A 112,217-nucleotide genomic window follows, 5' to 3' on the forward strand; every position below is an offset into this window, starting at 1 on the left:
ATGAGAACCCCCCGTTCCACCTCCCATCATACTCGAACATACTTTCGAGTCAAGGGCTTTTTCGAGAAGGTGAGGTGGGCCCGGCCGTCGTGATTCTGTTGTTCGAGAACAGGTTCCGTCATTACTCGACTCGTTGGAGGAAGGGGTGAGGCCAGGCGCCGAGTGCGAGAACGGCGAGGATCGTCTGGACTAGTCCGGTGGTGAAGAAGATGCCCTGCAGCGGCGACCAGGCGAGAACGATGGCGATCTCGACGAAGATCCAGATCATCATGGTCAGGCCGGCGGCCGCGTGCAGGCCCCACGTCAGACGGAACCTGTTGTGCTGAGCGAAGAGCGCGGCGGCCTGGATGCCTCCGACGACAACGCCGAGGAGGATTCCGGGCCAGAAATATGAAGGGAAGACGGTTCCCTCGATCCACTCAGGAGGCAGGCCCATCCCGCCGCCGATCGTCAGGCCCGCCATTCCTGCGAGCGCAGAGAGCAGGTTTAGCCACGCGATGGCGGACAGGCCGATCCGGAGACCCCGTGGAGGGAGCGATGTGGACGTCATGCCTGACAACGATAGAGAGGGTCAGTCGAGCCCGTCCATGTTCCTGCGCGTTGCCGCGCTGGCAGCGTCGGCATCACCCGCGACGATGGCTTCCACTAGATCTCGGTGGGCAGCGGCTTCGTCGTCGATCGATTCGGGGTCTCGCGCCGCGACGTCGGTGATCACGTCGAGGGCCGAGTTGCGGAGCGTTTCGATGAATGAATCGAACACCATCGACAACACGCTGTTGTGCGCAGCATTCACCACGGCGCGATGTAGTTCCATGTCAGCGTCGACAAATTCTGTTGGTGTCGAAGCATTTTCACGGGCTTCGAGTGCTGCCTGTAACAGATCGACGTCGGCGGAAGTCCGGCGCATGGCAGCCAGGCGGCCCGCTTCCACTTCCAGAAGTCTGCGTACTTCGTAGACTTCGCGGCGGTCCGAGCGTTTGAGTTCTCGCTCGAGTTCTGTGACCGGTGTCGAGGACATGACGTAGGTGCCGGACCCTTGATGCGAGTAGAGCTGGCCTGACGCAATCAGTGCGCGAACGGCCTCTCTGCCGGTCGAACGCCCGACTCCGAGGAGTGTGCTCAGATCCTGTTCGTTCGGGATTTTGGTCCCGACCGGCCACTCGCCGTCGCCGATGAGGCGCGCAAGTTCGTCCGCGGCTTTCTGTACCAGCGACTGCTGCTTGATCTGGCGCACTGCCATGTGACTGCTCCTGACTGACTCGGTGAACCGCAATGGAGCGGCTCACCGAGTAATACTTCATGTCCTCCGATGAATCTTCAGACTACGGGGCCGTCTTTCGGTTTATCGAAGGGCGATGACGTCCAGTTCGCGCTCCGTCTCGTCTTCCGGGTCGAGGCGTCGATCGCGCAAGGTGAATGCGATGACGGCGCCGACGAACAGCACTGCAGTTGTCGCCCCGATCGCCATGCGCGGTCCGAAGTGATCTGCCAGGTAGCCGAACAGCGGAGATGCGATGCCTCCCACGGACATCGCGAGTCCGAGCGTCACCCCACTTGCTGTGCCGGGGCGATTCGGTAGGTAGTCCTGCGCCAATGTCACCTGTGGCGCGAAGGGCAGGAACATAGCAAATCCGAGACAGACGATTCCCAATTCGGCAACTGCAACGTTCGGAGCGGCAGCGAGCAGCGCCAGTGAAGGTACCGCAAGCAGGTAGCCGAGTCGGATGGATGCGCGTCGACCACGACGGTCCGCGAGGACTCCTCCCAGTAGCGTTCCGGCCGCTCCTGCCAATGTGAAGGAGGACAACACGATTGCAGCGCTCGAGGACGATCCGTTCAGTGCGTTGAGCACGAACGGTGAGACCAACGACAGAGTGGTCACGTACGGAATTGACCAACAGACCGTTACCAGCACGAGTCGTGTGAACGAGCGCCAATCGTCTGACACGGGACCGTTCGCTGCCAGTTGCGCACTCAACGACTGGGCTGACTCGGCCGCACCCGTGTTGGCCGATCGCGACTGGGCGACCATCCACCAAATAGCCGCCACCACTGCAGGAACTGCGAGTAGATAGCCGCCGGACAAACCGAGTGAGCCAACCACGAGCGTGACAAACGGTGGCGCCAGCGAGGCGCCCAACGTACCGCCCACGGAGAACACGCTCATGGCTTTCTGTGAATGACCTCCAGTCGCGCGTGCCAAATTTGTGGCGGGAGGATGGTATGCGGCGATGCCGATGCCGGCCACGGCAATTGCCAGCCAAGTGACGATGTAGGTGGTGCTCATCGCTGCCACGACAATGCCTGCTGCGGCCGTCACAAAACCTGTGGGTACCAGCCAGTTTCGGCTCTTTCGATCGACCAGCATGCCGAATGCAGGTTGCACGACACTGGATAGTCCGGTCGCGGCGAGCGTGATTCCGGCGACCGCGGAATAGGAATATCCGCGTTCGAGCATCATGAACGGCAACAGCGCAGGCACAGCCCCCTGGTACAGATCGTTCACGACGTGTGTGCCGGTGAGAAATGCAACTTGCCCCTTCTTCATCTCCTTGGGCATCCCTTCGTTCAGGTCTTCAAGTCCTCAGGTCCTCTGAGGACTTGAAAGCTATCACGAACCCGCGGGCGCTCGGTTGCGTTGGAGACCTGGATCTCATTCGAGACGACTGACTAACTCTCAGCAGTCGCGGCGTTGCGGGCGGCGAGTTGCGCGAAAGCGTGGGTAAGTTCTGGCGGGCCGACGACATCGATGTCGGTGTCGAATCGGTTGAAGGAGGCTGCCAGCGCCGTCCAAGACCATGATCCGGCTTCGAGACTGCACTGCTCGGGGCCAAGATCTTCGACGATGCCGTCCCCGACAAAGGGAAGAACATAACTGGCTGGTCGATGGAGAACGACCTTGCCGTGGCACGGCCAATTGTTGATATGTTCCGATCCTTTGAAGCGCGCGGACACGTATTCGCTGACGTCGCCGCCGGGGATTTCCTTCGGCGTGAACCGGGGACCGTTCGGGGTGCGTGGGGTGATGCGATCGGCGCGGAAGATTCGCCAGTCGTCTCGCGCGAGATCCCACGCGACGAGGTACCAGCGACGCTTGGAGGTCACCAGATGATGCGGCTCCACTCGGCGCGGGGGTGTTATTTCGCTGTTGTCGGTTGAGTGGTCGTTCGAGTAATCGAAGCGGAACACCTCGCGACCGCGGACTGCAGCGGAAATCGCTACGAGCACCTCAGGGGACACGGAGTCTGCGTCGCCGGAACCGGCCGAAATCGTGGTGAAACTGAGCGCGTCGAGGCGATGGCGCAGACGCGACGGCATCACTTGCCGCACAGTGGTCAACGCTCGAACCGCATCCTCTTCGATACCGACGCCGGTCAGCGTCGCCGCCTGCAGCGCAACTGCCAGTGCGATGACCTGATCGTCGTCGAACAGCAGGGGTGGCAGCTCGCTGCCGGCGTCGAGTCGGTATCCGCCGTCCGGGCCCATGGTCGCCGCAATGCGGTAACCCATCTCCCTGAGCCGGTCGATATCGCGGCGGACCGTGCGATGGCTGATGTCGAGCCGCTCGGCGAGTAGAGCGCCCGGCCAGTCGCGTCTCGTCTGCAAGAGGGACAGCAGATTCAAGAGTCGAGTGGTGGTCGCCATGCGGTGAGACTACGACGAGTCTAGGACGAAAACAGTCCTATACGGCTGTGAGAGTCGACGTTGTCAGGGAAAACCCGAGCGACGTTCGTACCAGGAGCAGACATGAGCATCAAGACAACGACCCACCTCAACTTCCGCGGAGACGCCCGCGCGGCTCTGGAGTTCTACCAGTCCGTCTTCGGTGGCCAGGTCACGATCGCAACCTACGGCGACTTCGGGATGCCCAAGGAGGTGCCCGGCGCTGAGAACGTCGTGTTCGGCCAGGTGGAGACAGAGGACGGCTTCTGTGTGATGGCATACGACATCCCTGGACAGTCGGGCGGCTCGGCCGGCAACGCAGGCTCGACACACCGCGAGAACGGCACCACGATCACCGACCAACCGTTCTTCGTCTCGGTTCGCGGTGAAACCCTCGAAGAGGTGCAGAACTACTGGGCCGAACTCTCTGCTGGTGCATCGATCATCGAGGGTCTTGCCGCCGCGGCGTGGAGCCCCGGTTTCGGCATGCTCACCGATGCGTTCGGGGTGACGTGGATCCTCGACGTCGCTGCCGGCGAAAACCCGGCCTGATCATTCAGACGACAAAGCCGCTGGCACCAAAAGGTGTCCAGCGGCTCCAGCGCGTCGGTGCCCGTCTTGCGCCTCTCGGCAAGTGGCTACTCGAAGTGGCAATTCTGGGGTGGTACCCGGGGCAAAGAACCGAACACCGACACCATCTCCAACGAACCTCCACACGGAGTTATTCCATGCTGACTTGTGCCGCGGTCAATCGTGGTCCTGCTCATCGCTCGGCTCCAGCAGAGCTGGCGACAACGGCTTCGATTCTCTGAGGTGCGCGTCGTAGCACCTCGGGGATTGCCTGGGTATGAGATTCCCTGGTCAGTAGGCGAAGCACGGGAACGGCTCAGGCCCTCATCTCGGTGTGAGATGGGGGCCTGAGGTGAGGATCTGAATCAGCCGGTGACACCGGTCAATTCGTTGGGGGCGTGATCGAGAGTGGTCTCGGTCAGGATGCTGCCGTCCTCGAGGTCGACTGCGATCAACTTCTTCGACGCTGGGTCGGTGACGTAAGCGGTGTGATCTTCTACGAAGAGCGCGGGCCTGGGCTCTTGCCATTTGGTGGGCTCGGTCCATGCGTCTATGACGGCGATCTTCTTGGTGACGACGCCGGTGTTCGGGTCGATGACGTGGATGGCGCCGTCGGTGCCGAGCACCAGTGCCTCTCCGTGTGGTCCGCGGCCGAGTGAGCGGAAGGTGTAGCTGGTGCCGAGGTCGACGAGCTTGAGTTCGGACGTCGTCGTGTTGGTCAGCGAGACCCGTTGCGGACGTTCGAGTTCGGCGTCCTTGTCGGTCTTGTAATCACCCAGCACGATGTCCGACTCCTCTGAGCCTGCCTGATTTCCGATGCGGCCGTATGCATCCGGACTCTGGACCTTGGTGATCGCTCCGTTCTTGTACACGAGCAACCCGTCCTGGCAGCCCAGCACGATGGCTTCGCCGGCAGCGACTGCTTCGCCGTGGACACCGGGGCACTGTTCGTTGCGCAGGATTTCCTTGCGGTCGGCATCGAGGATGGCAATGCCGTTGCGGGACTCCGAATTTCCGATGGTCGTCAACAGGCTGCCGTCGGCAAGTGCGACCGCAACGCCGTGATGGGGTTCTGGCGTGGTGTACGTCTCGACGCGGGGTTGGCGTTTTGCCAACTGCGCCGGATCGAAGATCTCGACGAGTCCCGAGCCGTCGTTGAAGAGAACGGTTTTTCCGGCATGGCGTACGACGTGTCCGGGCTCGTTGGCTGCGAACTCGACCTCGGACATCGCGGGATCGGCTGTGTAGTAATGAGAATGATCACCGTGAGCCGAAGACCACGTGCCGGTGTCGAGCACCTTGAATGCTTCGCCGGCAGAGATCATGACGTGGCGACCGTCGCCGGCCGGGTTGAGTCGGGTGAAGCCGTCGATCTCGGTCTCGCCGACCACGTCGAGGGAAGTTGCATCCAGCACCAGGACGCCGCCGTCGTACGACACGGCGAGACGTGGTGTTGCCGAGGCCTGTTCGGTTGGTGCGGCCGACGTCGTGGTCGTGGTTTCGGACTGGGCGGAGTCCTTGTTGTCGGACGAGCAACCCGTAACGAGGGCGAGTGAGAGGCCTACTGATGTGGCAAGGGTGAGGCGCCGCGACATGCGGGTGTTGAGGTGCATGGGTATAGATCTACTGCTTAATGTAAATGATTGTCAAAGTCGAGTATGCGAATATTCGCATGTCAGGTGTAGTCGGCTCGTTCGAGCATGCGCGAGGCGATGACCCCGAAGACGAGTCCCCAGAAAGCGGCTCCGATATTGAGTAGTTCGATGTCGGAGATCGTCACGAGGAACGCGATCAAAGCGCCGAAGGTGAATTTCCCGCCGAATGCGGTCACGAAGGCTCCCTGTAAGGCCTTGAGCATGGCCAGACCACCCAGAGTGACGATGAATGCCGTCGGAGTTCCCAACATCATCGCGACGAAAGTCGGGGCGAACAGTCCGAAGACGACGGCGAGTAAGCCGCAGAAGATTCCGGCGGTGTATTGGCGTGTCCGCTCTCCCGACGCCGTGAGCAATGCGTTCGTCGGCCCGGTAAGGCACGTCGAGACACAACCCACCGCCGCGTTCACGAGAGAGAACACACCGCAGGCAACCGTTGCTGCCCCGATCGGCGGTTGATGACCCGCTGCGCGGAGGACTGCGATTCCTTGGCCGTTCTGCACGACGACGACTGTGATCGCCAGCGGTACAACCAGTTCGATCATCGCCTGCCAAGACCAGGTTGGCGTGGTCAGCATCGGATGCGCCAGCCACTCGTGCGCGTCGCCGGCGGAGTTGAATCTTCCGGCCGCGAGTATCACGACCACGCCGACAATCAACGCGCCGAGAACGGGCGGAACGAATCTTCCCAGCTTGGCGAACACGCTCAGAGCGACAAAGGTGGCGATCATCGGCAGGGCAATCACCGCGTCGTGGGCAGGCGCTTCGACCAAATCCGTTCCGAAATGAAGGAAAACGCCTGCCACCATTGCCATTACGATGGGCAAGGGTAATGCGGCCATGATCGGTGTGACCCACCCTGTCAATCCCAACATCAAGATCAGGGCGCCGGTCGCGAAGAACGCTCCGAGCACTTGCTCCCACGGCAGATGCTCCAACGACGCTCCGACGACAACGGTTCCGGGAATCGTCCAGAAGAAGGCCAGCGGCTGCCGGTACAGCCAGGAAGCCGTGATGGTGAGAATGCCGTTGACGAAGAAGGCACCGAAAAGCCAAGAGGCCAATTGGGCTTGACTCAGTCCACCCGCCAACCCCGCAGCGAGAATGACCGCCACCGGCCCGGTGGCCGAGAAGACGATGCCGATGATTCCGTTGGCAATGGACGTTCCGCCGAAGTCGCGCAAGACCCGCTTCGGGCCGTAGAGCGGTTGGGGGAGTGGCTCGGTGACGACGCGAACGGGCGCGGTCGTCGTAGTGTCCGGCATGTTCTCAGTTCTCCTGATGCGGATCCGAAAGCCCTCGGTCGCGGAACAAAGCCGCGAGTTCGCTCCGTGATCGCAGTCCGAGTTTCGCGTACGCGCGCGTGAGATGATATTGAATGGTCTTGACGGAGAGGAACAATTCGCCGGCAGCTTCCTTGTTGGACTTGCCCGCTGCGACAAGGTCGGCGACGGCTCGTTCTTGCGGGGTCAGGTCGGTGATTCCCTTCTCCGTCCGCGAGAGGTTCAACCCGCCCGCGCGGAGTTCGCGCTCGCAGCGCTCGACGTAAGTAGCGGCGCCCAACGAGTGATACAGCTCGCGGGCGGCGCGGAGGACGACGTCGGCCTCCGCGCGTTTCCCGGCCCGGCGGAGAGTTTGGCCGTAGGCAAAATTGATTCGGGCTCGGTCGTAGGGGAGCGGCAGCGTCTCGATGCCGAGTAGTGCAGCATCGAAACTTTCTCTTGCCAAGTCGAGTTCGCCCCGTGCGCCGTGGATCCGGCCGCGAACGTAGCCGAGACGTGCCGCAGCTGAGCGGTGCTCCCGACGTCGTGCGGTCTGCTCGTGTGGTTGCAGAAAGGCGTCGGCATCATCAGCTCGCCCGACCATGACCAATGCATTGGCGTAGAGATCGACCCACGGCCAGAAGCCCGGCTCGTCGAGCCATTGTTGCGCCTTGCTCGAGGTGAGCGGAGCCAGCGCCACCAGAACTTCGGCGTAGTCGGCGGCGGCCTCGGCAACCTGGGCCCTGGCGAGAAGTGCAGGAACATACATGATTTCGTAGGCGTGAATGCCGGCGTACGCACGTCGCACATGGTCACGGGCCAGTTCCCAGTTGCCGCGCAGAGCGTGAATCTGTGCTCCCGACCAGTGGACCAACGGCCGGATGATCTCGATCTCGAACCGATCCACCTCGGCACCGGCGCCCTCGACGGTCGAGAGCGCTTCGTCCCAGGCGCCGAGAGCGAATTGAGTGCGGGCGAGCCAGGCCTGTGCCCACAGTGAGATTCTTGCCGAACCACTGGAAAACTCTGTGGACACCGCGCTTTCGAGGTCGCGTCTAGCGGACTCCGGGTGGTCCAACGCAAGCTCGAGCCATCCGCGTCCCATCTGGAAGCGCTGTGCTTGGGCTCCGGGGCGGACACGATCGGAGAGTTCGGCGTATGCCGCGAGCGCATTCTCGGTTCTTCCGGTAGCGCCGAGCCCGAGACCCTTGATCGCTTCGGACTCCACTGCTGCGGGATCAGAAGGGCCCACCAATTCGACTGCGCGGTCAACCCACTCGACGAGCGCCGTGCCATCGAGCCGAGCCAGAGAATGCAGGACCATTCGTTGGGCGATCATCGCAGCGATGCCTGGCTCACGATCCACGCTGCAGCTGTCCCACGCTCTGGTCAGAAGATCGGCGGCCTCGGTCGGTCGCCCTCTATGGATGGCGAGGTAGCCGAGGACGGCGTCGCGGAGAGGCCCGCGCGAAATACTCTCGATCTCCGGCACGAAGACCACGGCGCGGGGGATGTCACCCGATCCGGTAAGCGCGTCGACTCCGCGGAGCAGTCGGTCCTCGTGTTCGGTTCGGGCCGTGGTGAGACGGCTTGCCGTGACCATGGCGTCGGCGACTTCCGACCACGCGCCGTCGGATGCTCGTAGTGATGCGTACGCAACGAGTTCGGCGGCGAGGTCCTCGTCATGGGTGGTGCTGGCAGCGGCAAGGTGGAAAAGCCGTTCACCTTCTCCCCAAGCGATCTCGGCTGCGCGTGTGTGCAGCAGATGCAAGTGCGCGGGTCCCAACGCCCCGCGCACTGCGGCCGTGACCATCGTGCTGCTCAGTGACACCTCGGTGCTGCCGTGCTGCTCGTGGACAGAAAGGAGGCCGCTGGCGAAGGCGCTGTCCAAGGCGCCGACCACGTCGTCGATTTCGGCTAGCTGAGCAAGATGCGACAACGTCGTGCTGCGCCCGACAACTGCTGCGGCTTCGATCAACGTTCGTGCTCCCGCCGAACACGTAGCGAGGGCGGCGGCGATCGATACTGCACGATGGCGAGGGACGGGCAAAGTTCGGTGCCACTGGGTCCAATAGGTAGGTGGCAGCTCGTCGAGAAGCGAGACGATGTCGAGTGTGTTGCCCGCGGTGAAGTCCTGAAGGGCAAGCGCGACGCCGGAGCTGAGGTCGATTCCGCTTCGCATGCGCGCGATGTCGATGATGACGGGTGCGTCGATCGGGCTGATGTGCAATCGCGTCGACCAGTGCAGGTCGAGAATCTGCCTGACATCCTCGCGCAGGAACGGCGTTTCCTCGGCGACGAGGACGAACAGCAGTGGTGCCGTTCGGCCTCGATGGAGGGCGGAGGTGATTGCCTGAAGCGAGCTGACATCGCTGTGATGGGCATCGTCGACGACGATCAGGGTCAGTTGCTCCGCTGCGTCGACGATCTCGTGTGCAACGGCGACCGGGTCCGAGTTGGAAACCGGACGTTCGAGTAGTTGTTCGATCACTCCGAAGGCAGTGTTCGATTCCCACTCCAGCCCACGAGCGCGGCGGAGCGTATGAGCGGAAGAGATTTCGGCGAACCGGTCGACGAGAGTGGATTTACCGCTACCGGCATCGCCCTCGACCAGCACGAGAGTCGGCACTCCTGTCTCTGCCGCGGCCAAGGCTCGGCCGAGAACGGCGAGCTCGCGTTCTCGGCCGAGCAACAGGTCACGAAGTGTCACCCGACTACCGTAACGCCGGGCTCACCACGGGTTTCCTTTTCGGCACGGTCTCCATCGGATCGAAGTGCAGTGGCACCCAGGTCGGGTGCTTGCTTCGGCACGAAGAAGGTGACGATGGCGCCAATCACCGCGATGCCGGCGAAGACGTAGAACGCCGATTCGGAACTGATTCCGGCGCTGATCAAACTTCCGCCGATCAGTGGCCCGAATATCCCGCCCAGACGTCCGAATCCGGCGCACCACGCGACACCTGCGGCCCGAGCGGCCGTCGAATAGTAGTTGGACACGAATCCGTAGATCAGAACCTGAGTACCGATGGTTCCGACACCCGCGATGGCAACGGAGGCGAGGAGTACGGGAAGCGGGAACCCGAATGTGAACAGGAGCAGGGCGAGTGCGGCCAGGCCGAAGGTGGTTGCGACAACCCGCTGTGGACCGGTGACGTCCGCGATCTTGGAGGCGAGAAGTCCACCGATGATGGCACCGCCGTTGAGTACCAACAGGAACGAGAGCGAACCCTTCGCGTTGTATCCCGCGTTTTCCATGATCTTGGGCAGCCAGGTGTTCAGTCCGTAGGTCAGGAGGAGGCCGGCGAAGCTCATCAGGCCGAGAAGCGCGGTGCCCCAGACATATTGTCTGCTCGCCAACGCTCGGAAGCCGACCTTCTCGGCTACGGCGTCGTTGGGTCGATCTGTACCGACAGGCAATGGAATTCCGGTTTTCGAGGAAATGGCGCGAGCTTCCTCGACGCGTCCGCGAGCAATCAGCCACGCGGGAGACTCGGGCAGTTTGAACCAGGCGAGTGGGAACAGGAACACCAATGGCAGGGCGCCGATGAGGAACAGTCCGCGCCATCCGATGGAATCACGGAGAACGATCGCCAGGACGGAAGCCATGACGCCACCGGCCGGGACACCGCTGTAGACGATGGCGTTGAACAGATTGCGGCGTCCCGGCGGCGCGAACTCGGCAATCATGGCTCCGGCGGTGGCGACAAGCCCACCGACACCGATGCCGGTGAAGAACCGCAGCAGACCGAAAGTGGTGATGCTGGTGGCGAACGCTGCCAGTGCCATTCCGACCGAGAACCAGATGATGTTGACCAGCATCACCTTTCGGCGACCGAAGTGATCGCCGATCGCTCCACACGTCAGTGCGCCGACCATCACTCCGACGAGTGCATACGAACCCAACGCGCCGGCCTGAGATGCGGTCAAGGTGCCGATATGGCTGGAGTCGTCCATGAGTACGGGCAGGATCGTGCCGTACACGACCAGGTCGTATCCATCGAACAGAATGGCAATGGCGGCGATGGTGACCACCCACAACACTGACGAGCGATGGCGGGCACTGGCCCAGGAACCACGTTCGATCGAGGACATGGCGAATCTCCGTTCGAGAGATCAGGAATCGGGGGAGGCTGGATTCAGCCGAGGTCGCCACCGGCAACGGGAAGAACCGTTCCGGTGACATACGAAGCCTCTTCGGAGGCAAGGAAAGTGATAGCAGCAGCCTGTTCGTCCAGGGTGCCGTAACGCTTGAGTAGCGACGAGTCGACGGTCTGGTCGACGATCTGCTGGTACCAGGCCTTCTCCTCGTCGGTCTCGGCACCCGGTCCGCGTGCCACGACGCGTGGTGGCGCCTCGGTTCCGCCGGGAGCGGTTGCCACGACGCGTATTCCGTACTGCGCGACTTCCATCGCCAGTGCAGCGGTGATCGCGCTGACCCCGCCCTTGGCCGCCGCGTAAGGAACACGGTTGACACCGCGGGTGGCGACCGAGGAGACGTTGACGATGGTGCCGCTCGCCTGCTCGATCAGATGGGGCAGTACGGCGCGACACGTCCAGAGCGTGGGGAACAGTGATCGTGTGACCTCGGCTTGTATCTGCTGCGGCGTGTAGTGCTCGTAGGGTTTGGCCCAGATGGTCCCACCGACGTTGTTGATCAGGACGTCGATGCGTCCGAAGCGCTCCAATGCGGAATCTATTGCATTCTGGGCACCTTCGAACGTCTCGAGGTCCGCGGTCACCGAATGGGAACGCTCCAGCGGTGTCGCGATGTCGTGAACCAGTTCAGCTCGATCCACAAGCGCGACGGAACCACCTTCTGCGGAAACTCTTTCGGCAACGCTGCGCCCGATCCCCTGAGCCGCTCCGGTGACGACCACGACCCGGTCGTCGAACCGGCCGGCGAAGAATCTCGTGCTCACGACGCCACACTTTCCCGAGCGTCAGTGATGGCGCGGTGCATCGTCGACTTGGCGTGTTCGCTGTGCTGGACGATCAGATCACGGGCCGCGGCGCGATCATTCTGCTCGAATGCACTCACGATACGTGAGTGATCCTCCGCGACATGTTCGTCCACCCAATCGGCGGTGCGGAGCACTCGGTTCATCAGTTGTGTGACCTCGAGACGGTGGTATGCCTGCAGCAGCACTTCGTTTCCGGTGCAGCGGAAGAGGAAGTCGTGGAACAGGGCATTGGTTTCGGTGAATGCCGCTGCGTCCGTGAAGTGATCGCGGTCGATGGAAGCAGCCGAGTTCTCCGCCAGAATGCGGTACTCCGTCAACTGTGCCGGAGTGAGGCGGCCGATCGTGAGTTCCATTGCTCCGAGTTCGAGGGCCATCCGAGCGTCGAACTGTGCGTCCGACTCCGTGACCGGCAGATGTTCTTCACCGATCTCGTACGTGCCGGTAGCTGATTCTTCGGCCGAGGCTGCCGGTGAATCAGCCGGTGCTGCCGCATTGTTGAACTTTTCGAAGTAGAAGTTCGTGGGTGTGATCGATACGTCCTTGAAGTGCAGACGTACGGCTTCGACCATCGGCGGCGGGCCGCACAGGTAGACGTCTACGTTGCCGTCGTCGAGGTGATCGGGCTCGATCAAGCCCGTGACATAGCCCTTGTTCGGTGCTGTGCTGTCGGGATCGGATACGCAGTAGTCGAAGGTGAACTGGGGTAGAGACTCCGCGTAGTCGTGCAGTTTGTCGAGTTCGACGAGATCGGTGTCGGAGCTGACGCCGTAGACCAGATGGACGGGCCGAGTGGAGCTTTCGGTACGCATCTTCTCCAGTATGGAGAGCAGCGGGGCCAAGCCGGTTCCACCGGCAAGCAGTAGGGCTCTCCGTTGACCTGACCGGAGGAAGAAGCTACCCATCGGTCCGGTCAATTCGAGAGTGTCGCCTACCTGCGCACGCTGACTGAGATACTCGGACATCAGACCACCCGGGGTGATCTTGACCAGGAACGACGCCGACGCGACCTCAGGGCCGGAGCTGAACGAGTACGACCGCGTCGCTTCGGTTCCGGGAACGAGGATGTTCACGTACTGACCGGGGAGGAAGACCAGATCTGCGCGGTTGTCGACTGCGACGGTGAAACCCACCGTGGAATCCGAATGGCGAATGATCTCGGTGATGGTGGACGTGTACGAACCGGCAGTGGTCTTGGCGACCGCCGACGTGGTGGGAATCTGCAGCACGAGATCAGATTCCGGCACCATCTGGCACGGAAGGCAGTATCCCTGCTCGGCCTCGTCGTCCGTCAGGGCCTCCTCGATGTAGTCGCCGGCGTCGAAAGTACCTGACTCACAGAGTGATTTGCAGGTGCCACATGCTCCGTCGCGGCAGTCGAGCGGAATGTTGATTCGTGCGCGGTACGACGCGTCCGCGACGGTCTCGTCGGTGTTGCATTCGACGAAGCGGGTGATGCCGTCTTCGAAACTCAGGGCTACTTGAAAGGTCGGCGCAGCTTGAATGCTCATGGGAAACAGCTCGATTCGAAGGGAAGTCGTGTCAGAAGTGGTAGATGTCGACCACGTGATGGATGTAGTCGTTCTTGAGGACTACCTTCTTCTTCATGATCAACGGCTGCTCGCCCGCGAAGTCGATCGTGTAGTGCGAGGTGCCGAAGTAGGTATCGACTGTGTTGTAGCGGAAGTACAGCGTGAACCAATTGAAGCGGACGTCGACGACGAAGCCGCGTTCTTCGATCACTTCCACGTTGGTGATGTTGTGACCGGTGCGGGGCTCGGGAAGGCTTGTCGCGCTGGAACGGTCAGTCCTGATTCGGAACACGCGGTCCTCGATACCGCCGCGATTCGGGTAGTAGATCAGGGAGATCTCTGCGGCCGGGTCCGTGGTCAGCTCGCCGTCGTCCGCCCATGCGGGCATCCAGTACTCGGAATCGGGGTGGTAGCACTCGATCCACTTCTCGAACTCGCGATCGTCCAGATAGCGAGCCTCACGGTAGAGAAACTGCTGCACTGTTTCGAGGGCGACGGCATTGGTGGTGGTGACAGTCATGATGATGGTCCTCAGATGGTCCGGTTGGAAGCGGCTTGCTCGGCATCTACGGCCGCAAGCATGGCGTCGCGCCAGTACCCGTGCTGAATGGGATACAAGCCTTCGTCCTCGGTCTTGGCTCCGCTCGAGAGCACACGATTCATGCCGAGATCCTTCGCGACGTCGTTCGGACCGGGAATCTGGTGTGTGACGCCACGGCTGAGGTCGTTCCACGGGGCGCCGGCTGCCTGGTAGGTCTTCTGGCAGGAACGGAACTCTTCGAGATCGTCCGGGGTGGCCATACCGCTGGCATTGAAGAAGTCCTCGTACTGACGGATGCGGTTGCTGCGCGCTTCGGCGCTCTCTCCCTTGGGCGCGATGCAGTAGATGGTGACTTCGGTCTGGTCCACGGAGATCGGACGGAAGTGCCGGATCTGGCTGCTGAACTGATCCATGAGGTAGACGTTCGGATACAGGCAGAGGTTTCTCGACGCACCGACCATGAATTCGGCCTTCTTGGAACCGAACTGAGCCTCCAGTTCTGCTTTGCGTTCGAACAGGGGTCGGTCCTCGGGATTGCCCCACCACATCCAGAGCAGGAGGTGGCCGTAGTCGTAGGAGAAGTATCCACCGCCCTGCTTCCCCCAGGTGCCGGCGTCCATGGCTTTGGTCTCGTTGGACGATTCACCGGCGGTGCGGCGAGCGGTGGTAGCGGCGTAGTTCCAGTGCGTCGAAGACACGTGGTAGCCGTCGGCACCGTTCTCGGTCTGCAACTTCCAGTTGCCGTCGTAGGTGTAGGTGGATGCACCGCGCAGAACTTCGAGTCCGTCAGGTGACTGATCGACGATCATGTCGATGACCTTCGTGGTGTCACCGAGGTGCTCTTCGAGTGGCAGCACGTCGGGGTTGAGGCTGCCGAAGAGGAAGCCGCGATAGTTCTCGAACCGCGCCACCCTGGTCAGGTCGTGTGAGCCGTCTTTGTTGAACTGCTCCGGATAGCCACCGGTGCGAGCGTCCTTGGCCTTGAGGAGTTTTCCGCTGTTGTTGAAGGTCCAGCCGTGGAACGGGCAGGTGAAGGTGGTTCGGTTGTCGGTCTTACGGCGACAGAGCATCGCACCGCGGTGGCTGCATGCGTTGATCAGCGCACCCAATTCGCCGTCCTTGTTGCGGGTGATCACGATGGGCTGACGGCCCATGTAGGTGGTGAAGTAGTCGCCGACGTTCGGGATCTGGCTCTCGTGCGCGAGGTAGATCCAATTGCCTTCGAAGATGTGCGTCATCTCGAGTTCGAACAGTTGCTCGTCCGTGAAGACGCTGCGCCGCACCTGGTAGCGGCCGGTCTCCGGGTCCTCGACGAGCGCGTCGTCGAGGGCGGCGCGGATGTTCGCGAACTGGTCGGTGCCGCGGGCAGCATCCAACATATCCGTCATGGGTGTCCTCCAGATAAGAGTGGGCGCCTACCGAGAAAGCCGAGGGCTGTCGGACCAAATCGGTGGGACCCGCTTTCCGGACGGGGCTGCGTCCGGTACTGAATTCACCTTGACATCGTGTGTCTCGGGTCACACTAGGCAATTGCCTAGTCCTGACCAAGGGTGCAGTGTTCGTCGAATTCTGCTGATGGGCCATGCCTGCTGAAGACGACGAGCAGGGCGGACTCGACATCGCGAGTCCGCCCTACCTGCCGAGGGGATTACCGGTTCTTGAAGAACGAGACGTCGTCGTTGCCGATGAGGTCAGGGACCGTCCAGCCGTCGAGGTCGTATTCACTCAAGCACTGCTCGGCCAGTCCCTTCATGGAACTTGCGTGTCCACGATTCTGGGCTGCGAACAGCAGTTCGGCTTTGACGTTCTCGTGATTGCCGGAGTAGTTGCGCTCGTAGAGTTCGTGTCGGCCGCCGAACTCGGTCCCGATCGAATCCCACAGCGCCTTCATGACTTTCACGCGGTCGACGGCGGTGATGCCGTCGGAACCGCGAACGTACTTGTCGAGGTACGGACGCACGTCCGGGCTCTTGAAGTCGAGTGAACTCGAAGGCAGGTAGATCAAGCCCGACGCGACGTCCTGTTCGATGATCTCCTTGATCCGCGGGTACCCCTGGATCATGAACATTCGATAGGTGAGGCCGTACTCGAGCTTCGGGATCACCGAATCGCCGACCCACTGTTCGGGATCGCGTGCCATCGATTCGGTCAACGACCAGAAGAGGTTTCGCCACCCGATCACCTCACCGACACGGGTCTGGACTCCGCGGAAGCCGCCGGCGCCGGTGGCTTCGAGTGCCTTCATCAACAGTCCGGCGATGAAGTCGAGCTTGACGGCCAGGCGAGTGCAGCCCTGAAAGGTGAAGCGCGGCAGGAAGCCTGATTGAGGGAAGAATGCGTTGATCCGGTCGACGTCGCCGTACATGAAGACGTTTTCCCACGGAACCAACACCTTGTCGAAGACGAAGATGGTGTCGTTCTCGTCCATGCGACTCGACAGCGGATAATCGAACGGACTGCCCATCACCGCAGCATGTTCGGTGTACGAGGTGCGGCAGATCAGCTTCACACCCGGCGCGTCCATCGGTACCGTGCAGATCAGGGCGAACTGCTTCTTCTTGATCGGCAGACCGTAGTGAGCGATGAAGTTGTAGTTCGTGATCGCCGATCCGGTGGCGACCACTTTGGCGCCGCTGACGATCAAACCTGCGTCGGTTTCCTTCTCCACCTTCATGAAGACGTCACCGACCTCGTCCGGTGGAAGTTGGCGATCCACCGGGGGATTGATGATCGCGTGGTTCCAGTACAGAACCTTCTCCTGCGATTCGCGGTACCAGCGTTCGGCGTTGTCCTGGAACGGTGCGTACAACTCCTTGTTGGCGTGGAGGGTGCCCAGGAAACTCGCCTTGTAGTCGGGGGAACGGCCCATCCAGCCGTAGGTCATACGAGCCCACGTCGCGATGGCGTCGCGTTCCTTGAGCAGATCGGCCGACGACGTCGGAGTGCGGAAGAACGGCATGGTGACACCGCCGTTGCCCGTGTCCGTCGGAACGGTCAAGGCGTCCACGTGCTCGCCCGTATGCAGAGCGTCATACAGCCTTGCGGTCATGCGGATCGGATTCCGGAACGCGGGGTGCGTCGTGACGTCCTTGACGCGATCACCGTGAAGCCAGATCTCGCGGCCGTCCTGCAGGCTCGAGATGTACTCGTCACCGGTCATCGGTCGGGTGGCGAAGTTCTTCGTGCGGTTGGCTTCGCAGTCGGCGGCCGGATTGACCTGTGGCGCTCCGGAATCTGCGGGATCGACGCCGGTGGGAGGAATTTCGGTGGTCGTCATGGCAAAGCCTTTCAGATCGTTTGGGGTGCGGGCTGAAGATGAATCGGGGTGAACGAAGTGGTGGCGTCGAACCAGCCGCTGTGGGGGTCGTCCTGACTTCCGTTCCAGACTGTGGTCGACGAGGTAGCGCCTAGATCGTGAAAAGTGCTTCGGTAGAACAGAAGCGGATCCTTGCCACTCGACTGAGCGTCGACGATCTCGCCGATGAAGATGATGTGGTCACCGCCGTCGTACTCCCTCCACGGGACGCACGAGATGGTTGCTGCGGCGCCGTCGAGCAGGGGAGCGGTCGGTCCGTCGATCCACCTCGGCTCGGTGCGCTGCGGTCGGCCGGCAAAATGCATGGCCGTGTCCACTTGGTCGGAGGCAAGGATGTTGACCGCAAACGGCGCGTTGCCGAGGTAGCCGCACGCCTTGGACTTGCGAGTCATCGTGATCTGGCACAGCCGTGGTTCCAGGGAAATGGCCGTGAATGCGGTGACCGTGGCTCCGTGTGGTTGACCGTCGGCATTGGTACAGGTGATGACGGTGACGCCGCTCGCGAATTGACCGAAGATTCCTCGAAGCTGATTTTGTTCCATGACCGGACCTCCTTGTCGGATGGCGGTTGAGTGAGAGTGCCGCGAAGTGCGGGAGGGAAGTAGTGGGCGACTCGCGCCGGGAGTGAAGACGAACGTACGGCGGGCGCAGGCTTCGGTCGATCCGTACAGCGCGGTGGCTATCCGGATTGCGCACCCGATCGCGGCCCGTACCCGTTTTCTCTTGGAAGTGACCGGGGACACAGTGTTCAATGATGTTTAGCGCCCTTGCTCGGCAATGTGGCTGGTCACGGGTTTGGAAGGTGAAGAAGGACGATGGTCGACTCCATGATCGGTACAGCTCCCCGCGACTGGGACGAGGCGTGTCATGCGGTTTCGGACGCCTACTTTCCGCACACGCTGACGCCGTTGTCTCGGCATGCGGCCAGTGGAGTCGGGGTGTGCACCACCGAGTTGGGACCGCTGAGGATCGCTCATATTCGGTGGGGAGCTGACGTCGCCGTCGAATCCGATCATCCCGGTGCCTATGGGGTGAACATCCCGCTCTCGGGCGAGCTCGAGTCGGTGTTCGCGGGCTCGCACGTGCTCTCGACGCAGGGCGTTGCGACGGTATGTCCACCCGACATCACGACGAGAATCACGCGGTGGAGTGCGGACTGCGAGATCGTCGGAGTCCGGATGGACCGTCAGTACCTCGACCGTGAGATGGAAAAGGTTCTCGGTCGACCCGGAATGCACTTGCCTGATCAGGTGGATCTTCGGGGGGACGACGGAGCCAGATGGCTGAAATTTGTTCGCTCACTGTCGGATCAGATACTCGGCCCGGTCGGCGTGCTGCACAACGAACTGGTGGCAGGTCAGCTCTCCGGCGCCGTGGTCACGGCATTCGTCCTTGCCGCAATGCCCGAAAGCGAGGACGCGGTGCGACACGCCAGGCCACGCATCGTCAAGCGGGTGCTCGACGAGATGCACGACGACCCGGCCCGCGTGTGGACCGCAGCCGAGATGGCGGAGGTGGCGGGCGTCAGCGTACGGAGATTGCAGGAGGGATTTCGGCAGTACGTGGGCCGGAGTCCGTCGGAATGCCTGCTCGACATCCGTCTCGAGCGGGTCCATGCAGATCTGGTGGATGCCGACGACTCGACGACGGTCACCGATGTCGCTGTGAGATGGGGTTTCACGCACACCGGACGGTTCGCGTCGTCGTTTCGGCGTAAGTACGGATTGCTGCCTTCCGAGGTGTTGAGGCGCTAGCTTCGGTACCCCATGTCCGCGCTGAGTTGGTTCGCCTTTTCGACGAGGAAAGGCGCGACGTCGGCGCGGAAAGCTTCCGGGGATGTTCGTCCGGCCGAGGTCGAACACGCTGTCACTCCGACGACGCTTCCACCGGCGTCGCGGACGGGAGCAGCGAGGGAAATCAGGCCGTCTTCCAGTTCCTCCGATGTGAGCGCGTATCCCTGTTCGCGCACCACCCGGAGGGCGGTATGGAATGCGCCTTCGTCGGTGATCGTGGTGGGTGTGAGGGCGTCGAACGTGGAGTTCGCGATGACGTTGTCGACGATTTCGGTTGGCGCCCAAGCTAGCAGGGCTCGACCCATGGAGGTGGCATATGCAGGCACTCGGGTGCCGACGCTGACGTTGATGCTCATGATCCGCCGGACGGGTACACGCGCGGCGTAGACCACGTCGACACCGTCGAGCACCCCGAGCGACGCCGACTCGTGGGTGTGTTCTGCGATCTCCAACAGACGAGGGAGCGCCGCCTCCGTCAAGGCATGTGATGCCGAGAAGTGCTGCCCGATGCTCAGAACGCGTGGGGTGAGCGACCACCGACTGTTGTTGCCGGTGACGTATCCGAGCTTCTGCAGCGTGAGGAGGATGCGCCGGACCGCTGGGCGGGAGAGACCCGTTTCGGCGGCAAGATCGGCGAGCGACGGGTTGGGGTTCTTCTCGTCGAAGGCCGTCAGCACAGCAAATCCACGCTCGATGCTCTGGATGTAATCGCGATCGTTCTCGCTCACGGAATGGCCTTTCATCTGCGGGTATGCCCGATCGGCGCCTTCGAAGGTTGACAAACCTTGTGACTGGGCGCACAGTACAAGCGTACGCACAGCGTAACAGATGTACGCAGAGCGTACAACCCAAACTTGGGGAGCCGACGCAGCCCAGCAGTACGGCACCCACCCGGTAACAGCCACATACGGCCCCGAGGAGGACCACATGACCACTTCCGAGAGCCCCACCGCAGTAGGTTCGGGTACTGCCGCCACCGACAAGTTCCTCCAGGAACGAGTCAGCGCGGACACCCCGCCCGAACGCGTCTCGGCCATCGCCAAGGACGTGCTCGAGGCACTCGCAGGCGTCATCGACAAGCACGGCATCACCTACCCCGAGTACCGCGTCCTCAAGCAGTGGCTCATCGACATCGGCCAGTTCGGCGAGTGGCCCCTGTGGCTGGACGTCTTCCTCGAGCACAACGTCGAGGAGGTCGCGTACCGCGGTCAGCACGGCACCAAGGGAAGCATCGAGGGCCCGTACTACGTTGCCGATGCCAAGACGTTGCCTGCCAAGTGTGAACTTCCGATGCGTGACAACGAGGTTGGATCGAAGCTGGTCTTCGAGGGCCAGGTTCGCGATCTCGACGGCAAGGGGTTGGGCGGTGCAACCGTCGAACTCTGGCACGCGGACGACGAGGGCTACTACTCCCATTTCGCGCCGCACATCCCCGACGGCAACCTCCGCGGAACGATCGTCGCCGACGACGAGGGACGCTTCGAGATCACCACGATTCAGCCTGCGCCGTACCAGATCCCGACCGACGGCCCCACCGGCTGGTTCATCGAGAAGGCCGGCTGGCACCCGTGGCGTCCGGCTCACCTGCACCTCATGGTGAAGGCTCCCGGTAAGCGCACCATCACCACCCAGCTCTATTTCAAGGATGGAGAGTGGATCGAGAACGACGTGGCAACGGCGACGAAGCCCGAACTGATTCTCGATCCGAAGCCAGGTGCCGACGGAACCAACCGGGTCACATACGACTTCGTGCTCGATCCGGCCTGATCCACAACTGCTCTGAAGAAAGTGATTTGATGACAGACCTGTCGATCGTCTCCATCGAGACGACCATCCTCGACGTTCCGCTGGTTCGCCCCCACAAGTTCGCCACCACGTCGATGACGGCGCAGCCGTTGTTGCTGGTCGCGATTCGCACCTCCGACGGAGTGATCGGATACGGCGAAGGTGTCGTTCCGGGCGGGCCGTGGTGGGGCGGCGAATCGGTGGAGACGATGCAGGTCATCATCGAGAAGTACATCGCTCCCGTGGTGGTCGGCAGGCGCGTGGATCACATCACCGCGATCATGGCCGACATCGAAAAAGTTGTTGCCAATGCACGATTCGCGAAGGCCGCCGTCGACGTGGCGTTGCACGACGCCTGGGCGCGTAGCCTGGGAGTCCCCGTGCACACGCTCCTCGGCGGGGCTTTCCGCGAGAGTGTCGACGTCACGTGGGCACTGGGTGCTGCGCCGGCGGACGAGATCATCGAGGAAGCTCACGAAAAGCTCGAATCCCGGCTCAATTTCAGCTTCAAACTCAAGATGGGAGCACTCGATCCAGCAGTCGACGTCGCGCGCATCGTCAACATCGCGCAGGCGCTGGACGGCCACGCCGGAGTCCGTGTCGACGTCAACGCACGGTGGGATCGCTTCACTGCCCTGCGGTACTTGCCACAACTCGCCGAGGGTGGAGTCGAACTGATCGAACAACCCACTCCGGCAGACCAAATCGAGGTCCTCGCCGAACTCAGTAGGCTTCTACCGATTCCGATCATGGCCGACGAGAGTGTGCAGACCCCACACGACGCTCTGGAAATCGCCCGCCGGAGCGCCGCCGATGTCATCGCCCTCAAGACCACCAAATGTGGTGGCCTCCAGCGCAGCCGCGACATCGTCGCGATTGCCAAGGCCGCCGGTATCGCGTGCCACGGTGCGACGTCCATCGAAGGCCCGATCGGCACCGCCGCTTCGTTGCACTTCGCGTGCGCCGAGCCCGGAATCAACTTCGGAACAGAGCTTTTCGGCCCACTGCTCTTCAGTGAAGAGTTGCTTCAGGAACCACTGAAGTATTCCGAGGGTCAGTTGCACCTCCCCGCCGGACCTGGCCTGGGAGTCGAACTGAACATGGACGCCGTCAAGACCTGGACCAGGAACTAGAGGATAGAAGAACATGGCACTCTTTCACGTTCGGATGGACGTCGATATTCCGCGCGACCTGGATCCGGAAGTACGCGCCGATACCGTCGCAACGGAGAAGGCGTACTCGCAAGACCTTCAGCGACAGGGCAAGTGGGTGCATCTGTGGCGAATTGTGGGACAGTTCAGCAACATCAGCATCTTCGATGTCGAGTCGGCTGACGAACTCCATGAGATTCTCTGGAACCTGCCCCTGTTCCCGTACATGACCATCGAGGTCATGCCGTTGACGCAGCACGGATCTTCGATCAAGTAGCCCGCCATGTCTGCCGTGTCTGCCGTGTCTGCCACGCCTGCGAGCCTGCCGGAATCTGTGCAGCAGTGGCACTGCGAGATGTCGGAGACCTTCGGTGGCCTGTGCCCCGAGAGTTCCGTCGATGCCGCGCCTGTCGGTACGGTCAGCGGCGTAAGTCTCGGGGACGTAGGCGCTTTCGACATCTCCGGTTCACCGCAGATACTGCGGCGGAGCGCACGCGCAGCAAAGCGACACGGTAGTGATCTGCTCAAGATCTGCACGGTCCGAACCGGGAGCGCGATACTGCGCCAATCGGACCGCGAGTTGACGGCCCCGCCCGGCGCGATGATTCTCTACGACGTCGAGCATTCGTACGCGCTGCGTTTCGACGGTCACTGGTCGTGCACCGTCATGACCCTACCGCGCAGTGCGGTGAGTCTGACCGAGCGAGAACTGAATTGCGCGCTCGAGCGCACCCACGACGGTCGGCGTGGGTCCGGTGCATTGCTGGAAAATTTCATCTCGGGCGCTGTTGCATCCCAGGTCGACGGCAGCGCAGCCGGGCTTCTCGGAGATGCTGGAGTCAATCTCGCTTCGGCAGTTCTGATGCAAGGATCTGCGCCCGCGACACCCGGACGTTCGACGCGAGAGGAGATCTTGCGATATGCGCTTCGGAATCTCGACTCACCAGATCTCTCGGTCGCGTCGATCGCCGGTGCGTTGCACCTGTCGCCGCGAACCGTTCAGCGTCACTTCGGTGACGGGGATCTGACCCTCAGTGCGCTGATTCGCCGCGAACGGTTGATCCGCGTACGCCGCGATCTCACCGACGTCTCACTGCGGGGTCATTCGATCTCCATCCTGGCCGCACGATGGTGTTTCCATGACGCACCAGCGTTTTCGCGTGCGTTCAAAGCGGAATTCGGTGCGGCGCCGTCGGAAGTACGTAACTCGCCTGATCCGAACGCCCGCGAACGTCACTGATCTGTCGCATCCGAACAACAAACGTGTCCGATCACGACAACCGGGAGCCCGAATACCGGGGCAGAGTGTGTTTCAGATCGCTTTTTCAGACTCGCGAAGAGCTCAGGTCCACGAACAGCGAGGACCGCAGCGAAAGCTACGAATCGAGGAACGCATGACGAATCTGCTCGCTCATCAGCAATGGCACGGAAAGATTTTCGACGGCCAATGGATCGACGGAGGCGGTGACACCGTCGAGTCGCTCGAACCGGCTACCGGCGAGGTGCTCGGTGTGATCGGCACGGCGACTGCTGCGGATATCGATCGAGCGGCACACATCGCGTCGGCCGCGCAGCCGGCGTGGGCGGCGACGATCGGGCAGGCTCGCGCTTCGGTGATCCGTAAGGCAGCGCAGATTTTGGAAGCCGAGCGAGCCGAGGTGGAGCGCTGGTTGATCCGTGAAGGTGGTTCCGTACCAGGGAAAGCCGCATTCGAAGTTGATCTTGTCATCTCTGAACTGTGGGAAGCCTCGGCACTGCCGACACAGCCGTTCGGGCACCTTCTGCCCGCCAGCCAGGAGGGGCGCACGAGCATCGGTCGCCGGGTGCCCCTGGGTGTGGTCGGCGTGATCAGCCCGTGGAATTTCCCGCTTCTCCTCGCCATGCGCGCTGTCGCCCCCGCCTTGGCGCTCGGAAATGGCGTCGTTCTCAAGCCGGATGTTCAAACCGCGATCAGCGGGGGTGCGGTCATCGCGGAATTGTTCACGTCTGCAGGTCTTCCCGAAGGCCTCCTACATGTGCTCGCCGGTGACGCGGAACCTGGTCAGGCATTGTGCGAGAGCCCGAGCATCGCGATGGTGTCCTTCACGGGTTCGACCGCCGTCGGCCGTCAGGTCGGGGCAACTGCCGGTCGCACGCTCAAGCGTGTCTCGCTGGAACTGGGTGGGAACAATGCGCTGATCGTCCTCGACGACGCAGACCTGGATGCCGCGAGCTCGGCGGGCGCGTGGGGTTCGTTCCTGCATCAGGGGCAGGTCTGCATGACCGCAGGCCGCCACATCGTGTTGGAATCGGTCGCCGATCAGTACCTGGACCTGCTGGCCAAGCGCGCAGCGGTCCTGCCGGTCGGGGATCCCAATACAGGTGACGTCGCTCTCGGACCGCTCATCAACGCGCGGCAGATTGCGAACGTCGATCGAATCGTCCAGGGCACCAAGGCGGCCGGCGCCGAAATCCGCGCCGGTGGAACATACGAAGGGCTCTTCTATCAGCCGACCGTCCTGGCCGGAGTCACCTCGGACATGCCCGCGTTCCGTGAAGAAATCTTCGGGCCCGTGGCGCCCGTCGTGATCGTCAAGGACGAAGACGAGGCAGTCAGGACGGCCAATGACAGCGAATACGGTCTGGTTGCTGCCATTCAAACACGATCGGTTGAACGCGGCGAGCGGATCGCGGACCGACTGCGTACCGGCATCGTGCACATCAACGATCAGACTTTGAACAACGATGCCTATGCACCATTCGGTGGCACGGGTGCCTCCGGAAACGGCGCGAGATTCGGAACTCAAAGCAGTTGGGACGAATTCACCACCTGGCAGTGGCGAACCAGCCGGCCAGCAGCGCAGACCTTCCCCTTCTGAAGCCGAAAGGTACTCCGATGCAAACCATCTCGGCTCACGATCTTCCCATCGTGTTGCAGGACGGCGAATTCGAATTGCGGATGCGAGAAGAAGGCGACATGATCGTCAACTTCGTCAAAATGCCTGCTGGTGCAGACTTCGCCGAACCGTTCGCACAATTGGAAGGCGGGCGCTGTCAATGTCCGCACTACGGATACGTCTTGAAAGGAAGGATCTACACAGATTCCGAAGCAGGTCGGCAAACCTACGATGCCGGCGACGTGTTCTACTGGGCACCCGGTCACGTTCCCGGAGCGATCGACGACTCGGAGTATGTCGACTTTGCTCCCAAGGCTGAATTCCTCGAACTGATCGACGGAGTGCGTAAGGCGATGGGCGGCTGAGCTGTTCGGCCGCCACCGAGGTCAGCGTATTCCGTCGCGACGTAGTGCGACGGACACTGCGGCAGAGCGGGTATCGACGCCGAGCTTGGCGTAGATGTGCCCAAGATGGGTTTTCACCGTCGCTTCGCTGATGAAGAGTGCCTTACCCAGCTCGCGGTTGGTCATCCCCTCGGCGAGCAGGCTGAGCAGTTCGGACTCACGGGCGGTGAGCGCTTCCTGCGGGCGCTGCATCTGCTGGACAAGACGAGAGGCCACAGTGGGAGAGAGAACGCTGCGCCCGGCTACCGCGCCGCGCACCGCGCCGAAGATCTCGTCGGGCGTTGAGTCCTTGAGTAGGTAACCGATGGCACCGGCGTCCACGGCCCGCACGACGTCGGCGTCGGTGTCGTACGTCGTGAAAACCAGTACGGGAACATCGACACCGTCGCTTCGCAGGCGTTTGATCGCTTCTGCACCGTGCATGCCGGTGCCCATGTCCAGATCCATCATCACCAGATCCGGTGAGGCCGACGGTATCGCCGTGGCCGCCTCCTCGCCGGACGATGCTTCGCCGACTACTTCGACGTCCGGCTGAGTGTTCAGCAGCGCTCTCAGCCCGGCTCGCACGACCAGATGATCGTCGACGAGGAACACGCGAATGGTGGTGGTCACCGGATCCTCCGTTCGAGAGGGAACTGGGCCGCGACGACGGTGCCGTCTCCCGGTGCACTTTCCACGGTGAACGATCCGCCGAGCTGTGCGACGCGGCTTCGCATCGCACGCAGGCCGTATCCACCGTACCGAGAATGGTCGGCGAGCTTTCCCGGATCGAAGCCGACGCCGTCGTCGAAGATGTCTACGGAGACGGAGTGGTCGAGATACGTGATCGTCACGCCCGCCGTTTCGGCGCGAGCGTGGCGGGCGATGTTGGAGGACGCGCTCGAGACCACTCGCACGACGGCATGAGCTACGTCCGAGGGCAAGATGACGGCTTCACCGACGGTGCGGATCCGAACGGCCGGGACGAACTGGCGGGCGGCGGCCACGACCAAGGCGTCGAAGTCGCCCGTACCGCCCTTGGTCGGCGCCAGATCGTGGACGAGGTCGCGACTCTGCATCAAGCTGGTTCGGATGTTCTCTGCTGCGGCATCGACATCGGCTCGAGACGGCGAACCCGTTGTATTCCACGTTTGTTCGGCTGCCTCGAGCCGTAGAAGGGCGCTCGCCAGTCCCTGGGTAACGGTGTCGTGGATTTCGCGCGCGAGGCGCTCTCGCTCAGCGGCAACGCCGGCAGCGCGTTCGGTATCTGCCAATGCAGATTGAGCTTCTGCTATCTGACGCAGAAGCCGAAGGCGTTCTCGGGCATCTCGTTCCATCTGCCCGTACGCGGCCGCGACCAGTGCCGCGGTGCACAGCGGCCCGAGAAGTGTCACCAATTCGGCACGACCGGTGACCCGGTAGAACGCGATACCGGCGAGGACGCCCAGGATCCCGACGAGGGGGTAGGCGATCTTGCTCGGATACAGACGAATGCAGAGGAAGAGAACGGGAAACGCACACCACGCGAAACTCGGGGCAAGCCAGACCAGCGCTGCCCATGCGCTCAGTACCGGCCACATCCACAGCCGTTGGCGAACCACATCTCGCGAGGACACCGTGGCCATGACGGCGTAGAGCAGGGCGAGGACCACGGCCAGGACGAGTACAACCCCGAACCGACCGCTGGTCCCGTGGACTGTGACGTACCGAACTCCCGATGTAGACAGCAGTACGAAGAACGACGCGTGGATCGCATACGCCAACGGGCCGCGTAGGCCGCGTTCGGCGTCGGCGTTCATGGCTCCGTTACTCATCCCTCGAATGTTACGGAGGGCACCAGGCCGTCGTATCAACCATTCGGATGATATCCGGGTAGCCGTAGGGGGCACGGTTCGTCACCCGAGCGCCCGATGTGCGCACCCGCCCCCGGACGCGACGCTGTAGTGGACGGTTTCGAACCATTCGATTGAAAGTGTGCCCGACATGAACCACCGCATTTACACACGACTTCCCCGTACGCTCGCTGTCGCCGTTCCGGTTGTCGCAATCCTTGCCAGCGCCGCATGCTCGACCACCGACACACCGGTGGCGAACGCATCGAGCACGACGTCGATTACTGCCACGCAGCAGCCTGCCGCGACCGGTGATTCGGCGATTGTCACTCAGAATCGACTCAGTGCCGACGCAGCAGTGAAGGCTGCTGGTGCGGCCCTGGCGAAATGCCGCGCCGACGGTCTCGGCTTCGTCACCGTCTCCGTCGTAGACCGCGCGGGAAATGTCATCGCCATGGTGCGCGGCGACAACGCAGCCCAGCACACGGTGGAAGCCTCACGCGAGAAGGCATACACCTCTGCAGCTTTCGGAGCCGACACCAGTGACCTCTCGCAGCGTACCAAAGGCGAAGGATCAACCATCGCCGACCTTCCCGGCACTCTCTTCCTTGCAGGTGGAGTCACATTGAAGGCTGGAGCCGGGTCGATCGCCGGTATCGGTGTCGGTGGCGCTCCAGACGGAATGCAGGACCAAGCGTGTGCTGCCGCAGGTCGTGATGCGATCGCTTCGTCACTCGGCTGAGTGAGCGCATTCAGCGTGCTTCGTGAATTGTGCTTTTCGCCACCTGGATTCGCTCGGCACGACAGTTGTCCGATTGTTGCGATGACCTCGACTTTGTAACACCGGAGCCCCCGGAAAGGGACAAACACGTCGACAGTGGAACCGACGATGCACTTACCGAAGCGAGTTTCTTGATGCGCAGTTTCGGGGAAAGACACAACCTTGCAGAGAATCAGATTCACGTTGCCCGAACGCAATACACGGCGGGTGCGGGTGCTCGTAGCGGCGTTGTTGTCGATGTTCCTGCTCGGCGGTATGTTCGGTCCGACCGCCGCGAGTGCTACTCCGGCGCGCTCGGCGCTATGGGGTGGGTACGACGAGTTGTGGGTCCCGTCTTCGATGGGAAACATCAAGGTTCAGGTGCAGTGGGCCGCGCGCGGTGGCAACGCCGCGTTGTACCTGCTCGACGGTCTTCGCGCGCAAAACGACAGAAATGCTTGGAGTTTCGAAACGAACGCACTCGATCAGTACCGCAATGACAACATCACGTTGGTGATGCCGGTCGGCGGTGAGTCGAGTTTCTACACGGATTGGTACGCGCCGTCAAATTTCAACGCTCAGCCGATAACGTACAGGTGGGAAACGTTCCTCACCCGCGAGCTTCCGGACTTCCTTGCAGGGTATGGCGTTTCACCAACCAACAATGCGATCATCGGGTTGTCGATGGGCGGCAGTGCCGCGTTGAACCTGGCGGGGCATCATCGGGATCAGTTCAAGTTCGCCGGCTCGCTGTCCGGCTACATCAATATCTCGGGTCCGGGTATGCGTGAAGCGATCCGCGTAGCCATGTTCGACGCCGGCCGGTACAACGTCGATTCGATGTGGGGCCCGCCGTGGTCATCCGGATGGCTTCGCAACGACCCGTTCGTCAACGCGGAATCGCTTCGCGGACTGTCGATGTACATTTCGTCGTCCAACGGCATCCCGGGACCGTACGATCATCCCTCTGCGCCGATCGATTACTTCCACACGGCGACGGGTATGGGGCTCGAGGCGCTCTCGTGGGTGCACGCGCGTGCATTCGAAATTCGCCTGAAATCCTTGGGAATCCCAGCGACGTACAGCTTTCCGCCCGCCGGAATTCACTCGTGGCCGTATTGGTCTGCTGAATTGTGGATGGCCAGAGGACAAATCCTCGACACCATGAATGCCTGGTGAAGCTGTAGTGAGGATCTCTCCGGACTTGCTCTCGATCGAAAGTCCGGAGAGAACTCGCTCAGAAGGTGATGATGCCACGGAGGTTGCGACCGGCATGCATGTCGGCGAAACCGTCGTTGATCTGGTCGAGGGTGTATCGGTTGGTGATCAGTCCGTCGAGTTCGAGCTTGCCGCTGGTGTAGAGATCGATCATCCAGGGAATGTCGGCGGTGGGATTGGATGCACCGAACAGGGATCCCTGAATTCTCTTCTGGTACAGCGTGAGTTCCATCAGGCTCACGGGAATTCCGACGTCCGTCATCTTCCCGAGGCCGGTGACGACGCAGGTTCCTGCCTTGCGGATCGACGAGAATGCCTGCGCGACATGTTCTCCGGTGGTGACACCGACGGTGACGATGGCCGAATCCGCGCCCTGGCCGTTGGTGAACGAGCGCGCTATGTCGGTGGCTTCCTCCATGGTGGCCACGGCATGGGTGGCGCCCAACTTCAATGCACTGTCGCGCTTGAACGCAACCGGGTCCACCGCGATCACGTGGGCGGCGCCGGCATGCGAGGCGCCCTGCACCGCGTTGATTCCGATTCCGCCGACGCCCATGACGATGACAGTCTGCCCGGGATACACCTGAGCGGAGTTGACCGCGGCGCCCCAACCGGTTCCGACGCCGCAGCCGAGCAGACACAAAGCGTCGAGTGGCAGGTGCTTGTCGACTTTCACAGCCGAGAGAGTGCTGACCGTGGTGTATTCACTGAAGGTGGACAGGCCGCAGGTTTGTGCGACGGGCTGACCGTCGAGAGACATTCTGTAACTCGAGGTTTCGCCGGGTCTGCTGCCGGTCATGATGGCGGCGCCGTTGTCGCAGAGGTTCTGGATTCCGCTTGCACACCAACGGCAACGGCCGCAGGCGGCGAGGAACGAGAACACGACATGATCGCCCTCGGACCATCCTTCCGTGTTCGGCCCGACCTCGACGACGATTCCGGCGCCTTCGTGTCCGCCGCAGATGGGGTAGCGGCCGACTCCGTGGTCGCCGCTGGCGATGTGATCGTCCGAGTGGCACAGGCCTGAGGCGACCATTTTGACAGTGAGTTCGCCGCTGCGGGGTGAATCGAGTTCGAGATCGACCACCTCGTATGTGCCTGGTGCTTGGCGAATGACGGCTCCACGAGTGCGCAAGGTATCTCCTGAGGTAAGAGTTGTTCTTCGGCTTCCTCAGTTGTCTACTCGAGAGTTCAGGACGGGCTCGAGGCCTATCTCACTGATCGGACGTTTCGTATCTTTCAGACTCGTCCGGGGTGCGTCCCAAGATGGCGAGTTGCAGTTCGGTGAGCAGTCGCGTATCCGGCTCGTCCAACGAAATGCCCATGATCTGTTCAGCGCGCCGAATGCGGTAGCGCAGCGTGTTCGGATGTACTTTCAGAGACGAGGCGGCCTTCTTCACATCCCCGAAAGCTGTCAGGTAGGCCGTGAGCGTGAACTGCATGTCAGAGGTGTTCTTGTCGTCGTAGGAGACGAGTCTGTCGATACGAGGGTCTCGCAATCGCTCGTGATCAGCAACGAGGTCGAGTATCTCGCCCAGCAACACTGCGGTGCGTGACGCCGCGAGTGTGGTGACCTTCGAGGTTTCGTGATCATCGGTGGTATCGAGCACGCGGTCCACTTCTCGACGCGCCTCGGGTACGCCGTGCAATCGCGCGATCGGGACCGCGACGGCGGCGCGCATGCTGATGCCCGCACGGGCCTCGACTACTCGCACGGTGTCGTAAGCCCAGTCGCTGATCGCGACCTCGTGTTCGGCCTGAGGAAACAGCACGTAGATCCGGTTGTCGATGATCGTTGTGACCGCGTCGCTGCGGAATGCGCTGGCGCGCAGGCGCAAGGCGTTGGTGATTCGATCGAGATTCGATCCGGGCGCGAGTGATGTCGCAAATCCGATGACCGCAGACGGTCCGTCGGTGTTGATGCCGAAGGAGCCGGCCAGCGAGTGCATGTCGACTCCGCCGGAGCGAACGCCGAACAGCCTTTGTAATTGGGCATTCTCGCGGCTGGAGGCGTCCAAGGTTCGCATGAGAATGCGTGCGGCGACTGCCGCTGCACCCCGCAATACCGCTTGGGCGTCGTCGGAAAGAGGTTCAGAGGCGCGCTGCACCCAGATGCTGCCGAGATTGTGTTGGTGTGCAACAGAACCCGTCGGCGCTGACAGGTCCGGGCGGGTGATGCTCACAGCCAACCTGTGCGCGGCTCCGATGCTCGGCTCGGAGGGCAGACTGATGACCTCGTCCGATCGCCTGAGATGCTCGAACACGCCTCTGCGCTCTATCCATTCGGTGTATTCGATCGGCCACTCCCGGCCCAGTATGGAGAGCTGACGGAGTTCGTCTTCACCTTCGTGAGCAGCTGAATATGCGATGACATGGAGTGCCGTGTCGTCGATCGTCACGAGTCCGCCGGTCAATTCGGCGATCGTCTCCGAGAGCGCGAACAGATCCGAATCGCCACCGGCCACAGCTCCTGAGACGGCCCGCGAACGGTACATGCTCTGTGTCAGAAGTCGTTGTACGAGTGAATAGACGTGTCCGGAACTAGCCTGCGGATGTACCGCGGCCACTGCGATTCCGATGTTGCGTGCGGCGGTCAGAAGCGTCGTCGCCTCGCGCGCATTCTTGACGAGCAAGAGCTTCGGACGACGCCTCGCCGGCCTGCCTTCGAACTTTCGCAGCCACTGCGTCATCGTCGATTCGGGAACCCCCACGGGGAGGTAGATGTCGGAGATCGCACCACGGCTGTCGGTGCCGTCGATATCGGAGGACTCGACGAGGGCGATCGAACGGATTTCGACATCGAGTCCGTCGGGGCTTTCCAGAAGTTCGATCACGGACTTGTCCGTGGAATGCATGAGGGCGCCGAGGGTGGTGCCGACACTCGGCCCGTTATTCCTCGGACCTGTCGACGCTTGCGGGAGGGCTACAGAAAGTGGCTGCACATTTGCTCCTCGGCCGGTGGGTCATTACAGGCTAACCCCGACAGACGAAATGCAGAATAAGGAAATAGGGGACAAATTTATTCGTCGGGCATGGTGATGCCGAGTTCCTGCACCTTTTCGGCGACTGCCTCTGGAAAAACGTTCTTGAACAGATAAAGGTCTTGTCCGATCACCCAACCAGGTGCCAAAGCCGTCGCATATCGTTCGAAGTATCCGAGTTGTTTACCGAAAAGAACCAATTCCTCGGGACTCGCAACGCCCCACTGCTTGCCCAACTGAATCAGTGCCATGATCAATTCACTGAGCTTGAGTTCACCCAGGTCACGGCCGAGAATCGGGGCCAGGGCCGTTGCGACCTGCATACCGAGCTGATCGTCGTCGACCTCGTAGTCGGTTGCATATCCCAAGGATCGAATTCCGCGGGCGACACGGGCGAAATCACCGTCGATGAGGGTGGCTCGGAACATGTCGGAAAGGATGGATCTCCAGGTCTCGGGAAGGACGCCGACGATGCCGAAGTCGAGCATCGCTATCCGGCCGTCGTCGAGGACCCACAAATTTCCCGCGTGGACATCTCCGTGGAACGGACCGTGAACGATGACTGATTCGAGCCAGACCTTCACTCCGCGTCGGATCAGCATGCGGGCTTCGTCGATACCGTCCGGACCGGCGACGAACCGATCCAGTGGAACGCCTCGCATGCGTTCCATACAGATGACTCGGGGGCCGCAGTAGTCCCAGTAAACCTCCGGTGTCGTGACTCCTTTGTTGTCGCCGAACGCACTGATGTTGTTCCGGAATGTGGTTTGCCGGTCGGCCTCGACCGCGCTGTTCAATTCCGTCATCGTGGCGTTGTGCAGATCGCGAATGATGGCGGTGGCATTGGCAATTCGAAGGAACTCGACAAATTTCTCGAGGATGTTCGCGCCCCAGTACGCCGCCCGCAGGTCGATCAGCATCCGCGCATAGATGTCCGGACGCTGGATCTTGATGACCGCCTCTCGGCCGTCGTGCAGAACGCACGCGTGTACCTGCGCTACCGATGCGGCCGCGAGAGGTACGTCGTCGAATTTCGCGAACAGGTCGTCCACGGAGTAACCGAGGTCCTTCTGCACGACGCTTCTGGCCTGCTCGGCCGGGAAAGACGGAACATCGTCGAGGCAGCGTAGGCATGCATTGGCGACGGGGGCCGGGAACAGGCCGGACGACGACGCGACCAGTTGGCCGAGCTTGACGAAGGTGGGCCCCAGCGCGATGAAGCCGTCGACCATCCCGTCGGAAGCAGCGTCTGCCCAGGTGCGGCCACGCTTGCGGAAAGGCCACACGATCAGTGCCAGCATGATCGACGTGGACAACACGACGGCGATGATCGCGGAACGCCACAACTGGGCGAGGCCGAAGCGTTCGAGGTCCGGCATGTGGACTTCGAGGGCAGTGGCGGGCACTCCTGACGAGTACGGCCCGACAGGTCGCGTTGGATCCAGCACAGCTCTCCCTCGTTCAACGAGCGCATCCAGCATTTTGCCGTGAGATCACTTACGCGACCCCTTCCGTTAGTCAGTATGCCAAGTCACACATAACTGCCGGAACCGCCTACGCGTTCAGCCTACGATCGGTGAATGCGTGAGCACTTGATCCCGATCGGCGAGGTTGCAAAATCGTTCGGAATTGCGGCGTCGACCTTGCGTTATTACGAGGACGAAGGACTGCTGTCCGCGCGGTCGCGAACTGGCGGCAAACGCTGGTACGGGCAGCGTGAGCTGCGCCGGCTGGCATTGATCCGGATGTACACCGAGACGGGAATGTCCTTGGAACAGGTGCGGTCCTTCATCGAAACCGACACCACGTCCGACCAGTTCTCGACGGTTCTCGCAGATCAAGTGTCGACACTCGAGGCACAGATCGCCGCTGCTACGCGAGCGAAGCTGATCCTCGAGCATCACCTGACGTGTCGGCAAGAGCGTCCGATGCAGTGCCCGTGGTTGCTCGAGCAGCTCGACATTCGTGTCGAAGCGGCGCTTGACTTCAAGTTGACTTGAACCTTCATAGTTAGGGCGCACTTACCGCCCTATCTGGAGGTTGACCATGTCGGCACGACGATGGCTGCCGCTCATCGCCGCATGCATCGGAACTTTCCTGTTACTGACGTACGCCACGATCACAACGATCGCGGTGCCGGCCATCGCAGTCGGTTTGGACGGCAGTACGGGCGCGATGTCATGGGTCGTCGACGCCTACACGCTGGCTCTTGCCGCGCTTCTGGTGGGCATGGGCGCACTCGGCGATGCGTGGGGACGCAAACGCCTCTACATCTGTGGACTGGTCGTGTTCCTGGTTGCAACGGCCGTGTGCGCGATTGCTCCGGACATCACGGTTCTGGTCGTTGCTCGCGGCGCGCAAGGAATTGCCGGTGCGGCGATGTTCGCGACACTCCTGCCTCTGCTTGGCGACGCTTATTCGGGCCGCGATCGGCACGTGGCTTTTGCCGCGTGGGGTGCCGTCGCTGGATTGGCGGCGGGAATCGGCAACGTTGCAGGAGGGCTGCTGACGCAGTTCTTCGACTGGCGTGCGGTCTTCTATTTCGGAATCCCCGTGGCCGCAGTGGCGCTCGCAATGGCTGTGTTCTGTTTCGCCGACAGTGAGCGCGGCGACGACAACATCGACTGGGCCGGAATCGTTTTGTTCACCCTCGCTGCCGTTGCCGCGGTTCTCGGCGTGACGTGGGGCGGCGACATCGGGTGGGCTTCGTCGTCGACAGCTCTTGCCTTCCTGATCGCAATCGGTGCGCTGACGGCGTTTGTGTGCTGGCAGCGTCGAGGCAGCAGTCCGATGCTCGATCCGGCATTGTTCCGATCCCTGAAATTCGACGGCGTCCTCGTCGCTGCTTTCGGGTACTACCTCGCGGCCTACGGCCCGCTCGTAGTCCTTTCACTGTGGCTGCAGAACGGGCTGGAACTGTCGGCATCGGCGGCCGCACTCGTGCTCTCGATTCAACCGCTCGCTTTTGTCTTCGTATCGGCCTTGTGTGGATCACGGCTTCAGCGCGTCGACCTTCGACTGTCGCTCGGATTCGGGACGATCCTTTGCGGAATCGGTTGCGTGGCCATGCTGTACGTTCTCGCCGAGCCGGTCTGGCCCGCACTGATCGCCGGGCTGATTCTGACCGGTGTCGGTTCGGCGATGGTGTCGCCGGTGCTGCCGGGTGCCGCGATGTCGGACGCCCCGGCAGAGCGCGCCGGGACGGCTTCGGCAACAGCCAACTCGTCGCGTCAATTCGGGCTTGCCGTCGGAATTGCGTTGTGCGGCTCGCTCTTCGTCGGTCCGGACGAGTTCGCCTTGCTGTGGCCGTTGGTCTTCTGTGCCGGCGTCGGAATGCTCACGGGTTTGGTGTCGATCCTTCTCTTTTCTCGTTCGTCAACTCCTGAAACAGTTCAACCAATCGCCGAAAGGGCACACACATGACCACGCTGTTCACTCCACGACCGCACCGGCGTATCGAGATGGACTGGAATCGCCGCAGGTTCCTCGGCGCTGCAGCAGGATTGGCTGCTGCGCTGGCAGCGGCCGGTTGCTCGCGTTCGGACGCAGACGCCGGGGGCGAAGGCGACGCAGGCTGGTCATTCACCGATGATCGCGACAATCTGATCGAATTGGATTCACCACCAAGGACATTTGTCACCTACACCGGTATCGCGGGTGCTCTGTGGGATTACGGACTGGTGCCTGTCGGAGTTTTCGGGGCACTGACACGATCGCCGGGATCAACGGACACCAGCATCTCCGGCAATTTGGATTTCGCGAAGACCGACATGGTCGGGCAGCTCTGGGGACAAGTGGAACTCGAGAAGATCGCTTCGCTGGAGCCGGACGTCGTCATAGTCCCTCAGCTGCGTGGTTCGGCACTACTCGACGAGGCGAACTTGGATGCGGTGAAAGGCTTGTCGACAGTACTGTTCGTGGAAACGGCAGCAGGAACCATCGACCGAACCGTGCAAGAGATCGTGGAACTCGCCGTGGAACTCGGGGCGGACCAGGATATGGAGGCTCAGCGAAAAGAATACGACGCTGCGCGTGCACGGATCTCCGAAGTTGCTTCTTCGCTGAATAATTCACAGGTTTTGTTCGCGTCCGCAGATCCGGACACGATTCGTGTCAGTCGTTCGGGATTCCCGATCCTTGCAGATCTGGCGGGATTGGGCCTTGCCGTCGTCGATCCGGCCGCGGGATCGTCGGTCTACGTCGAGAAACTGGCTTGGGAGATGGCGGACCACTATCCGGCCGACATGATCTTCCTCGACGATCGCCCGTCCAGTTTGCAACTGGATACGCTCGGAACCAATCCTGCGTGGTCCAACTTGCCCGCGGTGAAGGCGGGGAAGATCGGGACCTGGAATCCGGAACCCGTGCTCAGTTATGCCGGGATCGCCCGTACGTACAACGATCTGGCTGACCAGCTGCTGGCATTCTCACATTCCTGACCGCCGCGTCGTCTACGACGTATGGACCTCTTCACCGCTCTGTCTGCTCGTGTTGAATCCCTCGATTGGCCTGCGCTGATCGAGGGAATCGACTCCAGTGGGTGTGCCCAGACGACGCCGATACTCGACGAGTCGGAATGTCGCGAAATTGCTTCCTGGTACTCGGAGGTCGACCGGTTCCGGAGCACCGTCGACATGGCTCGATACCGTTTCGGCCAAGGGGAGTACCGGTACTTCGGTGATCCCGTACCGGAGCCGATCACGGCTATGCGATCCGCCTTCTACCGACACCTCCTGCCCGTGGCGCGGGAGTGGGCGTTCAAGCTGGGCGAGGGTGCACCGTGGCCGGATTCTTTCGAAGAATGGATCGATCAGTGTCACGACGCCGGTCAGAATCGCCCTACCCCGATCCTTCTGTCCTACGGACCTGGTGACTGGAATGCATTGCATCGGGACTTGTACGGAGAGTTGCTGTTTCCCTTGCAAGTCGTGATCGGGCTCGACAGACCTCGCATCGACCACGTCGGCGGCGAGTTCTTGCTCGTGGAACAGCGGCCGCGCGCCCAGTCGAAAGGGACGGTGACAGTTCTCGGGCAAGGTCACGCTTTGATCTTCACCACGCGGGATCGACCGGTGCAGAGTTCTCGTGGGTGGTCGAGAGCCCCTGTGCGACATGGTGTCAGCGTGGTGCACTCGGGTACGCGTCGAACATTGGGATTGGTGCTTCACGATGCCGAGTAAGACGTACATTCTCCGCGACGCTCGCAACAAACCCTACGAGAGTTCGACGCCCGGTGTGCTTGGCGGGCACCGGAAAACGAAGATCTACGGGCGACTCGACTGTCGAGGGGCCGCGCAGGCAATCGCGCGTGGCGGGTATGTCGCCAGTCGGGTGTTCTTCGCGGACGAGCCGACCGCGATTGCGGCCGGCTATCGCCCCTGTGCCGTCTGCATGCCCGAAGGTTACGCAGCCTGGAAGGCAGTTGCTACGCGCCGAAGCGGTCGCGGTACTCCTTCGGAATGAGCGGCTTGTCGCCGCGGACCTTCAGTTGCTGGACAGCCCAGGTATTGCCGTCCGGGTCGGCGAATCCGAAGAAGGTGCCCCCGTCACGCTCGTCGAAGACGGTGACCTCACTGGCATCGACGCCGCGGCCGATGAGCTCTTGGCGAGCCGCTGCAGCGTCGGCCACGACCAACTGCAATCCCTTCAACGAACCAGGGGTCATCTCGGTCTGCGACGGCAGGTTCCCGATGACGATCGAGCAGCCCGAACCACGCGGAGTGAGCTGGGCGACCGTCATGTGTTCGTTGACGGTGTGGTGGTCGAGATCGAAACCGACCTTGTCACGGTAGAACTCGATGGAACGGTCGAGGTCACTGACGGGAACGATGACTACTTCGAGGGTCCAGTCCATGAAACTGCCTTTCGCTGAGGAGGTTCGGGCAAACAGGTAGTCAGAGTTGCGCGACGATCTTGTCCAGGCGTTCGTAACCTTCGGTGACGCCGAGCTCCATATTGCTCTCGATCATTCCGTCTCGCGCTTCGAGGCTCGGATATACGGAATGGCCGGAGAGGCGGGTGCGTCCATTGCCCAGATCCTCGAACGTGATCGATTCGATGCTGACGACGTCGGGAAATCCCTCGTATTCGAAGGTCTGGATGGCAAAGTCGTTCTCGCGAACAACGTGAAATACACCGTTGAACCGGAACTCTTCGCCCTCGGGGTTGCGATGGACGTACTTGTATCGACCGCCGCTCACGAACTCGTATTCGTCGATCTCCATCTCGTATCCGTTGGGGCCGAGCCACTGCTTGACCAGATCGGGATTCGAATGAGCTGCGAAGACGGCACTGACGGGTGCGTCGAATTCGCGGGTGATGTCGATGTACGGCACGCCCTCAGGAGCCGTGATGGTGACGGGATTGGTGGTAGCCATGGCTAAGTCTCCTTCTGTGTGGTGCTGAGTAGGTGATCGAGCTTGCGGAACTGTTGTTCGTGGATCAGTCGATAGCGGTCGATCCAGGCGGTCAAAGCCTCGAGAGTTGCGGCGTTGAGATGTACCGGCCGCCTCTGGGCTTCGCGGCTGCGAGTGACCAAACCCGCGGCTTCGAGTACCTGAATATGTTTGGAGATGGCCTGTTTCGTGATCTCGAACGGCTCGGCCAACTCGTTGACCGTTTGGGGGCCGGTGCTCAGGCGGGCGATGATCCGCCGTCGTACCGGGTCGGCAAGCGCCATGAACGCTTTGTCGAGACGCTCGTCTGCCCCTGGATCCACGATCACTTGTCAACCATCTCCTTTATCAACCAACCTGTTGATTACGGTACGAGCCCATGCCGAGGGTGTCAATGCTTCGAAACCGATTAGCGTGGAAACCATGAACGCTCTGATTCCTCGGCCACGATTGGAAGTGGCGCCGGGGGCGATCCTCGTTCCGGATTGGCTCAGCGTCGAACAGCAACGCTTCTTGGTGGCCGAGTGCCGACGGTGGGCGACCGCACCCGTACCGATGCGCTCCGCTGTTGTCCCTGGTGGGCACAAGATGTCGGTGCAAACAGTCTGTCTCGGTTGGCATTGGCAGCCGTACAAGTACACGCGCACCGCCGACGACGTGAACGGTGCGCCTGTCGCAGCGGTGCCTGACTGGCTCGTCGACCTCGGCCGGGCCGCAGTTGCCGCTGCCTATGATGATCCGACTGCGGGGGAGCGGTACACGCCGGACACTGCGCTGATCAATTTCTACGACGAGGGCGCTCGGATGGGCATGCACCAGGACAAGGACGAGCGCTGCGACGCTCCCGTCGTCTCACTGAGCGTCGGGCAGAGTTGTGTCTTTCGATTCGGGAATTCCGAGAACCGGAACAAGCCGTACACCGATGTCGAACTCTATTCGGGTGATCTCTTCGTCTTCGGTGGAGAGTCTCGGTTCGCATATCACGGAGTGCCGAAAGTTATTGCGGGAAGTGCAAGTCCCGACATAGGTCTGCCGTCCGGACGGTTGAACATCACGCTGCGCGAAACCGGGATGTCCTGAGTTTCAGGTTGATTTCGGCCTCGCGAATGGGAGGATCGGTGGGCAGCGCTCGGAGAAGAAACGGGCATTCAATTTATCGACATCCCAGGTCATTCTGAAATAGTCACCAACTGTGGTCATTAGTTAAGGCATCAACGTTCGTTGAATCCGTCCAATTGGTCTCGTTTCATGTCAAGATCAACCGACGACGTTTCAGGCTGAACGAGATGGAGATTCGATGCATTCGATCACACGAGCGGCCCTCATCGGTGCTGCAGCTCTTCCGTTGGCAATGGCTGCTCCCTCGCTGGCCTCAGCTTCCACAGCTGCCGACGTCACCTTCGCTTACAGTGCTTCCGGCTCGACCGTGAGCAACACCATCACCAACAATTCGGGTGGAGCTCTGCAATGCAGCACCTCGCTCGCGAACGCGCCCGGCGGAGTGCTGCCACCGATCGAAGTGACGATCGGTCCGGGACAGACGATCTACGAGAGCGGCGTGATCCCCACCGGCACAACAGTTCAGACGATAAACGATATCCCGGACGGCTCCTACGTCGTCCTGGCATCCTGCGGCAGCGTCGATGAACCGACGAGTATGTGGGTATCGGACTATCCAGGACTCGAGCCCTACCTGGCGATGTTCCCGTACACCACATACGCGGTGCAACAGGCATCCTGGGTGGTCTCACTGCCCAGCGCTGGTGCGCCCACATCAACCCCTGGCATGAACTTCGGGAGCTGACACCGGTAGTGGAACTGTGGATCGCCATCTGCCCGAGAGAATCGGTGTCGGGCGCGATCACTGCCGTCTTTGTGTAGCTGTGGTTTTCGTCGATCAGAGCTCTCTGTTTGCCTGTAGTGACTGCGAAATAGGTCGTATTGATTGCTGAGGCTGAACAATAGAGAGGGCTGAAAAAGTTGGGAGACAGGTGTTTTGGCAGGAGTGATCCGTGTGCCATCAGTACAGTCTCGACCGGAACCAGTGATCGAGGCTGATCATGTCGATCTGGTGCATGTCGAGACTCAGCTGGGCAGCAGCTTTCACCGCGTCGGCGCGGGGGATAGAGTTCTGGGGCAGAGTCCAGTTGGTCTCCCGTGCATGTTGCTCGAGAAGGTCGATGACTGTCCGCGGGACAGGCTCGTTGACGTGAAGTGTTGAGCCGTAGCGAAATTGCTGTTCTATCGACAACTCGTAGATGGATCGGGCGAGTAGGTCTACGTCGACTACCGACAGGACAGCGCTACCGCCGTCGATGATCGAGTCGAGGCGAGAGACAATTCGCGTCAGTGTCGGAAGAAACCATCTGTCGCCGGGTCCGTACACGAGATGCGGCCGGACGACCAGGCCTCCGGCGTCGCGCATGAACTTCTCGGCGAGAGCGCGCGTGCGACTGGCAGGTGAGAAGGGGCTGAGAGGTGCGCCGTTGACCGGCAAGTCTCGAAACGGTCCCGGCCCGTACACGGCCGCGGTGCTGACGTAGAGCAAGCGTTCGACGCCGACGGCGGCGGCCATCGACGCAACGTTCTGTACGCCGTGTTGGTTGACGTGAACGCACTGTTGTTCGTCGTCGCCCACGTACGACACGCAACAGATGACGGTCGACGCCTGACTCATTGCAACTCGTAGAGAAGCACTTTCGTTGATGTCGCCGATCACGGTGGCGATTCCTTCACGGCCGAACTGTTTGGCTGCGGTGGCCGTGCGAACGAAACCGATTGCAGCGTTTCCGTCGCGGGAAACCAGCTGTTTCATCACTGCGGAGCCGATGAAACCAGTGGCACCGAGTACCAGAGTCGTCACGGTGTGTCCGTGTCGAGAGCGTTGCTGCGGGCTCTTTCGACGTATCGTTGAGATTCATTCCGTCGGCAACGAGAGCTGGGTAGATCATGCAGGAGCGTGCTGTCCTGACGCGCCAGGCCGTCATTTTGGGTGCTGCGAAGAGCTTCGAGAAGTTCGGGTACTCCGCCAGTTTGGGCACGATCTTGCAGCACGGGGGTGTGTCGAAGGGGGCGATGTATTTTCATTTCGCGTCCAAGGAGGAGCTTGCGCACGCGGTCATCGCAGCGCAGCACGGTATGGCGATGGAGGGTACCCGGCGGGTTGCTGCGCACTCCGACATCGCGGTCGAAACCCTGGTGCTCGTTTCGCAGGAGATGGCTCGGCAGCTTGTGACCGAGCCCATCGCGCGAGGTGGCATGCGGTTGACGATGGAGATCGGCAGTATTCAAGGCCCCATCGAACAGCCGTACCTCGATTGGATCGAGGCTATCAAGCAGGTGGCAACCCAAGCGGCCGAAGCCGGCGATATCGTCCCGGGCACCGATATCGACGCGTTGGCTCGATTTGTGGTGGGGTCGTTCACCGGAGTGCAGATTCTCTCGGAAATGCTGACGGGCAGAACCGATCTGTACGAGCGGTTGAGTCAGATGTGGAACCTGGTGCTGCCAACGATCGTCCGCGAGGACAAGTTGGCGCACGTCATGCAACTGGCGGCGCTTGCACCGAGAGAGTGGGAAGCACCGAGCGCTTGACGTGGAAGACGCGACGAGAAGAACGTGTTCGTTCCCTCTCATGATTGGTCCGCAACTGTAATTTCGAGTTCCGCGGTGGTTTCCAGTTCTTGAGTGAACCGAACTCGGTGCACATGGCCCGACGCGTCAAGGGGGATCGTTGACACCTCGCACGGCGTTTCCCATTCAGTGAACCTCGGAAAGACCGCCGAGAGTGAGGCGATCTTTGTTGCTGGGTTGCCGATGTGAAATCGGAGCGCTTGTCGGGCGGCCTCGAAAAGTATCATTCCTGGGATGTGGTCGACGGGGTGGTCGAAAAGGGAGTGGTTGCGCGGATCGGGAGCGCAGAACATCGCGTGCCGAGCAGGATCAGTGCTGATGAGCACATCTCCATCGGTTAGGCGTCCGACTCGCTCCGATCCGACCACCGCGGCTCCGGAAGGAAGGATGCGCCGGCTCGGGCGGTGGTCTTCTCGTCCTTGCCGAATTCGACGGTATCCCTCGGGGCTGACTCCTCGCGCAACAGCGTTGCATCTGGCGACGTGCCGGTTGCCCTCGCTGAGGATCCCCGATACTTCGACCCCCGAAACCGCTCCGTCGCGATGAGTGAGGTTGTCCACTGTCATCGAGAAACTCAACGGCTCCGCGACTGATTGCACGTCGAGCGCGTCCAGCATCTCGAAGCTGAACGTTTCCATGAGGAACTTGTAGTGCAGTGGAATCTCGTATCGGGTGTGGCACAGAAGCACCACTGCCTGTCGAAATGCTTCTGCCACCCCGAGCGGATCGTGTTGCTCGCTCGATACGTCGAATATCCGGTGCGAGACCGGGAGTTGCACAGCAACCTGGTACGCCGAGTCCGATTCGATCCGGTAGTCCGTCAAGAAAACCTCGGCAACAGCATGTCTGTGGACAAGATGCCGCGGCACTGTGCGTGTGTATTCCATTGATTGAATGCACCTTTCGATGTTCACTCGTGTCTTCGGTGTCGTGTAGGACCTAATATTCGACGTCCGGGCGCGTCATCGAATCGTCAAAATTGACGATCTTTTCGAAGGTCGAGTTCGATCAGGGGCGGCACCCCATCTCGGCGAGTGTGTCTGGGGCACTTCCTGCTAGAAGCGTCCGATCCGAAGTTCCAGTGGGTGTCTGCGTGCGTCGTGACCAGAGCGGCGGAGCATCGCGCATGCCTCCAGCTGGGAATGCACCCCCAGTTTTTGCAGGATGCTTCGGATGTGGGCGCGAACCGTGGTCGGTGCGATGTGGGCGGTTCGAGCAATCGAGTCGACATTCGAGCCTCCGTAGAGAAGGCCCACGATCTCGAACTCGCGATCGGTGAGACTGCTGATTCGTGCGAATTCTTCGGTGCGCAACCGGATGCGTTGTACGAGCGAGGACTTGTCGTGTGCAGACCGAGCGGAGTTGGGGTTGATCGCGGCCTGCAGCTCATCGAGCAGGGATGCGAATGGCAGTTGAGAGTTGAGCACGGCGTGGGCGCCCGCTGCGAGCCCCCGAATCATGGAGTTGCCGCTACTGAGATCGCCGACCAGGACCGATCCCTCGAGCGCGGAGAGCTCCTTCACCTGCCAATCGACGCCCCCGAGTGGTAGGAGAACGAGCGCTCTACCGTGATCGCTGGTGTGATGCCTTAACAGGCTCATGTCTGCGGTTTGTGGCTCGGAATAAGCCCTGGCGCTGATTCCGGCAGCGATTGCATTGGCGAACCCTCGATCGCTATGAGTGGTGTACACGGTGACTGTGCTGGAGAGTGTCATAGCGACTACATCTCCGGTGGAGGTCCACTCCGTCCGCTCTCTTCGCTGCGGAACCAAAACCGTTGCTTTCAGCGTGGTTTCGTCAGCAGGTTAGCTATCGCAGTGACCTTTCCGCTGATGCGCACGAAGGTTACGGCGATATCGCAGTTGCCCGTCCTCCCATGGAAACTCGCGCGTTCGACACCTGATCGTGGACCTTCGAATTATGCTGGGGTGCTGAATATTTGGGCGATGAGTATCCCGCGTAGACGAGCCATTGGGCGTTCCGTCGACGACGTGAACGACTCCCCAATGGCTCGAGGCATTCAGGCGTCTCGATCGAGTTTCCGCGAGGCCGGTGCGTCGCACCTCAATGTTCCGTACGCGGCCGGGTCGAGATATTGACTGTTACCGTCAGTTGCACATACCCTGTTCATTGGCGCTGACCTTAGGGAACCCGGCCTGAACCGGCCGATCGTTCTCGGTCACTGCCGACGCCAGAAGTAGCTTCGCGACGACCGACGAAACGAGTTTCCTCATGACACAGCATGTCGACGTACTGATCATCGGCGCTGGCTTGTCCGGAATCGGCGCGGCTTGCCACCTCATTCGTGAGCAGACCGGAAGCACTTACGCGATCCTCGAACGCCGCGAGAACATCGGTGGCACCTGGGACCTGTTCAAGTATCCCGGCATCCGTTCGGATTCCGACATGCTCACCTTCGGATTCGGTTTCCGTCCGTGGATCGGAACCAAAGTGCTCGCAGACGGCGCCAGTATCCGTGACTACGTCGAGGAAACCGCCAAGGAATACGGCGTCACCGACCACATCAACTTCGGCCGCAAGGTCGTGGCAATGGACTTCGATCGCGCGACTGCACAGTGGTCCGTGACCGTCCTGGTCGAGGCGACGGGGGAGACCGAGACGTGGACCGCGAACGTCCTCGTCGGCGCCTGTGGTTATTACAACTACGACAAGGGATACCGCCCCGCCTTCCCCGGTGAGGACGACTTCCGCGGTCAGATCGTGCACCCGCAGCACTGGCCGGAGGATCTCGATTACACCGGAAAGAAGGTAGTGGTCATCGGTTCCGGTGCCACCGCGATCACGCTGATCCCATCGATGGCCCCCACTGCCGGTCACGTCACCATGCTGCAGCGCTCGCCCACGTGGATCCAGGCGCTACCGTCCGAGGACCCTGTGGCCAAGGGTCTCAAGCTTGCACGCGTTCCCGATCAGATCGCTTACAAGATCGGTCGAGCCCGCAATATCGCACTGCAACGCGCCAGCTTTCAGCTCTCACGCACCAATCCGAAGCTGGCGAAGAAGCTGTTCCTCACCCAGATCCGCTTGCAACTCGGCAAGAACGTGGACCTGCGTCACTTCACCCCCAACTACAACCCGTGGGATCAGCGCCTGTGCGTGGTTCCCAACGGGGACCTGTTCAAGGTGCTCAAGAGTGGCAAGGCCGACATCGTCACCGACCGTATCGCCACGTTCACCGAGAAGGGCATCGTGACCGAGTCGGGCCGCGAAATCGAGGCCGACGTCATCGTCACGGCGACCGGCTTGAACGTACAGATCCTGGGCGGGGCGACCATGAGCATCGACGGCGAGCCCGTCAAGCTCAACGAGACGGTCGCCTACAAGAGCGTGCTCTACTCCGACATTCCGAACTTCCTGATGATCCTCGGCTACACCAACGCATCCTGGACGCTCAAGGCCGACCTGGCCGCGTCCTATCTGTGTCGCGTACTCAAGATCATGCGTAAGCGCGACTACACGACTTTCGAGGTTCACGCCGAACCTGAGGACTTCGCGGAAGAATCTCTCATGGGCGGAGCCCTGACCTCGGGCTACATCCAGCGCGGCGACGGAGAAATGCCGCGTCAGGGTGCCCGCGGCGCGTGGAAAGTGGTCAACAATTACTACCGCGACCGCAAGCTGATGCACGACGCCGAGATCGAAGACGGTGTGCTGCAGTTCAGCAAGGTAGACATTCCTGTCGTGCCTGATAGCAAGGTCGCCAGCGCCTGAGCCGGCTCCACTCGAATGAACGGGGTTGCGCCCCCTTGCCTGAATCCGTGATCTTTTCGTTTTGTCGGAGAGTCGAGGTTCGCGTTCGTGGCGTTTCGAAAGTTGCTGCAGGAAGAGCGAGTCCAGACTTCGGTCTGCCATCTGGGCGGCTGGGCATGCTTGCCGCGGTCCGAAGCTCGATTGAGACGACCACCGCTCGCTGACAATATCCAGGCGTTTGCCGGCTGACGGCAATCAACGGCGGCGCGAACGCGTCGCGACCTGCCTAACCGTGCCGTCATCGACACGAAATAGTTTTGGCTGCAGCAATTTTGGCGCGAGTCGAAGGTTTGGCAGATCGGGGGAGAACGTCCTGATGGTTCGGTTATTGTCGGTCGCGCATCGCTTGTCGATTCAGCACGTCTACTTCGCAGCCCGGCGCGGCTGGATCGAAACCATGCTCGACCAGCCAGCGCACGCCTCTCAAGCTGCGCAACGACCACCACGCCTGGATGACCTCGAGGTCGACGTCAGTGCCGTAGCCCTCAACCACGTCATCGAGATGTTCCGGGTGGCCGAGGGTCAGTGTTGCGAGGTCGTACAAGGGATCGCCCTGAGCGGCTTCGGACCAGTCGATGACGCCGGCAACTTCGTCATCGGTCACGAACACATGGGAGGCTTGGAGATCGCCGTGCGTGAATACCGGTGTCCACGACCTGAGCGCAATCTCGGCAATCCGACGGTTGGATGTAATCACTCCGGTGGCAACCACCCCGCTCCTGGTCAGCCATGCACATTCGCGGTCCAGTTCTGAGGCGATGTCGTCGAGACTACGGCCGGGCCAGGGCGGCAACGGTGCGTCGTGCAGCGTTCGAACGGCGGCACCCGCTGCGGCCCACGCCGCTGAAGACGTGGTCGACGGTCTGCCTAGGCGACCGAGCGCGTGTCCCGGCAGAGCGGCGAGCGCGAGCACGGGCGGTGTGCGCCACAGAATCTGCGCTGTCGGGATTGGGGCCCGGAGCATTGCTTCGACCTCGACGTCGGTATTCGACTGATCGGCGTCGATCTTGAGGAACACCTCACCGACGCGCAGAGTCGCGCGCTCGGTATGGGCGACGACGACCTCGACTTCTGTCACGTCGGTCAGTATGGCTGGGATGCGCCTTGGCGTCGCCGGGTTTCTCGCGTGCGGTCATTCGCGATCGGAGCGCGGTATGGTCCGCTGACCTCCCGCACCTCAAACTTTCTCAACAAACTGCCTTACTGCTCCCTTGTTTGCTGCGTGACATCATCAAGGTCCGCCAAGTCAGTCTCACTGAGATCAATTCGCGAAGCAGCAATGTTGGCTTGTAGATGAGCGATGCTCGTGGTGCTGGGCAGGGGAATGACGGTGGCCGCGACCCCGCGCCCGCGCTGATGGACCCACGCAAGAGCGACCTGGCCAGCCGTCGCTCCGACACGAGAAGCGATGCTGGCAAGGGACCGAGCGACAAGATTGCCGGTGGAATGGTTGAGGTCGCCGTGCCCCATCGGCGAATGTGCGACCAGTGTGATCCCGAGGTCGGCGAGCGTTGGGAGGAACAGTTCAACATCTCGCCGTATAAGGGACCATTGCTCTTGCACGGCAGTGATCGGGTGTACGGCATGAGCTCGTCGGATGTCATCGAGCGTGACATTGGACAGCCCCAGAGCCCGGATCTTCCCTGCCTGGCGGAGCTCGGCCATAGCGTTGACGGTCTCCTCGATTGGTGTGTCCTCGCTGCGGTGATGCAGGTAGTAAAGATCGAGGTGATCGACGTGGAGGCGCCTGAGTGAGCCGTCGATGGCCGCGCGCACCGTTGCAGAGTCCGCCCGAACATTCCAGTCATCAGGACGACCGGACGGCCCGCGGTAGACACCGAATTTACTGCACAACGTGATGTGTTCACGGTTGGTGCCAATTGCCCGACCAACCAGCTCTTCGTTTCCATACATCTCGGCTGTGTCGAGCATGGGCACCCCGGAGTCGATCGCGGCGCGAACCAGTGCGGCGGGGTCGCGGTCAGCATCACCCCACCCGCTGTCGGTCAATCGCATCAGGCCCAGGCCCTGGATGGGCCCGTCATCGAATGTTTTCGGCGCGACAGTCATGAATGAGTACATTATCGGGGCCGCTGATCAGAACCAGGTCGCCAAAGAGGCCGATTCCGGCGACTTCGACATCTCGCTGCATCGCCCGTTCAGCGCTTGACGCGGTGCAGCTGTCGATCGCTGTTTGGAAGTGGGCGTACACAGCTGAATATCACGCTGCGAAATGTCGAGTGTCCTGACGTGCTCAGGATGATTCTGTCCGCTTGACCCGCGCGTTATGCACAACCATCGGGACAGTTATTGCCAGGACCATCGCTATCACGAACACCGATATGAAGACCCAGGGGCGCGCTGCTTCGGATGCTCGGACGGTCAACACAGCTCCACTCGTAAGCAGGGGCATCCCTGCTGCCGCGAGTAGATCGACGTGCCGCGGGGCGACGGGAGGTCCGGCGAAGTATGGAACTCGAACCCCTGAGTTCTCCCGAAGCATCCGTCGCTCCGACATCGCGTAAGTGGTCGCGCCGACTACGAAAATGGCCAGTCCGAGTACGACAAGACCAATTCCCGTTCGGGTGGTGAGCGCGGCAAACATGAACACCGATGTCACTGCCGGATAGAGCACCACCATCTTCCAGAGTGGAGTCTTGGACCGCGTGTCGACTGCAACACTGACCGGGCGCATCGGTTCGAGAGGCTCCATCAGCTCAGCGTGCCATGCGCCGCTCGGGAAACAAACTGCCTGTGCCGTTTCTGGCAGACTCCGACTGCCTGGCCTGGATGTCGGGACCCCTCACTACGATTCTCATCGTGACCGATTACGACGATCTCGACATGTTCGGTGGCCTCGACGCCTCCTCCCTGCCGCTCCGCCAGCAGCAGATTCTGATGACCATCCGGGATCTCGTGGCCGCCAACGGGTGCACGCCGAGCACACGGCAGATCGGAGACGCGGTTGGTCTGCGCTCGACATCGACGGTGTCCAAGCACCTCAAGAGTCTCGAGGAGAAGGGCTTCCTCCGTAGGGGAGCGGCCATGGCTCGGCAGTTGGACGTGCGGCCGTTCCTCGTAGGCGCGAAGGAACAGTCGTCGTCGAATACGGTGACGGTTCCGGTCGTCGGTGACATCGCGGCCGGCGCGCCGATCCTCGCGGAGGAGCACGCCGACGAGGTGCTTGCGCTTCCTCGTGAGCTCGTCGGCTCCGGCACGGTGTTCGGACTTCGGGTGCGTGGTGAGTCGATGGTCGACGCAGCGATCTGTGACGGTGACGTCGTCGTGGTGCGCCGCCAGGACGAAGCTCATTCCGGTGAGATCGTCGCCGCGATGATCGACGGCGAGGCCACGGTGAAGGTGCTCCGGCGTCGCGACGGTCACGTGTACCTCGAGCCTCGCAATCCCGCGTACAGCGTCATCGACGGCGATCGCGCGGTCATCCTGGGCAAAGTTGTTTCCGTGATGCGCCGTATCTGAGAGGTGTCCGGTCTCAACGACGTTTGGCGCGGGGACCGCCGTATTCCTCATCGGTGACTTTGTCGCCCCATGTAGTTTCGGTGCCTCCGTCGCCGGGTCCTTCCCACAGTGCGAGGTGGCTCATGAAACGGTCGGGTGCCGCGCCGTGCCAGTGTTCCTCTCCCGCTGGGGTGTAGACGGTCTCACCCGGGTGGACTTCGACGATCTCGCCGCCGCGAGCTTGAACCAGCGCGGTACCGGAGACGATGTGGAGGGTCTGTCCGACTGCATGGGAGTGCCAGTCGGTTCGCGCGCACGGTGCAAAGCGAACCATGTTGGCGCGCATCCTCGACGGCTCCTGGCCGGCGTAGATGACGTCCCACCAGACGTCGCCGGTGAACCAGTCGCTGGGTGCTTTGCTGGTGGGCTGGGGCTTCAAGATTTCCATGAGGTCTCCTCGGAATCGAAAGGGGCGGTTCAGTTCTGCGTCAGCGGAACAAGTCGAATGGTGTTGGGTGCGGCGGCGCGGCCGGTGACGGAGCCGACGATCTGCGGGCCGTAGCGGTCGTACTTGGTGTGATAGGCGGAGTCGATCGACGAGTGGGCATCCGGTGCGGCGGACTCGAACGCCACGTCCCGCTCGATTCCTCCTGCTCGGATTCGGCCCGTTCCACTTGCCGTTGCTCGGACGAACCACGGGTTGTCGGTTCCGTAGGCCGAGCGAACGTACAGTTGGTTGTCGGTACGGACAACCCAAATCGTGACGTACGGCCTTGCGGTTCCGTCTCGGCGGTACGAGGAGACCTGCAACTCCTCGGCGTCGCCGATCTTGGTCAGTTCAGCCTCGGTCCACGAGTGCGACATCTCGGCTTCCTTTCTCCTGGTCGAATTGCTTTGCGGTACTTCGCGTTCTCGTAGCCGGGACGATCAGTGCGAGGGCGATGACGAGACAAGCGGCGAGCAGGGCGGTGCCTGCGGTGAGAGCCGTTGATACGTGATCGGTGAGTGCCGTTGTAGCGTCGTCGGCAGAGGATCCGGCGCCCGCGGAGACTGCGACGAGGATGCCGAGTCCGAGAGCACTGCCCAGTTGATGTGCAGTGTTGACCAATCCTGATGCGGCACCGGCATCTTCGGCCTGTACCCCGGAGATGCCGGCAGAAGTCAGAGGGGCGAAAGCCAACCCCTGTCCGGCGCCGATCAAGATCATCGGAAGTGCTATCGCAGTGAGGTACGTGCTGCCGGGATGGACCAGACTGAGCCACGCCATCCCGGCCAGGGTGACGGCAATGCCAACCGACTGAATTGCGGAATTTCCGAATCGCGGTGTCAGTCGCGGAATAAGCATCGCCACAGCAAAATTGACGATCGTCATCGGGAAGAAGGCGATGCCTGCTTGGAACGCGCTGAAGCCCATGACGCCTTGGAGTAGCTGAGTCGTGAAGTAGAAGAATCCGATCATGGCACCCAGATAGAGCATTCGGGCGGCGTACGCCCCGGATCGCTCCCGGCTACGGAACAACCTCAGTGGCATGATCGGCTGCTCCGCTCTCGCTTCGTTGAGGAAGAGCAAGGTCAGTAGTATCGCCCCGGCCGCCAGTGTCGCAACGGTGATCGGTGAGGTCCACCCCGCTTCGGCCGAGTTGACGGTGTCGAAGACGAGCGCGGTCATCCCGAGTGTGGCGAGAACAGCGCCGGCCACATCGAAACGTCCGGAGTTGGGCTCGGTTTCCGGAATGAACCGGGGAGCGAGAGCGATCATCGCGATACCGATCGGAACGTTGATGAAAAAGCCTGCGCGCCAAGACACCCAGTCGGCAAGGGCGCCGCCGATCACGAGTCCGAGGCTGGCGCCTATTCCCGCAGCAGCGCCGTACCAGGCAACAGCGCGCGTTCGCTCCGGGCCGGGCGGGAAACTGGCGGTCAGCAGTGACAGCGACGCCGGGGCGACCACTGCTGCTCCGACGCCTTGGAGAGCGCGCGCTGCGATGAGCCACCAACCGTTCGGCGCGACCCCGACGAGAAACGACGCAATCGCGAAGATCGCGAGACCGGCCACGAATACGCGACGACGGCCGAAGATGTCCCCGAGACGAGCACCCAGCAGGAGAAGGCCGCCGAACACCAGGGTGTAGGCGTCCTGGACCCAGGACAGCCCGGTTGCCGAGTAACCCATGCTGCTTTGGATGCTGGGTAGCCCGGTGAAGATGATCGAATTGTCGAGCAGGATCATGAAATAGCTGATCAGAATGATCGCCAGGATCGCGGTGGAATTGATGCGACCGGCAACGGGACGGTTGGCAGTGTGGGTCACGCGCTTCTTCTTCGCAAGTGGTGGACTTTCGCAAGTGGTGGACTACGGGCGGATGAGGACCTTCAACGATTCACGGGAGTCCATGGCTCGGTAGCCTTCCGCTACGTCGTCGAGTCCGACGGTGTGGTCGAAGACCTTGCCCGGCTCGATCTTTCCATCGAGCACATCCGGCATCAGCTCTTCGATGTACGCGCGCACCGGGGCCGGTCCACCGGTGAGTGTGATGTTGGGTCCGAAGAGTGTCCCGAATCCGATTGGAGCTTCTTCGTATTGGGGTACCCCGACTCGGCTGATGACGCCGCCCGGTCGGACAACTCCGAGCGACTGCTCGTAGGCAGGCATGTGACCTACCGCTTCGAGGACGACATGAGTGCCGTCGCCTCCGGTCAGTTCGCGGACTTTCTCGATGCCCTCATCTCCACGTTCGGCAACCACGTCGGTGGCTCCGAACTCGAGACCGAGATCCGTGCGGGTCTTGTGGCGCCCCATGAGGATGATGCGCTCGGCGCCGAGGCGTTTGGCGGAGAGCGCTGCCATCAGCCCCACGGCTCCATCGCCGATGACCGTGACCGTCGTGCGTTGGTTGACGCCACCCTTGACCGCCGCGTGATAGCCGGTGCCGAAGACGTCGGAGAGTGTGAGCAGTGACGGAAAGAGTTCGGAATCCTCACCGACCGGCGCCTTGACCAGGGTGCCGTCTGCCAACGGCACTCGGATGGCCTCTGCCTGACCCCTCCGATCCCGTTTCCGGCCCAGAATCCACCGTGTCGGCAAGACGTCTGCAAGCCTTCGCGGCAGAAGTCGCACGTCCCGTCGGACCAGGCGAAGGGGGCGATGACGAAGTCGCCCTTCTTCAACGTGGACACCTCGCGACCGGTCTCTTCCACCACTCCGACAAATTCGTGGCCCATCGGGGAACCACCGGGCGTGGCCGGCATGTTGTGGTAAGGGTGCAGGTCAGAGCCGCAAACGCACGCCCTGACGATCCGCACGATCGCGTCCGTCGGCTGCTGCAGTGCCGGATCGGGCACGGTCTCGACTCGAACGTCTCCGGCGCCGTACATGATGGTTGCTCGCATGGTGTCCCCTCTTGCTTCTGGTGTCGCGTGCTTCGAAGTCGACGTTTCGGCGTGGACCGGTCGACTGCAATCAGTCAACGCCGCGCCTCGCGGGCGCGGGAGTGTCTGTTGTTCCAGGTAACGGCAGTACCTCCCTCGGTCTTCTCCGCTCGAGTAACGTGAACTGCATGGACAACCGAGCCGAGATCCGCGAATTCCTCAGCTCCCGTCGTGCTCGCATCACACCCGAGCAGGCAGGGCTGCCGGCCTACGGCGGGAACCGTCGCGTCAAGGGGTTGCGCCGTGAGGAAGTCGCTCTGCTCGCCGGTGTGAGCATCGACTACTACGTGCGCATGGAACGCGGAAATCTGGCGGGAGCGTCGGACTCGGTGCTCGAAAGCCTTTCCCGAGCACTGCAACTCGACGAAGCCGAAACTGCCCATTTGTACGACCTCGCGAAGGCCGCCAGTGCAGGCGCACCGAGTAGAAAGCGGCCCGCCCCCAAGGGCGTGAGCCCGGCGATTCAGCAGATACTCGACGCCATCACCGACGCGCCGGCGTGGGTACGTAATGCCAGGCACGACATGCTGGCGGCCAATCGTATGGCGCGCGCGTTGTATTCGCCGGTGTTGGCCGATCCACGTAGGCCGGCGAACAACGCCCGGTTCGTGTACCTGGACCCGGCATCGCAGGACTTCTTCGTGGATTGGGAGCGCGCGGCAGACGACATCGCCGCGATGCTCCGCTCGGAAGCGGGGCGCAATCCTCATGACAAGGCGTTGACCGAGCTCATCGGTGAACTTGCCACTCGCAGTGAGGTATTCCGCACCCGGTGGGCGAAACACAATGTGCGCTTTCATCGGACGGGATTCAAGAAGGTTCGTCACCCTGTCGTCGGAGACCTGGAGCTGAACTTCGAGGCGATGGAACTGCCGTCCAATCCCGGGCTGACACTGCTGGTCTACACCGCGGCGCCGGGGACGCCCACGGCTGACGCACTCAAACTCTTGGCGAGTTGGGCGGCAACCCAGGATCAGCTGGATCCGGCGAACGACAGCGAAGCGGCGCTCTGAATTCGATCGGCAGGTAGTCGTGCCGATTCAGCTCAGATGCGTTACTGCCCAAGCTACCTGGTCTCCACCTCGTCGTTTCGCCCGATACATCGCGTTGTCGGCATCGGCAAGAATCCGATCGATGGTTCCCGAAGCGTCCGGGATTGTCGAGGACAGCCACACGCTGGCTCCGACGCTCACGGAAATCGACTGCCGGCCGGCGGGCCGCGATATCGAATTGTGAATGTCCACCACGGTTTGTTCGATGCGACGTGGCTCCACGGGCATGAGAATCACGAACTCGTCGCCGCCAGTCCGCGCAACCAGTCCGACCTCTCCGACCACCGAGTTCAGGCGCCGGCCGACTGTCACCAGCATCCGATCGCCTTCCGCGTGACCCAGTTTGTCGTTGACGCTCTTGAACGAATCGACATCGATCACCACCGCAAGGACTACGTGTCCTTGGAGTTCGCCGACACCGAACAACTGTTGCCAGACATTGTGCAGCCCACGTCGATTCAGGGCAGCGGTGAGTGGATCACGCCAAGAGTGTCGTGCGTCGTCGGTCAAATACAGGACGAGGAAATGCACGGTCATCGAAGCTGAAGCGATAACACACCCGATGACGAATCCAGTGGACACCGACAGCGAAGAGTCGGTATCCGGATCGGTTACAGCTCGAATTGTCAGTAGCGCAACGACGAACAGCGCGCCGGTGATCTGTGCGGTGACTATTCGAGGGCTGTGGAATACCGACGAATAGTTCGCGACGACCACGAACAGGACGGTGCCGGTCAATGCCAGGAAGCTCGAATGGATTTCGGCGAGAAGTATCAAGGACAAGCAGATATTGGTGAGCGAAACGAAACGAACGGATTGATGGTGACTCGGCCAAGACCGTCCGAGTGACCAGCGAATCATGCAGTAGAGCGCGATCATGCATGCTGCGCCCGCCGCGAGCCGTTCAGGGAGCTCGGTTGCGCCACCCTTCACGAATTGAGCCAGTACGGCGAGTGCGACGAACACAGCACACCAAAAGGTGACGACCACCCTGGCTGTCCCCAACATCGATCGAGCAGCCAGGAACCTCGGGAACCATTCGCCGTCGTACGCAAGAGACCACCAGCGACTCAACAGTCCCGTTGTTTGACGAATGTTCTGCCCCAACCCCGCAGCGCCACTGACTCCCATGAAACCCCCTCCGAGATCTTGCGAAAATTCCCGGAAGATTCTTCGTCAAGATTTGATCCCCGAACAAGGTACCCGATAGTTGAACGATGGATTGCCGTCTCGTGGGGTGTGGGCTGCTCTACGGTGTGATCGGTGTGGTCAGGATCTTTCTGAGTGCCGGAAGGTCCAGGGTTGCAGCAAGATCTGCAATAGTGACCCCCGACAGTGATGCGCGCCAGGCTTTTTCGGCGTCGGCCATGACCTTGGCGATTCCGCAGGCGGAACGGCACTGTTCCGGTGGGGCGGCGAGGATTCCTTGCTGTCGAATCTCCGTGCACCGGAACGCAGGTTCGGTGCCGTCAACGGCCTGTACGACGTCGAGAACGGTGATCTTCTCGGGAGCCCGGGTGAGAACGTACCCGCCGTCTCGGCCCTCGGTCGGATTGACCAGACCGGCGTGCGCGAGCGCTCGCAGATGCTTCGCCAGGTATGTCTTCGACACCCCGTGAAGTTCGGCGAGTCTGGCTGTGGGTACCGGCCCTTCGGACTGGCTCAGAACCACGCAGCAGTGGAGTGACCACTCCACGCCTCCGGAAAGCTTCATGATTGGACTCTATCGACGCCGCGGAAAGCGGTGCGGGCCGGACGTCGCTCGAGTTGTCGACGTCAGGCCTTCTCGGCAAGCCACGCGTCGTATGTTGTCGGCGCGATCCATGCATCTGCACCGGGTGTCGGGGTCAGTGCCGAGTTGTCGAGTTTCGCGCCGAAGTAGCCGGCTTCGGGATCGGAGATAACCGAACGCTTGTCGCCGGTGACGAGGAACAAGCGCCGGACCAGTTCGTCGATGCCCAGCGGTTCGGGTCCGGCAATCTCGACCGTGCCGTTTTGCGGCGCGCCGGTCACTACCTCGGCGACGTGGGACACGACGTCTCGAGACGCGATGGGTTGCAGATGTCCCGGCGTTGCGTGGACGGCGCCGTCGGTGGTTCCCGCGTCGGCGATTCCGGCGACGAACTCGAAGAATTGGGTCGATCGGACGATCGTGTAGGGGGTCGGGCCCGCTTTGACCAGGTCTTCCTGGGCGACCTTGGCTCGCATGTACCCGGAATCGGGCAGTCGATCGGCACCCACGATGGACAGTATGACGTGGTGCCCGACGCCTGCCTTCTCTTCTGCGGCGAGGATGTGGCCGGTTCCGTCGCGGAAGAAGGCCAAGACGTCGTCGTCCGACCACGAAGGGGAATTGGTCAGATCCACGACGACGTCGGCACCCTCGACTGCCTCGGCGATACCTGCGCCGGTGGTGATGTCGATCCCGTCGCCGCGACCGAGCGCCTTCACGTCGTGCCCGGCGTCAGCGAGCTTGGCGGCGACCTGGCTTCCGATGAGTCCGCTTCCGAAAATGACGATCTTCATGTTTTCTCCTTTACTCGGATAAGTCGTGTCCAAGTATACTCGGACACTACTTATCCAAGTCAAGGGTTGTCCGGTCAGTCGAAGAGTTCGGCGGCCAGTGCTTCGTAGGTCGCGATCGGATCACCTTCGGCGGGAAGTGCTTGGATCGCAACGTGATCGGCACCCGCCGCGACATGCTCCCGAAGTCGATCCGCGATGGACTTCGCGGTACCCCGCGCAACCAGGGCGTCGATGACGCGATCGTTCCCCTCGTTGGCCAACTCTTCGGGCGCAAAACCGAGGCGCTCGAGATTGCTCGTGTAGTTGCGCAGATACAGATACGGGTTGGCGACGGCGGGGCGACCGATTGCTCTGGCCTTCTCCGGATCGGTTTCCAGGACAACCTTGTGCTCGGGGGCCAGGATCTTCGAAGGGCCGAGGATTTCGCGAGCTTCGGCCGTGTGTTCGGGGGTGGTCAGGTACGGATGCGCGCCGGCGGCGCGAGCGGCGGACAGTTTCAACACCTTCGGCCCCAGTGCGGCGAGGACGCGCCGCGCTTCCGGGACCTGGGCCGCGTCGAGTTCGTCGAGGTACGACACGAGTGAGGCGTACGGCTTGGTGTAGTCGCCGGTCGCCTCCGGATGTCCGACGCCTACGCCGAGCAGGAATCGCCCCGGGTGCGCGGCTTCGAGTCGGTGATAGGACTCCGCCACCTCAGCCGCAGGGGAGGACCAGATGTTGACGATTCCGGTTGCCACGGTGATGTGCTCGGTCGCGTCGAGAAGTTTCTCGGCGATCCGTAGATCGGCGCGTGGGGAGCCGCCGATCCAGATGGTGCCGAAACCGAGTTTCTCGATCGCAGTTCCCAGCTCGGGCGGCAAACCAGCCGCTCCTCGCCAGATTCCGTAGGTGCCCAGGTCAGGTGTTTTCGTAGTCTCCGTCACAGCGGGTGCAACTCGGCTGCTGCCGGGATCTATTCCTTCCGTCGTCATTTGCCCGGCGCGCGGTAGTCAGTCGGTCGCTTGACTGCCTCGTCGATCTGCTCCGGCGTGAGCAGTGTGATCGACTCCGAGCGTGCTGCACCTGCCGCAGCCGTGCGAATGCTCAATGCGGCTGCCGCGACGTCGTCCGGCAGGTTGCCGATCACGAACATGTCGTGACCGCCCAGTGCGAAGTGGCAGGATTCGACAGTGCCACCGATGCTTTCGACCATTCGCATTATCGCGTCGCGCCGCGCAGTGCCTCCCTCCTGCTGTAGACCGGCGGCGCCGGAGGGTGAGTACGTCACTTGCCAGAGGTATTTCGGCATTTCCACTCCTAGCTCGGGATGGGTACTTCGATCGTGTACCCGTAGGGCGCTCGGTGGCAATGGGTAGGGGACAATCACGGCATGGTTGGAACTCCGGTGATCGTGACTATCGTGTCCGTGTGTGTAGGTTTTGTGATCTTCATGCTCGCTGCCAGTGGTGCACGCGGAAAGTGGGACCGTCGCCTCGTGATCGCGTTGTTCATCGGTGCGGTGGTGTGCCTGACCGTCGTACCGGTATCCGTCGCGCTCAGCGCCGGAGTTTGAAACACGGAGTGCCAAAACGCTCGAGTGCCGCTTAGTCTGAATCGATGGCAGATATTCGGGTAGGTATCTCCGGGTGGACGTATCCCGCGTGGCGCGGAGATTTCTATCCGAAAGGTCTTGCTCACCACAAAGAATTGTCTTATGCCGCAGAGAGATTGACGTCGATTGAGATCAACGGCTCGTTCTACGCGCTGCAGAAGCCGGAAAGCTACACCAAATGGCGCAGCGAAACTCCCGAAGATTTTGTGTTCGCGATCAAGGGCGGCCGGTACATCACACACATGAAACGGCTGCTCGACGCCCGTGACGGACTCGCCAACTTCTTTGCCGCCGGAACGCTCGCCCTCGGCCCCAAGCTCGGGCCGATTCTGTGGCAACTACCTCCGACGCTGCAGTTCGAATCGCAGCGATTGGCCGACTTCTTCGACGGTCTTCCCCGTACCACGCAGGCTGCAGCCGATCTGGCAGCACAGCACGACGACAAACTCACCGAAGACCGAGTGTTCGCCCAGACCGAGAGGGACGTGCCGATTCGCTACGCGGTGGAAGCGCGGCACGCCAGCTTCGAGACCGACGAAGCCGTGGACCTGATGCGCGAGCACTCCATCGGTTTTGTCGTCGCAGACACAGCCGGCAGGTATCCCCGCATCACCACTCCTACTGCCGATTTTGTCTATGTGCGGATGCACGGGGACAAGGAACTGTATGCGAGTGGGTACACCGACGAAGCTCTGGACAAGTGGTCCAAGCGCTTTCGGGATTGGATGGACGAGGGCCTCGACGTGTACGTCTACTTCGACAACGACATGAAAGGCTTTGCGCCGCACAACGCAATGTCCTTGTTGGAGCGGCTGCGCTGACGGATCGCCTGGCCTGTCGGTGGGATGTGGAAGGCTTCCGCATGAACACGAGGACCGAGGAGATACCACGATGACGCCAGAACAGCGGACGCCAGAACAGAGCTGGCCGACGCATTGGCCGAAGGTCGCCCGTGACATCGCCGATGCCACGGCCGACGCACTCGCCGCGGTGCGGGCGGCAAATCGTGACGGACTACTCGTGGCTGTCGAGGAACTGCGCGGGCTCTCTTTCGAGCAGGTCAGCTCGGTTCACGCGGCGATCGTGCGCGAATTGCTCGAGGACACGCATCCGGACGGCTTGTCCAGCGAGGACGTGCAGGATGCGCTCACCGCCTGCGCCAAGTCCACGATCGTGTGGCTGCCGGATCTGGACGTGCAGGCGCTCGCTGCGGTCTACACCGGGGCACTCGGGATCTCGGATCTGGAAGACGATTCGTTCCGTATCGGGCACGGCGCGTACCTGCGTTCGGCGGTTCTGGTCATCGGGAGTTTGTCGACCGGAGTGAAGAAAGCTCAGAGCGCGTACATCATTCGTGCAATCGGCGAAATCGCACGTGCTCAGACCATCGAGATGCCCTGAGCGTCAGTTCGTAAATCGAATTAGGCTGAGGTCATGTCCAAGATCGCCAGCGCAGATCGTGTGTCGTTTGCCGAGCTCCTCGAATTCGTCAGGCCGCGCCATCGGGCCACGTTCGTCACGGTGAAGAAATCCGGCGAGTTGCAGATCTCTCCGGTGACGTGCGGGGTCGACGACGAGGGTCGGATCGTCATCTCCACGTACCCGGAACGGGCCAAGGCCGCGAATGTCCGCCGCACCCCGGCGGTGTCTCTGTGTATCCACTCCGACGAGTGGAACGGCCCGTACGTCCAGGTGAACGGAACCGCGGAGTTGATCGACCTCCCGGACTCGGTGGAACCGTTGGTCGACTACTACCGATCCATCGCCGGTGATCATCCCGACTGGGACGAGTACCGCGAAGCCATGCGCAAGCAGGGTAAGAGCCTGATCCGCGTCACCGTCGACTCCTGGGGTCCGATCGCAACAGGCGGGTTTCCGCCCGGACGCTGACGCTATCGAGCAGGCGGCGAGAGTTCGACTACATGCGCGTCTTTGGCGGCCAGCGGCTCTTTGCAGTGCGCGCACACAACTTGGGCGTGCAGGATCTCACCGCAACGGTGTTCGACGACGGTTGGCGGTGGACCCGTCGTCGCAAAGGCGTCCCCCCATTCCATGAGCGCCATCAGGATCGAGTAGAGCGCCTTTCCTGATTCGGTGGCGATGTATTCGTAGCGCGGCGGATGTTCTTCGTACCGACGCTTTGCGAGGACGTCGGCGTCGACAAGGGTGCGCAGACGCGCGGCGAGGATGTCGCGGCTGGCTCCCGTGCCCGCGGCGATCTCGTCGAACCGTCGTTGCCCGAGAACGATTTCTCTGAGCACCAGAAGTGACCACTTCTCGCCGACGACCTCCAAGGCGTTGGCGATGGAGCAGTTACGTCCTTTTGCTGCCATCGTGTCGGTGTCCTTATTGGTTGAAGACGTTAGTTGGGAAATCCAACTTAGCACTTGACGGCACGTATTTCGAGGCGGAAGGTGAGTCGAGAAATCCAACCGAGCAGATGAGGGGTCGACATGACGGAATTGAATCTCGAGGCAGCAAGCGGATTTGTCAGCGCTGCCGGATTGCAACTGGACGAGGTGTCCGGCACGAAGGTTGTCGGGCACATCGATCTGTCCGAGGAGCATCACACGCCGTGGGGCGTAGTCCACGGCGGTGTCTACACGACCGCCGTCGAGTCGGCCGCGAGCATCGGGGCGAGTACCGCAGTGGCGGACCGTGGCGAATTTGCCGTCGGAGTGCACAACGGAACGGATTTCCTGCGCGCCCGCACGGGTGGGCGCGTGGACGTCGTGGCTGTGCCGATACAGCAGGGCCGGGTTCAGCAGTTGTGGTCGGTGGTCATCACCGATCCGGAATCGGGCAAAGAGGTGGCGCGCGGTCAGGTGCGATTGCAGAACGTACCGCTGCCGAAGTAGGTCAGTCCCAGATCCCCGAGTCGATGTTGAGTGAGATGCGTTTGAGCAGTGCCGTCAGTTGGGCACGTTCGTCCTCGTCGAGTCCGGTGAGTACTTGACGGTCTCGCTCGACGCGTCGGGGAAACTCTGCCTCGACCAATGCGCGACCGGCATCGGTGAGTTGAAGCAGAACCACTCGTCCGTCGTGTTCGAAGCGCTGACGCTCGACAAAGCCCAGCTTGGCCAGGCGGTCTGCGTGTTTTGTGGTGGCGGCGCCGCTGACCATCGTGACGGCGGTGACTTCGCTCGCCCGCAGGGGACGGTCACTGCGAGCAAGTGCACTCATCACGTCGAATTCGGCGCGAGAGACCCCGCTGGACGCCAGCGCGCGGTCGAGCTGGTGAAGAGACTGCGCGTTGATGCGGGCGATCCGGCCCATCACCTCGACGGGAGCAGTGTCGAACTCGGGGTAGGCGCGCTTCCATTCGCGACGGACTTTGTCGATGAAGTCGTCTTCGGATCTGTTCGCCGCGCCCATGTCCCTATCTTAGCGACAGAATTCACATTACTTCACAAGTAATTTACTAGTGAAATAAATGTATGCTGATTGGGTGAGCCGAACCGAAACCGCAGCCAGGACGCCCAGCCGTCTCACTCATTCGAGTGAAGCCATTGCACATACCGTCTCCGGGGCGACGTGGCGAGCGGCTTTTCGCGTCGGATCTGCCGACGCGACCATCGCCCCCGCGATCAGGGTCGGGCTCGCCACCGCCGTAGTCCTCGTGGTCGGCGGACTGCTCGGGCATCGGGAATTGGCCGGCTTCGCGGCCTTGGGCGCGCTGTGCGCCGCGTTCGGCAGGTACGAGCCGTATCCACGGTTGGCCGGCAAGCTGGCAATGGTGGGTGCTGCACTGGTGGTTTCGATTGCCTTCGGCGGCGCCATGGGTGTCGCGGGCGTTCCGATGTGGTTGCAGATCGGCATCCTCTCTTTGCTTGCGGGTGCGTCGTACTGCTTCATGTCGGGCTTCCGGATCACCGGACCAGGGCCCGTCATCCTCGTCTTCGCGGCGACCGGTGCAGCCGGATATGCCTCCAGCATTGATGATTTGGCGCGGTTGGTCACTGCCGGTGCGCTCGGAGTTCTGGTCGGTTGGGCGGCCGCGATGCTCCCAGCGCTCGTACTGCCGATGGGACCTGCCCGCCTGGCAGTTGCCCGTGCAGTCTCTGCGGTGGGGCGTCTCGAACAGTCCGGAGCAGGCGGAGTGGAACCGGCGCTCGGATCGATTGCCAACGCCCGCTTGGTTATTGCGTCGAGTGGCCGGATCAAGTCGACCGTCGATCACGGACGCGAACTGGTGGCGGTGCTCGACGAAGCAGAAGCGGCAGTTCAGGAGTGGCAGTTGCACGGCGACGCCACCCTGATTCGCAGCATTGCTCGGCACGAGAAGGAGCTTCGGAAGCTCAAGCGTTCCAGCATGATCGAACACGATCTCGCACCGGCAAAGAACCTGGCCGCGCCCGAAGGCTATTTTCTCGAAGGATTGAATCGGCTGTATTCGCGCCCGGTGCGGATGAATGCTCTCCGCATCGTGGCAGCGTCGGCTCTGGCCGGTTGGCTCGCGGCGGGAGCCGGGTTGGAGCATCCGCTCTGGGCGTCGATGGGTGCCATCGCCGCGATGCAGGGGCTGAACTACAAGCAGACCGTCCAGCGTGGGATTCAGCGGTTGGTGGGAAATGTCGGTGGCGCCGTCGTCGCTGCTGCTCTCATCGCATTGACGCTCGGCTACTGGCAAGCGGTTGCCGTGGTCGTGATTCTGCAGACTGCTGCTGAGCTGCTCGTGATCAAGAACTATGCACTGACATCACTGGCCGTCACCCCGATGGCACTGCTCCTCATCGGTTTCAGTGCTCCGATCGGGACCGAAGCGGCAGTGGCTCGCGTCGCGGACACTCTCATCGGCGTGGTGATCGGTGTTGTCGTCGCCGCTGTGACGATCAGTCGATCGGATCGCCACCACGTCACCGTGTAACCGGTTCTGCCGTGTTTCCGGTACTGCGTAGGCTCCTGCAGGTGGAGGACAGCACGCCGGTCGACGGCCGGAAACTGCGTTACCAGCATCGCCGTGCCGAATTGCTCGAGCAGGTAACCGCGTACGTCACGGCGAACGGCGTCGGTGAACTGTCCATGCGGCCATTGGCCAAGGATCTGGGGATCAGTCATGCGACACTCATCCATCATTTCGGTTCGAAGGAACAACTGCTCACTGAAGTAGTTGCCACCCTGCGAGACAGTTCTTCTCTCGACATCTCTTCCGGGACCGACATCGTCGAGATGTTGACGAGTTACTGGAATGGGCGCACATCAGCGGAATCGTTGCCGAACTTTCGCTTGATGTTCGAGATCTACGGACAGGCGTTGTTGCATCCGGAGCGGTATCGCGAGTTTCTCGACCATGTGGTGGGGGACTGGTTGGGTGGTTTGGCGGAAGCTGCGCTCGCGCACGGATGTCCACCCGATCACGCTGATCGCTACGCGACGATCGTGTTGGCGCAGATTCGCGGGTTGACGCTCGATCTGGTGACCACCGGTGACCGCGTCAGAATCGACGCGGCGTTCGCCGAATTCGCGGCTGCGATGGGCGCTCTGGCCAGCTCCTGGAAGGCGATCTGACGCTCCGAATGCCGTGACGCTTCAGGCGATCTGCTCGAACAGGGACACGATGATCCCTTCAGGCCCCCGGACGTAGGCCATGCGCACGCTGTTCTCGTACTCGCCGATCCCGCCGATGAGTCCGTAACCGTCCGCAGCCACCGCGTCGACCGCAACCTGGAGATCGCCCACCTCGAAAGACACGTTGCGTATCCCGATCTCGTTGGCCATCGGAGCAGGCGATCCGGGTACGTGCTCGGGCGTGACGAAGGACGAGAGCTCGAGCCGTGATCCTTCGCCCGGCGGGCGCAGCATGGCGATTTCGCACTTGGCTCCAGGGATACCGCAGACGGTTTCCACGAACTCACCCTCCACGGATCCGGTGCCCTCCACCTCGAGACCCAGACCGACGAAGAATGCCGTCGCTGATTCGAGGTCCGCGACGGTGATGCCGATGTGGTCGAAACGCTGTACGTGTGCCATGGACACATCCTCCTACTGTTTTTTCGTGCGGTTCGATGCTAGGTCGGAGTTGGGGCCGGAATCTCGACATATACGTTTCACGAAGCTGCAAGATTTTGCTTGACCGATCGGTTAAACAAAATCTACGATAACGTCCAACGAGGTCGCCCACCGCACGAACCGGAGTCGTCAGACGTGAAATTCCAGTCGAAGTCGTTTGCCCGCATATCCATCGCAGCCCTCTGTGCTGCAACGATCGGCTCCGCCGTTGCTGCGCCCATCGCGTCCGCACAGGCACCGAGCGCGTCGCAAGCCACCGGCACTGTGGTGTCGAGTGAGCCGCTACCGAAAGATCTGTGGATTCCGGGTACCGCCGACGCCAAGCGATTCACGTACTGGACCATCGGTTCCAACGGCGGGCCTGCGCTGAGCAGTGGCGCATACTACGTCCCGGCCGGTCCGGCACCGGAAGGTGGTTGGCCCGTCATTGCGTGGGCGCACGGCACCACGGGACTCGACGATTCCTGTGCCCCTTCGCTGGTCGGTCCTGGCCTGCCCGAGCGCGACTACCCCTACCTGGGGCGTTGGCTCTCCGAGGGCTACGCCGTAGTCGCCACCGACTACGTCGGTCTGGGAACACCGGGGCTGATGCCGTATCTCGACGGAAAGGTGGAGGCGCACAGCGTCGTCGACTCGGTCAAGTCTGCTCGGGTGATCGACCCCACCATCTCGAATCGGTGGGCAGTGGTCGGACAGTCGCAGGGCGGCGGAGCGGCCATCACGACGGCGCGCTACGCCACTGAATACGGTGGGGATTCTCTCGACTATCGCGGCGGGGTGGGTACCGGAGTGCCGGCCAACATCGAGTTGACCCTCCTGCCTGCCGGTCCGGGCTTCCCTCCCATCGCCCTCGGCGGCGGATTGACGTCGTACGCGCTCTACATCCTCGCGGGCTTGCGGGAAGCGCACCCCGAGATCGACTTGAATTCCTACCTGAACGACTTGGGAAGGGAAAAGGTCGACTCGGCCGAAAAGCTCTGCGCCGTAGACCTGGACGAGGCTTCCAAGGATCTGGTCCTCGGTGACATCTTTTCCCGCCCGCTCAGTCAGATCCCGAACTTCCAGGGTCTGCTGAACGATTACATGGGTGTACCGACCAGTGGATACGATCGCCCCATCTTCATCGGCCAGGGCCTGCTTGACGTGGATGTCCCTGCACCGTCTGCACTTTCGCTGGTTGCAGCGTTGGTCGCCAACGGTGAACCGGTCACGTTCAAGACCTACAACACCGATCACAGCGGCGCTTTGGTCGAATCACAGGCTGACACGATTCCGTTCGTCGCGAACCTGTTCCGCTAGGCATACCGAGAATCCAGATCATCCGCGGGGTCGCTGTCGCACAAGTGCGACAGCGACCCCGCGGTCATTTCTGTGACTCCTTGATTGCGTACAGCCGCGCCTCGAGGCCGTCGAGGACACGGTCGAGTGTGTAGCGATAGTGTTCTGCCCGTGTTGCTTCCGCAGCATCCGGTGGACCGGCGAACTTCCCGATCAGTGTCTCCATCGATGAACGAGGATCTGAGGGTCCGTCGTTACTCAGTCGTTCCAGCATCGCGCTGTGATCGGGTGAAGGCTGTCCGCTGGGAATGCGCCTGGCGTCGTTCATGGCGATCAGTGTGATTGTCGAGGTGAAGGCGACGGTGTAAGCCTGAGCGGCTTCTTCCCCGAACCCGGCGTCGATCAGCGATGCCAATCCTGCCTCCATGAGTTCCCGGCTGCGCTGGGTGGCAACTCCGTTCATCAGTAGCCACTGCGCCGCGCCTGGACACTCGATCAATGCCTCTCGCATCTGCAAGAGCAGATGTGTCAGCCATCGACGCCAATCTTCTTGTGCGGATGGCACGTTCACGGCTGACACCGCACTGTCGACCACCGCAGCCGAGAGTGCGTCCCGATCTCCGACGAGTCGATAGACGACGGAGAACGACGTATCGAGTTCGCCGAGCAGCTGCCGCAGCGACCAGCCCTCGACTCCGTGCTCGCGACTGAGCCCGAACGCCACGGTCACCACTGCGTCCGCAGTGATCCCGGTGTTGTAACTCCGGCGGCGCTCTGATTTCGCGGCGGACTTCTTGTCAGGTGATGGCGCAGTCATGGTCCGACCGAGCTTAGCGGCGTCGGATCGGTGTGCGTAGTCGACGCAAGCGATTGACGGATGAACTTAGGTGAGGTTTACTTGCCAAATCCGAGCAGTGCTCGGATTTATGCGAACCCCCCGATTTTTCGAAGCTGAAGGACACCATGAAGTTGAAAACGCGACCCGGTTACCTATCGAGGCTGGGTGCTTCGCTGCTGGTCAGTGTCGTCGCCCTGACTGCGGCCGCCTGTAGCTCGAGTGAGGCGGGACCGACGACGGAACCTGCCGAGGGAACGCGTGTTGTGTCCCATGAATTCGGTGAGACGTCGGTTCCAGGCGACCTCGGGCGAATTGTTTCCCTCGACGAATACGCCGCACTCGGTCTCCTTGCCGTCGGCATCACCCCTGATGTGGTCTTCACGTCGTGGGGATCGGAGATCGGCCAGGACATCTTGGCGTCAGCGGGTGCCGAGGTGGTCACGGTGCCGCCGCTCGGTGCACCCCCGATCGAGCAGGTCCTCGCCCAGGATCCCGGACTGGTCATCTTCACGTCGATGGGCGATCGGAGCTACTACGACTCCCTCGCATCGACCGTCCCCACAGTGCCGGTCCCGGCCGTCACCACTCCGTGGCGTGAGAATCTTGCCTTCTTCGGACGCGCTTTTGATCGTCAGTCGGTTGCCGACAAGCTGACCGTCGCCTTGGAGGGCAAGATCGCTGACGTCTCTGCTCGGTCCGGTGGTGAAGCGAACACCGTGTCGGTGCTGATGAGCAGTTCTGGAATCCTTGCCACCACCACCGAGCAGGCGCCGCCGTCGTTGCTGTTGGCGGAGAGCGGCTTCGGGCGTCCGGAACCCCAGCGAGCGAATGCGGCTGGAGGACTGCCGTATGCGCCCCTGTCCGACGAGGCGATCCCGGCGCAGGATGCTCGGATCATAGCCGTGTTCGACGAGGGCGTGTACGAGTTCGGCAAGGTTGCCGGTGTTCCCGGATTCTCGAGTCTTTCAGCGGTGCAGGAGAACCGAGTGGCCAAGGTCAACGGAGACATGTGGCTTGCCACTCATCCCTTCGCCACCTTCTGGATGATCGAGGACATGGATGCCATGGCTGCCGGCAATCTGACCGGCACCGGAACCGAAGCTGTTGCCGCGACGCGCTATCAGGAATTCACGGCGCTGACGGCATGAGTTCGAGTGCGTTGAGTCGGCGCCTGGCTCTGCGATGGGGAGCGGTGACGCTCGGCTCTGCGGCTGTGGGTTCTGCGGCTTTGGGTTCTGTGGCTTTGGGTTCTGTGGCACTGAGTGCGTGCAGCCGTGGTTCGGCGAACGAATCCAGTTCTGAGATTTCACCGTTCGACGACGAAGTTCGTGCTGCCGAACAGGCGAGATTTCATAGCGGGCGCACAGTCGAACGGAATCTGACAGCTGCACCGGCTCGGGTGAGTCTGGGCGCCAGAGAGGTCGACACATGGTCGTACGGTGCGGAAGCAGTTGGCCCGGAGCTTCGAATCTCCAAGGGAGACCGGCTCAACGTTCTTTTGCAGAACGACCTTCCGACGGAGACCTCGGTGCACTGGCACGGCATTGCGATCCGCAACGACATGGACGGCGTCCCGCCGGTCACCCAGGAACGAATCCAACCAGGTGCCGAGTTCACCTACGACTTCGTGGCCCCGGATCACGGAACATATTGGTACCACTCCCATTCAGGATTGCAGGCCGATCGAGGGCTATTCGGTGCACTCGTGGTCGAGGACCCGAACGACCGGACCGGAGCCGACGAGGACGTCGTCATCGTGATCGACGACTGGCTCGACGGGCTGGGAACAACCCCGGATGCAGTGCTTCGCGCATTGTCACCGGACGTGCAGGGAGGACACCACGGGCACGGCGGAGCTCCACCGGAAGTCGATGATGCAGAGATTGATTCTGCCGCAGAACGTCTCGCCAGCGGTCACGGTAATTCCGAGGCGCTCGGTGGAATGGCAACGCACATCACGTATCCACTGCACCTGATCAACGGACGGCCTGTGGAAGATCCCTTCGTCGTCAGCGCGACGGCCGGAACTCGGCTTCGATTGCGGGTGATCAATGCCGGGGCGGAGACTCCGTACCGTTTCTCGGTCGCCGGGCACGAGATGACCGTTGTCAGTGCTGACGGGCAGGACGTTGCCTACACAGCCGGAGACGAGATTCTGATCGCACCCGCGCAGCGATACGACGTATTGGTGACGGTGCAGTCCGGCTCGTGGCCCATCGCCGCGAAGGTGGAAGGGAAGTCAGGTGGCGTCGCGTGCCTGCTTCGGACGCCGGATTCGGTAGCGGTCGTCGACCTGACTTCGCCTGCAGTGCTGTCAGGTTCCGGCGGTCGGCTCGTTCTGGAATCGGAGCTTCGCCCGTCAGGAGCGCTGGAGCAGAGGGCACCGGATCGTGCGTATTCGGTGGATCTCATTCAGGCCGGCGATCGATACGTCTGGGGAATGGCGGGCGCCGATGCAGGTCGGTTGAGAATGAAGCAGGGCGAGCGAATACGAATCGTCATGAACAACGACACCGACATGTGGCACCCGATGCACACCCATGGGCACACCTTCTCGGTTCCCGCCTACGGCGGGCTTCGCCGAGACACTGTGATCGTACTTCCGCGTACACAAATGGCGATCGACTTCGACGCCGACAATCCAGGACGGTGGATGTTTCACTGTCACAACGCGTACCACTTCGAGGCCGGGATGACTGCCGACCTCCACTACGTTCGATGAGGAGAGCAGAATGTCAGTTCGCACCGGATTGACCACATTGATCGCTGTTGCAGCGGTGTTCACACTGACGTCGTGCGGCAACGATTCGACGGGATCTACCGAGCAAGCGCCGGTCGAGATCTCGGTGAAAAACCTTGCGTACACACCGAACTCCGTCACCGTGCACACAGGACAGACCGTCACGTGGATTTTCGAGGACCAGGGAATGCCGCACGATGTCGTGTTCGCCGAGTTGGGGATCAAGAGCGATCTCCAAGGAAGCGGAACCTACAGTCAGACCTTCGACAAAGCCGGAACGTTCACCTACACGTGCACACCACATCCGAACATGACCGGCACGATCATCGTCGAAGAGTGAGTGCGGCAATGAAAGTGAACGAGTCCGCAGCCCCGGAAGACTCGCCCGGACTCGTCGACCGCGACGCTTTGGGCAGGATGATCGCGCCGGTGAGAAATCAACTCCTCCTAGGGGCGGGTCTGTCGGCACTGTCGGTGCCGTTGCGATTCCTGCCCTACGTTGCGGTGGTCGAGATCGCGCGGGTGCTCCTGACCGACTCGTCGTTGAACCTGGTCTGGCTGTGGGCCGCAATCGGTGCAGCGGGCACAATTCTCGGTTTTGTCGTCTACAACGCAGCGCTGACCGTGTGCCACACCGCCGACGCGCATTTCAAATACTCGATTCGCTCGCGTATCGCTCGGCATCTGTCCCGAGTTCCTCTGGGGTGGTTTGCAAATGGTGGCACCGGTGAAGTGAAGCAGGCGATGACGGACGACGTGAAGCGGATGCATCTTCTCGTCGCTCACCTTCCCGCCGACGTGGTGCCCGCGATCCTGTCGCCGATAGTGGCCCTGATCTATCTGGTGGCGATGGACTGGAAGTTCAGCCTGGTCCTGGTCGGCTACATCGGAGTGTGTCTCGCTCTCGCCGCGCCGTCGATGCGCAGAGCCTATCGAACGAACGTCGACTCCTGGAATCTTGCAATGTCGACATTGACCTCTGCGACAGTAGAACTGGGCGACGGTATCGAGGTTGTCAAGACGTACGGGAGTGGGAGTCGCGCATTCGCGCGCTACTCGAGCGCTGTCGATTCGATGGTTGCGGTGTGCGTGCGATGGATGTCGGGGATGGGAAGGCCGGTGGTCGCGATGTCGATCCTCCTCTCACCGGCGGTACTCATCGTGGTCATCACGGCGACGGGAACTGCAATGTTGTCCGGGGGTTGGATTACCCCGGTAGCTCTTGTTGCCTTTCTGGTCGTCGGAATCGGTGTTCCGTCGTCGGTTCTGCACATGGGAACGATGGCCAACCTCTACCGCGAAGGCCAACTGGGAGCGACTCACGTCGAGAGCATCCTCGGCGAACCAGAGCTGGCCGAACCTCAGGATGCAGTGCCTGCTCGCAGCACTTTGGTCGAATTCGACAGCGTCGGCTTCGAATACACCACTGGGCAGCGCGTCCTCGAGAATATCTCCTTCGAGATGCAACCGGGCACCGTGACCGCGATCGTTGGCCCCTCCGGCTCCGGAAAGACCACTTTGGCGCGTCTACTTCCGCGGTTCTGGGACGTCACGGACGGGTCTATTCGACTGGGCGGAAGCGATTTACGAGATCAGTCCAGTCGCGAAGTCTTGAGATCGATGGCCATCGTCTTCCAAGATGTTGTGCTCCTGCGGGACAGCGTGCGCGAGAATATTCGGCTCGGTCGACCGGATGCAACGGATCTGGAAGTGGAGACAGCGGCGAGGCGGGCGCAGATTCACGACGTGATCATGCGACTGCCGGACGGGTACGACACCGAGATCGGTGGTGGTTCGGGCGGTGAGCTGTCGGGTGGGGAGAAGCAACGCCTGACGATCGCCCGCGCCATCCTTCAGAACCCGCCGATCGTCATCCTGGACGAGGCGACTTCGCAGGCCGATCCCCACAGTGAATCGGCCGTTCAACGCGCACTGGGTGAGATCAGTGCGGTCGGCGGCACCCTGATGGTGATCGCTCATCGACTGCACACCGTCCGATATGCAGATCAGATACTCGTTCTCGACGCCGGACGGATCGTGGAAAAGGGTACGCACGAACAGTTGTCGGCGCTCGGCGGAACCTACGCGCGGATGTGGGCGCTCCAGAACCCCCTCGTCGAAGACATATCTCCGCGAAAGGCGCTGCAATGATTCGAGACCTGGACGAAATCCTCGGGCGCGGCAATGGGATGCGAGGTCAGATAGCAGGTTTCACGCTCGCTGGGATACTCGAGGGTGTCGTCTTTGCACTGATGATTCCGATCCTGAAAGCGGTGGTTCGCGGCGATTACGACGCCGCAGTGCCGTGGGTTGTCACGGCTGCTCTCGTGGCGGTGGCCTGTGGCGCCGTACGGTGGATCGCCGAGAATCGGGCGTACCGCATCGGAATCGAGGGTTTTGCCGGTGGAATCATGCATCGCCTCGGTGAGCACTTGGTGCAGGTTCCGCTCGGGTGGTTCAGCAAGGCAAACCGTGGAGCGTTCACTCGCCTGGTCACCGAGGGCACGGCTATCTTGATGAGCATCCCGGGAATGATCATCGCGCAACTCGTCACCGTCACGGTGACTCCAGCGACAGTGGCGATCGCTGTGTTGTTTGTGGACTGGCGACTGTCTCTCGCGATGGTCGTCTTCGTTCCACTGGGGATTCGGGCTTACCGCAACGTGCAGCGTGCGGTTGTTCCCGAATACGAGGCGATCGGCAAGAGCGAATCCGAGTTGGCATCGCGCGTCGTCGAATATGCACAGGCGCAGCAAGTTCTACGTTCGGCCGGTAAGAGCGGCGAAGGCTGGACTCGGTTGGACGAAGCTCTTGTGTCCAACCGGGACGCACACCTGCAGGAAATCGGATCGGTCGACAAGTATCTGCTGCGCTTCATGATCGTCGTTCAGGTTGCCTTTCTCACCGTCCTGGTTCTGGCGGCACTGCTGGTCACCACCGGGTCCATCGACACAGCAAGCGTGATCGTTGTTCTCGTGTTGGCCGTGAGGTTCGTGGAGCCGATGCAGATGCTCGCAGGATTCGGTGAAGGTATCTCACTGGCCCGGGTGTCGCTCAGATCTGTCCGAGAGATGATCGATGTACCGGTGCTGGCGGAACCTGAGGTGCCGAAAGAGCCTACGTCGTATGATATTCGGTTCGATTCGGTCTCCTTCGGCTACGGCCCGGATCGCGTGATTCGTAACGTGAGTCTCGAATTCCCGGACTGCTCGGTCACTGCTCTGGTCGGTCCTTCCGGTTCCGGAAAGACAACTCTGGTTCGGCTGATCTCCAGATTCTGGGACGTAGACGAAGGTGCGGTAACCATCGGGGGAGCCGATGTTCGCGAGATCGGAACGAGAGCATTGATGTCTCGGATATCGACTGTCTCACAGCAGGTTTACCTGTTCGACGGAACCATCCTGGACAACGTTCGGTTGGCGCGTCCGGATGCCACCGAGTCGGAGGTCCGTCAAGCAGTGGTGGACTCCAGGCTAGGCGAAGTGATCGACCGTTTGCCGAGCGGTGAGGAGACCAGGGTAGGTGAAGGCGGATCACTGCTGTCCGGCGGTGAACGTCAGCGGGTCTCGATTGCGCGGGCATTCCTCAAGGACACTCCGATAGTTCTTCTCGACGAAGCGACTTCCGCCCTCGACGGAGAGAACGAAGTCGCCATCACCGAGGCAATTCACCGATTGGCCCGTGGTCGAACGGTGGTGATCATCGCTCATTGCCTGTCGACTATTGAGGGAGCAGATCGCATCGTCTACCTCGAAGACGGTGGGGTGGAGGAGGTCGGCTCCCACGAAGACCTGATCGCGCGAGGTGGGAAGTACTCGGATTTGTGGGCCGAGCGCAGTGGCGCGGAGGGATGGAGGATCGACCGAGCGCCTAAGCGGTGAAGAAACCGTGTGGTTTGATCGACGAATGGACGAAGCCGCTGCAGATCCAGTGAAACCGCCGCGCAAGCGCCGGTGGCCTCGTTGGGTCGCAGGCATTGCGGTGCTCGGAGCGGTTGTCTACGCGGGCTCGATCGTGTGGATTTCCGTGGCGTCGGCCGGCCACACGTCGGACGCCGCCGATGCTCCCGATGCTCCGGTAGTGATCGTGCTGGGCGCGCAGATCAAGGACGGTAAGCCGATGGCTTTCCTGAAGGGGCGGCTGGACGCAGCAGTCGAACTGGTGGAAGCGGGAAAGGCTAAAGCGGTCCTGGTCTCCGGCGACGCGAACGGCGGCTCGGGTGACGAGATCGCGGCGATGACGAACTACCTGGTGGAGCAGGGAATCGATGAGCGTCGCATCGTGGGGGATCCGTACGGCCTCGACACCTATGACACCTGCTTCCGGGCCATACATGCGTATGGGGTGACCAAGGCGTTGATCGTCACTCAGGGGTATCACGTGCCACGTGCCGTGGCATTGTGCCGGGACGTCGGCATCGACGCAGACGGGGTGAACAGCGATTGCGGGTGCGCAACTCCGACGCTGATCAAGAACGCCGCCCGGGAGTGGGTCCTTGCCAAACCCAAGGCAGCGCTGGACATGCTGTGGAGCCGGGACGCAAAGGTGACGTCGCCGTCGGAGGACTCGGTCCAGGCGGCGCTGTCGGTTCCCTGACGCGGGGTGAGTGCGCACGGTTTCTGTCGAGTGAACACACGCTCCGGAGAGTCGGAGCGTGTGTTCACTCGAGGTGAAGGGTGCTCGGTCGAGAGTCAGATCAGTGCTGCGGCGGCGAATGCTCCCAGTGCGATCAATGCCGCGCCGGTGACGCTCTGCACGCGACGGTCCACGACGCACATGATCGAGAGGAATCCCGGCATCGAGCCACCGCGCTTGGTGTGCACGATTGCCGCGAGGCTGGGCATGCAGCGGCCAAGGGATACGACTGTGAACAGCGCCGCCCCGAGAGCCGGTGAACCCGAAGCCATGACGCCGAGTGCCAGGAGGTAGTACGCACTCGAGCGGATGAAGATCAGAAATCCCGGACCGATGATCGCGCCGAAGATCAGCGAGACCTTCCAGGGCGCCATCGTGCGGCGCAGATGGCGCGGAAGCTGTTGGCGCCGCATCGGAGTCGGCATGCTCACCGCACCCAACTCGTGCAGCCCGTATGCAACCGCGACGACGGCCCAGACGCCCAGCGCCCAGCCGACCGGCACGTACCCGGACATCGCCGCACCGAGAGCGCCGATCAATGCCCCGGTGACGGCTCCCGTCGTGACCGAACCCAGAGCGTGCCAGCCGAGTCGGCGGACGGGAGTCGAGGATCCCTTCCGATCGACTTGCTTCGGCGCGGCAACAACTCCGGCGACGGACATTCCGCAGGTCGACCAGTTCGCGGCCAGCGACGTAACCAGCCCGGCGCCGATAACAGCTGTGGTCAAAGCTGTTGTCGCAGATGGCGTGGCCACGAGTGCGAGGCCGGCACCCGCAGCGGCGCCCGCCGCGACGAGGCTGACACGGGTCGCGGTGCCGACCGATCCTTGAAGGGTCGGCCGGATGTCAGGGACGTCGGTCTGCAGTGGGCCGTGTGAGAGAACAGTAGTCATCAGATCCTCCGAAGTGTTTGTGGTTCAGGAAAAGTGTCGAGCCGAAGTCGCAGCGAAAAGTGATGAGCCAGAGTTCACAGCACTGTGATGACTCCGATCATGTACGGGTGGACGGAGCACGAATATTCGTAGACTCCGACGCTCTCGAACGTGTGCCGGAACGTTCCGTCTCCGGTGATACCGCTGTCGAACAGGCCGGGTGATTCCACGTGATGCAGGAGTCCGCCGTCGTCGAAGCGCCACTCGACGGTGCCGCCGTGCTCCACGGTGACGTCCATCGGACTGAACTGAACATTGCTGATCTCGACCACCACGTCGGGGACGGGATCTTCTGTGCCGCAAGCTGGGACACACGTCGCCGCGACAGCGAGGCCGAAGCCGACGATCCACCTCCTCACTATTGAACGATCACGGTGCCCACCATCATCGGATGGGGCGTGCAGTGGTAGGTGAAGGTGCCGGCGTCGTCGAACGTGTACGAGAAGGTTCCCTCGGTGAGCAACTCGCTCTTCAGTTTCCCGTCGAGATCACCGTTGCCGACCACGTCGTGGGGGAGTCCGCTGTCGTCGAACTTCCATTCGACGGTCTGTCCCTTCTCGATGGTGACCGATGCCGGTGTGTACGCCATGTTCTTCACCTCGATCACGACTGCAGGTTCGTCCGACGACGCACCGGCATCACTACTGCAGGCGGTGAGGCTCAGGGCAGCGCACGCGGCCAGGAAAGCGGGAACGAGTTTCTTCATGAGGTGTTCTCTCCATTCTTCGACTTGTCAGCGGACGTAACGCAGATTTGCCGTCATGCCGGCCTCGAAGTGGTAGGCGTTGTGGCAGTGGAACATCCACTCGCCGGGATTGTCGGCGTCGAACTCGATGGCAAGCTCGGTGCCGGGTAGGACGTTGACGGTGTCGCGGCGAAGTCCGCCGTAATCCGGTACCGCAAACGTGTGGCCGTGGGTGTGCATCGGGTGCCACATCGTGGACGTGTTCTTCATCGTGATCCGGACCCGTTCGCCCTGTTTCATGACGAGCTTGCCCGCATCGGCTCCCGCCATTCCCCAGACGTACCGATCGCCGGCCTGGATCAATTCGATGTGGTAGTCGCGATCAGGCGACTTCGTCTCGAGCCGTGCGTATTCCGTGGGCCGGAGTTCGCTTTCGGTGACCAGTCGGCCGGCCAGTTCCGAGAGGTTTCCGCCGACATCCGGGTTCGCCAGGGCCAACGCGTCGGTGCTGCGTAGGACGGTCGACGCATAACCATCTCGGCCCTCGACCTTCGCCACCACCGGCCATGTTCCCGACTTCACCGTCACCAGCACGTCGTAGCGCTGCGCCATTCCGACGATGATGGTGTCGGCAGGAGTTGGTTCCACGTCGTAGCCATCGGTAGCGACAATTGTCATCTCGTGACCGGCCACAGCAAACCGGTACGGAGTTTCGGCGGCTGCGTTGATGATTCGCAGTCGCAGGGTCGAACCGGGCGCTGCAGTCACGACAGCAGGATCATTGGGTGGCCGCCCGTTGATCAAGTGCAGTGGATACGCGATGTGTTGAGTCATCCCGCCGAGTGGTTCGGAAGAACCGTGTCCGCCGCTCACCAAATGTTGCGCGACGAACATGTCGGCTTCCGAGTGTTCCGCCGGAGTTGTTGCCCCACCGCCGTGTCCGCCGTGCCCGCCCGAAATTGCCGGGTTCAGGGCCATCAGGACGGAATCCGGGGTGGTACCCAATCCGTCGAGCCAGTCGTCGAGCACCAGAACGGCATCGGCGTCGGCCCCGGTGATGTCGTTCGGATCCTCGACGATCATGGCGCCGAAGAGCCCCCGATCGGCTTGTAATCCGCTGTGCGAGTGGTACCAGTACGTTCCCGGATCCGTTGCGATGAAGTTGTACTCGAAACTCGAACCGGCGCCGATGGGAGCCTGCGTGGTGGGTGCCGCGCCATCCATGTCGTTGCGGATTCGAATTCCGTGCCAATGCAGTGTTGTTTCGGCGTCGAGGCCGTTCTGGACGCTGACGTTCACCCGGTCACCGGACTTCAGGCGAAGTTCCGGAGCCACCGCAGCGCCTCCGTACGTCCACGTGTCCACGAGGCGTCCGCCAAGATCTACCGTCGAGAATCCGGCGGCAAGGGCAAACGCAGCGGTGGTCCCGTTCCAGGCTCGCGCCGATTCTGCGGCGGCAACTTCGGGGTCGGTGGGCAGGATGTAGTCGAGATCGGTTGTGGGCGTCGGAGATGCTGCAGTGGAACTGCATCCGGCAATCGTCCCCATTGCGCCGAGCCCGAGTGCTCCGGCGCCGAGTGCTCCCAAACTCAGGAAGCGGCGCCGGCCCATCACCACACCGGATCCGGGACGACTCATCGGAGTACTTCTGGTGTGATCAACCCGCTGACATCCCCGACGTTGCCCGAGACATCGACGGAACTGACCTGCTCGCCGGTGCTCGCGTTGTAACCCACGATCTTCTGCGGAGCGGAGCCTTCGACCTCAGGTCCCGAACCGAGCACGTAGAACGTGGCGCCGTCGACGGAAAAGGTCATGCTCTTGATGTCTGTCAAGCCGAGGTCTGCAAGCGTCAAGCTCTTCACCGGGGCGAAGGTCGTTGCATCGGACAAGTCGATCTTGACCAGTGAGCCTCCCCGAGCAGAGTCCGGATGAATAGCCGTGTCCGTGTACGCGATTGCGAGCCGGGTTGCGTCGGCGTTGATGACGTTCTCCGAGAATCGACCGGAGTCCTGCCCGGCGTTTCCGATCGGCTTGACACCTTCCTGAGGCAGTCCGTTGGAGAAGTCGAAGACGTACACATCGCCGTTCTCACTGACCAGCAAGGCTTTTTGTGCTTCCGAGGCCCACGTGACCTTGCGGGTGGAGACAAAATCCTCGGGTAGGACCTTGCTTCGGGCGGTTTCCTTCGGAACTCCGTCGTCACCGATCGTGACGTGCAGCAGTTCCCGGGTGTCCTCGCAGACGCTGTACAGTTCGTGATCGACCATCCACGTGAACGGACCGCAGCCGACTATCTGGAGTGCACCGGTCGCTTCCTTCTTCTCGAGGTCGACCACCCTGATGCCGTACAAACCGTCGTCCCACGTGACGAAGAACTTACCGTCGGAGGTCACGGCGTTCGAGCCGGGACGGGAATGTACGCGTGCGACGTCCGGAAGCATGACCTCGGCTGGTTCCAGCAGGTTTCCGGAGTAAGTGCTGACCGTGAAATCTGCTGCGCCGCGGGAACCTCGGGGGCGCCACACCTCGGCAGCGAGTACCGCAGGATCCTCGGCGGAATCCCCGACGAATCCGTGAATGACCGGATCCCAGATACCCGGGCCGACGGTGATCCGGCTCTCGGCCACACCGGTTTTCGGATCGATGACGTTGACGCTGAGCTCGAGTTGGCCGAATCCACCTTCGACGCCCAGCAAGCGGTCAGCTGCGATCGGGGTGATCGAACCGACGTGCAACGGCTCGGGAATGGTGTCGCCGATTTCCTGGTCGTCGTGACCGAGGGAGATCCCCTCGCCCGGAGCAGTAAACGGAACTGTCGGATAGGTGACATCGCCTGCGCTGGAGGGTTCGTCGTTGTCGGACGAACTGCAACCGGCCAGCGCGAGTACGACGGTGAGTGGGATGACGGCAACGGCGGGTCGCGCCAGTTTTCGGGTTCGCGGACTGCTCATGATCCGGCACCGACCTTGGGGCGTTCGGCCGGTCGAGTCTGGCAGTCCTCACCGATGATGGGCGCCATCGTGCAGGTGTATGCCTGGGACTCGTCGGAGACACACCAGATGATTTCCTGGTCGTAGCTTCCGGAGACCGGGTTGTACATCACGGCCTGCATGTCCGGTTCGCCGCAGAATGCGTTGGAACACGAAGGCGCACCGCAGCAGTCGTAGTAGGCGATCAGATAGGTCTTGCCGGTATCAGGGTTGGTGCAGCATCCGACCCAGAACTCTGCGCCGGGCTTGCTGCCGGGGGCGCAGGTGGTGACACCGCCGCCGTTGCATGCGGCACAGGACGTTCCGTCCATGTTGCACCAGCGCCAGTACTCGCACTCGGCCGGATCTTTACCGTCGTAGACAGGGACAAGAGGTTCGGGGCCAGGTGCCGGCGCAGGAACCTCGGGCTCTTGGGCGAAGGCACTACGTGTCACGGGAAGTGTGCTGATCAGTGCCACTCCTGACACACCCATGGTCCACTTGCCGATCCGACTGATCATGGATCGCCGCGAAACTCGTTCGGAGAGTTTACGTCCGGTTCGGCTGGTAAGCGAACCGCCCTGGCCCGCCATCCATTCGGCCTGGGCCTGAACTGTCGCCTCGTCGACGGGATATCGATTCTCCGTCATGTTGTGCTGCGGGAATTCATTGTCGTCCAACGATTTTCTCCTGATTCGTGAAGAGGATCGAACTGTGCAGGAAGATCAGGCCGCGCTGCCGGATTTCGCCTGGGCATGAAGGTGCTGGAGTGAGGGGGTGCCGGATTCGAGCGCATTGAGCAGGCTTTCCACCTGAGCCATGTGATTGCACAGGCCCTTTCCTCGGATCTTGCCGTGCTCGTCGAGAATCACGCCGTACGGAGTGGTGCCCACCTGGTATGCGATACCGACGTCTCGAGCGTCGATGTAACTGAGCTCCGAACCGATCCCGCTGCCGGCCAGGAACTCGCGATGCTCGTCGGGTGTTCCGTCGGAGATGATGATCACGTCGAGATCCGATTCGGCTCGGGCCATTGCCCTTACGCCGGGAAGAAGGCTCTTGCACGTCGAGCAACTCGGTGCTGTGAACAGCAGGAGTTGCGGTTTGTCGCGGTGACCACCGACTCCGACGGTCCGTCCTTCCTGATCGATGAGACCGGCAAACGACGGGCCGGCCTGTTCGACCTTGGGCCCGGTATCCATCATCCGGGCACCGAGAGGTCCGAGACGTACTTGTACGCGGCCGATTTCACGAGCCAGAGCAAGAACCATCAAGAACAGTACGGCTACGGCGATCACCAGGATCACTGTCGCGACAAGGAGGAAAGTGGTCATCGTGGTAGTCCTGCCTTCGAGTTTTCAGTGGTGGGGATGTGAGTTCACGAGCCGTACCGGGACGCGGTTTCGGCGGTTCGGAGGCGGATGGAGGCGCTCGACAGATAGTCGTCGACTGGGCGTCGTCCGAGGTGGACCACCGAACGAATTTGTGCGAGAGCAACTCCAGCCAGGACGAGGAGGAATCCGAAGGTCGCCGCCACGACCTGGACGCCGATCTCAGCCTGTCCGGCGGTGACCGACAGTGCCACAGCGATCACCGCGAGTGTTCCGGCGCGAACGGCGTGGAACCATCCGATGCGCGGAATCTCGCCGACTCCGAATGCAAAACATCCGCAGTCCAGATCGCGTCGCCCACGCAGGAGGTTGATCGTGAGGCCCGTGAAGAACGACGCGAACATGACGGCAGCAACCAAGGCGGCGAGGCGATGGGCCACGCCGAGAACCATGAGGATGCCTACGACGGTTTCCGCGACGGGAAGGATGCGAGCGATCGGTACTTCGAGTCGCACCGGCAACACTTTGTATCCGCGCACCGAACGAAGGACCCCGTCGTGGTCGTTCAGCTTGGGAATGCCGGCGAGCAGGAGAACAAATCCGATGATCGCCGAAGTGGTGGCGCTGACCAAGTGCATGCTTCCTCCGTTCCTCTCGGGTAGTGCCGGTGGTGTGTGGGACACATCCTGTACGGGCGATGCTGCGAACCCGCGTCGACCGCGCTACGCCTGGACGAGGTGCAACTGAGAGAGCAGTTGTCGTGTGAGAATCGGAGAACTCGTAGGTCAAGGTGCTGCCGGAGGGGCCGGATACCGTCGGCCGCCCTTGATCCGGCATGACGCTGGGTGGGAAACAGAGTCGGATTCTCACTTGAAAGTTCTGTGCGCGTCATCGTGGAAACTGCGCGGAAACATAAGCGGACTAACCTGACCGAATTCTGACAATTCGCTCGTAGGTTCGGGCCTGGACGCGACGGACGGTGACACATGGCCGTGAGTGCGGCACTGCGTGCGGCGATCACGCGAGCGCAGAATGCGGATCAACACAGTGAGCCCGTGTTCTCCCCGCTCCGTGGTCTCGGGCGAGGACGTCTGACCCCGATCGACCTGTTGGGGCAATCACTCTCCACGATCGCGCCGGCAACGGGAATGGTGTTCATCGCCCTGTGGATGATCACCTACAGTCCCGGCTACGTCGGATTGGCTGCGATTGCTGCGACAACTTCGGCGGTGTTTCTCGTTGCGTTCTGCATCACTCAGTTCACGCGGAGACTGGCCGCAGCAGGATCGTTGTACAGCTTCGTCTTCCAAGGCTCCGGTATCCGGGCGACACTGACGGCGGGTGCCGCACTGGTACTCGGGTATCTCGGAATCTCGGTTTCGGTTTTCTCGCAGGCAGTTCCGAGTCTGCTCGATACCATCGCCATTGTCGGCCCCGACGTGCGAGGGCCTGCCGCGACGGTGATCACGACGGTGGCGATTGCCCTGGCCGTCGCGTGGATTGCAGTGCGAGGCGTCCGGTTCGCCACCCGAGCGATCCTGGTCGTCGAAGCGTGCTCGTTGATTCTCATCGTCGTGGTCATGCTGGCGACGCACAGTGACACGACAACTGCTGTTGCCCTGCCGAATCCGTCGCTGAGCGCTGTGCCGTTTCTCGCCATGCTGACGGTGCTCAGCATGGCGGGCTTCGAAAGCTCGGCCTTCTTCGGCCCGGAAGCGAACCGACCACTCATCAGCGTCACACGCACGGTTCTCATTTCGCCGATCATCTGCGGGGTCCTCTTCGTTTTTGCGGCCTGGGCGGCGATGACTGGTCACGGCGCGACGATCGTCGGAGCGTACTTCGAGGGAACGGCATCGGGGGCCAGCGCGGAGGTGGCTCTGGCAGTCAAGATCGGAATGACGTGTTCCTGGTTCGCATCCACTCTCGGTTGTGCGCAGGCGGGTTCGCGGTTGTTGTACTCGATGGGGATCGAACGGGTACTGCCTGCGCCGCTCGCTCGCGTGCACAGACGGTTCCGTACCCCGTACGTTGCGGTACTTGCGTTCGTCGCGGTAAGTGCGGCGGGAGTATTCATCTATTCGGATACGGTTCGCGACGATTCGGGATCCTTCGACGGCGTGGTGGAGACCGCGTTGGTCTGCGCTTACACGCTGGTGGCCTTTGCCTCGTGGAAGTTCTTGCGCCGAATCGGGGAACACACGTCGCTGACTCGGATATGCACCGTATCCGTGAGCGCTGCGGGTGCCGGTCTACTGGCCTACATCGTTCTCGACGGTGCGGTTCACGGGATGTGGGCACTGCCGATCGCGGCGCTTGTTGTTGCGGTCTCGGGGACATTGTGGAGTTCATTGCTTCGGAGAGCCAGACCGGAAAGCCTTCTGATGGTAGGCGCTTTCGACAGCGTCGAGACGGCGGACCTGTTGCCCGGTACGGGTACTCTGCTGATCGACGGTGACGGGCGAAGGCGACTCGTGTCGGATCGTGGGGCCGCCGAGGGTAACTCGCCGGAGCATGGGCGGTGACCGCGGACCGTGCAACCGCTGGTCCACGATCAGACAAACGGATCGGCGAAGAGACCCACTTCAGTGGACAACAACCGCGTGCGGTTCAGAAGGCGCTGGGGATGCTCGAGGCGGTGGCTCATCTGGGACCGGGAACAACAGCGAAGGAGATCGCCACCTTTGCAGGCGTTCCATCGGCCACGGCCTACCGGATGCTGAATCTGCTGGTGGCGGAGGGCTTTCTCGTGCGGGTGCCGGACCTGTCAGGGTTCGCGTTGGGGCGTCGGACTGCCGAGCTCTCGCATGCGGCGTCGTCGAGTGGCCCGGCGCCCACGCTGCACGAGCGCGTCGAGGACATGCGGACACACACGAGGTTCGGATTGCACGTCGCGTCATTCGCCGGTGGGCGCTTGAGGTTCGTCGACAAGGATCCGGACCACGAGATCATCGGAATAGCGGCACTGCCGAAGAACCTTCACGCGAATGCGCTGGGGAAGGTTCTGTTGGCGCACGACGAGCGGTTGCTTTCGGGTTTGGAACTTCGCCGGGTCACGGAGTTCACCCTCGGTGATTTCGACGCGTTGTATGAGCAGTTGAGGTCTGTTCGCCTGCAGGGTTTTGCATTCGAGAACCAGGAATGCCGCCTGGGTCGATCCGCAGTGGCAGTACCGGTTCGAGATCACGCAGACCAGGTGGCCGGCGGGTTGTGTGTTCAGGGAGCGAGCGGGCGAGTGACGGACGAGGATCGAGAGTTGGTCGGTTTCCTACTCGATTGTGCGCGTCAGCTCACCGGATTGCTCTGACGTCACACGCGCAGGCTCAGGGGGAGTCCGGCGGTCATCAGGACCACGGACTCCGATTCACTGGCGATGCGGCTGTTCACCAGACCGAGTAGATCGCGGAACAGTCTCCCGGACTTCGTGTCCGGGACGACGCCGCTTCCGACTTCGTTGGTGACGGCGACAATCGGTACCGGACAGGCGGTCCAGGCGTCGGCCAACCGGTCGATATCTGCGTGGACGGCGCTGAGATCTTCTGTCGCCCACGCCTGATGTCGATCCAGACGTGCGGTCAACCACGTGCCTAGGCAATCGAGCAGGACCGGTGTTGTTGCGGCTGCGAGAATCTCGGTCACTTCGGAGGTCTCTACCGTCGTCCACGTCGACGGCCTCCGCGCGCGATGCGACGCAATTCGTTCGATCCAGTCGGGATCGTCGTCCTGCGGATCCCCGGTGGCGATGTACGTGACGTGCCGGTCGCCGGCAAGCAGGCCCTCCGCGTAAGTGGACTTGCCCGAGCGGGCGCCACCGGTGACCAGAGTTCGATGGCTCTGTCCTACCCCGATCTCGAGCACAGTTCCATCCGGAACCGCTCGCGCCCCGGACGTTCGAAGTTCCTCCGCGAGTTCGTTTTCGACCGGGTTGTGGTGCCCGAGGTGTACGGCGACCACATCGGTTCGATCGGTGATCGCGGTGCAATTGCGTAGTCGGGTCACCGTCTCCGCGAAACTCGGCAGATCATGGTGCCCGGTGCCGTGGTCAGTTTTGTAGCCGAAGGTCTCTTCGAGAAAGACGGCGTCGAAACGGGCGTCGGCAAGGGCGTCGACAGTGACTTCGGGCAGAGGCCCGGTGTCGGTGGCCCAGAAGATTCGGGTTCCGGATGCGTCGGTGATGTCGTAGAGAAGGGTGGGTACTTCGTGCGCGGCTTCGAGTGCGCGAACACGATAGGTGCCCAACATGATCGACTGGCCGGTCTCGAGCGGTGTGAAGGTCACCGGGTCATCCGGGCCCACCCAGTCTCGGCAGGGAGCGAGCGCGTCGGGTGGTCCGAGAACCTGGAGCGGTTCGGTGCGAGACGCCCAGGACCGGAACAGCAATGCCATCGGGCCGAGGTGATCAGGATGAGAATGCGTCAGCAGGATGTGTTCGACGTGTGCCAGCGTGCGACCGAATCGCGACGCGGCGCGCGGTACTTCGGGTCCACAGTCCAACAGGATGCGGTTGTCCAGCAAGGCAGCGGTGTGTCCGCGAATGGTTTCATTCGACAATGCCGCCAGGCAGGAAGGGCAAGTGCAGAACGGGTTCGGCCAACCGTCGGCAGCGCCGGTGCCGAGCATCACCAGTTCCATCAGCGGGTGCCTTCCTGCCGAATCGGAACAACGATGGGACCGCTGGGCCGTTCCAGGATTTCGACGCGAGCGCCGTACACGCGGCCGAGGAGGTCTGCCTCCAGCACCGCTGAGGGTGTACCGTCGGCAACCACGCTGCCCTTGTCCAGCAGCACAATTCGTCGACCGTATTGACCCGCGAGAGTGAGATCGTGCATCGCGGCGATGACCGTGATGTTGTCGTCTTCTCGCAGTTCCTCCACCAAGTCGAGAACCTGCTGCTGGTGACCGATGTCGAGGGCGCTGGTGGGTTCGTCCAGGAGCAGTACCTGCGGCTCTTGAGCCAGTGCCCGAGCCAGGACCACGCGTTGCAATTCGCCGCCGGAAAGTTCGGTGGCTCGTCGATCTGCGAACTCGGTGAGGTCGAGCCTTTCGATCACCGAAGTGATCACCGAACGATCTGTGGCGGTTTCGGTTCCGAATCGTCGTAGATACGGAGTACGGCCGAGCGCAACCAGTTCCTTGACCGTTGAGCCCTCGGGTACTACCGGACGCTGAGGCATCAACGCGACGACGGCGGACATCGCCTTGCGGCTGGAATTGCGAGGACTCAGTCCCCCGACCGAGAGCTCACCGGTAGACGGAATCAATCCAGCGAGGGCATGCATCAAGGTTGTCTTGCCGGCGCCGTTCGGCCCGACCACGGCAACCCAATCGCCTGGTGTCACATCGAGATCGATGCCGTCGACGACGTCCTTGCCGCCGAGGTTGACTCGGAGGTCGCGGCACCGCACTGCGCTGTCGGTCATGCCGAGACCCGGCTGCGGCGCAGAACCAGAAGGAAGAACGGAGCGCCGATCATCGCGGTCACAACTCCGATGGGGAGTTCGGCCGGTGCCATGACCGTGCGGGCGGCAACGTCGGTGAGGACGAGAAACGCCGCTCCGAGCATGAGTGACAGGGGGAGAAGCAGCCGATGAGACGGGCCGACGACCAGTCGAACCGCATGGGGAACAACGATTCCGACAAAGCCGATGAGTCCACTTGCACTCACGACCGCGGCCGTTCCCAGAGTTGCGGCGAGCACCAGCACCAGGCGTGATCTGGCCGGGTCGACGCCGAGGCTGGCGGCTTCGACGTCACCGACGGCCATCACGTCGAGTACACGCCGGTGTACCAGGATGACGGCTGAGGCCAGCGCAACGTACGGCAGGACAACCAGAACTTCCGACCAACCGTCGGTGGACAGTCCGCCGAGTAGCCAGGAATAGACCTCGCGCAGTGAATCGTCGAACCGCTGCTGAACAAAAGTCTGCGCTGCATTCGTGAACGCTGCGACTGCGACACCGGCGAGGATGATGACTACCGCGTTCTGCGGCCCGCCAATGCTTCGACCGAGCGAATAAGTTGCGAACACTGCCAGCACACCACCGACGAAGGCGGCCATGGGAATTCCGAACATGCCCAGCGCTCCACCCGAAACGATGGCGAGGGTTGCGCCCAGTCCGGCTCCGCTGGAAACTCCGAGGAGATACGGATCTGCCAAGGGATTTCGAAACACGCCCTGGTAGGCGGCGCCGGCTACGGCCAACATTGCTCCGACCAACGCGCCCAGGACTACTCGCGGAAGCCGGATCTGCCAGAGAATGGCCTGCTGTGTTGCGGTGAGGCCGGAATCTATATGGATGCCGGGTATTCCGTCCAGAAGTTCGAGAATGGTCCGATCAGGCGTCAAACCGGCCGGCCCCACCAGAACACCGATCAGCAAGGCGGCGCACAGAATCAGCGCGGCGCCGAGCAGAACGGCGGTCCGATGTTGGGAGATACCGGCTTTGATCATCGAGTGCTCAGGCCGCGGGAACTTGGGCAACGATGGCAGCGACGGCCTTCACCTGGTCGGCGACACGAGGTCCCCAGCGGCTGGAGAGGTCTTCGTCGAGCACATGGATCTGGTTGCCGGTAACCGCTTTCATGCCGCTCCACCCGGGTCGAGCGGCGACGGATTCTGCTGTCACTCCGCAGCATTGGGAGTCTGCGAGAAAGATGAGATCGGGATTGGCCTGTACCACGAATTCGGCGGACAACTGCGGATAGTCACCCTGCCCCGCGGCGTCGGCGATGCTCTTCATTCCGAACAGCGAGTAGATCTGCCCGACGAAGCTCGAACTCGTGACGGTGTAGAGCGAGGAGTCGAGTTCGTGGAAGTACGTCAGCGGCTGTTGGCGCGCAGGAACACTGGCGACAGCGGTGTCGATGTCCGAGCGCATGGTGTCGACAACTTCGGTGCCCTTGTCTTCGTGGCCGGTGGCCTTCGCGACGCGCTCGATCTGGGCGTAGACGTCGTCGATGCTCGTCGCTGCCGGTAGCAGGAGTGTCGGCACCTTCGCCTTTTGCAGTCCGGAGACAAGATCGTTCATGTCATCCGATGCGATCACCAGATCCGGTGCGTAGCCGAGGATGGCTTCGACGTTCGGTTGAAAGCCCGAGAGATCGGTGACCGGGATACCGGCCGGGTAGTCGGACTGATTGTCGACGGCCTTCACCTGATCGCCCGCGCCGACTGCCCACAGGGTCTCGGTGGCGCTGGGACTGAGTGACACGATCGACTGAGGGCGTGACTCGATGCTGATGTCCGTGCCGGAATCCGTGGGACCGGAAACAACAGTCACCGGGAACGAGCCGTCCGAGGCGGCTGTGGTTGCGGGTGCATCGGACGTCGAGCTACTGCACGCACCGGCAAGCAGTGCGGTGCTCACCGTCAGTGCTGCAAGTACAGATCTGAATTTACGTGTCGGCCGAGTACTCACAGCCACCCCTCCGCTAGTGGTGAAGGGTCGCGAGCAGCGCGGCCGCGAGGCGAAGCGCCACGAGCGGTCCTTCGTCCGAGAACCATCGTGTCGCCACGAGGCCGGTGACCTGACTCGTTCGCCTCGAGTAGTGACGGGCGAATTCACAGTTGCGTCGACAGTGCCGGGGTTTCACCGAACTTCACACGAGCAGCGTGGCACCCCGGTGAACCGGGGCATCTGCACTTTACAGGGGTCGTCTGGCTTGACCCGGGAGGTCAAGGCAGGGTAAATATCTATTCCACTAATGAACTAGTGAAAGGGTTCGGATGATCGACTTCCGTATCGACCGCCGATCCGGCATTCCCACTTACGTGCAATTGGTCCTTCAGGTGAAGCAGGCGCTCAGGCTCGGTGATCTCCAAGTCGGGGATCGGCTGCCCACAGCCAAGGACGTCGTGGGAGCGCTCGCGATCAACCCGAACACAGTCCTGAAGGCCTACAAGGAACTCGAGCGCGACGGACTTGTTGCTCCGCGGCCCGGATTGGGCACGTTCGTCGTCAAGTCCCTTGCCAAGCCCGGTATGGCGGAAAGCTCTGCGCTACGGCGCGAGTTGGCGCGTTGGGTGGCAGATGCCGTGGCCGCTGGACTCGAGCGCACGGACATCGAAGCACTGGTGAGTTTGGAACTCGAGAAGACGTTCATCGAAGCGGATCCGTCCGGAAAGCAGGGGGAGACATCATGACTGCGCAAGAATCGGCACTGACAATGCAGGACGTGGACAAGCGCTTCGGCAAGAAGAAGGTGCTCGACGCCTGCACATTCGAGATCGCAACAGGAAGCATCACTGCCCTGGTCGGGGTGAACGGCGCCGGTAAGTCCACGCTGATGTCCTTGGCGGTCGGGTTGACGATGCCTGACCACGGTTCGATCTCCGTCCTGGGCAGCACGCCGGATCAGGACGGCATCTGCCCAGGCCTGTCGTACCTCGCTCAGCACAAGCCGCTGTATCCCAAATTCACTGTTGCAGAACTTCTTCGATTCGGCGCATATACCAACGACGAGTGGGATGCGAAGTACGCTCTGGATCTGGTGGAGCGCGCTGGGATTGCTCTCGATGCAAAGGCGAAGACTCTGTCACCAGGTCAACGAACCAGGGTTGCACTGGCTTTGGCGCTGGGGCGCAGACCGCAGTTGCTTCTACTCGACGAGCCCTTGGCGGATCTCGATCCCGTGGCGCGGCGGTCCGTCGCGACCACTCTGCTCGAAGACGTTGCCGAGTACGGCACCACGGTTCTGTTGTCTTCACACATCGTCTCCGAATTGGCAGACGTCTCGGATCGACTTCTTCTGCTGGGCGGCGGAAACGCGAGATTGTCCGGTCCGTTGGATGAATTGATCTCTGCCCATTACGTATTGATCGGGGACGGCGACCCCTCGGACGTGGTCGGCGCCGGTGCGGTCATTCATACCGACAAGGGGATGCGGTCGAATTCTCATGTGGTGGAGGGAATTCGTCCGAGCCCTCGGGCCGGCTGGGTGATCGACGACGCAACTCTCGACGACGTGGTGCTCGGGCACCTGAGCGCAGAAACGATGGTGGCGGCATGATCTGGGTTACGTGGCGGCACCACCGGACATCGCTCATTGTGTCATTGGGATTCATCGCAGCTTTGGCTATGGCAGCGATAGTCGGCGGAATCGGAACTCGAAGTAGCTTGGGTGCAGAGGGCCGAGGAACGTACTTCGGGTGTGTCGGGGTCGGATGGGACTGCTGGGCGGATACCGCCGTTACCGGCGTGAACACGATCGCCGCCGCCTTACCGGTACTACTCGGGGCGCTGGTGGGCGCGACCGTATTCTCCCGCGACATCGATCAGCAAACACATGTTCTCGGTCTGACGCAGTCGGTGAGTCGAGCACGATGGTTCTGGATGCGAGTCATTGTTGTCTTTCTTCCGCTCACTGCCGCAGCCGCGATCCTCGGTTTCATTCTCGAAGCCGCTCGGGTTGGATTCGAGAGTTGGAGTTATGTGGTCAACGTCGGACCCGTTCAGTCGTACGGAATGAGTTCGATGCTCTTCCCTCTGTTCAATTCCAGCGGAATCGTCTTGGGTGCATACACTTTTATGGCGTTGGTCGCCGGAGCTGCGGTATCACTGCTGGTGCGATCACCCATCGCCGCGGTGGCCGTCACCTTAGTGGCCGTCGCAGGTTTGATGGTGGGATTTCAGAATCTGGCACGGCCGCACTATGCCGAGCCGACTGTGCTGACCCAAGGTATCGAGCACGACACCTTCTATGCGACGTACGTCATGGATTCCTCGATGGCGTGGATCGTGCGAAGCGGATACACCGATGCCAACGGGAAGCCGGTCGAGATCGACTATCAGGCGTGCACTACCGATACCGCCGGCAGTGAATACGATCAGCGAGCCGACGAGAGCGACGTGGACTTCTATGTTCGCCAGAAAGCCTTCTTGGCCCAACTCGACGCCGAATATCGTGCGTGTGTGCTCGCGCAGGGAGTGGACCACTACGAAACGTGGTACCACTCAGTCGACCAGGTCCGGCGATTTCAGTTCACGGAAGCTGCACTCGTCCTGATCCTTTCAGGCCTGTTCCTCCTGCCGGCGCTCTGGGGTCTACGACGCCTCAAGCCGTGATTCAGCGGGCGACCGGCGCGACCGTCAGCTGGTTGATGTTCGCGCCGGTCATCGAGCAACCCTTGGTGGGGTAGGCGAGGAAGACCGAGTCGTAGCTGTTGGGCGGGTAAACCCTCAGTCCCGCAACGTCGGTCACGCCGCACTGATCTGCCGGGTAGTTCTCGACGTTCGTAGCTCGCACCAAAGACGTTGCGGCAGAGCCAGGGGCAAGGGAGACGAGTGAACCGGATCCGGAGCGGCCGGCTGCAGCACCCACTTCGCTTCCGGACGCTCCCGTGACATACGAGACGCCGGGGAAACCGTCGAGCGTGCACGTGCGGCTGCCCGTGTTGGTGAAGACCACCGGAAGCTCCACAGAACCGGCGGCGCCACTCGACTCGCCGAGGGTGACGTTCAGTTCCCCGATCGCGCAGCCTTCGGGATTGGGTGCCGTCGAGGTTGTGGTTTGGGTGTGATCGGTATGGGTCGTCGAAGGTGAAGCGGTGCCGGTCTGGGTCGTCGGCGCCGAGGCGGTCGTCGTTGAGGCGGGTGCCGGTGAACTCTCGGCCGTTCCCGTTTCATCCGAGCCGCAACCGCTGAGAAGGGCGAGAGCAGCAAGAGGAGCCGCCAACAAGCCGACGTTGCGCATGCGGTTCGAATTCATCGCTCTGTACTCCTCAGGCTGGTCGACAACTGTTTCCGAACATCCGTGTCCGGTATATCCGAATCCGAGGCCGGATGTGCAGAAACGAATCAGGCTCGCCGGTGATCAGGACCTACTTCCCGGATGGATTGCCGCTGCGGATCTAGCATGAGAAATGACCTGTCCGGATCGCGACCACCGGGAGTAGCGCATGTTCACCTTCACCAGCGACGACGGAGTGGTCATTCATGTCCACGAATGGCCCACCGAGCAGGAACCTCGAGGGGTTGTTCAACTCGCGCACGGTATGGGTGAGCACGCAAAACGCTACGCACACGTCGCCGACGCCCTGAATGCTCGCGGTTTCCACGTCTACGCGGCGGACCACCGCGGCCACGGTGAGAGCATGCACGCCGGCCCAGGCAACATCGGCGACGACGGCTGGAACCGCTTGGTGGCAGACATGGTGACCCTCACGGGCATCATCCGCGACAAACACCCCGGCCTGCCCGTCGTACTGCTCAGCCACAGCCTCGGTTCGTTCGCTTCGCAGCAGTACATCCTCGATCATTCGCACCTGATCGACGCCGTCGCACTGTCGGGGACTACCGCGGTCGATCAACTGATCGAGAGCCTCGTCAACGACGGCCCGGACGTCCTCGCCCAGTTCAATGCGGAATTCGAACCGGCCCGTACTCCGCACGACTGGCTCAGCCGTGACGAAGCGCAGGTGGATTTGTACATCAACGATCCGCTGTGCGGTTTCAGCCTGGACGACGCCGGCATGGGCGGACTTATCGCAGCGGGACCGAGGTTCGTCGACGTCGAGGGTGTGCGACAAGACCTTCCGATCCTGGTCTTCGTCGGCACCTCGGATCCTCTCAACGCCGCGCTGAGCCGTACCGACGTCGCAGTCGAACGGTACAACTCGGCGGGGATCGAAGACGTCACCTACTACACCTATCCGGGCGCCAGGCACGAGATCTTCAACGAGACCAACCGCGACGACGTCATCAACGATCTGACGACGTGGATGGACCGCGTACTCGAAGCGTGACCGCCTCACCGGAAAGGGGAACACGATGTCCACAGTTCCGGCCGCACGACCCGATCCAGACCCGCGAGATGTCAAGCGCTGGAGACGATACCTCGCCGACGAACAAGCCGAGGCCGCCGTCTACCGAGACCTCGCGAGTAGGCGCAGCGGCGAGGAGCGCGAAATCCTTCTCGCCCTGGCCGACGCGGAGGGTCGACACGAGGCGCACTGGCGAGCGCTACTCGGCGATCACGTCGGCAAACCACTTCGCGGCGATATCCGCACTCGGATACTGGGCTTTCTGGCCAGGCGCTTCGGCTCCGTCTTCGTGCTCGCTCTTGCGCAGCGCGCCGAGACTCGATCCCCCTATCCCAACGACGCCGACGCGACCGCATCGATGGGCGCGGACGAGAAGATCCACGAAGAAGTGGTGCGGGCCTTGGCCACTCGGGGTCGGAACAGACTTTCGGGAACGTTTCGTGCCGCCGTCTTCGGAGCCAACGACGGCCTCGTCAGCAATCTCGCTCTCGTGCTCGGCATCAGCGGTAGCGGCGTCTCCAATCAGATCGTTCTGATCACCGGCATGGCCGGGCTTCTGGCCGGCGCCCTGTCGATGGGCGCCGGCGAGTACGTTTCAGTCCGCTCGCAGCGAGAGTTGTTGGAAGCGTCCAATCCTGGTCCGGCTGCCAGCGAAGCTGTCGGCCTGCTCGACGTCGACGCGAACGAATTGTCCCTGGTCTACCGGGCCCGCGGTATGTCCGCCGAGGAAGCGGACCAGCGCGCCGCCGAGGTCCTCGCGAACAGCACCTTCGGCGCCGCGGACGTTGTCGACGACCATGAAGCCGTCGGAACCGGGTTGGGCGCAGCGGCGGCAAGTTTCTGCTTCTTCGCCTCGGGCGCAATCATTCCGGTGCTGCCGTACCTGTTCGGCCTGGAAGGCATGACGGCTCTGATCGTCGCATCTGTTCTCGTGGGGATCGCGTTGCTGACGACGGGCGTTGTGGTCGGGTTGCTCTCGGGCGGGCCGCCGTTCAAGCGGGCGCTACGCCAACTTGCGATCGGCTACGGCGCTGCCGGCGCAACGTATCTACTCGGCATGTTGTTCGGGACCTCGCTCTGAGTGACGGCTCATGCGCGTAGGGCGGGATCGCGGTGAGCCGGATCGATCCGGACCGGAATCTGGCACACCACGGCCTCGGTGTGTTTGCGCAGTGCATGAGCGATCTCATCGGTCCGTTGGCTCGGGAGGAACCGGTGCCATCTGGTCGCCGGGTCGATGGTGGCGACTACGACAAAGGTTTCTCGGTGGGGGAAGTGTGTGCGGATGTATCGAGCGAGGGTATTCCCCACGGAATTCTCGGTGTCCTCGATGACGATCAAACGCGAATTCGGGTGTCGGGCTTGCCATCGGCGTGTGAAGTCCGTCGTCGATTCGTGAGCCAGGCAGACTCGAATTGCGATGGGCTGTGACGACATCGCCGTTGCCGCGGCCATCGCGCGGGTGGAGAGCGACGTAATTTCGGACACGGGTACTAGGACCGCTGGTTTGTATCCGATAGACAGAGAATCGTTCTCACCCTGAACGGTTAACCGCGTACCGATATGTGTGTACGCACCGCGGATGCGTTCCATGCCGAGGACGAGCGCAGGGAGCGCGAGAGCGATCAACCAAGCGCCCTCGGTGAACTTCATGGCGGTAGTCACCACTGCTGCGATCGAAGTCAACGCAGCCCCGAAACCGTTGAGCGCTAGGCGCCACTTCCAGCCCGGCGTCTGTTCGGCGAGCCAGTGGCGCACCATGCCGAACTGCGCGAGCGTGAATCCGATGAACACACCGATGGCGAACAGCGGCACCAAGGTGTTCATGTTTCCGCCGGATCCGATGAGCAGGAGTGCACCGACGCCTCCGAGCGACAAGACGCCGTACGTGAAGACGTCGCGCGTCGACTTCCGGCTGAAGCGGTGCGGGAGCACGTTGTCGTCGGCGAGGATTCGCATCAGGTTCGGAAGTCCGCCGTAAGAGGTGTTCGCGGCCAACGCCAACAGAATCACAGTGGAGAATTGGACGACGTAGTAGCCCACACCATTTCCGAGGGCAGCGGAAGTGAGTTGCGACAGGACCGTTGTTCCAGGGACTGGGGCCAGTGAGAACTTCTCGATCAACACGGCAAGGCCGATCAACATGGTGCCCAAAAGGATTCCCAGAGCTACTTCGGCACGCTGAGCGCTACGCACGCGAGGCTTCTTGAAACTGGGTACCGCGTTGGCGATGGCTTCGACACCGGTCAATGCGGCGCAACCACTCGAAAATGCCTTGAGCAGAAGGAGAATGCCGATCGTGTGTGCGTTGTCGGCGAGGAAGGGAGCCGTTGCGGCAGCAGGGTTTTCCCGAAGTAGTCCGGCACCGATCACCGTGAAGATGCTGACGACAAAAACCACGGTGGGCAACATGAATACCCGCGCGGAATCTGCGATGCCCCGCAGATTCAGTGCCGTGATGCCGCCGAGTATCGCCAGTGCGATCCAGACCGTGTAGGGAAGAAGCGCAGGGAAGGCGGAGGTCAGAGCCGCGACACCGGCTGCGATCGATACCGCGACGTTGAGGGTGTAGTCGACGATCAACGATGCGGCGGCGGTCAGGCTTGCGCGAGGACTCAGATGCTTCTTTGCGACGGCGTACGCGCCACCGCCTTCGGGAAATGCGGCGATCACTTGGCGGTACGACGCCACCAGGACCACAAGCAGCACTGCGATGGCGATTGTCACCGGCACGGTGAACCCGATCCCTGCGCCGCCGGCGAGGGCCAACACCAACACGATGGCTTCTGGCCCGTACGACACCGAGGCCATCGCGTCGAGCGAAAGCCCTGCCAGTCCGGTTGCGACGGAGAGCTTCTGATTCTCTGGCCCACGGGCCGGGCGGGTCGTCGACGATATGACTCCACGGTGTCCGAGTATCACTGCATGTCTCACCGAGTCAGTATCGTCATTTCCCGTAGCTCTGAGACTGATCTTGACGATGCTTTGACGCGATGGCCCGCAAATCTGTACGGGTTCACAACGGGGGTTCGAGTCGCGGGAAGCCTTGTGACAGCTGATCAATCCAGCGAGCGCGCTTGGCGAGAATATCGCGGTTCCGAGACTCCGATTGGGCGGCGACGTGCGAAAGTAGGTCGCGAAGTCGGCCCAGAACGAGTGGCGAGTTCGATGCCGAGGCTATGACGTCGTCCAGTCCGGTTCTGACGAAGCTCGTGAAGTCGGGCAGTGGAATCACCACACGCAGATCACCACGCTCGTCGACGGCCCGGATCGAATCTGCGCGTACGGAGGCCACCAGAGAGAGGAGGTCCTCGATCTCGTCCAGAGCCTGCACGGCCGTCGCAGGATCGTTGATAGCGGGTGAGAGCGCTCTGAGCGCGATGTCAGCCAACAACCGAATCGCGAGTAGGGGGTCCTGGGTGAAGGTCCGCTCACTCCCACTGACCAAGGCGTCAAGGATCGTGTTGGCGGGCATGGGTCCGCCGTAGACGTCGGCGAGCGGCAATCCGTCTCGCAGCGTGCTACCCGGCGACACTCGGAGGACCACCATGGATCGGCAGTTCCGAGCGTTCTGCAGCAGATCTTCGACGAGGATCTGCTGCAGAACGGCCGGCGGTCGATGCCACTCGATTGTCGTGATCACCGGAAGTGTTGGTAGAGGAGGCAACTCCAGATCGGTGGTGGGGTACACGGCGGCGAAGACTGCTCGGCCACGACTCGAGATCGTGGTCAGTACCGGAGCCAACTGGATGGCCGAGAATGCGCGCAGCTGGAGCAGTCTGATCAGCGTCAGCGTGGCCAAGAGTGCCAGCACTGCGAGGCTGGGCACAACCACGGACACATCCGTTTCGTTGCTGATGGCGAGCGCCGCCGTGATGTCGAAAACCGACTGGCCTATCGCGAAGGCAAACGTCCGCCACACGATGGGGTCGTCGCGGAACAACAACAAGCGAGGAGTGAAGGTGGTCGCGGCCCACTGGACGACGAGGAACAGCAGCGAGAAGATCACTGCCACTACACCCAATAACCCCAGTCCGAGGGCAACGAGCATCTCGCTGACCTGACGGGCGGGAATCATCGGGCCGCTCCGGACATACGGCATCCCCAGTCCGGCAGCCAGCCCCACGACGACGCACAGGATCTGGGTCAGGCCGGCACGTACACGGCGCCGGGGGACGAGGAAGGCATGCCCGATCGGGGTGGGAGCGAAACGTCCGGGCTGATCCACACTTCAAGCCTCCACGCTGCGGCAATGGTGCGCCTTCACCCGAAACGGATGATGTCGACGTCGTCGTGATCCTGAAACGCTTGAAAGAGCCATGTGAGAGACAGAAGGCGAGACGTCATGACGGATCCGACAGACCAGAGCCGCGCCGTACTACCGATTCCGGATCGACAACATCTTGGTCTGGTGACGTACGACGCGAAGGATCCGGACACCGAGTTTCCGCCGATCACTCCGCTACTACCGCCGGCCGGCGCACCCAATGTTCTGGTGGTCCTGTTGGACGACGTGGGATATGGCGCGAGCAGTGCCTTCGGCGGACCAGCGGACACACCGACTGCTGAGCGATTGCAAAGTAATGGGCTCACGTATACGCGGTTTCACACGACGGCACTGTGTGCTCCGACCCGCGCCGCTCTTCTGAGCGGGCGCAACCATCATTCGGTCGGCATGGGATCGATCACCGAAACCGCTACCTCGGCTCCTGGTCTTTCCGGCCTGCGGCCGAATACCAAAGCCGCACTGCCGATGACGTTGAAACTCAACGGATACTCGACGGCGCAGTTCGGCAAGTGTCACGAGGTTCCGCCGTGGCAAACATCCCCGGTGGGACCGTTCACGTCGTGGCCGACGGGAGAAGGCGGATTCGAGCATTTCTACGGATTCATCGGCGGGGAGAACAACCAGTATTACCCGGCGCTGTACGAGGGCGTCGCGCCTGTCGAGCCGGACAAGACACCGGAGGAGGGTTACCACCTCACCGAAGACCTTGCCGATCACGCGATCGACTGGGTTCGGATGCAGAAGTCATTGGCTCCGGACAAGCCGTTCTTCGTCTACTTTGCACCCGGCGCTACCCATGCGCCGCACCATGTTCCGATGGAGTGGGCCGACAAGTACGAGGGCCGGTTCGCAGGAGGTTGGGACGCTCAACGCGAATCGATTCTCGAGCAGCAGAAGCAGCGGGGGGTCGTTCCCGCGGATGCGGTCCTCACCCCGCGTCCCGAGGCCATCCCGGCGTGGGAGGACACGAGTGAGGAGATGAAGCCCGTCCTCGAACGCCAAATGGAAGTCTATGCAGGATTTCTCGAACACACCGATTTCCATGTCGGCCGGCTTGTCGATGCGATCGAAGAACTCGGAGCTCTCGACAACACTCTCGTGTACTACATCATCGGAGACAACGGAGCATCCGCAGAGGGGACGATCAACGGCGCTTTCAACGAGATGGCCAACTTCAACGGACTCGCCGCCATCGAAACACCCGAGTTCATGGCGGAAGTGAAAGACAAATTCGGTACCAAGGACGCATACAACCACTATTCCGTGGGGTGGGCGTGGGCAATGTGTACGCCGTATCAGTGGACGAAACAGGTTGCGTCACACTGGGGTGGCACCCGTAACGGGACGATCGTGCACTGGCCTGCAGGGATTCGGACCAAGGGAGAGACGCGGTCGCAGTTCACCCACGTCATCGACGTTGCACCGACGATCCTCGAAGTCGCGAAACTACCGGAACCGACCTTTGTCAACGGCGTCCAGCAATCACCCATCGAGGGGACCAGCATGGTCTACACCTTCGACGACGCCGAAGTCGCCGAACGTCACGATCTGCAGTACTTCGAGATGGCCGGCAACCGTGGAATCTATTACAAGGGTTGGAGTGCGGTCACCAGGCACAGCACTCCGTGGCTTTTCGCGGAGGCACTCCCCGCTCTCGACGACGACGTGTGGGAGCTCTACGACGGGTCTCAGGATTGGACGCAGTCCAAAGATTTGGCGGCCGAGTTGCCGGAGAAACTCGCTGCACTGCAACGCTTGTGGTTGATCGAAGCGGTCAAGTACAACGTGCTTCCGATCGACGACCGAAGATTCGAGAGGTTCAACCCTCACATCGCGGGGCGTCCGCAGTTGGTGTCCGGGAATCGACAGGTTCTGTTTCCCGGAATGAAACGGCTGAGCGAGCACAGCGTGCTGAGTATCAAGAACCGATCATTCAGTGTCACAGCAGCAGTCGACGTCGCGGATGGCATTACTGCCAACGGTGTGATGATCGCGCAGGGAGGCAGATTTGGCGGCTGGGCACTTTACGCGCGGGAAGGCCGCGCCAAATTCGTCTACAACCTATTGGGCATGACCGAGTTCGTCATCGGTTCCGACGTTGACATTCCGGCAGGATCACACCAGATCAGAGCTGAGTTCACCTACGACGGAGGTGGTCTCGCGAGAGGCGGTGGGGTCACGATCTATCACGACGGTCGCGAAGTGGGCTCAGGTCGCGTCGAGCAGACGCAACCGATGGTCTTCTCCGCGGACGAGACCACCGACATCGGGGATGACTACGGCATGCCTGTCAGTGTCGATTACAGTGGCGCAACCACATTCAACGCACGTATCGACGTCGTGCAGATCGATGTCGGTGACGACGACCATACCCACCTCATCGATCCGGAGGAGGTGGCGCGAGTGGCGGTGTCCAGACAGTGATTCCACAGGCAAGAGCAGCAGTCACAATCTCCTGAGGGAGGGTCGCAATGCCGACCGTCATCCGAACTGTTCACGATCTGGTCCGCCACGCGCGGGGGCCGACGCACCATCACCACCATCAATCCGTGCACGAGGCGCGGCGAATGCGTGCCCACCACATTCTGGTCACGCATTCGCTCGCCTGATTTCGGAGCTACAGGTCGCGCGCCAATGCTCGTCCGGCTGCGCGGCCCGAGAAGATGCAGCCGCCGAGGAAGGTCCCCTCGAGTGCGCTGTAACCGTGGACTCCGCCGCCGCCGAAGCCCGCGACTTCACCGGCTGCGTACAGACCGTCGAAGACACTGCCGTCGGCCTTGATGACCTGCGAATCCAGGTTGGTTTCCAAGCCGCCGAGGGTCTTGCGTGTGAGTAGGTGCAACCGGACCGCGATCAGTGGGCCGTTCTTGGGGTCCAGGATCTTGTGCGGTGCAACGACGCGCACGATCTTGTCTGCCAACAGATTACGGGCACCGTGGATGGCGGTGACCTGGAAGTCCTTGCTGTACTTGTTATCGACTTCGCGGTCGCGGGCGATCATCTCGCGTTCGATGTCCTCGTAGTCGAGGAGCGGTTCGTCGGTGAGGGCGTTCATGCCGTCGACCAGATCACGAAGGTTGTTGCGCACCACGAAGTCCGCGCCCTTCTGCTTGAACGCCTCGACCGGTCCCGGCGCGCCCTTCTTGATTCGTTCGAGGAGGAGCTTGAAGTCGCGGTTGGTGAAGTCAGGGTTCTGTTCCGATCCCGAGAGTGCGAACTCCTTCTCGATGATCTTCTGGTCGAGGATGAACCACGTGTACTCGTGGCCGCTGTCGAGGATGTACTTGAAAGTTCCCATCGTGTCGAAGCCGGGGAAGTTGGGGACCGGCAGACGCTTGCCGGTGGCGTCGAACCACATCGAGGACGGTCCGGGGATGATTCGGATTCCGTGGTTGGGCCAGATGGGATTCCAGTTCTGGATGCCTTCGGTGTAGTGCCACATGCGGTCGCGGTTCACGATGTTTCCGCCTGCGGATTCGGTGATTTCGAGCATGCGTCCGTCGACGTGTGCAGGTACTCCCGTCAGCATGTGCTTCGGCGCCTTGCCGAGTCGCTCGGGCCAGTTCTTCTTCACCAGTTCGTAGTTGCCGCCGATTCCACCGGAGGTGACCACGACGGCCTGTGCGGCGAAATCGAATTCGCCGATGGGGGTGCGCGAGCTCTTCACGCCGCGCAGATCACTGGAAGGTTCGAGGACGGTTCCGCGTACACCAGTGACCGCACCGTCGGTCACCACCAACTGATCCACCTGGTGGCGGTGCTTGAACGTGACCAGTCCGCGCTTCTGGGCAGCAATCACCTTGGTCAGAAAGACATCGACCACGCCGGGGCCGGTTCCCCAGGTGAGGTGGAAGCGCGGCACCGAATTGCCGTGTCCAAGAGCCATTCCGCGGCCGCGTTCGGCCCAGCCGACATTCGGCATCAGGCGAAGCCCCAGATCGTGCAGGTACTGACGCTTGTCGCCCGCTGCGAACTCGACGTACGCCTTGGCCCACTGACGCGGCCAGTGATCTTCGCGCTCACGGTCGAATCCGGCTGTGCCCATCCAGTCCTGCATTGCCAACTCGAGGGAGTCCTTGATGCCGAGTCGGCGTTGTTCGGGGCTGTTCACGAGGAAGAGTCCGCCGAGAGACCAAAATGCCTGCGCGCCGAGGTTGGCAGCGTTCTCCTGTTCCACGACAAGGACTTTGCGGCCCGCGCGCGTCAGTTCGTAGGTGGCGACCAGTCCCGCCAGCCCTGCCCCGACAACGATGACGTCAGCTTGTTCGCTCACGACAACTCCTCTTCCGATTGGTTGTTCTGGATTATTTCGCTGTAGGACAGCAGAATTCGAGTGAAGATATCGCGGCGCAGTGCAAAGGCGGCGTTGGTGTCGGTATCGACGAGGCACTGCACGCTGGTGCCGTCGTGCACTGCAACCAATGCCCGTCCCAACGCCGTCGGGTCGCCGACGATTGTTCGCCCGACGTCGCTGAGTGCGGACTCCACAATGGGCAACAGGGTGCGAAGGATCGCGTCTTCACGGTCGGCAAGGGCTTCGCGAAGTGCCGGGTTACGGAGCGCGTGGGCTGTGAATTCCGCGTTGATCCGGTACCACTGGGGGTCGACCGGAACCACCGCCACGATCCGGGCGACAGCGGCATGGATGTCGACGGTGTTGCCGGCGGTGATCGACTCCGTCGCCAACCTCAGGTCTGCGAGCATTGATGCAGATCGCTGCTCCCACATCGCGAAGAACAATTCGTCGAGTGAATCGAAGTTGGAGTAGAACGCGCCTCGGGAGTATCCGGCGCGTTCGCAGATCTGCTCGACCGTGGCGTGCCCGAACCCGGCTTCGGAGAAGACATCTGCAGCCGCGTCGAGCAGGCGCTGCCGGGTTTGACCACGGCGTTTGGTGACACGCTTGGCCGGCGAGTTGTCCGTTCCAGTCGTCATCGGCGCCTCCGTCAGGGTGGGACCCCAAACGATACACGGATGTATCCGATGCGTAGGCGTATCTCGATTTGTCCTTCTTCGCAGGTATTTCTATGCGTATCTAGTAAATGTCCAAGAGAAGTGAATATTCAGGTGTGATCGCTACAGATGCAGATCACGCTTCCTGATCGCCGCAGTGGCGACGACGCTGATCGCCGAGGTGGCCACCAGATATCCACATGCCAGCCAGGGCGAACCGCCACTGGCGCCGATCAGTGCCGTCAGAATCAGAGGTGTGACGCCGGAGGCGTAGATACCCGAGAACTGGTAAACGACCGACAACCCGGTGTACCGGATTTCTGTGGGGTAGAGGCTCGCATACAGCGTTCCCTGGGCGCCGTAGAACAAGGCGTGAATCACTCCGAAGACCACGACCATCGCGACTCCGAAGAGCAGGAGATTCTCGGTACCGAACAGTGCGAAGGCGGGGAAGATCGCGAGGCCGTACGCGGCGATGCCCACGATGTAGACCCGTTGCGGGCCGAACCGATCAGTGAGTAAACCGGAAAACGGCAGCAAGATCGCCATCACTACTGCGGCCACGGTGACCACAAGAAGTACCGGAACCTTTTCGAAATGCAGAGTCTTGGTTGCATACGTGATTGCAAAGACGCCCCAGGTGTTGAACGCGGCGCCCTCGCCCCAGCGAGACAGCATGCCCAGTACGGTGTTTCGCGCGACTTTTCCTTGAAAGACTTCCCTGAGCGGGGCGGACGAGCGTTGTTCGAGGTCGCGAACGGCCTGAAAGGCGGGCGTCTCGTCGACCTTCAAACGGACCACCAACCCCACGATCACGAGCACCAAGCTGAGAACAAAGGCTATGCGCCAGCCGAAACGGAGAAACTGTTCGTCGTCGAAGACCGTTTGAAGTAGTGCGAACATTCCTGTGCCCAAAGCCAAGCCGAGAGCCAGCCCGATCTGCGGGATGCTGCCGAACAGCCCGCGCTTCTTCTCCGGACTGTGTTCGACCGCCAGAAGAACGGCTCCGGCCCACTCACCACCGAGAGCAAATCCCTGCAGGATACGAAGCAGCAGAAGCAGAATCGGTGCAACGACCCCGATTTGAGCTGCGGTCGGAAGGACACCCATGAGCGCCGTCGCGATACCCATGATGAACATCGTGAGGGCAAGCGTTTTCTTGCGCCCGATGCGATCGCCGATGTGACCGAACACCACTCCGCCGATGGGGCGAACGAGAAAGCCGACCGCGAAGGTCGCAAAAGAAAGCATGGTCCCGACAAAGGAACTCTGGTTGGGGAAGAACAGTTGGTTGAAGACGAGGCTCGCGGCCGTCGCATAGAGGAAGAAGTCGTACCACTCGACCGTCGTGCCGAGCAGGCTCGCGGCGACGACGGTTCTCAGTCTGGATCGCCGCTCGTCGTCGGTCTCGTTCGAGAACGGTGAATTGTGCTCGACTTCGGCAAACGTGGTCATCGGAGCCCCCGGGTCGCGGTGCAAATTCACGAAGGTATCGCCGGAGCCGAAAGTGGGCACCCGTAGCGATCAGGGTGATTTCAACCCTGTTCTTCGAGGTGGACTGTGGTTGTAATGACAGAAGAGTTCTGCCTGTTCGTCGACGAAAGGAATCACCGTGTCACTGCGCTTCCACTGGTTCTTGCCTACTTACGGTGATTCCCGGAATCTGATGGCGGGTGGGCACGGCAGCTCGATGTCCGGTGATCGTCCGGCGACGCTGAAATACCTCAATCAGATCGGCGCGGCCGCCGAGACGAACGGCTTCGAGGCCGTCCTCACGCCGACCGGCGCGTGGTGCGAAGACGCATGGCTGACGACAGCGATGATGCTCGAGACCACCGAGACGCTCAAGTTTCTGGTTGCTCTGCGACCGGGATTGCTCAGCCCGACGCTGGCCGCCCAGATGGCCGCAACCTTCCAATGGCAGTCGGGCGGTCGTCTGCTGCTCAACGTCGTGACCGGCGGGGAGGACCACGAGCAGCGCACGTTCGGTGACTTCCTCGACAAGAACCAACGGTACGCACGATGCGGCGAGTTCCTCGACGTGATCCGCCAGTTGTGGTCCGGTAACGGTCCGGTTGATTTCTCCGGCGAGTACGTCAACGTGGAAAAGGCTACGCTGCAGCGTATTCCGGATCCGGTACCGCCCATCTTCTTCGGCGGATCGTCGCCGGCGGCCGGAACCGTCGCATCGCGTTACGCGGATACGTATCTCACGTGGGGTGAGACGCCGTCCGCTGTTGCCGCCAAGATCGCCTGGATCCGCGACCTCGCGGAAGTCCAAGGTCGTCACCTCGACTACGGAATCCGTCTGCATGTCATCAGCCGGGACACCTCGGAACAGGCATGGGCAGAAGCGGATCGGCTGCTCAGTGCGCTCGATCCGGCGACCGTCGAGCAGGCTCAGGCGAGTCTTGCGCGATCCGGCTCCGAAGGTCAGCGTCGAATGCTCGAATTGCACGGCGGCGGTTCGGCTTACAAGGAGGGCGTCGGAGCGAGGTCGCTGGAGATTGCGCCGAACCTGTGGACCGGCGTCGGATTGGTGCGAGGGGGTGCAGGCACCGCATTGGTAGGTTCGCACCAAGAAGTGGCTGATCGGATTGCCGAGTACGCGGCGATCGGCCTGGATCACTTTGTATTGTCGGGCTATCCCCATCTCGAAGAGGCGTATCAGTTCGGTGAGGGTGTGCGTCCGATCCTCGAAAAGCGTGGATTGGTAGCACCGCACGGTTCGGTCGGCGGACCGGTGCGAACGCCCTTCGTCTCCAGTGGGAACTGAGTCGAAAAGCAAGCTCTTCGAGAAGGGGACGTTTGTCCCGATCTTTCGGGCACGGCCTCCCTCCGGGACTATTCACGCAATTCGGTCAGTAGATCCGTTCTAGGCTGCGCACTGTTGCCGAACTCAAGGCGCAGTACGAAAGGATCCTCGATGAAGCTGGGCACGAGTGGAGTACGTCGCGTCGTGGGAACCGTGGCAGTCGCCGCTGCAACCGCGGCAGGCGTCGCGATGGTCAATCCTGCAACTGCGTCGGCCGAGGTGGTCCCGCCGGTCGTCTCGTACAAGGTGACCGGAAACGATCTGGCACTGACGATCACGAACAACAACACGGGCATTGCCCCGTTGTGCCAGGCGTTTGTCGTCAACGCCGCGGATTCTGCTGCCGTGCTTGATGATCCGCTCAAGCTGCTCGATCCGAACCTTGTGGTGTACCCCAAGATCACCGACCCGTCCTCACTGTTCGCTGTCGGTAAGGGGCAGACGGTCACCAACACCGTGACCGATGTTCCGGACGGAACCTACGCCGTGCTCGGTGCGTGCTCCGATCTTCTCGATCTGGAGACGTTGGGTAAGCCTGTTCCTGGCGTGCCGAGCCTCGTTGTCATCGGTGGACCGTTCAGCGGCATCAATACCGGAAGCCTGAGCGACCTGTTCGGCAGCGGCAGCCTCGAAGGACTTTTCGGGTAGCTCACCGTCTGTCTCCCCAATTTTCCGACTGAGCGGTCTATTCTTCAGGCATCTGGTGATCTGACCGACTTGCCTGGAGGTTCGGAAATGCGAAGTCGTGGATTCAAACGCGTTCTCGGAAGCATTGTCGCGGCGTCGGCCGCCGTCGTGGGACTTGTTGTCATGACTCCGGCGACGGCGTCGGCAGCACCGGCGATTCTCCCGCCTCCGATGTCGGTGAGCGCAGCGGACAATGCGATCACCTTCACCATCACCAACCCGAACCCGCGGTTCAGCTTCATCAACTGCACAGTGGCGATCCTCAACGCCAGAGATGTCCCCGACGTGATTCGTGATCCGGCAAAGCTGCTCCAGCCCGGCGTGTTGGTGTATCCGACCGTCAGCAACATCCTCGATCTGTTTGCCGTTTCGCCTGGGCAGACGATCACGCGGACCGTCGGCAATCTGCCGGCCGGGGTGTACGCCGTTGCGGGAGCGTGCGTTCGACTGCTCGATCCGACCAACCCCACTATCGCGATTCCGCAGGCCGTTGTGGTCGGCGGCTGGTTCGAGGGCGCCGGAACCGGAAGTCTCTCAGGTTCTTTGGAGGACCTGGGATACAACACGGTCCAGGACTTGATCGACGCGTGGAATCGAATCAGCTCGGGAAGCAGCGGCGGCAGCTTCCAGTTCGACTACCAAGGTGGCTCGGATTTCGAGGTAGTGGGTCCCACGTCGTAGTCGGTCCGGCTCACTTGCGCGCGCGGTGGCGTCGCACCGCGTCGCGATTCGCACACGTGGGGGAGCAGTACCGCTGATTGCCGTTGCGTGAGGTGTCCGCATAGATGTTGGTGCACTCGTCCAGGGTGCACCGACCTAATCTGTGCATTCCGCGGCCGACGAGGTGCAGCGCCGTGCCTACCGAGAAGAGGGCCCTGAGGACCTCGGCGAGCGACTGTTGCGGATCGCGGTAGTGCAGATGCCACCCGTCGTTTGCGTGGTTGGTCATGCGCGGATACGCCGACGCTTGCTCGAGCATGACGTTCACCAACTCGGCGCGGGCTGCCTCCTCCGTGACGTCGACGATTTTCGACCACTCGATCAGAAGGTCGAGGGTCTCGTCGAGGTCCATCTCGGCGATGGGGAAATCGAGAATGATGCCTGCATCGACGCAGCGTTCGACGAGTTCGGCCAAGGTCTCGGGATTTCGATTGGCCAGGTCGGCGGCCAGCGTCACCGCATATTCGCCGTAAGGGTTGAGATGCACAATGCCATTACATCATGCTCGTCGTATGAAGAAAACAGATTTCGCGCCGATAAGTTGCATCCACCGCTGGGAGATCGAATCTCGGCATCGGACCAGCGAGGGGACGGTCACCTACCTGCGCTGCCATTGCGGGTCGTGGCAGACCTTGCTCGCCGAATGGGTGTCGGGCGGTGCGGGCTCGGCCGTCGCTGCGCCGATCAAGGTCAGGTCCAGGTAATGGTCAGCTAATCGCTCCGTTTTGCCTCGGGTGACATGGAACGTGTTCTAGATTCAGGGTTGTATGCCTCGGTATCGCGGCGCAGACTCTGAAAGGGAAGACGATGCAGTTCAACCTCGCTGATGTATTCGAAACCGTCGCCAGCTCGGTGCCTGATCGCGTCGCCTTGACTTACGAGGGAGAGAACTTCTCCTACGCTGAGCTGGACGCGGAAGCCAACCGAACGGCCAACCTGCTCGCGCAAGCCGGCATCTCGCGCGGCGATCATGTAGCCCTGTTCCTGAAGAACAGCGTCGAACATGTCACGTCGATCCTCGGGTTGATCAAGATCCGTGCGGTCCCGATCAATGTGAACTACCGGTACACGCCCGCCGAGCTGGAGTACATCTTCACCAACTCCGACTCGGTCGCAGTGGTCGTGGAACTCCCCGAGCATCAGCGTGTCCTTGCTTCCCTTTTCGGTGCATGCCCGGAGGTGAAGACGGTGATCGTGATCGGCGAGGTCGAGGCCGAACTGGTCGCTGCCGCGAAAGCGCATGAAGTGTCGGTGGTTTCCTTCGACGACGCTCGCGAGATGTCACCGGTAGGGGAGTTCGATTCTCGTTCGGGCGACGACGTGTACCTGCTCTACACCGGCGGGACGACCGGATACCCGAAGGGTGTCATGTGGCGTCACGACGACTTCTTCCGTAAGCCGCTCTCCGGCGGAAATCCGTACGGCGAGGAAGCTCGACAGGACCTCGCCGAGATAGCCAGCGCTGCAAAGGAATTTCCGGAACTCTCGTTCCTCATTGCCGCCCCCCTCATGCACGGCGCAGCGTTGTATTCGCTGTTCACCTTCCTCACCCTCGGTGCCCGCGTGGTTCTACGACGAGAATTCGTTGCGGAGAAGGTCGTCGAAGCGATCGAGAAGGATTCGGTACAGGTGATCCTGATCGTCGGTGACGGCATGGGACTGCCGTTGGTCGACGAGATGGAACGACGCAAAGACGAGGTCGATTTCAGCAGTCTCTTCTCGATCACGTCAGGTGGTGCGATCTGGTCCACCAGCGTTCGAGACCGCATGCTGGCGGTGAAGCCGGACCTGCTGTTGCGGGACAACTTCGGAGCCTCGGAGTCCGGTAATGACGGCGCCTTCTCCATCGACGAGGCGGGGAATCTGCGAATGCCGCCCTCGCCGAACATGATCCTGGTCGACGAGCGGCTCGAAGAGATCCCCGCCGGCTCCGACGACGTGGGCTACATCGCGCGTATCGGAAACGTCCCGCTCGGGTACTACAAGGACGAAGAGAAGACCGCCCGCACGTTTCCGACCCGCGCCGACGGCACCCGCCTTTCGGTGCTCGGCGACATGGGCAAGGTCGAAGCGGACGGCACTATTGTCTTCCTGGGTCGTGGCTCGCAGTGCATCAACACCGGTGGCGAGAAGGTCTTCGCCGAAGAGGTCGAGGCCGCCCTTCACGCGCATCCGGCAATATCGGACGCACTCGTTGTCCCCGCGCCCGACCCGCGTATGGGGCAGCAGGTCGCAGCGGTGATCGCGACCTACCCCGGATCCGACGAGTTGACTCTCGAAGCGGTACAGGAACATTGCCGCAAGACGTTGGCCGGCTACAAGGTGCCGCGCACGATCGTGCTGGTCGATGAAGTCAAGCGAACCCCGGCTGGTAAGGCGGACTACCGCTGGGCGACGACACTGGCATCGACCTAGCAACGTGGATTGGGCGACGACGACCTTTCACACGGATTTCACCACGACATAAGAGACATACCGGAAAGATGGTGCAGAGTAAGTCGTTCGCGCCTTGCGTCGTCACTCCACGAAAGGGCCTTGTCTCATGCTCATCATCGGAATACTCCTGTTCGGGATCGTCATCGGAGCGGGAGCCCAGCTGATTCTGGGGAAAACGACCGCACGAGTGGACTGGACCTTCGCATTCATCGCGGGAATCGGTGGTTCGCTGGTCGGCGGATTGCTCGTGAGTTTGATTGCAGGCGACGGATTATCATTGCGCCCGAGCGGCATCCTCGGGTCCCTTGCCGGCGCTGTCATCATCACCGCGGGGTGGCAGTGGTACCGCGGGAGGAACGCAACTACAACTACGCGTCCGTCTGATCGCTGATTTCCACAGTTCCGTCAGGGGACGGAGAGCGTCGACATATGACCGAACTACTCGATGAAGTCCTCACCGCACATGGCGGAGTCGAACGTTGGCAGTCTGTTTCAGCGATCACGGCACGGGGACGTTTGGGCGGTCTGCTGCCTCAGCGCTTCCCCGGCAACAAGCTGGCGAAGTTCACGGTCGAGGTTGAAGTCGCCGAGCAACGCACTGTCCTCCAAGACTTTCCGCGTGTCGGCGAGTGCGCTGTGTTCGACAAGGGCGTCGTGCGGATCGAAGCTCGTGACGGCGAAGAACTCGGGAGTCGAACCGACCCACGTCCAGAGTTTTTCGGGTTGAGTGGAGTCCGGCGCAACCTCCACTGGGACGCGCTCGACACCGCTTACTTTGCCGGCTACGCCTTTTGGAACTATCTGAACGCACCGCTGCTGCTCGCCCGCGACGACATCACTGTCACCGAAGCCGAACCTTGGCAGGAATCCGGGCAGCAATGGCGACGACTACAAGCAACATTTGCGCCAGAAATCGACACCCATTGCCGGCAGCAGACCTTCTATGTCGACAACGGTGGCCTCATCCGCCGTCACGACTTCGTCGCCGAACCGGTAGGCAGCTGGGCGAAAGCTGCTCTCTACTGCGACCAGCATCGCGAGTTCGACGGTCTCACCTTTCCCACTCGACGACGTGTGCTCCCGAGAGGCCCAGGCGGCCGCGTTCCCTCGCGGCCGACGCTCCTGGCGCTCGACTTCGACGACATCGAGATCAAGCGATGAACATCAGTTACTGGTTACCGGTTGTCGAGTGTGAACAAACGGAACACGGTCCGCATGCACAGAACGACGCCGACGAAGCCCAGTACCGCACTCGCGAGTGCATAGCCCGACAACTGAGGTGTGAGTTGTGGTCCGCCAGGTACGAACAGAAGGATCGCCGCGACAATCAGCGCGGTCACTCCCGCCGCCATACCCAGGGCGTTGTTCGCCGACCGTCGTAGCCATCGCCTGTCGTCGGGGTGTGCGACCGAGCGAGTGCGAAGTGTGAAGCTTCCCGAGGCGATCGAGGTCGCGATCTGATCGAGCTGACCAGGCAGGCGCCTGACCACCGCGGTTGTGACCGCCGTCGTCGACAGGATTGCCTGCGCGGCTGCAGTCGGGCTGGCGACCAGGGTCAACAGTCGGGGTACTTCGGCCCGAACAGCAGCGACGAGGTCGATCTGCGGATCCAGGAGCCGCAGGGCGCGCTCCAAAGACGCGAGCGAACGGAAAGCGGCGGCGACGTCTCCCGGCACTCCGATTCGGTGTTCTCGAAGCACGGTGAACATTCGCGCGAACGATGCCATGGAAACATTGGGTTGGACACTGAGCAGGGTGATCTCTCGGCCCACCTGGTGACGTAGTGCTCCGCGATCAACTTCGGGCGGCACGTCGAATGCCATCAGCATCGCGTCGACTGTCGCCACCGGATCACCTGCGAGGGCAGCGTTGAGGAGCACGGCGAACAAGATCCGTGTCTCGCCGTCCAGAACCCCTACTGCGCCGAAGTCGAGGAGCCCGACCCGGCCGTCATCGAGGATCATGATGTTGCCGGGGTGCAGGTCCGCGTGAAACACGCCGTGGACAAAGATCCCGTCGAGCAACGACGCAAGAAGTTCGTTGGCGATGCTGCTGCGGGTGTCGCGGTCGAGGCCGGTGAGCGCCGACTCACCGTCGGAGAGCGGTGTGCCGTGAAGACGTTCCATCACGAGCACCCGTCCGCTACTGAGGTTGGGGTAGATGTGCGGAACGACGATATCCGGGCGGTTCGACATGGTGGAAGCAATCGCGCCGGTATTCGCTGCTTCGGTGCGGTAGTCGAGTTCCTCGAGCAGTGACGTGACGAGGCCCCCGGCGAGTCGGTGAACGCCGATATCGCGTGCCCAGGGAAAACGGGTCTCCGCGAGCGCCGAAACGCGAAGGAAGATATCGCAATCCACGCTCACTTGTGCGCTCGCCTCGGGGCGTTGAACCTTCACCACAACGTCGACGCCTTCAACGGTGCGCGCGGAATGTACCTGTGCGACAGAGGCGGCGGCGAACGGCTCCACATCGAACCATGCGAACACCGACTCTGGTGCGTCGCCGAGTTCCGATGCCAGTAGCTCCGCAATGCGGACTGGATCAGCCGGTCGTGCCGAACTTTGCAGAGACGAGAGAGTGCGAGCCAACTCGGGTGGTATGAGGTCGTCTCGCGTGCCGAGGATCTGTCCCAACTTGACGAAAGTGACACCGCACCGGTTGATTACTTCCACTAGCGCGTCCCCGAACTGAGGCGCTGATGGCCCAGCACGGAGAGCGGGCCCGCCTCCCGCTCGCACGACGATGCCCATGATCTGGACGTATCGCTTGGTTCGGCGCCACGATTTTCGGCTGCGCTGCAATGCTTCTGGCGGTCCGGGGATGGATCCTGTTGGAAGGACAACTTCGAGGAAAACCAATGCGGCCAGGCATGCTGCGAACACCCAGAGCGCGACAACTCCGAAGAATATGAGCGCTGTTCCTACGCTCACCAGAAGTTGATCGTCCTGGCTGGCAATTCCTGCAAGTGTTGCGACGTATCCCGACAGTGGAACCCCCACCGAGAGTGCTATCACCGCGACCGCAAGGGTTCGCGGCCATCCGACTCTCGTCCCCAGCGTTCGTCGCATCACGCCCGCCAGTGCTGCTGCAAGAAATGGCGTCGTGACGATCCAGACCATCAAGTCCATTGCGATAGCGTACGGGTTTGCAATCTGCGATTCATCCAGGAAAACCCTGAGCCCACCCCGACTGACGGGTAACAAAGTCCGACAGTGCCCAAGCGTCGAACATGCTTGGGCACTTCGGTGTTCATTCGCTCCGATGTCGACTCGTCCTGATCGACCGTCCAAAACTGCGTTCACTGACCATCCGCGAGGCCGAACTGCGCATCATGCTCGTCAGCGATGTCCCGGCCACCTTTCGCGAGGAGCATTACAGCCGAAGAACAGGCTGCGATGGACGCCGAGCAGAAGTGAGACCGAGTGGACTCCTTTAAAGAATGGGGCCGCCGGTGAACAGGTTGAGGAGACTCACCGCGAAGAACTGGACGATCGCTATGGCGGTGGCAAACGGGTCGCCCGCATACGTAGCTTGGTTGACCCATTCGTTGAATGCGTTGATCGAACCCATTGTGATTCCTCCTGAGTAGTGATGGCGTGACTGATTGAAACTGGTGGTGCGACACTCGACACGAGGGACGTCAGTACGGACCCAGCGCAGTTGGGCATATGAGGCCACGAAAGGTCAGTGACGAGCGCCGACAGTACGCTGCGGTTGCGGCCCTCTGTGTTTCGAATGTAGTTCCCCGACTTAGGAATACCGTGAAGGACGGGCGGATTCGGTTACGAGTATCCCGCGACAGACGACATCGTCAATATTATGATGTCGGCAACAAGCGCGACGACGGCACCAATCGGATTCTGGACAATCCACGAAATTACTTCAGTCATGTTCTCGGTCCTTCCTTAGCGTAAGACGCGTGATCGAATACTCGACCAGCTATTGCAGTACCCGGCCCCGTTCGGCGAATTAAGCCTTTGCCGAAAATGATTGGCGCAAACAGATAGATCGCACATCGGGGCGTTGAATCAACTCGCCCAATCGTTGCACCTCTATGCTCGGGGTTCGATTCGTTACCAACATCTTTCGGAGAAGGGGTGATCAGTCCCATCAGCGATCGGTACCCCGCGTGCGAAACCCTTTTCCGTAAACACCTGCCCAGCAACGTCGTAACGTCAGAAGTGGCAGTTGGCGAGGCCGACCGTCTTCTCGAGATCGTGGCGAGTTTTGCTGGGCAGATGTGACACTACCTCGCGGTCTCGCCGGATCAGTCTTCCTTTCGGACATCGATGGCTGTTCTTCGTGTGGTTGTTACACAATCGACGGAATCGCTGTTGGGGGTGGCGATGCGCAGCTATTTCCCCTGCGAATCTTCAGGAATTGCCTGCGACACCCGTGGATACGGATCCTCGATCTCCACCGAGCGCAATTCCGTGTGCCGACAAACATCGCAGTGCTTCCGACCGGATCGATGCACCCAGAACCAATCGCCGTCACGCACAAAGGGCCAGACGGTTCTGGGAAAGACCCAAGCGCTCCTGCAGTTCCCGGCGATCTGTTGCGCCAGTTCGAGTTCACACTTGATCTAACTGGTCGACGCATAGTGGTGTACCGGTAGCCAAAAGAGTCTCGCCGGTCGGTTAGTGTTGACGGTGAGATACGACGCGGAGGTGGCTGTGAGAATCTGGAACTGGTTGATGCTCAAAATTTCAGCAATCGGTGGGTCGCCGAAGTTTCGGAAGATAGTCGACAGTCCGATTTGGGCGGGCGCCAATGACCGCAAGCTCTGACTGAGCGGGCGGCAGATTCTCCAATTTGCAATTGCCGACCTGCGACTGCGAGCACGCTCACGGCCTGCTGCGACGGCGACGCGACTGTCGACCTGAATTTATCCGCAATCGATATGGGAGGGCTTGTGGGAGTCTGGGGTCCGGGAAACTTTGACAGTGACACCGTCGCGGATGGGTTGGGGGCCCTGACCGGTCGAATCGTGGACGACATC

At 61.7% G+C, this 112,217-nt stretch carries 113 protein-coding genes and 1 pseudogene; 51 read left to right on the forward strand and 63 right to left on the reverse strand.

The window, feature by feature from the left end:
• Positions 1 to 121: 121 nt before the first annotated feature.
• The 4 genes from P3G66_RS00005 to P3G66_RS00020 all read right to left on the reverse strand — a co-directional run bounded on the left by P3G66_RS00005 (position 122) and on the right by P3G66_RS00020 (position 3,645).
• The gene (locus P3G66_RS00005) at positions 122 to 550 is read right to left on the reverse strand and encodes a hypothetical protein (RefSeq protein WP_276116029.1); all 429 of its coding nucleotides are present in this window, start codon (positions 548 to 550) and stop codon (positions 122 to 124) included.
• A 21-nt stretch (positions 551 to 571) separates the two neighbouring features.
• Entirely contained in the window at positions 572 to 1,240 is a 669-nt protein-coding gene (locus P3G66_RS00010; RefSeq protein ID WP_003939850.1) for an FCD domain-containing protein, read from the reverse strand.
• A gap of 102 nt (positions 1,241 to 1,342) precedes the next feature.
• Entirely contained in the window at positions 1,343 to 2,548 is a 1,206-nt protein-coding gene (locus tag P3G66_RS00015; RefSeq protein WP_276116030.1) for an MFS transporter, read from the reverse strand.
• Positions 2,549 to 2,670: 122 nt separating this feature from the next.
• Positions 2,671 to 3,645, reverse strand: a complete 975-nt coding sequence (locus P3G66_RS00020; protein ID WP_065454907.1) for a WYL domain-containing protein — start codon at positions 3,643 to 3,645, stop codon at positions 2,671 to 2,673.
• 102 nt (positions 3,646 to 3,747) lie between these two features.
• Between P3G66_RS00020 and P3G66_RS00025 the strand changes: the two genes are divergently transcribed.
• On the forward strand, positions 3,748 to 4,215 hold the full coding sequence (locus P3G66_RS00025; RefSeq protein ID WP_030536456.1) for a VOC family protein: 468 nt from the start codon (positions 3,748 to 3,750) through the stop codon (positions 4,213 to 4,215).
• A gap of 383 nt (positions 4,216 to 4,598) precedes the next feature.
• Here the strand turns inward: P3G66_RS00025 and aztD are convergent, their stop codons facing one another.
• From aztD to P3G66_RS00075, 10 genes are all read right to left on the reverse strand, one after another.
• Entirely contained in the window at positions 4,599 to 5,846 is a 1,248-nt protein-coding gene (aztD, locus tag P3G66_RS00030; RefSeq protein WP_007729787.1) for a zinc metallochaperone AztD, read from the reverse strand.
• Positions 5,847 to 5,908: 62 nt separating this feature from the next.
• Positions 5,909 to 7,153 carry a benzoate/H(+) symporter BenE family transporter gene (locus P3G66_RS00035; protein ID WP_050656066.1) on the reverse strand — a complete coding sequence of 415 codons (1,245 nt, stop codon included), beginning with the start codon at positions 7,151 to 7,153 and terminating at the stop codon, positions 5,909 to 5,911.
• 4 nt (positions 7,154 to 7,157) lie between these two features.
• Complete coding sequence (locus P3G66_RS00040) at positions 7,158 to 9,860, reverse strand: LuxR C-terminal-related transcriptional regulator (RefSeq protein ID WP_276116032.1); 2,703 nt, start codon at positions 9,858 to 9,860, stop codon at positions 7,158 to 7,160.
• Positions 9,857 to 11,242, reverse strand: a complete 1,386-nt coding sequence (locus tag P3G66_RS00045; RefSeq protein WP_276116033.1) for an aromatic acid/H+ symport family MFS transporter — start codon at positions 11,240 to 11,242, stop codon at positions 9,857 to 9,859. The genes P3G66_RS00040 and P3G66_RS00045 overlap by 4 nt, the downstream gene beginning before the upstream one ends.
• A gap of 44 nt (positions 11,243 to 11,286) precedes the next feature.
• A complete protein-coding gene (locus tag P3G66_RS00050; RefSeq protein WP_007729779.1) occupies positions 11,287 to 12,069 on the reverse strand; it encodes a 1,6-dihydroxycyclohexa-2,4-diene-1-carboxylate dehydrogenase in 783 nt (260 codons plus the stop codon).
• Positions 12,066 to 13,619, reverse strand: a complete 1,554-nt coding sequence (gene benC / locus P3G66_RS00055) for a benzoate 1,2-dioxygenase electron transfer component BenC (RefSeq protein WP_261255255.1) — start codon at positions 13,617 to 13,619, stop codon at positions 12,066 to 12,068. The genes P3G66_RS00050 and benC overlap by 4 nt, the downstream gene beginning before the upstream one ends.
• Before the next feature lie 31 nt (positions 13,620 to 13,650).
• Complete coding sequence (benB, locus tag P3G66_RS00060) at positions 13,651 to 14,160, reverse strand: benzoate 1,2-dioxygenase small subunit (protein WP_065351507.1); 510 nt, start codon at positions 14,158 to 14,160, stop codon at positions 13,651 to 13,653.
• A gap of 11 nt (positions 14,161 to 14,171) precedes the next feature.
• Complete coding sequence (gene benA, locus P3G66_RS00065; protein WP_042447174.1) at positions 14,172 to 15,569, reverse strand: benzoate 1,2-dioxygenase large subunit; 1,398 nt, start codon at positions 15,567 to 15,569, stop codon at positions 14,172 to 14,174.
• A 260-nt stretch (positions 15,570 to 15,829) separates the two neighbouring features.
• Positions 15,830 to 17,458, reverse strand: coding sequence for a 4-hydroxyphenylacetate 3-hydroxylase N-terminal domain-containing protein (locus P3G66_RS00070; RefSeq protein WP_003939685.1), 1,629 nt, complete (start codon positions 17,456 to 17,458; stop codon positions 15,830 to 15,832).
• Positions 17,459 to 17,469: 11 nt separating this feature from the next.
• Positions 17,470 to 18,039: a flavin reductase family protein gene (locus P3G66_RS00075; RefSeq protein ID WP_007729773.1), complete on the reverse strand. Its 570-nt coding sequence runs from the start codon at positions 18,037 to 18,039 to the stop codon at positions 17,470 to 17,472.
• 273 nt (positions 18,040 to 18,312) lie between these two features.
• On the opposite strand from P3G66_RS00075, the gene P3G66_RS00080 reads away from it, so the two are divergent.
• Positions 18,313 to 19,251, forward strand: coding sequence for an AraC family transcriptional regulator (locus P3G66_RS00080; RefSeq protein WP_007729772.1), 939 nt, complete (start codon positions 18,313 to 18,315; stop codon positions 19,249 to 19,251).
• Here the strand turns inward: P3G66_RS00080 and P3G66_RS00085 are convergent.
• Positions 19,248 to 20,018 carry an IclR family transcriptional regulator gene (locus tag P3G66_RS00085; RefSeq protein ID WP_003939932.1) on the reverse strand — a complete coding sequence of 257 codons (771 nt, stop codon included), beginning with the start codon at positions 20,016 to 20,018 and terminating at the stop codon, positions 19,248 to 19,250. The genes P3G66_RS00080 and P3G66_RS00085 overlap by 4 nt on opposite strands.
• A 199-nt stretch (positions 20,019 to 20,217) precedes the next feature.
• Between P3G66_RS00085 and catA the strand changes: the two genes are divergently transcribed.
• The 6 genes from catA to P3G66_RS00115 all read left to right on the forward strand — a co-directional run bounded on the left by catA (position 20,218) and on the right by P3G66_RS00115 (position 25,467).
• The gene (gene catA / locus P3G66_RS00090; RefSeq protein ID WP_003940427.1) at positions 20,218 to 21,057 is read left to right on the forward strand and encodes a catechol 1,2-dioxygenase; all 840 of its coding nucleotides are present in this window, start codon (positions 20,218 to 20,220) and stop codon (positions 21,055 to 21,057) included.
• Between the two features lie 29 nt (positions 21,058 to 21,086).
• On the forward strand, positions 21,087 to 22,208 hold the full coding sequence (locus tag P3G66_RS00095; RefSeq protein ID WP_003940572.1) for a muconate/chloromuconate family cycloisomerase: 1,122 nt from the start codon (positions 21,087 to 21,089) through the stop codon (positions 22,206 to 22,208).
• A 13-nt stretch (positions 22,209 to 22,221) separates the two neighbouring features.
• The gene (gene catC, locus P3G66_RS00100; RefSeq protein ID WP_003940264.1) at positions 22,222 to 22,503 is read left to right on the forward strand and encodes a muconolactone Delta-isomerase; all 282 of its coding nucleotides are present in this window, start codon (positions 22,222 to 22,224) and stop codon (positions 22,501 to 22,503) included.
• Positions 22,504 to 22,509: 6 nt separating this feature from the next.
• Positions 22,510 to 23,466: a helix-turn-helix domain-containing protein gene (locus tag P3G66_RS00105; RefSeq protein WP_257899182.1), complete on the forward strand. Its 957-nt coding sequence runs from the start codon at positions 22,510 to 22,512 to the stop codon at positions 23,464 to 23,466.
• A 154-nt stretch (positions 23,467 to 23,620) separates the two neighbouring features.
• The gene (locus P3G66_RS00110) at positions 23,621 to 25,084 is read left to right on the forward strand and encodes a benzaldehyde dehydrogenase (protein ID WP_217017942.1); all 1,464 of its coding nucleotides are present in this window, start codon (positions 23,621 to 23,623) and stop codon (positions 25,082 to 25,084) included.
• Between the two features lie 17 nt (positions 25,085 to 25,101).
• Complete coding sequence (locus P3G66_RS00115; protein WP_039973111.1) at positions 25,102 to 25,467, forward strand: hypothetical protein; 366 nt, start codon at positions 25,102 to 25,104, stop codon at positions 25,465 to 25,467.
• A 21-nt stretch (positions 25,468 to 25,488) separates the two neighbouring features.
• Here the strand turns inward: P3G66_RS00115 and P3G66_RS00120 are convergent, their stop codons facing one another.
• Positions 25,489 to 26,118, reverse strand: a complete 630-nt coding sequence (locus P3G66_RS00120) for a response regulator transcription factor (RefSeq protein ID WP_007729766.1) — start codon at positions 26,116 to 26,118, stop codon at positions 25,489 to 25,491.
• Complete coding sequence (locus P3G66_RS00125) at positions 26,115 to 27,284, reverse strand: histidine kinase (RefSeq protein ID WP_065351502.1); 1,170 nt, start codon at positions 27,282 to 27,284, stop codon at positions 26,115 to 26,117. Before P3G66_RS00125 ends, P3G66_RS00120 begins: the two co-directional genes overlap by 4 nt.
• Before the next feature lie 184 nt (positions 27,285 to 27,468).
• On the opposite strand from P3G66_RS00125, the gene P3G66_RS00130 reads away from it, so the two are divergent.
• Together P3G66_RS00130 and P3G66_RS00135 are read left to right on the forward strand one after the other, a co-directional pair.
• Positions 27,469 to 28,059, forward strand: a complete 591-nt coding sequence (locus P3G66_RS00130; RefSeq protein WP_003940245.1) for a heme-binding protein — start codon at positions 27,469 to 27,471, stop codon at positions 28,057 to 28,059.
• Positions 28,060 to 28,353: 294 nt separating this feature from the next.
• A complete protein-coding gene (locus tag P3G66_RS00135; RefSeq protein WP_276116267.1) occupies positions 28,354 to 29,256 on the forward strand; it encodes an alpha/beta hydrolase family protein in 903 nt (300 codons plus the stop codon).
• A gap of 58 nt (positions 29,257 to 29,314) precedes the next feature.
• Here P3G66_RS00135 and P3G66_RS00140 read toward each other — a convergent pair whose 3' ends face one another.
• The 3 genes from P3G66_RS00140 to P3G66_RS00150 form a co-directional block, all read right to left on the reverse strand.
• Positions 29,315 to 30,430: an NDMA-dependent alcohol dehydrogenase gene (locus P3G66_RS00140; RefSeq protein WP_003939726.1), complete on the reverse strand. Its 1,116-nt coding sequence runs from the start codon at positions 30,428 to 30,430 to the stop codon at positions 29,315 to 29,317.
• Positions 30,431 to 30,509: 79 nt separating this feature from the next.
• A complete protein-coding gene (locus P3G66_RS00145; RefSeq protein WP_276116034.1) occupies positions 30,510 to 32,237 on the reverse strand; it encodes a helix-turn-helix domain-containing protein in 1,728 nt (575 codons plus the stop codon).
• 77 nt (positions 32,238 to 32,314) lie between these two features.
• Positions 32,315 to 33,724: an AarF/UbiB family protein gene (locus P3G66_RS00150; RefSeq protein ID WP_007729754.1), complete on the reverse strand. Its 1,410-nt coding sequence runs from the start codon at positions 33,722 to 33,724 to the stop codon at positions 32,315 to 32,317.
• Positions 33,725 to 33,856: 132 nt separating this feature from the next.
• Between P3G66_RS00150 and P3G66_RS00155 the strand changes: the two genes are divergently transcribed.
• From P3G66_RS00155 to P3G66_RS00175, 5 genes are read left to right on the forward strand one after another with little or no spacing between them, the layout of a single operon-like run.
• Positions 33,857 to 34,276 carry a MerR family transcriptional regulator gene (locus P3G66_RS00155; protein WP_007729752.1) on the forward strand — a complete coding sequence of 140 codons (420 nt, stop codon included), beginning with the start codon at positions 33,857 to 33,859 and terminating at the stop codon, positions 34,274 to 34,276.
• Between the two features lie 46 nt (positions 34,277 to 34,322).
• Positions 34,323 to 35,699, forward strand: a complete 1,377-nt coding sequence (locus P3G66_RS00160; RefSeq protein ID WP_042925156.1) for an MFS transporter — start codon at positions 34,323 to 34,325, stop codon at positions 35,697 to 35,699.
• A complete protein-coding gene (locus P3G66_RS00165) occupies positions 35,696 to 36,715 on the forward strand; it encodes an ABC transporter substrate-binding protein (protein ID WP_042925153.1) in 1,020 nt (339 codons plus the stop codon). The genes P3G66_RS00160 and P3G66_RS00165 overlap by 4 nt, the downstream gene beginning before the upstream one ends.
• 21 nt (positions 36,716 to 36,736) lie before the next feature.
• Positions 36,737 to 37,456, forward strand: coding sequence for a 2OG-Fe(II) oxygenase (locus tag P3G66_RS00170; protein WP_042925149.1), 720 nt, complete (start codon positions 36,737 to 36,739; stop codon positions 37,454 to 37,456).
• On the forward strand, positions 37,446 to 37,739 hold the full coding sequence (locus tag P3G66_RS00175; protein ID WP_007729748.1) for an Ada metal-binding domain-containing protein: 294 nt from the start codon (positions 37,446 to 37,448) through the stop codon (positions 37,737 to 37,739). The genes P3G66_RS00170 and P3G66_RS00175 overlap by 11 nt, the downstream gene beginning before the upstream one ends.
• Here the strand turns inward: P3G66_RS00175 and P3G66_RS00180 are convergent.
• From P3G66_RS00180 to P3G66_RS00190, 3 genes are read right to left on the reverse strand one after another with little or no spacing between them, the layout of a single operon-like run.
• Positions 37,702 to 38,130 carry a VOC family protein gene (locus P3G66_RS00180; protein WP_007729747.1) on the reverse strand — a complete coding sequence of 143 codons (429 nt, stop codon included), beginning with the start codon at positions 38,128 to 38,130 and terminating at the stop codon, positions 37,702 to 37,704. The two genes, P3G66_RS00175 and P3G66_RS00180, sit on opposite strands and share 38 nt — an antisense overlap.
• Before the next feature lie 40 nt (positions 38,131 to 38,170).
• The gene (locus tag P3G66_RS00185; RefSeq protein WP_003940319.1) at positions 38,171 to 38,653 is read right to left on the reverse strand and encodes an SRPBCC family protein; all 483 of its coding nucleotides are present in this window, start codon (positions 38,651 to 38,653) and stop codon (positions 38,171 to 38,173) included.
• A gap of 2 nt (positions 38,654 to 38,655) precedes the next feature.
• The gene (locus P3G66_RS00190) at positions 38,656 to 39,000 is read right to left on the reverse strand and encodes a metalloregulator ArsR/SmtB family transcription factor (protein ID WP_003939956.1); all 345 of its coding nucleotides are present in this window, start codon (positions 38,998 to 39,000) and stop codon (positions 38,656 to 38,658) included.
• A 94-nt stretch (positions 39,001 to 39,094) separates the two neighbouring features.
• On the opposite strand from P3G66_RS00190, the gene P3G66_RS00195 reads away from it, so the two are divergent.
• Both P3G66_RS00195 and P3G66_RS00200 read left to right on the forward strand, forming a co-directional pair.
• The gene (locus tag P3G66_RS00195) at positions 39,095 to 39,751 is read left to right on the forward strand and encodes an alpha-ketoglutarate-dependent dioxygenase AlkB (RefSeq protein WP_007729744.1); all 657 of its coding nucleotides are present in this window, start codon (positions 39,095 to 39,097) and stop codon (positions 39,749 to 39,751) included.
• A 217-nt stretch (positions 39,752 to 39,968) separates the two neighbouring features.
• Positions 39,969 to 40,475 (forward strand): hypothetical protein, encoded by a 507-nt coding sequence (locus P3G66_RS00200; RefSeq protein ID WP_003940400.1) that lies wholly within the window; start codon positions 39,969 to 39,971, stop codon positions 40,473 to 40,475.
• A gap of 216 nt (positions 40,476 to 40,691) precedes the next feature.
• Here the strand turns inward: P3G66_RS00200 and P3G66_RS00205 are convergent, their stop codons facing one another.
• Positions 40,692 to 41,534, reverse strand: coding sequence for an NAD-dependent epimerase/dehydratase family protein (locus tag P3G66_RS00205; RefSeq protein ID WP_276116035.1), 843 nt, complete (start codon positions 41,532 to 41,534; stop codon positions 40,692 to 40,694).
• 86 nt (positions 41,535 to 41,620) lie between these two features.
• Between P3G66_RS00205 and P3G66_RS00210 the strand changes: the two genes are divergently transcribed.
• Positions 41,621 to 42,265 carry a ScbR family autoregulator-binding transcription factor gene (locus P3G66_RS00210; protein ID WP_003940238.1) on the forward strand — a complete coding sequence of 215 codons (645 nt, stop codon included), beginning with the start codon at positions 41,621 to 41,623 and terminating at the stop codon, positions 42,263 to 42,265.
• A 38-nt stretch (positions 42,266 to 42,303) separates the two neighbouring features.
• Here the strand turns inward: P3G66_RS00210 and P3G66_RS00215 are convergent, their stop codons facing one another.
• Positions 42,304 to 43,191 carry a ScbA/BarX family gamma-butyrolactone biosynthesis protein gene (locus P3G66_RS00215; RefSeq protein WP_021331802.1) on the reverse strand — a complete coding sequence of 296 codons (888 nt, stop codon included), beginning with the start codon at positions 43,189 to 43,191 and terminating at the stop codon, positions 42,304 to 42,306.
• A gap of 168 nt (positions 43,192 to 43,359) precedes the next feature.
• Complete coding sequence (locus tag P3G66_RS00220; RefSeq protein WP_276116036.1) at positions 43,360 to 44,019, reverse strand: LuxR C-terminal-related transcriptional regulator; 660 nt, start codon at positions 44,017 to 44,019, stop codon at positions 43,360 to 43,362.
• Positions 44,020 to 44,536: 517 nt separating this feature from the next.
• Here P3G66_RS00220 and P3G66_RS00225 point away from each other — a divergent pair.
• Complete coding sequence (locus P3G66_RS00225; protein ID WP_063315606.1) at positions 44,537 to 46,036, forward strand: NAD(P)/FAD-dependent oxidoreductase; 1,500 nt, start codon at positions 44,537 to 44,539, stop codon at positions 46,034 to 46,036.
• A gap of 364 nt (positions 46,037 to 46,400) precedes the next feature.
• Here P3G66_RS00225 and P3G66_RS00230 read toward each other — a convergent pair whose 3' ends face one another.
• The 3 genes from P3G66_RS00230 to P3G66_RS00240 form a co-directional block, all read right to left on the reverse strand.
• Complete coding sequence (locus tag P3G66_RS00230; protein WP_042925138.1) at positions 46,401 to 47,153, reverse strand: phosphotransferase; 753 nt, start codon at positions 47,151 to 47,153, stop codon at positions 46,401 to 46,403.
• 122 nt (positions 47,154 to 47,275) lie between these two features.
• Positions 47,276 to 48,145 carry an aldo/keto reductase gene (locus P3G66_RS00235; protein WP_276116037.1) on the reverse strand — a complete coding sequence of 290 codons (870 nt, stop codon included), beginning with the start codon at positions 48,143 to 48,145 and terminating at the stop codon, positions 47,276 to 47,278.
• A 184-nt stretch (positions 48,146 to 48,329) separates the two neighbouring features.
• On the reverse strand, positions 48,330 to 48,788 hold the full coding sequence (locus tag P3G66_RS00240; RefSeq protein WP_063315607.1) for a hypothetical protein: 459 nt from the start codon (positions 48,786 to 48,788) through the stop codon (positions 48,330 to 48,332).
• Between the two features lie 77 nt (positions 48,789 to 48,865).
• Between P3G66_RS00240 and lexA the strand changes: the two genes are divergently transcribed.
• The gene (lexA, locus tag P3G66_RS00245; RefSeq protein WP_174519486.1) at positions 48,866 to 49,555 is read left to right on the forward strand and encodes a transcriptional repressor LexA; all 690 of its coding nucleotides are present in this window, start codon (positions 48,866 to 48,868) and stop codon (positions 49,553 to 49,555) included.
• A 13-nt stretch (positions 49,556 to 49,568) separates the two neighbouring features.
• On the opposite strand, the gene P3G66_RS00250 is transcribed toward lexA, so the two are convergent.
• The 4 genes and pseudogenes from P3G66_RS00250 to P3G66_RS00265 form a co-directional block, all read right to left on the reverse strand.
• On the reverse strand, positions 49,569 to 49,982 hold the full coding sequence (locus tag P3G66_RS00250) for a cupin domain-containing protein (protein ID WP_007729736.1): 414 nt from the start codon (positions 49,980 to 49,982) through the stop codon (positions 49,569 to 49,571).
• Between the two features lie 29 nt (positions 49,983 to 50,011).
• A complete protein-coding gene (locus P3G66_RS00255) occupies positions 50,012 to 50,398 on the reverse strand; it encodes a DUF2255 family protein (RefSeq protein ID WP_007729735.1) in 387 nt (128 codons plus the stop codon).
• On the reverse strand, positions 50,373 to 51,845 hold the full coding sequence (locus tag P3G66_RS00260) for an MFS transporter (protein ID WP_276116038.1): 1,473 nt from the start codon (positions 51,843 to 51,845) through the stop codon (positions 50,373 to 50,375). The genes P3G66_RS00255 and P3G66_RS00260 overlap by 26 nt, the downstream gene beginning before the upstream one ends.
• A gap of 42 nt (positions 51,846 to 51,887) precedes the next feature.
• Positions 51,888 to 52,924 (reverse strand): annotated as a pseudogene (locus P3G66_RS00265) (zinc-dependent alcohol dehydrogenase family protein).
• Between the two features lie 167 nt (positions 52,925 to 53,091).
• On the opposite strand from P3G66_RS00265, the gene P3G66_RS00270 reads away from it, so the two are divergent.
• A complete protein-coding gene (locus P3G66_RS00270; RefSeq protein WP_007729733.1) occupies positions 53,092 to 53,976 on the forward strand; it encodes a helix-turn-helix transcriptional regulator in 885 nt (294 codons plus the stop codon).
• A 27-nt stretch (positions 53,977 to 54,003) separates the two neighbouring features.
• Here P3G66_RS00270 and P3G66_RS00275 read toward each other — a convergent pair whose 3' ends face one another.
• The 5 genes from P3G66_RS00275 to P3G66_RS00295 form a co-directional block, all read right to left on the reverse strand.
• Positions 54,004 to 55,146 (reverse strand): GGDEF domain-containing protein, encoded by a 1,143-nt coding sequence (locus P3G66_RS00275; RefSeq protein ID WP_276116039.1) that lies wholly within the window; start codon positions 55,144 to 55,146, stop codon positions 54,004 to 54,006.
• A gap of 118 nt (positions 55,147 to 55,264) precedes the next feature.
• On the reverse strand, positions 55,265 to 55,729 hold the full coding sequence (locus tag P3G66_RS00280) for an Rrf2 family transcriptional regulator (protein ID WP_039973110.1): 465 nt from the start codon (positions 55,727 to 55,729) through the stop codon (positions 55,265 to 55,267).
• 62 nt (positions 55,730 to 55,791) lie between these two features.
• Complete coding sequence (locus P3G66_RS00285) at positions 55,792 to 56,541, reverse strand: SDR family oxidoreductase (protein ID WP_047271926.1); 750 nt, start codon at positions 56,539 to 56,541, stop codon at positions 55,792 to 55,794.
• A gap of 74 nt (positions 56,542 to 56,615) precedes the next feature.
• Positions 56,616 to 57,464 (reverse strand): LLM class F420-dependent oxidoreductase, encoded by an 849-nt coding sequence (locus P3G66_RS00290; protein ID WP_039973116.1) that lies wholly within the window; start codon positions 57,462 to 57,464, stop codon positions 56,616 to 56,618.
• Positions 57,465 to 57,508: 44 nt separating this feature from the next.
• Positions 57,509 to 57,829, reverse strand: coding sequence for a GYD domain-containing protein (locus tag P3G66_RS00295; RefSeq protein WP_195790846.1), 321 nt, complete (start codon positions 57,827 to 57,829; stop codon positions 57,509 to 57,511).
• Positions 57,830 to 57,910: 81 nt separating this feature from the next.
• On the opposite strand from P3G66_RS00295, the gene P3G66_RS00300 reads away from it, so the two are divergent.
• The 4 genes from P3G66_RS00300 to P3G66_RS00315 all read left to right on the forward strand — a co-directional run bounded on the left by P3G66_RS00300 (position 57,911) and on the right by P3G66_RS00315 (position 60,022).
• Positions 57,911 to 58,093, forward strand: a complete 183-nt coding sequence (locus P3G66_RS00300; protein ID WP_003940600.1) for a hypothetical protein — start codon at positions 57,911 to 57,913, stop codon at positions 58,091 to 58,093.
• A gap of 44 nt (positions 58,094 to 58,137) precedes the next feature.
• Positions 58,138 to 58,953 (forward strand): DUF72 domain-containing protein, encoded by an 816-nt coding sequence (locus P3G66_RS00305; RefSeq protein ID WP_276116040.1) that lies wholly within the window; start codon positions 58,138 to 58,140, stop codon positions 58,951 to 58,953.
• A 70-nt stretch (positions 58,954 to 59,023) separates the two neighbouring features.
• Positions 59,024 to 59,533, forward strand: a complete 510-nt coding sequence (locus P3G66_RS00310; protein WP_030536492.1) for a hypothetical protein — start codon at positions 59,024 to 59,026, stop codon at positions 59,531 to 59,533.
• A gap of 33 nt (positions 59,534 to 59,566) precedes the next feature.
• The gene (locus P3G66_RS00315; RefSeq protein WP_030536493.1) at positions 59,567 to 60,022 is read left to right on the forward strand and encodes a PPOX class F420-dependent oxidoreductase; all 456 of its coding nucleotides are present in this window, start codon (positions 59,567 to 59,569) and stop codon (positions 60,020 to 60,022) included.
• A 2-nt stretch (positions 60,023 to 60,024) separates the two neighbouring features.
• Here P3G66_RS00315 and P3G66_RS00320 read toward each other — a convergent pair whose 3' ends face one another.
• On the reverse strand, positions 60,025 to 60,465 hold the full coding sequence (locus P3G66_RS00320) for a helix-turn-helix domain-containing protein (RefSeq protein ID WP_276116041.1): 441 nt from the start codon (positions 60,463 to 60,465) through the stop codon (positions 60,025 to 60,027).
• Positions 60,466 to 60,585: 120 nt separating this feature from the next.
• Between P3G66_RS00320 and P3G66_RS00325 the strand changes: the two genes are divergently transcribed.
• Complete coding sequence (locus P3G66_RS00325; protein WP_003940256.1) at positions 60,586 to 60,990, forward strand: PaaI family thioesterase; 405 nt, start codon at positions 60,586 to 60,588, stop codon at positions 60,988 to 60,990.
• A 1-nt stretch (position 60,991) separates the two neighbouring features.
• On the opposite strand, the gene P3G66_RS00330 is transcribed toward P3G66_RS00325, so the two are convergent.
• Entirely contained in the window at positions 60,992 to 61,507 is a 516-nt protein-coding gene (locus P3G66_RS00330; RefSeq protein ID WP_003940222.1) for a MarR family transcriptional regulator, read from the reverse strand.
• 58 nt (positions 61,508 to 61,565) lie between these two features.
• On the opposite strand from P3G66_RS00330, the gene P3G66_RS00335 reads away from it, so the two are divergent.
• On the forward strand, positions 61,566 to 62,999 hold the full coding sequence (locus tag P3G66_RS00335; protein WP_276116042.1) for an FUSC family protein: 1,434 nt from the start codon (positions 61,566 to 61,568) through the stop codon (positions 62,997 to 62,999).
• A 41-nt stretch (positions 63,000 to 63,040) separates the two neighbouring features.
• Positions 63,041 to 63,640 carry a TetR/AcrR family transcriptional regulator gene (locus tag P3G66_RS00340; protein ID WP_276116043.1) on the forward strand — a complete coding sequence of 200 codons (600 nt, stop codon included), beginning with the start codon at positions 63,041 to 63,043 and terminating at the stop codon, positions 63,638 to 63,640.
• Between the two features lie 21 nt (positions 63,641 to 63,661).
• Here the strand turns inward: P3G66_RS00340 and P3G66_RS00345 are convergent, their stop codons facing one another.
• The gene (locus P3G66_RS00345) at positions 63,662 to 64,102 is read right to left on the reverse strand and encodes a VOC family protein (protein ID WP_007729713.1); all 441 of its coding nucleotides are present in this window, start codon (positions 64,100 to 64,102) and stop codon (positions 63,662 to 63,664) included.
• Positions 64,103 to 64,276: 174 nt separating this feature from the next.
• On the opposite strand from P3G66_RS00345, the gene P3G66_RS00350 reads away from it, so the two are divergent.
• Positions 64,277 to 65,440 carry a lipase family protein gene (locus tag P3G66_RS00350; protein WP_276116044.1) on the forward strand — a complete coding sequence of 388 codons (1,164 nt, stop codon included), beginning with the start codon at positions 64,277 to 64,279 and terminating at the stop codon, positions 65,438 to 65,440.
• Positions 65,441 to 65,504: 64 nt separating this feature from the next.
• On the opposite strand, the gene P3G66_RS00355 is transcribed toward P3G66_RS00350, so the two are convergent.
• Positions 65,505 to 66,236: a TetR family transcriptional regulator gene (locus P3G66_RS00355; protein WP_276116045.1), complete on the reverse strand. Its 732-nt coding sequence runs from the start codon at positions 66,234 to 66,236 to the stop codon at positions 65,505 to 65,507.
• Between the two features lie 146 nt (positions 66,237 to 66,382).
• On the opposite strand from P3G66_RS00355, the gene P3G66_RS00360 reads away from it, so the two are divergent.
• Genes P3G66_RS00360 through P3G66_RS00385 form a run of 6 tightly spaced genes read left to right on the forward strand, consistent with a single transcriptional unit; the run spans position 66,383 to position 73,593 of the window.
• The gene (locus tag P3G66_RS00360) at positions 66,383 to 67,405 is read left to right on the forward strand and encodes an ABC transporter substrate-binding protein (RefSeq protein ID WP_276116046.1); all 1,023 of its coding nucleotides are present in this window, start codon (positions 66,383 to 66,385) and stop codon (positions 67,403 to 67,405) included.
• Positions 67,402 to 68,979: a multicopper oxidase family protein gene (locus P3G66_RS00365; RefSeq protein ID WP_276116047.1), complete on the forward strand. Its 1,578-nt coding sequence runs from the start codon at positions 67,402 to 67,404 to the stop codon at positions 68,977 to 68,979. Before P3G66_RS00360 ends, P3G66_RS00365 begins: the two co-directional genes overlap by 4 nt.
• Before the next feature lie 10 nt (positions 68,980 to 68,989).
• Positions 68,990 to 69,337 carry a plastocyanin/azurin family copper-binding protein gene (locus P3G66_RS00370; RefSeq protein ID WP_003940254.1) on the forward strand — a complete coding sequence of 116 codons (348 nt, stop codon included), beginning with the start codon at positions 68,990 to 68,992 and terminating at the stop codon, positions 69,335 to 69,337.
• Entirely contained in the window at positions 69,334 to 71,148 is a 1,815-nt protein-coding gene (locus P3G66_RS00375) for an ABC transporter ATP-binding protein (protein WP_276116048.1), read from the forward strand. Before P3G66_RS00370 ends, P3G66_RS00375 begins: the two co-directional genes overlap by 4 nt.
• A complete protein-coding gene (locus tag P3G66_RS00380; protein ID WP_276116049.1) occupies positions 71,145 to 72,878 on the forward strand; it encodes an ABC transporter ATP-binding protein in 1,734 nt (577 codons plus the stop codon). The genes P3G66_RS00375 and P3G66_RS00380 overlap by 4 nt, the downstream gene beginning before the upstream one ends.
• A 25-nt stretch (positions 72,879 to 72,903) precedes the next feature.
• Positions 72,904 to 73,593: a YdcF family protein gene (locus P3G66_RS00385; protein WP_276116050.1), complete on the forward strand. Its 690-nt coding sequence runs from the start codon at positions 72,904 to 72,906 to the stop codon at positions 73,591 to 73,593.
• 95 nt (positions 73,594 to 73,688) lie between these two features.
• Here P3G66_RS00385 and P3G66_RS00390 read toward each other — a convergent pair whose 3' ends face one another.
• The 8 genes from P3G66_RS00390 to P3G66_RS00425 all read right to left on the reverse strand — a co-directional run bounded on the left by P3G66_RS00390 (position 73,689) and on the right by P3G66_RS00425 (position 80,190).
• Entirely contained in the window at positions 73,689 to 74,525 is an 837-nt protein-coding gene (locus P3G66_RS00390; protein WP_042447112.1) for a hypothetical protein, read from the reverse strand.
• Between the two features lie 74 nt (positions 74,526 to 74,599).
• Positions 74,600 to 74,923, reverse strand: coding sequence for a cupredoxin domain-containing protein (locus tag P3G66_RS00395; RefSeq protein ID WP_019745578.1), 324 nt, complete (start codon positions 74,921 to 74,923; stop codon positions 74,600 to 74,602).
• Positions 74,923 to 75,270 carry a plastocyanin/azurin family copper-binding protein gene (locus P3G66_RS00400; RefSeq protein ID WP_003940240.1) on the reverse strand — a complete coding sequence of 116 codons (348 nt, stop codon included), beginning with the start codon at positions 75,268 to 75,270 and terminating at the stop codon, positions 74,923 to 74,925. Before P3G66_RS00400 ends, P3G66_RS00395 begins: the two co-directional genes overlap by 1 nt.
• Positions 75,271 to 75,297: 27 nt before the next feature.
• The gene (locus P3G66_RS00405) at positions 75,298 to 76,887 is read right to left on the reverse strand and encodes a multicopper oxidase family protein (protein ID WP_276116051.1); all 1,590 of its coding nucleotides are present in this window, start codon (positions 76,885 to 76,887) and stop codon (positions 75,298 to 75,300) included.
• Positions 76,884 to 78,203, reverse strand: a complete 1,320-nt coding sequence (locus P3G66_RS00410; RefSeq protein WP_003940153.1) for a hypothetical protein — start codon at positions 78,201 to 78,203, stop codon at positions 76,884 to 76,886. Before P3G66_RS00410 ends, P3G66_RS00405 begins: the two co-directional genes overlap by 4 nt.
• Positions 78,200 to 78,871, reverse strand: coding sequence for a methylamine dehydrogenase light chain (locus tag P3G66_RS00415; RefSeq protein WP_029256402.1), 672 nt, complete (start codon positions 78,869 to 78,871; stop codon positions 78,200 to 78,202). The genes P3G66_RS00410 and P3G66_RS00415 overlap by 4 nt, the downstream gene beginning before the upstream one ends.
• A 75-nt stretch (positions 78,872 to 78,946) precedes the next feature.
• The gene (locus P3G66_RS00420) at positions 78,947 to 79,555 is read right to left on the reverse strand and encodes a redoxin domain-containing protein (protein ID WP_003940593.1); all 609 of its coding nucleotides are present in this window, start codon (positions 79,553 to 79,555) and stop codon (positions 78,947 to 78,949) included.
• Between the two features lie 44 nt (positions 79,556 to 79,599).
• Positions 79,600 to 80,190 (reverse strand): MauE/DoxX family redox-associated membrane protein, encoded by a 591-nt coding sequence (locus tag P3G66_RS00425; protein WP_276116052.1) that lies wholly within the window; start codon positions 80,188 to 80,190, stop codon positions 79,600 to 79,602.
• A gap of 348 nt (positions 80,191 to 80,538) precedes the next feature.
• On the opposite strand from P3G66_RS00425, the gene P3G66_RS00430 reads away from it, so the two are divergent.
• Together P3G66_RS00430 and P3G66_RS00435 are read left to right on the forward strand one after the other, a co-directional pair.
• On the forward strand, positions 80,539 to 82,077 hold the full coding sequence (locus P3G66_RS00430) for an APC family permease (protein WP_276116053.1): 1,539 nt from the start codon (positions 80,539 to 80,541) through the stop codon (positions 82,075 to 82,077).
• A complete protein-coding gene (locus P3G66_RS00435) occupies positions 82,074 to 82,859 on the forward strand; it encodes an IclR family transcriptional regulator (protein ID WP_217017917.1) in 786 nt (261 codons plus the stop codon). Before P3G66_RS00430 ends, P3G66_RS00435 begins: the two co-directional genes overlap by 4 nt.
• 2 nt (positions 82,860 to 82,861) lie before the next feature.
• Here the strand turns inward: P3G66_RS00435 and cobU are convergent, their stop codons facing one another.
• From cobU to P3G66_RS00455, 4 genes are read right to left on the reverse strand one after another with little or no spacing between them, the layout of a single operon-like run.
• On the reverse strand, positions 82,862 to 84,184 hold the full coding sequence (cobU, locus tag P3G66_RS00440; RefSeq protein ID WP_276116054.1) for a bifunctional adenosylcobinamide kinase/adenosylcobinamide-phosphate guanylyltransferase: 1,323 nt from the start codon (positions 84,182 to 84,184) through the stop codon (positions 82,862 to 82,864).
• Entirely contained in the window at positions 84,184 to 84,972 is a 789-nt protein-coding gene (locus P3G66_RS00445; protein ID WP_058226645.1) for an ABC transporter ATP-binding protein, read from the reverse strand. Before P3G66_RS00445 ends, cobU begins: the two co-directional genes overlap by 1 nt.
• Positions 84,969 to 86,003 carry an iron ABC transporter permease gene (locus P3G66_RS00450; protein ID WP_042447095.1) on the reverse strand — a complete coding sequence of 345 codons (1,035 nt, stop codon included), beginning with the start codon at positions 86,001 to 86,003 and terminating at the stop codon, positions 84,969 to 84,971. The genes P3G66_RS00445 and P3G66_RS00450 overlap by 4 nt, the downstream gene beginning before the upstream one ends.
• Positions 86,004 to 86,010: 7 nt before the next feature.
• On the reverse strand, positions 86,011 to 86,970 hold the full coding sequence (locus tag P3G66_RS00455; RefSeq protein WP_276116055.1) for an ABC transporter substrate-binding protein: 960 nt from the start codon (positions 86,968 to 86,970) through the stop codon (positions 86,011 to 86,013).
• Between the two features lie 308 nt (positions 86,971 to 87,278).
• Between P3G66_RS00455 and P3G66_RS00460 the strand changes: the two genes are divergently transcribed.
• The 3 genes from P3G66_RS00460 to P3G66_RS00470 are packed head-to-tail and all read left to right on the forward strand — an operon-like array spanning position 87,279 to position 89,616.
• Entirely contained in the window at positions 87,279 to 87,695 is a 417-nt protein-coding gene (locus tag P3G66_RS00460; RefSeq protein WP_276116056.1) for a GntR family transcriptional regulator, read from the forward strand.
• Positions 87,692 to 88,561, forward strand: coding sequence for an ABC transporter ATP-binding protein (locus P3G66_RS00465; protein WP_099698388.1), 870 nt, complete (start codon positions 87,692 to 87,694; stop codon positions 88,559 to 88,561). The genes P3G66_RS00460 and P3G66_RS00465 overlap by 4 nt, the downstream gene beginning before the upstream one ends.
• Positions 88,558 to 89,616, forward strand: coding sequence for an ABC transporter permease (locus P3G66_RS00470; protein WP_276116057.1), 1,059 nt, complete (start codon positions 88,558 to 88,560; stop codon positions 89,614 to 89,616). The genes P3G66_RS00465 and P3G66_RS00470 overlap by 4 nt, the downstream gene beginning before the upstream one ends.
• 1 nt (position 89,617) lies before the next feature.
• Here the strand turns inward: P3G66_RS00470 and P3G66_RS00475 are convergent, their stop codons facing one another.
• Positions 89,618 to 90,259, reverse strand: coding sequence for a DUF4232 domain-containing protein (locus P3G66_RS00475; RefSeq protein WP_276116058.1), 642 nt, complete (start codon positions 90,257 to 90,259; stop codon positions 89,618 to 89,620).
• Positions 90,260 to 90,449: 190 nt separating this feature from the next.
• On the opposite strand from P3G66_RS00475, the gene P3G66_RS00480 reads away from it, so the two are divergent.
• Together P3G66_RS00480 and P3G66_RS00485 are read left to right on the forward strand one after the other, a co-directional pair.
• On the forward strand, positions 90,450 to 91,295 hold the full coding sequence (locus tag P3G66_RS00480) for an alpha/beta hydrolase (protein ID WP_234551234.1): 846 nt from the start codon (positions 90,450 to 90,452) through the stop codon (positions 91,293 to 91,295).
• A 25-nt stretch (positions 91,296 to 91,320) separates the two neighbouring features.
• Positions 91,321 to 92,394 carry a VIT1/CCC1 family protein gene (locus P3G66_RS00485; RefSeq protein WP_020909330.1) on the forward strand — a complete coding sequence of 358 codons (1,074 nt, stop codon included), beginning with the start codon at positions 91,321 to 91,323 and terminating at the stop codon, positions 92,392 to 92,394.
• Positions 92,395 to 92,402: 8 nt separating this feature from the next.
• Here the strand turns inward: P3G66_RS00485 and P3G66_RS00490 are convergent, their stop codons facing one another.
• Positions 92,403 to 94,235: an APC family permease gene (locus P3G66_RS00490; protein ID WP_219467457.1), complete on the reverse strand. Its 1,833-nt coding sequence runs from the start codon at positions 94,233 to 94,235 to the stop codon at positions 92,403 to 92,405.
• A gap of 94 nt (positions 94,236 to 94,329) precedes the next feature.
• Positions 94,330 to 95,541, reverse strand: coding sequence for a DUF2254 family protein (locus P3G66_RS00495; RefSeq protein ID WP_065351480.1), 1,212 nt, complete (start codon positions 95,539 to 95,541; stop codon positions 94,330 to 94,332).
• 117 nt (positions 95,542 to 95,658) lie between these two features.
• Here P3G66_RS00495 and P3G66_RS00500 point away from each other — a divergent pair, with 117 nt between their 5' ends.
• Together P3G66_RS00500 and P3G66_RS00505 are read left to right on the forward strand one after the other, a co-directional pair.
• Positions 95,659 to 98,025 carry an arylsulfatase gene (locus P3G66_RS00500; RefSeq protein WP_276116059.1) on the forward strand — a complete coding sequence of 789 codons (2,367 nt, stop codon included), beginning with the start codon at positions 95,659 to 95,661 and terminating at the stop codon, positions 98,023 to 98,025.
• Between the two features lie 47 nt (positions 98,026 to 98,072).
• Entirely contained in the window at positions 98,073 to 98,210 is a 138-nt protein-coding gene (locus P3G66_RS00505; protein ID WP_153211511.1) for a hypothetical protein, read from the forward strand.
• An 8-nt stretch (positions 98,211 to 98,218) separates the two neighbouring features.
• Here P3G66_RS00505 and P3G66_RS00510 read toward each other — a convergent pair whose 3' ends face one another.
• The 3 genes from P3G66_RS00510 to P3G66_RS00520 form a co-directional block, all read right to left on the reverse strand.
• Entirely contained in the window at positions 98,219 to 99,874 is a 1,656-nt protein-coding gene (locus P3G66_RS00510; RefSeq protein ID WP_208690189.1) for an FAD-binding dehydrogenase, read from the reverse strand.
• Entirely contained in the window at positions 99,871 to 100,536 is a 666-nt protein-coding gene (locus P3G66_RS00515) for a TetR/AcrR family transcriptional regulator (protein ID WP_209922260.1), read from the reverse strand. Before P3G66_RS00515 ends, P3G66_RS00510 begins: the two co-directional genes overlap by 4 nt.
• 141 nt (positions 100,537 to 100,677) lie before the next feature.
• Positions 100,678 to 102,009 (reverse strand): MFS transporter, encoded by a 1,332-nt coding sequence (locus tag P3G66_RS00520; RefSeq protein ID WP_214924337.1) that lies wholly within the window; start codon positions 102,007 to 102,009, stop codon positions 100,678 to 100,680.
• A gap of 157 nt (positions 102,010 to 102,166) precedes the next feature.
• Between P3G66_RS00520 and P3G66_RS00525 the strand changes: the two genes are divergently transcribed.
• The 3 genes from P3G66_RS00525 to P3G66_RS00535 all read left to right on the forward strand — a co-directional run bounded on the left by P3G66_RS00525 (position 102,167) and on the right by P3G66_RS00535 (position 104,737).
• Positions 102,167 to 103,330 carry an LLM class flavin-dependent oxidoreductase gene (locus P3G66_RS00525; protein ID WP_003940457.1) on the forward strand — a complete coding sequence of 388 codons (1,164 nt, stop codon included), beginning with the start codon at positions 102,167 to 102,169 and terminating at the stop codon, positions 103,328 to 103,330.
• A 150-nt stretch (positions 103,331 to 103,480) separates the two neighbouring features.
• Positions 103,481 to 104,017 carry a hypothetical protein gene (locus tag P3G66_RS00530; RefSeq protein ID WP_007729952.1) on the forward strand — a complete coding sequence of 179 codons (537 nt, stop codon included), beginning with the start codon at positions 103,481 to 103,483 and terminating at the stop codon, positions 104,015 to 104,017.
• An 87-nt stretch (positions 104,018 to 104,104) separates the two neighbouring features.
• On the forward strand, positions 104,105 to 104,737 hold the full coding sequence (locus P3G66_RS00535; RefSeq protein WP_030536522.1) for a hypothetical protein: 633 nt from the start codon (positions 104,105 to 104,107) through the stop codon (positions 104,735 to 104,737).
• Between the two features lie 10 nt (positions 104,738 to 104,747).
• On the opposite strand, the gene P3G66_RS00540 is transcribed toward P3G66_RS00535, so the two are convergent.
• Positions 104,748 to 105,263, reverse strand: a complete 516-nt coding sequence (locus tag P3G66_RS00540; RefSeq protein WP_276116060.1) for a CGNR zinc finger domain-containing protein — start codon at positions 105,261 to 105,263, stop codon at positions 104,748 to 104,750.
• A gap of 25 nt (positions 105,264 to 105,288) precedes the next feature.
• Between P3G66_RS00540 and P3G66_RS00545 the strand changes: the two genes are divergently transcribed.
• From P3G66_RS00545 to P3G66_RS00560, 4 genes are all read left to right on the forward strand, one after another.
• Positions 105,289 to 105,480: a hypothetical protein gene (locus tag P3G66_RS00545; RefSeq protein ID WP_039973125.1), complete on the forward strand. Its 192-nt coding sequence runs from the start codon at positions 105,289 to 105,291 to the stop codon at positions 105,478 to 105,480.
• Positions 105,481 to 105,583: 103 nt separating this feature from the next.
• Positions 105,584 to 107,191, forward strand: a complete 1,608-nt coding sequence (locus tag P3G66_RS00550; protein WP_276116061.1) for an AMP-binding protein — start codon at positions 105,584 to 105,586, stop codon at positions 107,189 to 107,191.
• Between the two features lie 127 nt (positions 107,192 to 107,318).
• A complete protein-coding gene (locus P3G66_RS00555) occupies positions 107,319 to 107,603 on the forward strand; it encodes a hypothetical protein (RefSeq protein ID WP_003939785.1) in 285 nt (94 codons plus the stop codon).
• 38 nt (positions 107,604 to 107,641) lie between these two features.
• Positions 107,642 to 108,373 (forward strand): hypothetical protein, encoded by a 732-nt coding sequence (locus tag P3G66_RS00560; RefSeq protein WP_099698382.1) that lies wholly within the window; start codon positions 107,642 to 107,644, stop codon positions 108,371 to 108,373.
• A gap of 14 nt (positions 108,374 to 108,387) precedes the next feature.
• On the opposite strand, the gene P3G66_RS00565 is transcribed toward P3G66_RS00560, so the two are convergent.
• Positions 108,388 to 110,343, reverse strand: a complete 1,956-nt coding sequence (locus P3G66_RS00565; RefSeq protein ID WP_276116062.1) for an AarF/UbiB family protein — start codon at positions 110,341 to 110,343, stop codon at positions 108,388 to 108,390.
• A gap of 304 nt (positions 110,344 to 110,647) precedes the next feature.
• Entirely contained in the window at positions 110,648 to 110,785 is a 138-nt protein-coding gene (locus P3G66_RS00570) for a hypothetical protein (protein ID WP_168421993.1), read from the reverse strand.
• Between the last annotated feature and the right edge of the window lie 1,432 nt (positions 110,786 to 112,217).

It is taken from the genome of Rhodococcus sp. C3V (genome assembly GCF_029269915.1).
GTDB classification, from domain to species: domain Bacteria; phylum Actinomycetota; class Actinomycetes; order Mycobacteriales; family Mycobacteriaceae; genus Rhodococcus_F; species Rhodococcus_F qingshengii.

Coding starts and splice junctions, on each gene's coding strand:
- P3G66_RS00360 (WP_276116046.1), top strand. CDS start 66,383: ATGAAGTTGAAAACGCGACCCGGTTACCTATCGAGGCTGGGTGCTTCG.
- benC (WP_261255255.1), bottom strand. CDS start 13,619: ATGAGCATTCAAGCTGCGCCGACCTTTCAAGTAGCCCTGAGTTTCGAA.
- P3G66_RS00305 (WP_276116040.1), top strand. CDS start 58,138: ATGGCAGATATTCGGGTAGGTATCTCCGGGTGGACGTATCCCGCGTGG.
- P3G66_RS00405 (WP_276116051.1), bottom strand. CDS start 76,887: ATGAGTCGTCCCGGATCCGGTGTGGTGATGGGCCGGCGCCGCTTCCTG.
- P3G66_RS00380 (WP_276116049.1), top strand. CDS start 71,145: ATGATTCGAGACCTGGACGAAATCCTCGGGCGCGGCAATGGGATGCGA.
- P3G66_RS00460 (WP_276116056.1), top strand. CDS start 87,279: ATGATCGACTTCCGTATCGACCGCCGATCCGGCATTCCCACTTACGTG.
- P3G66_RS00565 (WP_276116062.1), bottom strand. CDS start 110,343: ATGGACTTGATGGTCTGGATCGTCACGACGCCATTTCTTGCAGCAGCA.
- P3G66_RS00385 (WP_276116050.1), top strand. CDS start 72,904: ATGGACGAAGCCGCTGCAGATCCAGTGAAACCGCCGCGCAAGCGCCGG.
- P3G66_RS00210 (WP_003940238.1), top strand. CDS start 41,621: ATGCAGGAGCGTGCTGTCCTGACGCGCCAGGCCGTCATTTTGGGTGCT.
- benB (WP_065351507.1), bottom strand. CDS start 14,160: ATGACTGTCACCACCACCAATGCCGTCGCCCTCGAAACAGTGCAGCAG.
- benA (WP_042447174.1), bottom strand. CDS start 15,569: ATGACGGATATGTTGGATGCTGCCCGCGGCACCGACCAGTTCGCGAAC.
- P3G66_RS00315 (WP_030536493.1), top strand. CDS start 59,567: ATGTCCAAGATCGCCAGCGCAGATCGTGTGTCGTTTGCCGAGCTCCTC.
- P3G66_RS00470 (WP_276116057.1), top strand. CDS start 88,558: ATGATCTGGGTTACGTGGCGGCACCACCGGACATCGCTCATTGTGTCA.
- P3G66_RS00115 (WP_039973111.1), top strand. CDS start 25,102: ATGCAAACCATCTCGGCTCACGATCTTCCCATCGTGTTGCAGGACGGC.
- P3G66_RS00195 (WP_007729744.1), top strand. CDS start 39,095: ATGAACGCTCTGATTCCTCGGCCACGATTGGAAGTGGCGCCGGGGGCG.
- P3G66_RS00005 (WP_276116029.1), bottom strand. CDS start 550: ATGACGTCCACATCGCTCCCTCCACGGGGTCTCCGGATCGGCCTGTCC.
- P3G66_RS00240 (WP_063315607.1), bottom strand. CDS start 48,788: ATGGAGCCTCTCGAACCGATGCGCCCGGTCAGTGTTGCAGTCGACACG.
- P3G66_RS00410 (WP_003940153.1), bottom strand. CDS start 78,203: ATGAGCAGTCCGCGAACCCGAAAACTGGCGCGACCCGCCGTTGCCGTC.
- P3G66_RS00130 (WP_003940245.1), top strand. CDS start 27,469: ATGAACCACCGCATTTACACACGACTTCCCCGTACGCTCGCTGTCGCC.
- P3G66_RS00345 (WP_007729713.1), bottom strand. CDS start 64,102: ATGGCACACGTACAGCGTTTCGACCACATCGGCATCACCGTCGCGGAC.
- P3G66_RS00325 (WP_003940256.1), top strand. CDS start 60,586: ATGACGGAATTGAATCTCGAGGCAGCAAGCGGATTTGTCAGCGCTGCC.
- P3G66_RS00370 (WP_003940254.1), top strand. CDS start 68,990: ATGTCAGTTCGCACCGGATTGACCACATTGATCGCTGTTGCAGCGGTG.
- P3G66_RS00200 (WP_003940400.1), top strand. CDS start 39,969: ATGCATTCGATCACACGAGCGGCCCTCATCGGTGCTGCAGCTCTTCCG.
- P3G66_RS00450 (WP_042447095.1), bottom strand. CDS start 86,003: ATGATCAAAGCCGGTATCTCCCAACATCGGACCGCCGTTCTGCTCGGC.
- P3G66_RS00215 (WP_021331802.1), bottom strand. CDS start 43,191: ATGGAATACACACGCACAGTGCCGCGGCATCTTGTCCACAGACATGCT.
- P3G66_RS00330 (WP_003940222.1), bottom strand. CDS start 61,507: ATGGGCGCGGCGAACAGATCCGAAGACGACTTCATCGACAAAGTCCGT.
- catA (WP_003940427.1), top strand. CDS start 20,218: ATGACCACTTCCGAGAGCCCCACCGCAGTAGGTTCGGGTACTGCCGCC.
- P3G66_RS00170 (WP_042925149.1), top strand. CDS start 36,737: ATGGACCTCTTCACCGCTCTGTCTGCTCGTGTTGAATCCCTCGATTGG.
- P3G66_RS00515 (WP_209922260.1), bottom strand. CDS start 100,536: ATGACGACTGGAACGGACAACTCGCCGGCCAAGCGTGTCACCAAACGC.
- P3G66_RS00505 (WP_153211511.1), top strand. CDS start 98,073: ATGCCGACCGTCATCCGAACTGTTCACGATCTGGTCCGCCACGCGCGG.
- P3G66_RS00480 (WP_234551234.1), top strand. CDS start 90,450: ATGTTCACCTTCACCAGCGACGACGGAGTGGTCATTCATGTCCACGAA.
- P3G66_RS00400 (WP_003940240.1), bottom strand. CDS start 75,270: ATGAAGAAACTCGTTCCCGCTTTCCTGGCCGCGTGCGCTGCCCTGAGC.
- P3G66_RS00235 (WP_276116037.1), bottom strand. CDS start 48,145: ATGACTGTCGCGCCGAAAACATTCGATGACGGGCCCATCCAGGGCCTG.
- P3G66_RS00550 (WP_276116061.1), top strand. CDS start 105,584: ATGCAGTTCAACCTCGCTGATGTATTCGAAACCGTCGCCAGCTCGGTG.
- P3G66_RS00015 (WP_276116030.1), bottom strand. CDS start 2,548: ATGAAGAAGGGGCAAGTTGCATTTCTCACCGGCACACACGTCGTGAAC.
- P3G66_RS00110 (WP_217017942.1), top strand. CDS start 23,621: ATGACGAATCTGCTCGCTCATCAGCAATGGCACGGAAAGATTTTCGAC.
- P3G66_RS00430 (WP_276116053.1), top strand. CDS start 80,539: ATGGCCGTGAGTGCGGCACTGCGTGCGGCGATCACGCGAGCGCAGAAT.
- P3G66_RS00275 (WP_276116039.1), bottom strand. CDS start 55,146: ATGGGAGTCAGTGGCGCTGCGGGGTTGGGGCAGAACATTCGTCAAACA.
- P3G66_RS00425 (WP_276116052.1), bottom strand. CDS start 80,190: ATGCACTTGGTCAGCGCCACCACTTCGGCGATCATCGGATTTGTTCTC.
- P3G66_RS00390 (WP_042447112.1), bottom strand. CDS start 74,525: ATGACTACTGTTCTCTCACACGGCCCACTGCAGACCGACGTCCCTGAC.
- P3G66_RS00160 (WP_042925156.1), top strand. CDS start 34,323: ATGTCGGCACGACGATGGCTGCCGCTCATCGCCGCATGCATCGGAACT.
- P3G66_RS00020 (WP_065454907.1), bottom strand. CDS start 3,645: ATGGCGACCACCACTCGACTCTTGAATCTGCTGTCCCTCTTGCAGACG.
- P3G66_RS00135 (WP_276116267.1), top strand. CDS start 28,354: ATGTTCGGTCCGACCGCCGCGAGTGCTACTCCGGCGCGCTCGGCGCTA.
- P3G66_RS00485 (WP_020909330.1), top strand. CDS start 91,321: ATGTCCACAGTTCCGGCCGCACGACCCGATCCAGACCCGCGAGATGTC.
- P3G66_RS00225 (WP_063315606.1), top strand. CDS start 44,537: ATGACACAGCATGTCGACGTACTGATCATCGGCGCTGGCTTGTCCGGA.
- P3G66_RS00165 (WP_042925153.1), top strand. CDS start 35,696: ATGACCACGCTGTTCACTCCACGACCGCACCGGCGTATCGAGATGGAC.
- P3G66_RS00010 (WP_003939850.1), bottom strand. CDS start 1,240: ATGGCAGTGCGCCAGATCAAGCAGCAGTCGCTGGTACAGAAAGCCGCG.
- P3G66_RS00095 (WP_003940572.1), top strand. CDS start 21,087: ATGACAGACCTGTCGATCGTCTCCATCGAGACGACCATCCTCGACGTT.
- P3G66_RS00035 (WP_050656066.1), bottom strand. CDS start 7,153: ATGCCGGACACTACGACGACCGCGCCCGTTCGCGTCGTCACCGAGCCA.
- catC (WP_003940264.1), top strand. CDS start 22,222: ATGGCACTCTTTCACGTTCGGATGGACGTCGATATTCCGCGCGACCTG.
- P3G66_RS00175 (WP_007729748.1), top strand. CDS start 37,446: ATGCCGAGTAAGACGTACATTCTCCGCGACGCTCGCAACAAACCCTAC.
- P3G66_RS00530 (WP_007729952.1), top strand. CDS start 103,481: ATGAAGCTGGGCACGAGTGGAGTACGTCGCGTCGTGGGAACCGTGGCA.
- aztD (WP_007729787.1), bottom strand. CDS start 5,846: ATGCACCTCAACACCCGCATGTCGCGGCGCCTCACCCTTGCCACATCA.
- P3G66_RS00105 (WP_257899182.1), top strand. CDS start 22,510: ATGTCTGCCGTGTCTGCCGTGTCTGCCACGCCTGCGAGCCTGCCGGAA.
- P3G66_RS00300 (WP_003940600.1), top strand. CDS start 57,911: ATGGTTGGAACTCCGGTGATCGTGACTATCGTGTCCGTGTGTGTAGGT.
- P3G66_RS00445 (WP_058226645.1), bottom strand. CDS start 84,972: ATGACCGACAGCGCAGTGCGGTGCCGCGACCTCCGAGTCAACCTCGGC.
- P3G66_RS00025 (WP_030536456.1), top strand. CDS start 3,748: ATGAGCATCAAGACAACGACCCACCTCAACTTCCGCGGAGACGCCCGC.
- P3G66_RS00560 (WP_099698382.1), top strand. CDS start 107,642: ATGACCGAACTACTCGATGAAGTCCTCACCGCACATGGCGGAGTCGAA.
- P3G66_RS00570 (WP_168421993.1), bottom strand. CDS start 110,785: ATGGGTTCGATCAACGCATTCAACGAATGGGTCAACCAAGCTACGTAT.
- cobU (WP_276116054.1), bottom strand. CDS start 84,184: ATGGAACTGGTGATGCTCGGCACCGGCGCTGCCGACGGTTGGCCGAAC.
- P3G66_RS00045 (WP_276116033.1), bottom strand. CDS start 11,242: ATGTCCTCGATCGAACGTGGTTCCTGGGCCAGTGCCCGCCATCGCTCG.
- P3G66_RS00415 (WP_029256402.1), bottom strand. CDS start 78,871: ATGACGGAGAATCGATATCCCGTCGACGAGGCGACAGTTCAGGCCCAG.
- P3G66_RS00185 (WP_003940319.1), bottom strand. CDS start 38,653: ATGGCTACCACCAATCCCGTCACCATCACGGCTCCTGAGGGCGTGCCG.
- P3G66_RS00080 (WP_007729772.1), top strand. CDS start 18,313: ATGGTCGACTCCATGATCGGTACAGCTCCCCGCGACTGGGACGAGGCG.
- P3G66_RS00555 (WP_003939785.1), top strand. CDS start 107,319: ATGCTCATCATCGGAATACTCCTGTTCGGGATCGTCATCGGAGCGGGA.
- P3G66_RS00465 (WP_099698388.1), top strand. CDS start 87,692: ATGACTGCGCAAGAATCGGCACTGACAATGCAGGACGTGGACAAGCGC.
- P3G66_RS00310 (WP_030536492.1), top strand. CDS start 59,024: ATGACGCCAGAACAGCGGACGCCAGAACAGAGCTGGCCGACGCATTGG.
- P3G66_RS00285 (WP_047271926.1), bottom strand. CDS start 56,541: ATGAAGATCGTCATTTTCGGAAGCGGACTCATCGGAAGCCAGGTCGCC.
- P3G66_RS00520 (WP_214924337.1), bottom strand. CDS start 102,009: ATGACCACGTTTGCCGAAGTCGAGCACAATTCACCGTTCTCGAACGAG.
- P3G66_RS00500 (WP_276116059.1), top strand. CDS start 95,659: ATGACGGATCCGACAGACCAGAGCCGCGCCGTACTACCGATTCCGGAT.
- P3G66_RS00420 (WP_003940593.1), bottom strand. CDS start 79,555: ATGACCACTTTCCTCCTTGTCGCGACAGTGATCCTGGTGATCGCCGTA.
- P3G66_RS00180 (WP_007729747.1), bottom strand. CDS start 38,130: ATGGACTGGACCCTCGAAGTAGTCATCGTTCCCGTCAGTGACCTCGAC.
- P3G66_RS00535 (WP_030536522.1), top strand. CDS start 104,105: ATGCGAAGTCGTGGATTCAAACGCGTTCTCGGAAGCATTGTCGCGGCG.
- P3G66_RS00270 (WP_007729733.1), top strand. CDS start 53,092: ATGGACAACCGAGCCGAGATCCGCGAATTCCTCAGCTCCCGTCGTGCT.
- P3G66_RS00335 (WP_276116042.1), top strand. CDS start 61,566: ATGTATGCTGATTGGGTGAGCCGAACCGAAACCGCAGCCAGGACGCCC.
- P3G66_RS00125 (WP_065351502.1), bottom strand. CDS start 27,284: ATGAACGCCGACGCCGAACGCGGCCTACGCGGCCCGTTGGCGTATGCG.
- P3G66_RS00355 (WP_276116045.1), bottom strand. CDS start 66,236: ATGACTGCGCCATCACCTGACAAGAAGTCCGCCGCGAAATCAGAGCGC.
- P3G66_RS00295 (WP_195790846.1), bottom strand. CDS start 57,829: ATGCCGAAATACCTCTGGCAAGTGACGTACTCACCCTCCGGCGCCGCC.
- P3G66_RS00255 (WP_007729735.1), bottom strand. CDS start 50,398: ATGTCGCACTCGTGGACCGAGGCTGAACTGACCAAGATCGGCGACGCC.
- P3G66_RS00250 (WP_007729736.1), bottom strand. CDS start 49,982: ATGGAAATCTTGAAGCCCCAGCCCACCAGCAAAGCACCCAGCGACTGG.
- P3G66_RS00475 (WP_276116058.1), bottom strand. CDS start 90,259: ATGAATTCGAACCGCATGCGCAACGTCGGCTTGTTGGCGGCTCCTCTT.
- P3G66_RS00220 (WP_276116036.1), bottom strand. CDS start 44,019: ATGACACTCTCCAGCACAGTCACCGTGTACACCACTCATAGCGATCGA.
- P3G66_RS00070 (WP_003939685.1), bottom strand. CDS start 17,458: ATGACGACCACCGAAATTCCTCCCACCGGCGTCGATCCCGCAGATTCC.
- P3G66_RS00320 (WP_276116041.1), bottom strand. CDS start 60,465: ATGGCAGCAAAAGGACGTAACTGCTCCATCGCCAACGCCTTGGAGGTC.
- P3G66_RS00280 (WP_039973110.1), bottom strand. CDS start 55,729: ATGAAGCTTTCCGGAGGCGTGGAGTGGTCACTCCACTGCTGCGTGGTT.
- lexA (WP_174519486.1), top strand. CDS start 48,866: ATGTCGGGACCCCTCACTACGATTCTCATCGTGACCGATTACGACGAT.
- P3G66_RS00545 (WP_039973125.1), top strand. CDS start 105,289: ATGAAGAAAACAGATTTCGCGCCGATAAGTTGCATCCACCGCTGGGAG.
- P3G66_RS00155 (WP_007729752.1), top strand. CDS start 33,857: ATGCGTGAGCACTTGATCCCGATCGGCGAGGTTGCAAAATCGTTCGGA.
- P3G66_RS00075 (WP_007729773.1), bottom strand. CDS start 18,039: ATGGAACAAAATCAGCTTCGAGGAATCTTCGGTCAATTCGCGAGCGGC.
- P3G66_RS00365 (WP_276116047.1), top strand. CDS start 67,402: ATGAGTTCGAGTGCGTTGAGTCGGCGCCTGGCTCTGCGATGGGGAGCG.